Genomic DNA, 113,198 nt, shown 5'->3' on the forward strand with positions numbered 1-113,198 from the left:
GGGAGGTTCACCGGGAGACAACCATCAACGCCAGTGGCCCGGTGCGGCTGCGCGCGGACCACCACCCCGCCGCCCCCGCAGAGAAGAGGTGTGGCTTTCATCCCGCCCCTTGACAAACCGAACCATGGCAGACGCAGAGAAACCCGCGTATCATGGCTCCCCACTTTGCGCCTTCGCGCCTCTGCGACTTTGCGTTGAGTTCCCTTCTGCAATTTGAAGTGCGACCGCCGCGGCGCGCCATCAGTGCATCGCGCTGCGGTCACTGTGGCTCAACGTCCAGATATGATGTTAGGCGGCAGGCTTGCCAACGCGGGCAAGCGCCACGCGATAGAACTCATGCCCGTGCATCTTGCGTGCGGCGTCGCCGAAGTAGCGCTGACGATACTCCGCGGCGCCGAGATCGCTTTCGAGAGACAGGCCGCGCTCGGCGAGGAACTCCGGCAACTGGCTTGGGTCGATTCCGAAAGTCAGCTTCTCGCCGGCCCGCTCGAGCGAAGCGAAGAGATTCTTCGTGCCGTCGAATGCGCTTGGCCGCGTGAGTACGTCGCGGTGAACGTACGTGAACAGGAGAAGGCTGCCGGGCGACGCGCGCGAACACCACCGCAGGGTCGTATCGACGGCGGCTTCCGTCAGGTAGTTCGTGACACCTTCCCAGAGAAAGAAAGTGCGCACCGACTCGCGGTAGCAGGCAGCGGCCATGACGGACGCCAAGTCGCGCTGGTTGAAGTCGATGGCAACGAACCGAACGTGCGTCGGCGCGATGAAGAGCACACGTTCCAACGCCTTTCGCTTCGTTGCCTGCGTATCGGGATGGTCGACTTCGAAGACGGTCGTGTCGCGCAAGCACCGCAAGCGATACGCCCGTGAGTCGAACCCCGCACCGAGGATGACGAGCTGTTCCATGTGCTCGCGAATGGAAGCCGCGATTGCATCATCAATGAGCCTAGTACGAGCGACCACCGAGGAACGTACCCCTGGCCAGCGGTTGTCGATGTAGCGAGGCACGAACTCGCGAAGGCCGGGAATGGCCGCGAGCCTGGCCACCAGGGTGAGCGGCCACGTCAGGAAGGTCCGAGCAAAGCGGTCCTCGAAGAGTCGTCTGCGCACGGGAAGCGCCGACTCGATCGCGCGGAAGAGCGCGTTCTGTTCCGCAGTGCGACTTGCGCGCCCGTCTCGCACGGATTCACCGACCGGGTTTTGAAGCCGTGCCGCCCAGCATGCGTTGCAGGCAGATGTCCAGCACTTCGACGTAGGGTTCGACCGCGACGTGATGATCCCATTCTGCTTGCAGCACGAAGCCATGAAACACCGCGATCATGAAGCGAGCGGTGGCGTCCGGATCTAGCTCGCGCGGGATTTCCTTCCGGCGTTGTCCCTTGGCGATCAGTGCGCAGAGGAGCTTGCGCGGCTGGTCGATACCGCGCCGGACCAGCTTCAGAATCTTCGGGTTGCGTTGGGCCTCCGCCCACAACTGAACGCTGACGCGCCGCCGCAATCGTTCCTTGGGGTCGGTGAGGTCGCTGAAGAAGGCGTCCCGAATGTGAGTCAGCGCGTCCGCGACGTTCGACTGCTTTTGCGCCGCCGCGATGAACGCTTGCTCCCGCGCATGGCGCTCGTCGGCGATCGCTTCGATGATTTCCTCCTTGCTGTCGAAGTAGTTGTAAATCGCTCCCGGGCTCAGCTTGGACTGCGCGACGATGTCCTGCATGGTTGCGCGGTGGAATCCTTCGCGTGCAAAGCAAGCGACGGCGGCATCGAGAATCTGATTGCGCCGCGCCGCCAGGTAGGACCGGCTGACTTTAGGCATCGGACCCCCGGCGCGTCATCGCGTCACCTGCGTGCTGCGGAACGCGGGCGACCGCGACGTGATAGAAGTCGTATCCCTTCATCTGCTCCCCATCGGGTCCGAAGGCCTGCCGGCGATACTCCCGTGCGCCGGCATCGCGCTCCAATTGCAGCCCGTGCTGGCGCAGATAGTCGGACAGCTCGCTCGGATCGAGACCAAACGTCCATGGCTCGCCCAATCGCTCGACGTCGCGCAGAATTCCCGCCGCGTCCTCGAACTGCCCAGAACCATCGAGGGCGCCGCGATGCACGTAGGTGAAGATGAGGTGGCTGCCCGCAGCGCAGCTCGCAATGAAGCGAAGTACCGCATCGACGGACTCACCGGTGAGGTAGTTGGTGACGCCTTCCCACAGAAATACCGCCGGCCGTAGCGGATCGAGTCCGGCTTGCCGCAGTGTGTCGGGCAAACTCTGCCGATTAAAATCCATCTCGAGGAAATGGACATTCTCCGGAATCGCGGGAAGCGTGCGCCGCAAGTGGGCAAGCTTCACGGCGCGAGTGGCCGGGTGATCCACCTCAAAGACAACCGCGGAGCCGATGTCGGATAGCCGATAGGCGCGGCAATCGAATCCGGCGCCGAGGATCACCACTTGGTCGATGCCGTCGCGCAATGCCTGGTTGAGCGTGTCGTCGATCAGGCGCGTGCGGGCGATGCCCGACGTGCGTGCGCCCGGGATCCGCCGATCAGCATACCACGCGATCAATGTCCCAAGCAGTGGCAGGCGCGACAACCAGACCAGGCGGCGAAGGGACGAGCGCAGGAAGTGAATCGCGAAGGGATCGGCGAATAGCCGTGAGCCTGGTGGGCGCGCCGATTCGAGGGCGCGAACGAACGCGATGAATTCGGCGGTTCGGCTGGCGTTTCCAGGAGTCATGGTAATAAAACGAATGCTCGTTCTATTTATCTATGTCAATCCCTCCCGCGACGCCGGCCGCCCGGAACCTACAGCCGAACTCTACTCCTTGATTCCCAACGCCTCGAAGGCGATCTTCTTCGCCCAGCGATAGTCCGCTTTGCCGCTTGGGCTGCGGACCATTTCGTCGACGTAGATGATCGCCTTGGGCAGCTTGTAGCGGGCGACGTGATTGGCGCAGAACTCGGTCAGCTCCTCCTTGCCGGGTACTTCGCCGGCGCGCGCTTGCACCACCGCGGTAACTTGCTGACCGAAGCGCGGGTTCGGCGTGCCGACCACCACCGCGTCGTACACCGACGGATGATGCTTGAGCGCCTTCTCGACTTCCTCGGGATAGATCTTCTCGCCGCCCGAGTTGATGCTGACCGAGCCGCGACCAAGCACGACGATGGCGCCATCGGCGCCGATCTTCGCGTGGTCACCCGGTACCGCGTAGCGCGCGCCGTTGACCACCGGGAACGTTTTCGCGGTCTTCTCCGCGTCCTTGAAGTACCCGAGCGGTACGTGTCCGCTGCGCGCGAGCCAACCACTCTCGTCGCTACCGGGCGCCACCTGCGCGCTGAGGTCGTGCGTCAGCACTATCGTCTGCTCGTTCATCTTGAAGCTGCCGGTGCTGGCCGGCATACCCTTCATCGTGATCTGCGAGCCTTGCCCACCGGTTTCCGACGCGCCGAAGCCGTCGATGATCATGAGATGCGGGATCTTGTCGAGGAACTCCTGCTTCAACGCGGGTGTGAGGATGGCGCCACCGGAGAGCAGGATGGTGAGACTCGACAGATCGTAGGTCTGCTTCCCCAGATGATCGAGCAGCGGCCGCCCGAACGCGTCGCCGACAATGGTGAGGAAGCCGATCTTCTCGCGTTCGATGATCGACCAAATGTCGTGCGGGTCGAGGTGGCCGGGATCATTTTGCACGATGACGGTGCCGCCTTGATGAAAGCAGGTGAAGGCCATCCAATGGGCGGCGCCGTGCATGAACGGCGGTGCGGGAAGCGCGCGCATCGAGCTGGCCTTCGCCATCTCGACAATGCTGCCGATCGACTCGTGCTTCATGCCGCCGGGGAGAGCCCCGCCCAGCGCGCCGAAGAAAATGTCCTCTTGCCGCCACAGCACGCCCTTCGGCATCCCGGTGGTGCCGCCGGTGTAGAGGATATAGAGGTCGTCGGAAGACCACTCGACCGGCGGTCGCTCGGGTGACGATTCGCGCACCGCGTCTTCGTAGTCGACCGCGCCCGGCAGCAACCCGTGGCCCGATTCGTCGGCGACCTGCAGCAGCACTTCGAGGTGGGGCAGGTCGCCGCGGATTTTCTGCAACGTCGGCGCGAAGCGGGCGTGGTAGATCAGCGCGCGGCAATCGGCATCGTTGAGCAGGTAGACCAGCTCGTCTTCGACATAGCGGTAGTTGACGTTGAACGGCGCCACCCGCGCCTTGTAGGCGCCGATCATGCCTTCGAGGTACTCGTTGCCGTTGTAGAGGTAGATGCCAAGGTGGTCTTGGCCCGACTCGAAGTTCTGCAGCGTCGCGCGCTCCTGATGGCAGCCGAGACCGCGGCTGCGCAGGAAGTTGCCAAGCTGGCGCGTACGGGTCGTAAATTCCTGCCAACTGATGCGGCGGTCGCGATAGACGATGCATTCGCGCTCGGGAATGGCCGCGGCGATCGCCTCGTTGATTTCAGCGAGATTGAACCCAGGCATGATGACCAACTCCTGTCGAGATCTGGTGCTGTGCTCTGCCAGGATTGGGTACGCAAGGCAAATCGCGACTCGTCCCCGTGATTCGTGATCGTGAACCCTGCTGAGATAGCTTCCCGACGAGCACGAACCACGAGCCACGAGCACGGATTTGAGCCGCGCGCGCCGATCCGCTATGCGTCGGGTCCTCTTGAAGGGACAAAGGAGTCGACCACCATGGGATTGAAGAGCGGAGACAAGGCGCGCCACTATCGCCAGCAGCGCCAGCGCAACCTGCGTCGAATGGAAATGCGTGCGCTGCGCGCCACGTTGGAGCAGCAAAAGGCCGCCGCGCCGCAAGCGGCGGCGAACAAGTCGGCGCAATAGACCCGCCATCATTGGTACGCCCGATCGGTCAGATCCACCCGATCGGTCCTCGGACATCCGGCGATCCGCTAGGCCAACCGACGATGCGGTGGCCATGATAAGATCGACGGCGCTGCTTATGGCGCTGGCCGCGACCGCGTGCAGTCGTGAACCCGCGCAACCGGCCTCGCCATCGCCCACGCCGGTCACCGAAGGCCGGCCGGGGCTGCACGATCACACGCCGCATCACGGCGGGATTGTGGCGATGGCCGGCATGATTCACCTCGAAGCGCTGGCCGCATCCGATGGGCGGGTGCAGGTGTATCTCAGCGACGTGTGGCGGCGGCCGCTGCCGCTGGCCAACGTGAATGGGTCGGTCACGCTGCGCGTCGCCGGTCAGCCGGTTACGCTGCCACTGGTGGCGCGTGAGGACCGGTTAGAAGCCAGCGGGCCCAGCGTCACGGGCGCGTCGGTGAACGCCCACGTCGAGTTGGTGCACGACGGACAATCCGTCGAGATGAACTTCCAGTTGCCGCTGACGGCCGGCGCAGTTGGGGCGCCGGGCGTGCCGGCGGCTGGCTGCGTGCCGCTGACCGCGTCGAGCGCAGACGGATCGCGGTTGCCCCGCTGTACCATGACCTTCGCACGCGCGATCACTGCGGTCGCCACAACGCCGGACAACGCGACGGCGTTGATCGCTGCGGTCGATGTCGGCGTCAGCGGTTGGCGATTGCCGGCGGGCCAACTGGGCGTCGCCTTCGTCGCGTCGCCGCCGGTCACGGGTCCGGTGGAAGAAGCGCCGCATGCGGAATCCGTCAACGCCATCGCCGTGAGCCCCGACGGGCGCGACGCTGTGGTCGCGGTCGAAAGTCGCTTGCTGCGCTATACCATCAGCAGCGGGCAACTCGTGCGCGAACTGCCGACGCCGGGTGGTGTCGTGCGCGCCGTCGCGTGGTCGCGCACTGGCGATGCGCTGTTGCTCACTGCCTTCTACGATCGTGCCGCGCATCTCATCAGTGCCGCCGATGGGCACGAACTCGTGCGCTTTCCGGTCGAGCGCGAGGCCGCCACGGTCGCGGCTGCGCCGGACGGTCGAACGGTAGCGGTCGGTAGCGAAGCGGGGCCGATTGTTTTGTTCGAGCAAGCAACGGGGGCCGTGCTGCGCACACTCAGCGGTGCGCGCGGTCCGGCGCGCGCGCTCACGATCGCAGGTACCCGCGTATTCGCCGTCGGCGATGACGGCGTGCTGCGCGCGTGGGATGTCGGGACTGGTGAACTCGCCTACGCGACTCCGCTCGGCAAAGCGCTTGCACGTCTCGGCGTCAGCGAGGACGAACAGCGCGTCGCGACCGCCGGCCTCGATGGAATCATCCGGGTGTACGCGGTCGCCACCGGAGCGTTGATCGAGCAACTCCAATGGCACCACTCGCAAGTGCTCGGCCTCGCGTGGGCCGGCGCCACGCTGGTATCGGGCGACACGGCGGGGCAGGTCGCGTTGTGGGAGATGGCGAGCCACGGCGGCGCGCAACCGAGCGCGAACTAGGCGAGCCGCTCGGTCACGTTCTCAATCGGCAAGAAACTCCCGCACGTGCTTCAGAAACACATCGAGCTGGTCATGATGCACCCAGTGGCCGGCGCGCTCGATGTTGACCAGCTTGTAGTTTTTGAACGCAGTGGCCCGCCCGTCTTTCTCGGGATCGGAGGCCCACGACTCGGTGCCGCGGACCAGCAGCACGGGGCAGGTGATCTGACTCCACAGTGCGCGGGCGTCCTTCATATTGAAGAGATACGGTGAGGCGGCGCGCACGTAGTTGTCGAACTTCCACAGATACGTCCCATCTTCGTCGCGGTAGCAACCGTGGATGGTGAGGTGGCGCGCCTGCTCAGGCGAGAGGTGCGGGTTGGCGTCGCGCATGCGTTCGACGGCCTCGTCGAGGTTCTTGTAGCGGCGCGGATGGCGGCGGGAGAGCGCCTTCATCTCGGCGATCCATTCGAGCATGCGCTCTTGCGCCGGGCGTTCGCGGATCATTCCGGGCGGCGGCCCGAGCCCCTCGATGGCGACGATCTTTTTGATTCGATCGGGATACGTGCCGGTGTATTGCAGCGCGATCGAACCGCCGAGCGAGTGGCCGATGATGGTGATGGGAAAGATCGCGACCGCATCGAGCAACTGCGCGACGTCGAGCGTGTAGTCGATCATCGCGTACATACCGCCGACCGACCACTGCGAGTCGCCGTGACCGCGGAGGTCGGGCGCGATGATGTGGTAGTCGTGACGCAGGTGCTGCGCCACCCAATCCCAATTGCGCGCGTGATCACGGCCGCCGTGGACGAGGAGCAGCAGCGGTTTGTCGTGATTGCCCCAATCGACATAGTGGAGCTTCAGCCGCTGCGAGTAGAAGTAGTGCGAGGTCGGTCCGATCAACGCGTCTGCCATCGCGCGAGACGATAGCGTGGGGGCTGAGGATACGCCAGCCGCATCGCCGAAGGGTACTGTCTTCACACAGTACTCCCCAAAGAGGCGGCGCAGTCGGAATGCTTTGAAATGGGCGGTGCGGACGTGATTGAATGCCGCAATGGGGAACCGGCCGAAGATGAAGACTGGCACGAGAAACGTGGATCGTCGGTGTGTGACGCGGACCGCGGCATTGCTGATGACTCTGACTATTGTCGGGTGCATCTCACGCAGCATGCGGATCCAGCAGAAGGGGCTGACCTGCGTCGACGCGCAACGCGTCGCTGCTGCCGCGGTGCGGCGGTTGAGCTACACGATCAACACGGTGACCAGGCCCACGCCGGGGACGCCGGGCATGATCACCGCCTCGCGCGACTCGGGTGGTAGCACGCAGAGCTTGGTGGTGCAGGTGTTCTGCACCGCGATGGGCGCCGAGATCGAAGCGACCACGGACCAGGAAGGGTTGGCAGCGATCACGTTTCCGAGCGAGTTCCAACGCAGCTTCGAGGCCGCCGCGGCGGTCAAGGCGCCGCCGCGAGCCGCCGCTGAAACTGGTCTCGACGTGCTCGTCACACCCGAACGTGACGGCGGCACGCTGGGCGTCAGTCCGGGTGACGCCTTCCTGGTGGTCAGCGTTCGCATCACCAACCATACGCCGCGCACGTATGGCTTTCGCGTCGACGACCTGGTGCTGCAAACTAGCGATGGCGCGCGCGCGACGCACTTGAAGGTCGCCGACCTCACCGCGCACTTCGACGCCACGGACGCGGAGACGTTGCGACAAAAGGTGCTGCGCGACCGCGACCTCGCGCCCAACGATACGCTCACCGGCTTTCTCTATTTTCCATTCAAGTCGTACGCGCGTGCCCGGGTGGTGCTCACCGATCGATCAAGCGACGAGCCGGAAGGGTTTTCGATCGAGTTCTGATCGGCCTCAAGGAGAAGTGTGTGCCCCGGAATTTCGTCCTCGCACGACCGGCGTGCGTCGTTTGCCTGCTGGTGTTGGCCAGCTGCACGCCGCCGATCCGCCAGTTCGATCTCAAGGATCAACCGCTGTCGTGCGAGCAGGCCAACCGCTACGCGCACGACACGCTCAAGACCATGGGTTACGCGATTACGATGTTCACGCCGGCACCGACAGGAGGAACGGGCGTTGTGAAGGGAACGCTGGACGAGCGTGGCAGTTCCAAGAGTGCGACTGTGGTGATCACCTGTGGCAGCGCCGGGCCAACGCTGGATGCGTCGGAGGACGGCAAGCTGCTCGGCCAGATCGAATTGCACCGCGCGTTCTACTTGACATTCACTGGCGTGGTCTCGCAGCAACAGGCGCTGGCGAAGATGGCGAAGGAGCAAGCGGCGTTGCCGCCGGCGCAGCGCAAGCAGCAAGGCTTCGAGGTCCTGATTGCCCCGGCACCCGGACAAGCGGCGCGCATCGATTTTGCCGCCGACTTCGCGGCGACGGGCGTGTTACCGGTGCGCGTGGTGGTGCACAACCGCAGTGAGCGGAGCTATCGTCTCGACCCGGATGAGATCGTGATGGCGCGCGCCGACGGCGAGCGCGTCCATCCGCTATCCGTCGCCGAGGTGCTCGAACGCGTGCAGCAGGGTTCGAAGATGGCGGCCGACGGTGCGCCGCCGATCGCGGATCTGGCGGCGCTCCCGCAGCAGTTGGAGAGCAAGCGGTTTACCGCCACGACGATCCCGCGACAGGGTTCGGCGGAGGGATATCTGTTCTATCCGCTCGCGCCGTACAAGCGGGCGCGCGTGCTGGTCACCGAGGTCGACAGCGACGAGAGCGAGGGCGTGGTCGTGGAGTTCTGACCCCGTGAAACAGAAAGCAGTGGATTACCTCGGTCCGGCTCGGTTATAGGTGGACGGACTAGAGAGAGAGACGTGGAATCATCCGAGCCCAGTGGGGTCCGGGACAGTTTCCGGAGTGAGATTGCCGGCGCGCTGCAACGCGGCGCACCGGTGGCGCTGGGAGTCTTTGTCCTCGGACTGATTGCGATCAGCGTCGCCGAGCTGGTGGATCATCCCGAGCGGTTGACCGCCTCGTTGGCAGCCATCATGGCGCAGCTCGCTCTGGGCGCCGCGGCGTATGGAGCGCACCGGCGCATGGGGCAGGCGACGCAAGCGCGCTCGGTCATCGTGGCGATGGTACTCATCGGCCTCACCATCATGACCGCCTACAACGTGGCGGTGCGGGCAAATGCAGAGCTGTTCGCGCTGTGGCTAACGATCGTGCTCGTTGGCCTGTCGCAGTTGATCCCGATCGGGGCATGGGCTCAAGGCATCATCGCCGCATTCGCGTTGGCGGGCTTCACCGCGGCCTTGGCGGGCGGCGCGCTCTCCGTGCTGTCTCCAGCCGTGGCGTGGATCTCCCTTGCCAGTGTGGCCGCAGTGACCGTGGTCGGTGCGTACCTTGCGGATCAGCAACGCCGCGACGCCGTGAGAGCACGTGATGCCGTGCGGCGTGAGGCTGAGATCGCCACGACGCTGATCGACATCAGCCAAGAACTCAACGCCACCCTCAGCCGCGCCGAAGTCCTCACCCGCCTTGCGCGCCGTGCCGTGCAGGTGTTTGGCGCTCCAATCGGGGCCATCAATCTGATCGAAGGGGGCCGGATGCGCATCGTCGAGGCGTGTGGGTTGCCGGAGGCGGAAGCGCGCGCTGCGCGTGCGATGTACTTGACCGTCGATGACATCCCCGGCGGCTGGGAGTTGCTCGCCCAACCGTTGATCGAGCTGCCCGACGTACGCCAGCAGCCCCTGTTCCCGGCCGAGCTGCTGCTGCAGTTTGGTTACAGCGGGTTGCTGATCGCACCCATGCGCCGCGGCGCTACCATCGTCGGCAGTGTGTCGTTCATGTATCGCGAACCGCGTGCTCCGTTTACCGACCATGAACGCATGCTGGCACGCGGCCTGGCCGAGCAGGCCTCGCTGGCGCTGGAGAATGCACGGCTCTACGAGGAGCAACAGGAGGCGGCCGAGATTGCGACGGCGCTATTGCACGTAGCGGAAACCATCGGCAGCTCGCTCGATCCCGAGCAGGTCGAACAAAGCCTGGCCAGCTTGGCGCGCGATCTTCTGCACAGCGATGGCGCGGCGGTGTACCGTCACGACGAAGGGCGGTGGCGACTGACTGCGGTGGTGGGCTCAGGGCTGCCCGTCGTGAACATCGGGGAGTTTCGGACGATGGACATCGACGACCAGGCGTTTCCGTTCTTCCGCGAATTGCGCCGCAGCGGGATAGTGGAAATCGCCGACCGTGACACGCAGAATTTCGTACCGGCCGGACTCCTCAAGCGGTCGGACGTACGCTCGTCGTTGACGGTGTTGCTGGCGCGCGGGGCGGACCCGCTCGCGATCATCGTCGTCTCGCACAGTGAACGCAGTGGCGCGTTCTCGGCGCGTGAACGGCGGGTCTTGTCTGGCCTCGCGCAGCTCGGCGTCGTCGCGCTCACGAACGCCTATCTCGCCGAGCAGTTGCGCGGCGCCAATCGCGTCAAGTCGGAGTTCGTGGCGGCGATGTCGCACGAGTTGCGCACGCCGCTCAATGCCATCCTGGGCTACGCGGACATTCTGCGCGATCAAACGCTTGGACCGGTGCAGCCGGCCCAACTCGAAGCTCTCGATCGCTTGCACGATCGCGCTCTCGATTTGCTGCAGATGGTGCAAGCCACGCTTGATCTGAATCGATTGGAGGCTGGGGTGCCGATGCTGGACTGGGTCGAGGTCACCATCGGCTACATCGTGGAAAGCATGCGGGTGCAGATCCCTTCGCGCTGGCTGAAGCCGGATGTCGATCTCACCTTTGACGTCGAAGGGGCGGAGCGCCGTCTGTGGACCGATACCGGCAAGCTCCACACAGTGGTGCGCAATCTGGTTCACAACGCGCTCAAGTTTACGACTCAGGGCTCGGTTCGAATCAGTGTCCGCCCCGACGGCAATGACACCGTCATCATCGAGGTGCGCGACACTGGCTGCGGCATTCCGCCCGAGCAGATCGGCGAGATCTTCGAGATGTTCGTGCAGGGCGGCAACACCCATACGCACGATGGCGTAGGGTTGGGACTGCACCTGTGCCGGCGGTTTGTTACGCTGCTCGGCGGGCAGATCGAGGTCAACAGTCAACCGGGGAAGGGTTCGCTGTTCCTTGTGCGTTTGCCCGTCGGGACGCGTCTGGCGGCGGGAGCTACCACGGCCCCGACGGCTGACGCCACCGTCGCGGTGTCGGCGCGTCTCTGAGACTCACGCGGTTGCGGCAGATCGGCGGCGTCCGGCGAGCACATTTTGACACTCTCCTTTCGGGTGGCGACAGAACAACATCACCCGCCGTGACCCAGACCGCTAATCCCCATTGCCACGTTCTGGCAGCCATATTGCTGAGCGTATGACATGGCTGGGCTCATGTCCCCGCCTTAAGGAGGCACACAATGCCCGCGCAGCAACCCTGGCAACCGGAAACTCTCCTGCACGAACTATTCGGACCTGACCACGTCTTGCCCGAGCAGTTCTACGGATCGAACGACAACGCTACCCGGCTGTCGGGAGAGCGGGCGTTGATGTGGGCGGTATTCGCTGACGGGATTGACTGCTACCGCCGCAACGTTGGCCAAGCGACCCGGCGCGAACTCGCCGATTTCCGCGAGGCGGAACGCTGGATTCGCGCCAACGATTGGGAGTGGGCCTTCTCGTTCGTCAACCTCTGCGAAGTGTTCGGGTTCCAACCCGCCGCAGTGCGCCGCGCCCTGAGCGATTGGCGGATCCAGCGCAGCCGTGCGCCATTCCGTCGCCAACGCTTCCGGCCAGTGACGCTGCACGCGGCGGCGTGACCGCCGACTTTACCTCCGTTCACCGGGTGTGGTATGGCCGCGTTGGCTTTGACCTATCCCCACAAGCGGAGGACCCATGGCGACACAGGCAGAAAGCGAAGCGGTCGAACTTAGAGATAAAGTCTGGACGTACACGCAGCGGCTGGTCGTGCTGTTGGTCGCCGTGTTCGCGGGCTTGCTGATTGGTTACAAATTCTGGGGCCAGGCAGGGCAGTTGCAAGAGCAGGTGACTCAGCTTGAGGATCGCGTGGGTGTCCTGGTCAAAGAGCGCGACACGCTCAAGAGCCAGATGGCCATCCTCGACCGTGACAAGAAGGATGTCGAACGTCGCCTGCAAGACCTGCAAGCGCGCACGGGCACGCCCGCCGATAGTGGCGCAGGCGGTGTCGTGGTCGACTAAGTCTCGCACTGCCGGCGCCTAATTCGGACAGCTCGCGCCGGCGGCTTTGTTGACAAGCCGTACCCCGTTCTATAGCTTCGGCGGTCCTTGAATTTCTCGCCTGCCGCCGCGGGCGCATCCTCCTACTATGTTCGACAACCTCTCGGAAAAGTTTGAGCGCACCATCAAGCGGCTGCGTGGGCACGGCAAGATTACCGAGCGCAACATCGATGAAGCGTTGCGCGACGTCCGACTCGCTCTGCTTGAAGCCGACGTCAACTTCCAGGTTGTCAAAGATTTCCTCGATCGCGTCCGTGCACAGGCGGTCGGCCAAGAAGTGCTTGCGAGCCTGACCCCCGAACAGCATTTCATCAAGATCGTCAACACCGAGTTGGCCGACTTGATGGGCGGGCGCGCGGTGGATCTGGACCTTGCGGGGCCGCCGCCCCTCGTCATCATGCTGGTCGGCCTCAACGGTGCGGGCAAAACCACCACGGTCGCCAAGCTTGCTCGTCACCTGATGCACAGTGGACGACCGGCGCCATACCTGGTCCCCGCAGACGTGTACCGGCCGGCTGCGATTCAGCAGCTCACCACGCTGGGCGCGCAAGTCGGGTGCCCAGTTCATCCATCCGACGCCAGTGCGGATCCCGTGGCGTTGTGTCGCGATGCGGTGGCGCTGGCGCGCCAGCAGGGCCACCAGATCGTGCTGATCGACACCGCCGGTCGTTTGCATGTCGACGACGAGCTAATGGCCGAACTGGAGCGTATCAAGGCGGCAGTCAACCCGCAGCGCATCGTGCTCGTGATCGATGCCATGACTGGGCAGGACGCCGTGAACGCGGCCACCGGGTTTCATCAACGCATCGGACTCACCGGCGTGATCCTCACCAAACTCGACGGCGATGCCCGCGGCGGTGCGGCGCTGTCGGTCCGCGCGGTGACTGGTGCGCCGATTCTCTTCGGTGGCATCGGGGAGAAGGTCGACGCGTTGGAAGTCTTCCATCCTGATCGTATGGCCGCGCGCATTCTGGGGATGGGTGACATCCTGACACTGATCGAGAAAGCCGAAAGCGTCTACGATCAGAAGCAAGCGTTGGCGCTGCAAGACAAACTCCGTCGCAACGAATTCACGCTCGACGACTTCCGCGATCAGATTCGCGCGCTGCGCAAGATGGGCAACATGGCCGATCTGATGAAGATGATTCCCGGCATGAAGAAGCTCGTCAAAGGCGTCGATCTGGACGGCGCGGAAGGCGAGCTGCGCCACATCGAGGCCATCATCAGCTCGATGACCAAAGAGGAGCGCCGCAATCACACGATCCTGAACGGCAGCCGGCGCAAGCGCATTGCGCTGGGCAGCGGCACCAGCGTCGCCGACGTCAATCGATTTCTCAAGCAGTTCGTCGAGACCAAGAAGGTCATGAAGCACATGAGCAAGTTCGCACGCCCCGGGATGCGTCCCGGGCTGCCCAACTGATTGCCCCACTTCGGGGAGAGGAGTAAGAGAGTCGCATGCCTACCACCATCCGTTTGGCCCGTTTCGGCGGGAAGAAACATCCCTTCTACCGTATCGTCGTTGCCGACTCGCGTGCCCCGCGCAACGGCCGCAACCTGGATCAAGTCGGGATCTATGACCCGACGACGACCCCGGTTCGGCTCGAGTTCCGCAAAGAAAAACTGACCCGCTGGCTGCGCACCGGCGCCCGCCCGAGTGCCACCGTGTCGGAACTGCTCAAGAAGTCCGGGATCAGCCGGATTGTCGCGGCTCCAGCAGAGGGAGACACGTCGTCATCATGAAGGAGTTGGTCGAATACCTGGCGCGCTATCTGGTGAACCATCCAGATGCCGTCGAGGTGAAGGAGACCCAGGGGGAAACCGCCTCCGTCCTGGAACTCCGAGTGGCGCAAGAGGATCTGGGGCGGATCATCGGCAAACAAGGCCGCACCGCCAAGTCGATTCGGACGATTCTCAATGCCGCCGCCTCGCGCACCAACCGCAAGGTGATGCTCGAGATCCTCGAAAACAAGTAGGCGGCCCGTTCACCGGTGCCGCCCGCCGACTTCACTGCTCTTTCCGCTACCCACGGCGCGCCTGACGAGCCGCTGTGCCCCCTCGGCACGATCGTCAACACCCACGGGATCCGCGGCGAAGTGCGCTTGCTGCCGTACAACCCCGACTCGGACACACTGCAACCCGGCCAGACCGTCGTGCTGCGCTGGGCCGATCGCACGCAGCCCGCGCGGCTACGGAGTGTGCGCGCCCATAAACTGTTTCGCCTGTTAGTCGTCGAAGGTGTCGACTCGGCGACGGCTGCCGAAGCGCTGATCGGCGCCGAACTGTGCATCGCCATGGCCGCATTGCCAGCGGCGCGTCCCGGTGAGGTCTATCATCATTCGCTGATCGGTTTGAGCGTCTATACGCTGGATGGGCGCGATCTGGGGATCGTGGATAGTGTGATGGCAACCGGCAGCAATGACGTCTGTGTGGTTCGCGGTGAATCCGGCGAGCACCTGATTCCATTGATCGAAGACATCGTCCGCGAAATCGACGTGGCCGGCGGCCGCTTGGTCATCGACCCGCTCCCGGGCTTGTTGGACTGAGCGATGCGCTTTCACCTCGTCACGTTGTTTCCGGAACTCTTCGACTCCGTGCTCCGCGCGTCGATGCTGCAAAAGGGGCAGGAGCGCGGCGCGATCGAGTTCGTGCGCTACAACGTCCGCGACTACGCGACCGACAAACACCGGGTGACCGACGATGCTCCCTACGGCGGCGGGCCGGGGATGGTGATGAAGCCGGAACCGCTGGTGGCCGCAATCGAGGCCACCGGCGACGGTCCAACACGGCCGCGGCGCATCCTGTTGTCACCGCAAGGTCGCGTGCTGACTCAAACGGTTGCGGCAGAACTGGCCGCACTACCCGCGCTCGCACTCGTTTGCGGCCGTTATGAAGGCGTCGACGAGCGGGTGCGCGAGTTCGTCGACGATGAAATTTCGGTCGGTGACTACGTGCTCTCCGGGGGGGAAATCGCCGCGCTTGTGGTGATCGATGCCGTGAGTCGACTGGTGCCCGGCGTGCTCGGCGCCGCCGAGTCGGCGGTGGCCGAGTCGTTTCAAGACGGTGTGCTCGAGTATCCGCAATACACGCGACCGCCCGAGTTTCGCGGACGTGAGGTTCCGCCAGTGTTGCTGTCGGGCGATCACGAGACGATTCGACGTTGGCGCCGCGCGCAAGCATTGCAGCGCACTGCAGCACGGCGCCCCGATCTGTTCGAGCGCCTCTCGTTGAGCGAGGCCGAGCGCGCCTTGCTCTCGCTCCGTCCGCCGCGCCCTCGCCATGGCTGATCTCTACCTGGCGCTGATCCATTTTCCCGTCCTCGATAAGAACGGTCTGATCGTCACCAGCGCGGTGACGAACATGGACGTTCACGACATCGCGCGGACCTGCCGCACCTATGGAGTCAGTCGATTCTTCGTCGCCACACCAGTGAAGACGTTGCACGCGCTGGTCGCCAAAATCATTGAGCACTGGCAGACCGGCTACGGCAGCACCTACAACGCCACTCGCAAGGATGCGCTCGCCCTTGTGGCGCTCGCCAACGATCTCGACGACGTGATGATCGCCATCGAACGCGAGGCCGGCACGCGCCCGGTGGTGATCGCGACCTCGGCGCGATCGCGGGGCGATCGCCTGACCTTCGCCGAACTGCGCCGACAGATCGAGCACGCGGCCGAACCGCGGCTGCTCCTGCTGGGAACCGGGTGGGGGCTCGCCCCCGCCGTGCTCGATCGCGTCGACGGATTGCTCGAGCCGTTGATCGGGCCGAGCGACTACAATCATCTCTCGGTACGGGCGGCGGCCGCGGTCATTCTTGACCGGCTGCGTGCGCCGCGCTAGAAGAAGCCCCTCTTTTCCACACGTTCCCCTTCCAACGAGGTGATGTCATGACCCTGATCGATACGATCGAGCGCGAGCAATTGAGGACAGATGTCCCGGTTTTCAAGGCGGGCGACACCCTGCGCGTCCACGTCCGAGTGGTCGAGGGTGACAAGGAGCGCATTCAGGTCTTCGAAGGGGTCGTCATTCGCCGTTCCCGCGGCGCCAATCGGGCGACGTTTACGGTGCGTAAGCGGTCCTACGGGGTCGGGGTCGAACGGACGTTCCCGGTTCACTCGCCGCGCATCGCCAAGATCGAAGTCATGACGCGCGGCCAGGTGCGGCGCGCCAAGCTGTACTATCTGCGCGAGCTGTCCGGAAAGGCCGCCCGCATCGAAGAAGAGGCCCCAGCGCGAACCGACACCGCCACCCCGGCGGCGAGCTAGCCGAACTCACGCTGCCGAGGGCTGCGAGAGACGCGTCGCTTCGGCTACGCCTCGGGGGCCGCGGCGACGGTGTGCAACGGCACGACATTGTCGCGTGCCGGCTGAATCCGGCAATCGCCATCCAACTGGCCGCCGTCGGCGACCACGAGACTGCGGGTCTCGATGGTGCCGGTGAGTTGGCCACCCGGACCGATCTCAACCCGCTCGGCGCCACGAACGTCACCACGCATCTTGCCCAGCACGATCAGCTTCAGCGCACGCACGGTGCCGTCGACGAAACCATCTTCGCCGATCACCAGCAGTTCGCTGGCGCGCACCTCGCCCCGCAAGGTGCCGTCGATGCGCGTCGGTACGGTGAAACTCAACCGACCAGTCACCACGGTGTCGGCACCCAGCAACGAGCGCGGCATCGCGTGTGACGGCATCATGGCTCCCGGCGACTTGTTCACCGCAGGTGCTGTGGTGGCAGTCGTCACCGGATTGGTTGGTATGCTGCGTTCCCGCCCACTTGCTGCGGGCCCTCCTCCCGGCCGTCTCCAATTCACGGCATCCTCCTTCCCCTCCCTCATGCAGGGAATACGGGACAAGCTACCGCATGACCCCCGCGTCCTGCAACTAGTGGCGGCAATTCTTTCCGGCAGCGCGCCTCGGCGTGGGCACAGCGCGGATGGAACGCACAACCCGGTGGCGGATTGATCGGACTCGGTACGTCGCCCGGTAGGATGATGCGCGCGCGCTTGCTGGTGGGATCGGGAACCGGCACCGCCGACAGCAGCGCGCGAGTGTACGGATGGCGCGGGTTGCGATACAGCTCGACGCTCTCCGACAGCTCGACGATTTTCCCGAGATACATGATCGCCACGCGGTGGCTGATGTGCTCGACCACGCGCAGGTCGTGCGCGATGAAAAGGTACGCGAGGCCGAATTCGGTCTGCAGGTCTTGCAGTAAGTTGATGATCTGCGCCTGGATCGACACGTCGAGTGCGGAAACAGGCTCGTCGCAGACGATCAGTCGCGGTCGCACCGCGAGCGCCCGCGCGATGCCAATGCGCTGGCGCTGGCCACCGCTGAACTCGTGCGGATATCGCTCGTACGCATCGGGACGCAGGCCGACGCGTTCGAGCAGCTTCATCACCAACTGCCGCTTCTCCTCTCCGCGAGCAATGGCATGAATGTCGAGCCCCTCGCCGACGATCGTGCCGACGCGCATGCGCGGGTTCAGCGAGCCGTACGGGTCCTGAAAGATGATCTGCATCTCGCGTCGCTTGGCGCGCAACGCCGCGGCGCTCAGCGATTGCAAGTTCACGCCGTCGAAGATCACCTCGCCGGCGGTCGGTTCGAGCAGGCGCAAGACCAGCCGCCCGAGCGTCGACTTGCCGCAACCCGACTCGCCGACGATGCCGAGCGTCTCGCCCGGGTTGATGGTGAGATCGATGCCATCGACCGCGCGCACCTGCTGCGTGCCGCGGCCGAAGAATCCGGTGCCCACAGGGAAGTGCTTGATCAGCCCGCGCACTTCGACCAGCGGCGTCATGCCGGCCGGGGGCGTCATGCATGGACTCCGGCAACGCCCGTCTCGTGGGCGCGGATGCACGCCGCGAAGTGATCGGCGCCGTAGGCGTTGAGTGGTGGATCGGTGGTGGCGCAGGGCGCGATCGCGATTGGACAGCGATCGCGGAAGCGACAGCCGCTCGGCAGATCGAACAAGTTTGGCACCACCCCAGCGATGGTTTCGAGTCGGCGAGCTTTCTCGTTGCCCACCTTGGGCACCGAACGCAGCAACCCGCGAGTGTACGGGTGCAACGGGTGGGCAAAGATGGTGGTCACCGGCGCGCGCTCGACCACACGGCCGGCGTACATGATGGCGACGTCGTCGGCGCGCTCGGCTACCACGCCGAGATCGTGGGTGATGAGCAGCAGCGCCATCCCGAGGCGATCGCGCAGGCCGCCGATCAGATCGAGGATCTGCGCTTGAATCGTCACATCGAGTGCGGTGGTGGGCTCGTCGGCGATGAGCAGCCGCGGATTGCACGACAACGCCATGGCGATCATCACCCGCTGGCGCATGCCGCCGCTGAGCTGGTGCGGATACTCGTCGACGCGACGCTCCGGTTCGGCGATTTCCACCAGCTTGAGCATCTCGATGGCTTTTGCGCGCGCCGCTTGCCGGCCGAGCCCCTGATGCAACCGCACCGCTTCCGCGATCTGGTTGCCGACGGTGAACACCGGGTTGAGCGAAGACATCGGCTCCTGAAAGATCATCGCGATGTCGTTGCCGCGTACGCCGCGCATGTCGCGTTCGCTGAGGTCGAGCAGCTTGCGCCCGTCGAAGATGATCTCACCGGCAATGCGCGCCTGTGGCGGCACTAGGCGGAGCACCGACAGCGCGGTCATCGTCTTGCCGCAGCCCGACTCGCCCACGACCCCGAGCGTGCGTCCGACATCGAGCGACAACGACACGCCGTCCACCGCGCACCCGTCACCGTTGCGCGTGCGAAAGGTCACGCGCAAGTCGCGAATTTCCAGCAACGCCACGGGGTCCTTCCTAGCAGCCTCGCTGCGGAAGGGAAACTGAGCACGACTGCTTAGCCGACGATCTTGGTATCCAGACTCCGCCACAGATACCACGACGCGATCGAGCGATACGGGCGCCAGGGTTCAGCGATCGCTTCCAGCGCGTCTCGCCGCGGTAGCTCGTCGAGCGCGTAGAGCAACTGCGCGGCTTTGCGAATGCCGTAGTCGCCGACGGGCAAGACATCGGGGCGGCCGAGGCCGCCGAGCAGCAACATGTGCGCGGTCCACTCGCCGATTCCCTTTACCGCGGTGACCGCGGCGATCACGTCTTCGTCGGGCAAGTGCCGCAACCGTTGCGACGAGAGCTTGCCGCTGGCGAAGTGGTCGGCGAGGTCGCGCAGGTAGGCGGTCTTCTGCCGCGACAACCCGGCCGCACGCAACGCCGTGTCCGACGCCGTGACGAAACGTGCGGGTGCCGGCACGCGGCCGCCGAACAACGCCTTCACTCGTCGCTCGATCGCGGCGGCGGCGGCGCCCGCGAGTTGTTGGTAGAGCACGGCGCGAAACAGGGAGCGGAAGATGTTGTCGTCGTGTACTTCGAGGCGGCAGGGACCCACCGCGGTGATGATGTGCGCCAGCCGGTCGTCCGCGCCGCGCAGGTGCCGCACGCCAGCGGCGCGACGGGCGGGCGTGAGTGGAGTGAGGGAGGTCATAGGAAGGTAACGCAAAGGCGCAAGGGCGCTAAGACGCAAGGCGGAACTCAGAGACCGTTGGCCACACGACGGATACCATCCTTAACCAAACGCTCCCCGAAGTTGATTACCATCCCGAGTTTCATACCAGTCAAGCGCAGGTCGGTGAGAATCTGGGCCTCAAACAACGGGCTGTGCTGCGCAGTGGCCTTGCATTCAACGATGACCGAGTTGTTGACGATGAGATCGATGCGAAGCGGGTTGGCGAGGATGTGGTCTTTGTAGGGAATCGGCAACGACACTTGTCGCTGCATGCGCAATCCACGTTGGTCCAGCTCCCACAACAGAGCCTCTTCGTACACGCTCTCCAGCAATCCTGGTCCCCCAAGCGTTCGATGAACTTCGATCGCACATTCAAAGATTACGCGACTGAGATCGTTCTCGTTCACTCGCTCTCTCCGCCTTGCGTCTTAGCGTCCTTGCGCCTTTGCGTTGAATTCCGAATCCGTCCCCTACAGTTCCAAATCCGTCCCCGACGACTCACGCTCCAAAATCCGCCGGCAGATGCCGGCGATGGTTGCGCCGGCTTCGTCCGGGCTCAACCCCAGTGGGCGAATGTTGGAGACGCATTTGCGGTCGGCGTCGGTGGTGCTCGGGCCGGGATGAAAGGTGAGGTAGCAGCCGAGACTGTCGGCGGTGCCGAGCCCCGGACGCTCGCCGATCAGATGCACAACCAATTGCGCGCCGGCCACCTCGCCGATCGCGTCGGCAACCGCTACGCGCCCGTTGCGCACTGCCACCGGCACACCGAGCGTGCCGAGGCGCTTGAGATGATTGCGCAGGGTTGGATATAGCCGTTCGAAATGAGCCTCGGCCGCGTGCGCCGACAGGCCGTCGGAGAGCACGAGTTGAATGGCGACGCGCTCGGGACTTTGCGCGCGGATGCGATCGAGTTCTGCTGGTGGCAGGTGCCGGCCGAGCGGGGGCTGGCGAATGTACGTGAGACGGTTCGCCGCGCTCGACGTGACGAGGACGAAGCCCAAGTCGCACAGACGATCGAGAAAGGGCGGACTCCACTCGCTCCACACAGCATCTTGCGCCGCGGCGTGATCGCGTTGGAACTGCAGCCACGTTGCCGTGCGCGGCCGTGCGCCGGCTCGGCCCACGTTGAGACGCGCCGGCGTTGCGCGGCGGGCGCGCTCGAGATCGAAGGTCACAACAACACCCGCGCATCGCCGGCGCGCGCGGTCAGGCGGCCGTGTTCCATCAGCCCGCGTGATTCGAGCCACGCCTCGAACTCCGGTGCCGGGCGCAAGTCGAGCAGCTCGCGCAGCGCGCCGGCGTCGTGGAACGACGAGCTCTGGTAGTTCAGCATGCAGTCATCGCCCATCGGCAGCGCCATGAAGTAGTTGCAGCCGGCGGCAGTCAGCAGCACGGCGAGATTCTCCAGATCGTTCTGATCGGCGGCCATGTGATTCGTGTAGCAAACGTCGACGCCCATCGGGACGCCGAGCAGCTTACCCATGAAGTGATCTTCGAGCCCGGCCCGGATCACTTGGCGAGCGTCGTAGAGATACTCGGGGCCGATGAAGCCGACCACAGTGTTGACGAGCAGCGGCTGATAGCGCCGGGCCACGCCGTAGCAGCGCGCTTCGAGCGTGAGCTGATCGAGCCCCGCGTGCGCCGCGCTCGACAGCTCGGAGCCCTGCCCAGTCTCGAAGTACCAACGTGCCGGGCCGGTGAGCCGACTCTTGGCGCGAATGATCGCATCGCCTTCGTCGAGGAGCTTGAGGTCGATGCCGAAGGCGCGATTGGCCGCCTGCGTGCCGCCGACCGATTGAAACAGCAGATCGAGCGGCGCGCCGATTTCGAGCGCGCGCATCTGCGTGGTCACGTGCGCGAGCACGGAGACCTGCGTCGGAACCTCGAGACGCTCACGCGTCGATTGCAGCGCGTCGGCGAGGCGCTGCACCACTTCGATGCGATCGTCGACCGGATTGATACCGAGCACCGCGTCGCCGCATCCGAAGCTCAGCCCTTCGAGGGTACTCGCGAGCACGCCGTCGACGCCGTCGCGCGGATGATTCGGTTGGATGCGCGTCGCCAGCCGTCCGCTCTGCCCGAGCGTGCTGCGCCCGGCGACGATCACCGGCAGCTTCTTCGCGGCCAGCATCAGGTCGAGGTTCGACATCAATTTTGCCACCGCCGCGACCATCTCGGGCAACAGTCCCGGACGCAGCGCGATCACCGCGTCGCTGGCATCAGCGAGCAGATGCTCCCGCAGCTCGCCAACCGTCCAATCGGCGATTGATTGATAGATGGAGTGATCGAGTTCGTTCAGAAACGCGCGGCTCAGTTCGTCCGCTTCCGGCGGCAGCAACGGTTCGTCGACGAAGGCCCGCAGCCGCACGTCGGCGAGCGCGGTCTTCGCGGCGACGCGTTCCTTGGCATCGGCGGCGGCGAGGCCGGCGAGCTGATCGCCCGACTTCTCCTCATTCGCTTTCGCCATCACCTCCGCGAGCGAGGCGAACGTGTAGCCGTCCGCGCTGAAGGGCATGCCCGAGCATACGGAGCGCTGCCGCACGACGTCAAGCGTCGTTAGTGGTCCGCGGCGTCGGCTTCAATCCAACATCAAAGTTGTGGCGGCTGCTCATCGCGACTCTTGGCCGACACCTGCGAGGCGGCCCGGCTTCTCGCCAGACTTCTCGGCAAGATTTCTCTGCAAGATTTTTCTAAACGTCTCGTGCTAGAGATGCCGTGCGGGAGGGAGGTTTCGTGGCGCGTGACTGGCGGCGTGTGTCCGACGATGAGCGGCTCAGCCTGGTGCTCCGTCGGATGCAGGTGGGAGGTGTGTGCGTTCTCGCGGGCCTGCTGCTGTTCGCGGTCGCCGACTGGGTACAAAGTCCCGCTCACCTCGGCATGCTGTATCTGCTCAAGAGCATCATGGCGGCGCAAGTGGCACTCTTGCTCTGGGCGATGCGGCAGCCACGGGCGCAGGCACGAGCGCTCGAACTCGCGGCGCTGTCGATTTGCTCGCTCTACGCCATCGGCATGATCCAATCGACGTTCGTGATCGGCGAGGTCCAGGCGGCGCCGGCGAGCTTCATCATCATCAGCATCTGCGCCGCCGCGTTGTTGCCGTGGGGCGCCACGGCGCAGGCGGTGACGGTGGCGTTTGGCATCGCGATGATGTGGATCAACGCGGTGGTGGTGCAGGGCGACCTGGCCGCGGTGTTGGGGTATTTGCAGGTCGCCGCGTTCATCGGGTTGGCGATCTCGGTGTACCTTGCCGCCGTGTTCGAGCGTCATCGGCTGGCATTGGCGCAGACGCAAGCCGATCTCCGGCACGCCAACGAGGTGCGGGAACGATTCGTGGCCACCATGTCGCACGAACTACGCAACGCGATCGGGGCGGTGATGGGCTACAATGATCTGCTCCTCGAGGGCGTCGCCGGGCCGCTCAATGAGAAGCAAGCGGAGACGGCTCGGCGAGCGTACGAGTGCGCGGTGGAGATGCGGGACGTGTTGACGGCGACCCTCGATCTCAACCGGTTCGACGCGCGCGACATGCGATTGGATCTGCAGCCGGTTGACCTGAACGAGTTGGTGGCGGAGTTGCGCGGCGAGATTGTTCGTCCGCCGACCAAGCCCAACGTGCAATTGGAGTGGCGCGCCGCCGCGTCGCACCCGCTGCAGACGGATCGACTCAAGTTGAAGATGGTGCTGCGCAACCTGGTAGGCAACGCGCTCAAGTTTACCGAGCAGGGCCGGGTCGAAGTCGACGTGGCGACGGACGCGACCGGAGCGGAGATCGTCGTGCGCGACACCGGGGCGGGCATTCCGCCGGCGGCGCTGCCGACGCTCTTCGAGCCGTTCGAGCAGGCACATGGCGAGGTCTCACGGCAGCACGGCGGTGCCGGTCTCGGACTTCACATCGTGCGGCAACTGGTCGATGCCCTCGGCGGTGAGATCAGTGCCGAGAGCGCCGATGGCCGCGGTACGGTGTTCCGCATACGCCTGCCCGCGCGACCGTGAAGGCGCTAGGTTGGCGGCAGAATCGGTTCGCCATCTGATCTTTTCGTTGCACACCGATCGGTGTACACTCCCAAAATGAAGCGGCGGGAGTTGGAGCGGTTCATGCGAGATCTCGGGTGGAGATTCCTGCGGCATGGAGGCAAGCATGATGTATGGTCCAACGGCGTGCGAGAGGAACCAGTACCGCGCCACGTCGAGATCAACGAGAAGCTCGCGGCCGCGATCCTGAACCGCGCCAGAAAGAAGGGCTGAGATGCGATTTCAAGGCAAGCTTTGTAAGGACGGGAAGTGGTGGCTGGCCGAGGTGCCGGTCTTCGATGCGATGACTCAGGGGCGCACACGCAAGGAGGCGCTCGCCATGATTGCGGACTGGTTCGTCACCATCGCCAGTCGCGCGGACTTTTCGGTGCGGATTCACTCGACCGGGGGAGATGACTTCGAGGTCAGTTCGGATGACTCGCGCACGATGATCAGCCTCCTGCTCCAGAGGCAGCGTCAGAAGACGGGGCTTACGCTCGCCCAAGCCGCCCAGCGACTCGGTGCGAAATCCCGCAACGCGTATGCGCGCTACGAACAAGGCGTCTCAGTGCCGACGGTGGAGAAACTCGATGAATTGCTGCGTGCAATTGCGCCGGACCGAGACATTGTAGTTCGTCAGAGCCATGCGGCGTGAGCATGTACGAAACGGCGTCGAAAAAACGCGGGAGCGCGTCGGCTGAACTGGCCGCCCCTTCTCCCGATCCTCGCTGCGCTGGCCGCTCAGTGTAGGTGTTTAGCGACACCTTGGTGGCGCGGGTGAGCAAGGCGATCCGACGAGCGCAGCCACTGCGGCAGACCAACCAGCAGGTGGCGAAGGTCGCCCGTCGCCGCATTACTACTTTCCAGGCTTGACCCCGCACACTTCAGGCTTGACCTCGCACACTTCATGACCCCGCACACTTCACGGCTTGGCCCCGTACATTTCGCCGGTTGCTCCGGCCGCCGCCTGCTACGTTGCGCGCCCGCGCAAGACTTACGCACTCGACCACATCTTCGCGGCGCGGCAAGGCTGCGACTTCCCGGCGCCCTTGACGTTGTCGACGCCGCCGGCTGCGTGGTACGCTGCGCAGCATGCCGACGCCCCACCGTGGAGGGCGTCGGCCAATTGAGATGTTAGGGGTCCGCCCTGGGGCCGGTAAAGTGCCAGCGCTGTTGGAGACGGAATGGCAAGAGCGATCGCGGCCGGCTTCGCGCAGCTCCGGTCGAATCTGGAGATAACTGGCCTTCAGGCTTCCACGGTGTCGACCCGCCAGACCAATGTTCGTGCGGCCGTCGAGCGGAGGTTGACCGTTCTCACGTCGTTCCTTTCTGGCTCTTACCAGCGATCCACGATGATTGCGCCTCTGAAGTCCGCAGATATCGACATCTTCGTGATCTTGGATCCCGAGTACTTCAGCAAGTTCACGCCTGCAGGGCTGTTGGACAAGGTCCGTACTATCCTGCTCGAAACCTATCCCGAGACTCCCAAGATCAGCCGAAACGGACAGGCCGTTACTATCACCTTCACCGATTTCACAGTCGATGTTGTTCCCGGTTTCCATCGAAGGGGCGGTGGCTATCTGATTCCTGATTCCACCTCAGGCGGATGGCTATCAACTGACCCGACTGTTCACGACTCGAAGCTCGCGGAGGCGAACCGTCTGCACACGGGCGATCTCGTGCCTCTCGTGAAGATGATCAAAGGTTGGAACAGGGTGATAAACGATGCCTTTGTGGGGTTCTATCTGGAACTCATGACCCAGAACATCCTCACCGGGGTAAAGATATCGGACTTTCCCAGCGGAGTCCGGTTCGTGTTCGACAAGGGTCGCGAGAAGATCCGATACAAGGTCGCAGATCCTGCTGGATACGGTGGCCACGTGAACCCGCTGAACGGCGTGCGCACCGTAGATGACGCCGTGAGCAGATTCTCGACCGCTTGCGATCGCGCCATAAGGGCCGAGGAGTTCGAAGCCAACGGTCGTACTGATGCGGCATTCGGCGAGTGGAGGAAGATCTTCGGTGACTACTACCCAGCATATGGATGACGGAGCCAGATGAGCACAAACATTGTGGACGAGATGCGGGCTGAAGCAGCTCGGATCGAAGAGGATTCTCTGTATTCAGGGAAGGGGCACTTCGAGGCCGCTCGTGCTTGGGGAAACGTGCACCTGTGGCTTGGCATCCCGGCGGCAGTGCTAGCGGCAATCGCAAGCGCTTCAGCCTTCAAACAGGAGGTCGCCCTGGCTGGCGCCTTGGCCCTGACCGCCTCGGTCCTGTCGGCGATCTCTACGTTCCTCAATGCGAGCGAGCGATCCCAACTCCATCACCAAGCGGGCGTCAAGCACAACGCACTCCGCAATCGGGCACGGATCTTCCGAGAGCTGGATCTGAAATCCGGAGTCGGGCCATCTGACCTGCTGGCATCGCTCAAGGCTCTCGCCCAAGAGCGCGACGACCTCAACCTATCTAGTCCGCAAATTCCAAAGTTCGCGTTCAGGCGAGCGCGCGGTGGAATCGAAACCGGAGAGGCAGCGTACAAGGTCGACTCTGCAATAACCGGAGCGCCCGGTGGCAAATCGGGCGGCGCCTAACAACCGCGTGGACCTGACGGTCGATCCTGTCCGCGCGTTGCAACAGCGGCAAGGCCCGTGACAGTCCGCGTCGCTGTGAAGCGTGTTTGCTGTAGTCCGCTCAACTTCCCGCCCCTCTTCGCATCACAAAGTCAAAACTCCCGTAGTGAATGTAGTCGGCCCAATCGGCGGACTTCAGTTTGAGCACGGCGCCGCGGCCGCTGCACAGTGCGGCGCCGATCGACTTGCCGTTGAGTAGTTCGGTGTAGAACGTGTTGGCGAAGGCGTCGGCGGCGGCGTCACCGACGGGCCAATAGGTGCCGACATAGTTTGCCACACCGCCGCGGAGGAAGGCTTCGGCCAAGCCGACGTTGTCCTGGATGCGTTTGCTGGGGGCGTCGCCACGGATGCGACCGGCCTCGCATGCGTTGAAGAACACCAACGCCGGCAGGCGTCCGACACCGGCGAGATCGGCGCCGCTCAAGACCTTGTCTTGGTGGCAGCGAATACCACTCTGCGCCGGATGATCGGGATCGAAGAACGCGTGGCCGGCGTAATGGACCACGTCGTACTTGCCGGAGCGGAAGTCGCCGAGCAGGGCCTCCTTCGTGGCCTGCTCCGCATGTCGCTGCGTCAAACTGACCGCAGGATGCGACCCGAACAGTTTTCTCAGGCGCGCGCCTTCCTGTTCGGCGCCGCTGAGGTCGCCGGTGGGATTGACCACCAACAGGATGTTGAGCTTCTTTGCGTCAGGCCGCTGCTCCAACCACTTCGCGATCGACAGGTTCTCGGCCATGTAGCGCCGACTCAGGCCCGCGTTGGCCGCCGGGTACCAGTCTTTCAGAACAATCGTCTCCCACGGGATCTGCGAGGCGCCGGAGTCGTGCACCACGACGAGGTGGCGGTCCTTCATCGTCGGCAGCACGTCGGCGACTTTGTCGGGTAACACGAGCTGCGCCAGCGTCGAGCCGAGCGTCTTCAACTTCGCGAGATTGAAAGTCTGCGGTGTGATGCCGTCGATCTGCTCGTCGAGATCGCGACGCGATGTGTCCTTGCTTTCAGAAATCACACTCGCCTTGGCGCCGGCGGTCAGGATCGAGGACCGGAACGTGCTCATGTCCCCCTTCTTTGTCTTCTCCCGCTTCTCCTCGCGGACGATCAGATAGACGGGATCGCTGCCCGGTTCCGCGCGCCGCGTCGAGGTCGGCGGCGTGCTCGGCGCGGGCATCTCGATCTCGCTCAGCGTCACCTCGACATCCTCGAACAGCGACGTGCCGGAGAGGCGGAACACCTCACGCTTGATCACGTCGTACGTGGCTGGGTCCATCTCGCACAGCGTGAGGCTGCGCATGCGATGTTGGCGATCGGCGTCGCGCACGCCGCGCACAATTCCGGCGAGAAGATTTTCCAACGAGGCGGCGGTATCGCGGCCGGACCCGGCGCCGAGCAACACGGTGGCGAAGTCGCCGACGTTGGTTTGAATGAACGTACGCACCGCATTCTCGGCGGCCAGTCGCTGCACGCCGTCGTCGAAGTGATCGAACGGACCGAGGCCGACAAATACGACGATGTCGGCGCGCACCAGGTGGCGACCGGTCGGCACGACGAAGATCTCACCGACGTTGGCGTTGAACATGCGGCGGTTGGTGAACTCGGTGATGGCGCCGTCGAGGCGCATGTCGAGATCGCGCGCCGCGCCGCTGGGCGCGACGTCACGGAACATCCCAAGCAGGTAGGCATCGGCTTCGACGTCAGCAATGCCACCGAGTGCCAGCTTGAGATCAATGCGATGTTGTCGCCGGCGCCCGACGACGACTTGATCGAACACTGCTGGCACGCCGCCGGACGAGGTCGCGCCGCTCGGCGCGCTGCTGCCCGCGTCGTCGCGCGCATCCGGCGCCGCGAGGTCGCTGAGCAGCCGGCGCACGTCGCTCGCGCTCGCTTCGCCGCCGCGCCGCTTTGCCGGTTGTGGAAATGCAGACTCACGCAGCAGACGGATCGCGCCGCGCCGCGTCGGCGACCATTGGTCGGGCAATGCGGAGGTGGCGTCGCCGCGGAGCAGATCGATCACCGCGCGCTCGACCGCGCCGTTGTTCGGCAAGCTGCCGTGACTCTCTTCGACGAAGTAGGTCTTGGTGTTCTCCAACTGCGCCAACGCCAGCGGAACCGTGCCGTCGCCTTCGAGTGATTGCTCGTATACGAACTCGGCGCCGTCGAGCTTCACTCCAGTGGTGGTTTCCTGATTAACGCCGGCGATGAGCACGAAACGTTCGTCAGCCTTGGCCAGCGAGTTGCCGATCCGCTTCACGTCTTTGAGCAACGCCGGATTGGGCTGCGGTCCGCCCTTCGGCCACATCGACGGATCGGTAAGATTAACGGCCGTGTACTTCGCCGGCTGCGGCAGCATCTGGTACAGCCCGGGAAACGAATTGAAGATCAGCTCGGCGAGCTGCGCGGCGTCGTGGTGCCGATCGAGCGCGGCAACTTCGCGCACGACCGAGTAAGTGCCGCGAATCGCTTGCACCGGCGCAAACGACCCGAAGTTCGGCGTGCCAAGCATGATCAGGCGCTTCACGTTGGGCGCCTTGCGCGCGAGCGCGGCGCGTGCGACCAGTCCGCCCATGCTGTGGGCGACGAGCGACACTCCGGCAGCTTCGCCCTTGAGTGACTGGCTGAGTTCGTCGCCGAGTTGGTCGAGACTCTGACGCCAATCGAACGGATGGAAGTCGGCATCGAAGCCGTTGAGCTGCAGCCGCAGTTTGAGCTTCAAGTAGGCGAACAACACCACGCCGAGCGGCTGATGTTTGGTTGGACCGTGCGCCAGCGAGAGGTCGACGAGGCGGCCGGCGCCGATGCTGATCGGATCAATCCAGATCACGTCGTCAAGCAGTTTGCCGCGAGTGCCGAGCTTCGACCCCATGATGCCGGGCAAGATCAGGACGCGTGGGCCGCCGCGCACGCCTTTGGAAGCCGCCTGCTTCGCCAGCGTGCACAGTTCCTGGTAACTGTCCTCGCCGAAGTAGCTCTCGATCAGATTACCCTGCTCGCCGCTCAGCAACGCACGTTCGAGCGCGCTATCGGACAACCGGTATCCCGCGTGCAGCCCCGCGCCGCTGGCCGCCGCCCTGCGCGTGGTCTGCGCGCGCTTGTCGATCGCCGCCCGTCGCTTGCGTGTGTGGCGTTGCGCCATCGCTCCCTCCTTTTGGTGCCGTGGTCGATACACCAGAGCGAGGGGTGGGCGAAAGACCTAAGACCCGAGATGTGGCCCTTGATAGGTTCGCTCCGCTCACACTCGGGCGAACGGGAATCGTGGATTCCCTGAGAAGAACCGCTTCCCTGAGTCGCCGCCTTGAGTAGAAGCCGAAGGCTTCGTATCGAGGGGCCACTCCTTGTGCAAAGCCGCGGCGGGAGACTATTCGCGCTCGCGGCGTGGGGCGCGCCACACACGGGTGTAGGGCGGCGGCGGCTCTTGGCCTTCGACTACCTCGCGCTTGATCGGCTCCGGTTCGGTGAGCAACGCCTCGGCGATGAAGCGGTCGATATCGAACGCGTCGCGGAACTCAGGCAGGCGCTTATACTCACGATCGATTGCCAGGTGATGACCGTCTGTATGTGCGGACAGCGCGTAGGCGCCGTCGCTTGCGGTTCGCACGATATCGACCACGCCGATCCGCAAGCTGACGGCTTCGGCGGCGCGCATCGCCAACTTGCGCGGCTCCTCGCCGACACCGAACAAGAAGCGGTACTTCGCCCCGCTGCCGGTCGCCACGATCCAGTCGGACGCGCTGCGGTAGTGTTCGCGATACGACTCGGTCCAAAACAGCAATTGCCCATCGACGATGTACGCCCGCAGCAACTGCCCCGGCGTCAGCACGCCGCGCGCGCCCACGTCGGCCACCAGCCGCTGAAAGAAAAACGGCGCGGGATAGAGCAACTGGCGGTCGCGGATGCGCGGCGGCGCGCCGGCAGGAACCAACTCCAGTTCGTAACGCTGACCGCGCGCCTCGGCGACCAGGCCATCGGCGGCGACGGTGACGACGTAGTCGCCGTGACCGCCGCCCGTGTGTGTCGCTTTCAGGATCGTCCACTCATGGTGTTGCACAAACGCAGTGGCGTCCTCGATAGAGGTCGTCATCAAACTCGCCGGCGCCCGCACGCCGCGCTGCAGCCAATGCTCGGTGAGCTTCGGCTTGTCCCAACAGATTTCATGGACATCGAACGAATTGAACACTTCAGCGCGCGGCATCAACCAGCGGATCAACGCGGCCGGCGCGGCCGGAGCATCGGCGGGTAGCCGGCTTGGGACATCGAAGGGCAGCACGTAGACGCGACGCACATCGGCCCAGTGCGCGGGATCCTGCGCGTGCTCGGCCACGGCGCGTTCAAGCGTGATGGGGTGAAGCGTACCGCCGAGGTCCTCGACGGCGGCGTGCAGCGCGCGCGCCGTCGGCTCGGTGAAGGGGGCGCTGCTACGGCCGTAGATGCAAAGAATCATAGGGCTCCGGCACGGGTCATTGACTCACTCGTCCTCGCCGTTCTGACGCCGCGATGTATTTGCGGCTCACGGGCGAGAGGTCGTGCTCGTCGATCCGCGCTTCGATAACACAAAACGTGGCGCAGTGCGCGGCCTCGCGCAGCGCTGCGCGCAACTCGCTGGCGCTGGTGACGCGCCAACCCGCACCACCCCACAGCTTGGCCAACTCGGCGTACGGCCACGGCGGCAGCGCCAGCAGGTCCTCGCGTTCGACGATCGGTCGAAAGATGCCCCAGCCGCCGTTGTTCATCACCAGGACGATCGGATTGATGCCGTGACGGGGCGCTTGCGCGATCTCGGGACCGGTCATCTGAAACGCACCATCGCCGCACAACACCAGTGGTCGGCGTCCGACGCCGATCTGCGCCCCCATGGCTCCCGGCACGCCGAAACCCATCGAAGCGTAATAGCCCTGCGCGAGATAGCCGCCGCGGCCGGGCACGCGGACGTCGAGGCCGGCGAACAACATGTCGCCGGATTCCGCGACCACTATGTAATCGGGTTTGTCGGCGAGGAACGCGTTCACCTCGCGCAGGACCTCGGTGACCTGCAAGCGGTCGGCCTTGGCGCGCACGCGGGCGTCGAGGTTGTCCGCGTAGCGCACGGTCTCACGATGCCGGCGCAGCGGCGCCTGCAAGAGTTCCTTGACGAAATCGCGCAGCATGACGTCGGTGTAGCTGTGATAGCTGACATCGACGCGGCTATCGACCGCCCACACCGAGCCGGCGCGATCGGCCCGCGGCGGGCGACTACCGAGATCCATATCGGTGCGCAGCGTTCCGAGATCCAGCACCAGATCGGCGGCGGCCATGCGGCGGCGAATTGGTGCGGGGCTGAGCGGGCCGATGTGCACGCCCATGTATAGTGGGTGATCCATCGGAAACGCGCCCTTCGCCAGCACCGACGTCACCACCGGCGCGCCCATACGCTCGGCGAGTGCGACCATCTCGTTGGCGAGGCGGTAGCGATGCGTCTCGATGCCGACAATCACCGCCGGTCGGCGCGCGGCGTTGAAGCGTGCGGCGGTGTCACGCACGGCTTCGGCGAGTTTGTGCTCGTCGGAGCGCGGGAACGATAGCCGGCCGTCCCACGCGATGATCGACGACGGCACGTCGATGATGCGGTCGACCATGTCGCGATGCACTTCGAGGTAACCCGGCCGCTGCGTCAACCACATCGTGCGGACGACTTCATCGACCTCTTCCGCGGCGGTGCGCGGATCGGCGAGCAGCTTCGCGGCGCAGGTCAGCTCGCGATAGATGTGGAGTTGCGATTCGATGGCTTTGGCTTGGTGATGGATGAGCGTGCCGAGCTTGCGCTCCTCGTCGCCGGGCCCTCCGCTGATGACAAGAATCGGCACGCGCTCCGAGAACGAGCCGGCAACCGGGTTGACGATGTTGAGCCCGCCGGCACCGTAGGTGACGCACACCACGCCGATCTTGCCGGTGGCGCGCGCGTAGCCATCGGCGGCGAAGCCGACGCCAGGCTCATGTGAGAAGGTGACGATGCGCAGCTTACGCCGCTGGGCGAAGCGGAAAAACAACCGCACGACGAGATCGCCGGGGATGCCGAACAGATGCGTGACGCCGAGCTTCTGGAGATAGGCGGCGAGAAAATCGCCCAGCGGCATGCGACGCTTCATGTGGGCATTGTAACAGATCACCGTCATCTCGCGGGGAGATGGGCCGGCAGCGCGCACAAAAGATTGCCGGGTGCACAAAAAAGGTGACAGGACGAGTGCAAGAAGCGTCACCTGTGGTGACACGAGCAACACCCAGGATTGACCCGGGGCCGAGGAGTCATGTGGCACGCGATCTGCTCGTTCACAGTCACCATGAAATCCCATGCGTCCCGACGCGTCGCGCTGATCTTAGTGCTGGCCGGGCTGGCGGGCCTGGGGTGGTTGTTGCGGCCGGTCCAAGGCAGTACTGGAACCCTCCCCGCCAACGGGGTGCCTCGCATTCATGACGACGGGCAACACTTCGTGGCGTTCTACGGCCAACTCGAGAAGCCGCTCACGGTCCTCGAAACCTGGCGGGTGTTGCGCGGCCTGCGCATCCAGATGGAGCGCGAAGGCGTGCCGCCGCGCCGCATTGCGGGGTTCGTCTACTACGCCGCCGATGAGATCTACCTTGCGGCGGTCGACTTTGAGGCGAACGAGGTATTCATCGATCGCGCTGGCGCGCGCACGGCCTTCACGCTGATTTGGCACCAGGTCGACGCTGATTTTAGTCCGGGCTGGTCGCTGCGTGCGCCCGACCGTATCGAATCGAGCGAGCCCAGCTCGCCGAGTTGAGCCAACCGGCTGCAACCCGCGCCCGTTTGCGGCCGATTCTGACAGCCGCTAATCGGTGCGCGTGGCGAACCTCGCGGATTTCTATTTCACTCACGACGAACTGTTTGTCATTCCGATCGAGCATCTGTCGCCGCGCGGCATGAGCGCGGCGTTCCGGACGCTGTTGCTACCACGCGTGAGCGTGAGCCTCGAATGGATCGACATGTTCGACGACGCGTTCGCGACCTACTGGGCGCGGGCGTCGGAACTGGCCGCGCACGCGCCGGAGAATTGGCCGCCGCCACGGCTGCAGCACGTCTGCGTGGTGACCGATCCGACCTGCGTGCGGCCGTACTTCCAACCGTTCAATCGTTGCTCGTGGTTGCTCTATGCGAGCGATTTCGATCCGGCGCTGTCGCATCGCGAGTTTGGCGCGTATCAATTGCTCCACGTCGAACGCATGGGCCTGCTGCAAGCGGTCACACCGGCGCTGGTGCGCAACTTGAGCTATTGGTTGGTGCGGTCCGACGACGAGATCGCGCAGTTCAGCGCGGCGTGCGCGCACACGCCGCGACCGGACGCGGCGGCGTTCCGCGAGCTCGCTGCTGCCCTGCCGTGGGTTCGACGCTTGCGTCATACCTCGCTCAAGCCGCCGGTGGTGATCTCTCTCGAACCCACCACCGCGATTCCCCAAGCTGGATTGCTGGTGCCGCGTTCGCTGCAACCGAAGCTCGACGCGCTGCAGCGGCAATGGACCGCGGCGGCGACGCGCGCGGTGGATTCGTTTCGCGCGGCGCACGCGCGGCGCGGGCGCGATCGCGCTGGCGAGTTGTGCCGCTGGCTGCGTGACGCGCAGCCGCGCGTACTGCTCACCACCGATGGCGGCCGCATTGTCTGGGACCCGGATGAACCGGATGAAATCGCTGCCACGCGCGCCGCGCTCGGCGGCATCGACGAAAGCGCAGCGCAGCGCATTCGTGACGACACTACGATCATCGACGAGCGCTCGCGGCAGTTCCTCGGTTCATTGGCGCATCCTGACGCGTTGCCTGCGCCGCATCGCGACACCGCGCAGGGCGGACTCAGCTACTTGCACCTCGACCGCAAGTTGATCGCCTACAACCTACGCGAGCCGGCGATGGACCGGTTGCACGCGCCCGCGCCGCCGTACGAGCGTTTCATGCTGGCGGCCCGCACGATTCACGAGTGGGGGCACCTCGCAGCCGACGCGGGGTGGATTCCGGTGCGCGCGGACCGGCGCGGCGCGCACGGCGAGTTGCGCACGCAACTCGCTGCGATGTTCGATGAAATCGTCCGCAACGCGCCGGCGGCGACGCGCTCGCTGACGGCCCATGAGATCACCCGCCTCACTGCTGAAGCCGGCAGTGCCGGCGCCGCTCTGGCGCAGATCCCGCTGAACCGCATGCCCGACTATCAAGCGAACCTGTTGGCGCGCCGCTACCTCACGGCGGATGAGTTGGAGACATACATCCGCAACAACGTCTACAGCCTGACGCGAGAATACTCCGTGACCAAACTCTTCCGGCGCCTGGCACGCTACGCCTACGAATACCAGTACCTGCGATTCAGCCAGATCACCGATCCGCTCGCCTACTTTCTCGGCAGCACCTGGTTCGCCGAAGAGTACCTGCAGCCCGGCAGTGTCACTGCAGCGCAACTGACGCGGCTTCTCGATACGGTCGGCGCTCTCTGCGACTGCTACGCGATTGACGAGAGCAAATTCGACGGAAGCCGATCGGTGCGCTAACCTCGATGTCCGCGGAAAGGGGTACGCATGGTCGAAGGTAGTTGTCTCTGCGGTGGTGTGAAGTTCGTGGTCGATGGACGGCTGACGCCGCTGCAGTACTGTCACTGTAGGCGCTGTCGCAAGGCGTCGGGGTCGGCGTTCGTGGCCGCGGTAGCGGCGAGGACGGAGAACTTTCGCTGGCTGAGCGGTGCTGATCTCGTCACGGTCTACGTCGCGCCGATCCGTGAAACGCCGCCACCGTATAGTAGCGCGTTCTGCCGCCGTTGCGGTTCGAATCTGCCGCTGTTCGATGCCGAGCGCCCGTTCATCGGGATCCCGGCTGGCGTGCTCGATACCCATCCAGAGATTCGGCCGCTGCGCCACATTTTCGTGGGGATCAAGGCGCCGTGGTATGCAATCCACGACGGGCTGCCGCAGTTCGAAGCCCACGCGCCGGTCGATCAACAGTTGCCCAGCAAAAAACCTAAATGATGAATTCTCTCGACGAACTTCGCACCGCGCGATTGCGGCTGACGCGGATGCAGGCGAGCGACGTGGACGACCTCGCACGCATGCACCGTGATCCGCAGGTGATGGCGACGCTCGGTGGCGTGCGCTCCGCGGCAGAGACAACGCAGATCGTCGAGCGCCTCGTGGCGCACTGGGCGCAGCAGGGGTTCGGCTACTGGCTGGTGCGGGACTTGGCGACCGACCGTTTCGCCGGCCGCGGCGGTTTGCGGCACGTCGCCGTGGGCGAACGCGAAGAGGTCGAAGTGGCCTACGCTTTGATGCCGGAGTTTTGGAGGCGCGGGCTGGCGACCGAACTCGCGCGCGAATGCGTCCGCGTCGGATTCGCCGAGTTGCAGCGCGCGGATCTGGTGTGCTTCACGCTGACGACCAATCGCGCATCGCAGCGGGTCATGGAGTGTGCCGGCTTCGTTTACGAGCGCGACGTGATCTACGCGGACCTGCCGCACGTGTTGTATCGCCAGACCGCTGTAGCCTGGCGCGCGCGAGCGGGGAGTTAGATCGCGTGGCGGACGGCTTCTCACAGGTTCCGATCATCGACATCGGCGCGTTGGTTGCCGAACGCGGCGACTCGCGCAACGTGGCGACCCAGATCGCGCAGGCGTGTCGCGAGTGCGGGTTCTTTTACATCGTCGGCCACGGTGTCGATGAGGAGCTGCAGCGACGACTGGAGAAACTCAGCCGCAAGTTCTTCGCCCAAGACATCGAGACCAAGATGCAGATCCGTATGGCGTTGGGCGGCCGCGCGTGGCGTGGCTATTTTCCGGTCGGCGACGAGCTGACATCGGGTCAACCCGATCGCAAGGAAGGGATCTACTTCGGCGCCGAATTGGAGGACGATCACCCCCTCGTGCGCGCCGGCACGCCGATGCACGGGCGCAACCTGTTCCCGGACATTCCCCTGCTCCGCGAAACCGTGCTCGCCTACATCGCGGCGATGACGCGGCTCGGCCACTCGCTCATGGCTGGTATCGCGCTCAGTCTCGGTCTGGACGAATGCTACTTCGCCGACCGCTACACTGCCGATCCGCTGATTCTGTTCCGCATCTTCAACTACCCGCCGTTGCGCGCCGACGAGTCCGCCTGGAGCGTCGGCGAGCATAGCGACTACGGCGTGCTGACTATTCTCAAGCAGGACAACGCCGGCGGACTGCAGGTGAAGTCGCAATCGCGCTGGATCGACGCGCCGCCGGTGCCGGGATCGTTGGTGTGCAACATCGGCGATATGCTCGATCGTATGACCGGCGGTCGCTACCGTTCCACGCCGCATCGGGTGCACAACCAATCGGGGCGCGATCGGCTGTCGTTCCCGTTCTTCTTCGATCCCAATTTCAACGTCGAGGTGAAACCGATCGAGCTCGATGGCGCCGTTCCCGACGATAAGGACGAGCGCTGGGACCGCGCCAGCGTCCACGAGTTCCGCGGCACCTACGGCGATTACGTCCTCAGCAAAGTGGCGAAAGTGTTTCCCGAACTGCGGCGCGCGGTGCTGTGAACGGACCTCGGGCGCGTCAATGCTTGGGCTCTTGCGCCCGCAATCGGTGACTGCCAGTAAGCGGAGCACGTGAAGATAGACCCATGCCCTTCGGGGATTTGATTCGCCAACGCGGCACCGACCGCACCTCTCGCGACCGCGCGTTTGTGCTCTTCAACGACGAGCGCGTCAGCTTCGCCGCCTACCACGCCGAGTGCGTGCGCTGGGCCAATCTGCTCCTCACACTCAGAAAAGTGAGCGTGCCCTTTCACGTGGGTGTCCTGCTCGACAACACGCCGGACTATCTCTACGCGTTCGGTGGCGCGGCGCTCGCTGGCGCGACGCTGGTCGGCATCAACAACACCAAGCGCGGCGAGCACCTCGCGCGCGACATCACGCACACCGACTGCCAGATTCTCGTGACCGAAGAGAAGTATCTGCCGCTCCTCGATCCGATTGGCGGCCAGCTTGGCGTCGCCCGCGAACGATTCCTGGTCAGCCATCGTTGGTCCGACGCCTCCAACCCTCCAACACTTGAACCCTCGAACCCTCATGGCACCGACCTCGACGCCGCGCTCGCTCAACACGGCGGCGGAGGCGATCCCAACATCGGGGTCAGCGACAAGGATACGTGCGTGCTGATCTTCACCTCCGGAACGGTCAGCGCGCCGAAGGCGGTCATTTGCTCGCACGGCCGCGCGGTCGAAACCGGCAAGAACATCGGCAGCAACATGTACGGGCTGACGCCCGCCGATGTCGGCTATCTCGCCATGCCGCTGTTCCACTCCAACGCGATGATGTGTGGCTACTTCCCCGCGCTTTACTACGGCTGCGGCCTCGGACTGATCCGCAAGTTTTCCAAGACGCAGTGGCTCGCCGACATCCGCCGTTACGGCGTGACGTTCTTCAACTACACCGGCAAGCCGCTCGCCTACATTCTCACCACAGCGCGGCAGCCAGACGATCACGTCAATCCGTTGCGCATCTGTTTTGGCAATGAGGGATCGAACGCGACGGTGCAGGAGTTCGCCGAGCGATTTGATTGTCGAGTGATCGACACGTTCGGATCGACCGAAGGTGGCGCGGGCGTTACGCGCCAACCGGACGACCCGCCCGGGAGCATTGGCATGCCGGCGCCGGGGATTCTCATCGTCGATGAAGACAGCCAGCAGCGGCCGGCGGCGCAGTTCGATGGTGCCGGCCGCTTGCTCAATCCCGACGAAGCAATCGGCGAGATCGTCAACACCCTCGGCACCGGCTGGTTCGAAGGCTACTACCAGAACGACGACGCGATGCGCGCGCGCACGCGCAACGGTTGGTACTGGACGGGAGACCTCGGCTACCGCGACGAGCGCGGCTATCTCTACTTCGCTGGGCGCGACGTCGATTGGATTCGCGTCGACGGCGAGAATTTTCCCGGCCGTCCGATCGAAGAGATTCTCCTGCGCCATCCCGCCATCGCGCTCGCGGCAGTGTACGGCGTGCCCGACGCACAGGCGGGTGATCGCGTGATGGCGGCGGTAATTCTGCGCGACGGGTACACATTCGATTCGGTCGAGTTCGCCGCGTTTCTCGCCCGACAGCCGGATCTCTCTCCCAAATGGGTACCGACATACTTACGAGTGTGCCAGTCATGGCCAGAGACCGGCACCAACAAAGTACTCAAGCGCGAATTGCAGCGGCAGAAGTTCGACCTCGACGCGTTTGCGGATCCCGTCTACTGGCGTTCTCCTGGCGACGCGCGGTTTCGTCTGTTTGGCCGCACGGACTACGGCGAGATCCGCGCAGCATTTGTCGCGAGCGGTAGCAGCGCGCGGCTTGACGTGTGATGGTTCACGCGCGCACGACGAGCGGAGTCCTCGCCTGCTTCACGATGGCACTGTTTGCGTTCTCGCCTTTGCGCGTGCGCGCTGAGGCTCCGCGGTTTCCCCTCGATGTGGTGCGGGCGTTCTGCCAAGCCGACGGGCGCGGTGAGCGCGTGCAGCCGCGCACCTGGAACGCGATCGCGCCCCTGGTGAATTGGGAACTCGAGCCGGCGTGGGATGTGCTCGCGGTGATCAGCGGCTATCAGATCGAAGCCCCGCGCTACGCCGACGATCATGTCGAGATCGATGTGCAGTACACCGTCACGCAAACTCTCTCGGCGATCGGCGTCGACGACACGGCGTACATCGACAGTGTGACGTTCAATCTTATCGCTGATGGCGCCGGCGGCTGGCGCATCGCCGCGCCACCACAGGTGCCGCACCCATTTGCGAACAACGTCGACGTGCTCAGCCTGCGTGCGGCGCTGGCGCCCGATTCGCCCACATACCTGAGCGCGTCGGCGTTCGTGTGGCGGATGCTTATCGACGCGGGCTGGCCGGCGCCGTATCGGCTGGTGCGCCAGCTTCGCGACCCGGCCGTGTTCGCCGCCGTCAGCGAACCCAAGCCGGGCGATCTCGCGTTGTTTCTTGCCGACAACATTCCCTATCACGTCGGTTTCGTCTCGAGTGATGGAACCATCGCGTCGGCGACGGCGAATGCCGGATTGATGCGCACGTCGCCGGAAGCCTTCGCGGGCGCCGTGCTCTATCTGCGTCTGAAGCAGCCGCGCACGCCGAGCCCTGGGTTCGCTGCGGTGTCGCCCGACGATGCGACGCCACGTGCGCTGGCGCCAACCCCGCGCAGCAAACACGCACCTATTCACAAACCGACTCACAAACCGACGGCCAAGAAAGCCAAGGCGCGTTCGGCTCACTCCGCGACGGGGAAGAAAACGCCGACGCGTCTGCCGACGCCGAAGTCATCCACCAGTTCGCGCGCAACTCCGCGGCCCCCGGCGCGTTAGGGGCGTAGTTGAATCAGCTTGCGGCGCGTGCTCCGATGCGCGCCGCGAAGTCCAAGGAGGATTGCAATGACTCGCTCGATCGCGATCGCCCTTGCGTTGCTCGTCAGCCTGTCCCTAGTCGGCTGCGCCAAGAAGCCGGTCACGGCGCCCCGCGCGGTGGTGCCCGAGACCGTGTCGTCCGAACTGCGCGCCGCCGGCACCGAAGCCAAGCAGTTCGGCTCGATGGTGGCCGTCGGCGTCGGCGTGTCGAACGGATCGAGCAAGGACTATGTGATTTCCGCCGATCGCGTGCTTGCCGTCGACGCTGCGGGGAATCGCATCGCGCCGCTGTCAGTGGCCGAAGCGGCGCGGCAAGCCGGGGGCGTAACGGCGCTGGTTGCCGGGCTCGAAGGCGCCGGCGGCACCGCGATACTCACTGGTCTGCTGGGCGCAATCCCTGGTGCGCTCATTGGCGCCGCGCAGAGCGGTGGCTCGGGCGCGGGCAAAGGGGCAGCCGTCGGAGCCGGCATCGGCATCGCGGTCGGTGCGATCGGTGGTTTCTACGAATCCAAGACGGCAACCGAACGCGAGATCATCGATCAGCTCGGCGGCCTCTACCTCGCCGAGAAAATTTCCAAGCCCGGCATCCCGGTGAGCGGCTTCGTGTTCTTCCCGGAAGGCAGCTACCAAGGCGTGCGCATCGTCGCGGTCGAAAAAGCCAGTAGCGTAGTCGAAGAAATCTACGGCGCGATGGTGGCGGCGCCGGAGTGAAGTGGTGAGTTGAGCTGCTCGTGAGTGTTGATCGGACCTCCCGACGCAGTCCTACTCACGACTCCAGCCAGCGACTCATCGCCCGCGCGCGCCACTCGTTGGTGACGATGGTGTGCTCGACAGCTTGGCGGCATCGGCGTTGGATGTCGGCGGTGATGCAAGCGCGCTGCATTAGTTCGAGCGCGCGGTCGCCGTGTTCGGGTTCGGCGTAGGCGTGCACTTCCATGTTCTTCGCCTTGATGCCGTAGTGTTTCGCCAGACCGTTGTAGATCGTCGGCGCGTAGCCGCTCATGCCGGCGACGCGCTCGCGGGCGTAACCGAACGCCGCCAGCCCTTCCTCGTATGAGCGGCGACAGTAGTACAGCAGCGTGTAGATCGAGCCGACGGTCTCGGGCATCGGCACGTAGGCGCGCAACTCGTCGTCGCTGATGCCGAGCTGGCGGCACATCTCCACCTTCATCAGCACGTGATTGGGGTCGCGTAGGTAGCCGGTCTCGTCGGCGAAGTTTTGCGCCCAATGGCCGAAGTGCTCCGAGTCTTCGAGCGTGAAGGCGTACGAGTCGGGCGCGTTGGCGATCAGCAACGCGAACTCCGGCGTCATCCACAGCCCGAGGTAGTACAGTTCTTTGGAGTAGCGCTTGACGATGTCGAGCGACGCGCTGCCGTCGCCGATCGCCGCGATGACTCGGTTCTGGCGATACGGGTTGTGCTCGTCGATGAACCTGTCGAGCTGCGTCAGGTACACGTCGACCGGTAGCGCCGCCGTCACTTCGTCGGTGCGGATGACATTGCGAAACTCTCGTCGTGTGTCTTGCCGAGTATCTTGCATGGCTGGCCTCCGTGAGCGAACGTCCATGCCATAGTCGGAAGAGCGGAAAGCTGTCAACGTCCGCACGACAAGCGAGCTGACGGGTCATCGCGAGACTGCGAACAGTGTTGGTTGCAGCCCGAGCGCGCTCGGTTTATCGTGCCCCCGCGGGAAGGAGCGCGAATCCGATGACGTTGGTGATCGAGGAAGGCGAGTTGAATCAGCTACCGATCACTGTGGACCCCGAGGTCGTTAGTGGCGCTCCGGTCTTTCGCGGAACTCGTGTGCCCGTCGAAGCCCTGATCAGCAACCTCGAGGCGGGCCTCACGCTCGATGAGTTCCTCGATAACTTCCCGAGTGTCACTCGAGAGCAGGCGCTACAGGTTCTCGACTTCTACAAGCGCACGCTGTCGCGATTGGGTACTTCGAATTGAGAATCCTGCTCGACGAGTGCACGCACCACGGACAAGAACCTGCGGTATCAACAGAATCTGGCGGGCCGTCACATCGCGATCGTACTTCTGCCGAGCAATCAAGTGCCCGTGGTCGCAAAGCTGCTCCCGGCCATTGAGCGGGCGCTTCAGTCGCTCTCCCCCGGCTCGTTCGTGGAGATCCCGTTACCGTAGTTGTCGAACCCCGATGGCCTTGGTGGCGCTCACGGGGACCGATGATGGGCCCGGCGGCGAGAGTGAAGCGTAGCGCTGCAGGCGCCGCAGAACCACCACGACGCGAAGTTCTCCTTACCCTATACCGTCGCCATCATCTGGTGCGTGGGCACGTTGACCTTGACGACTTCACGGCGGATGCGATCCGCGATCCGACGGTGTGCACGCTCGCGGCGCGCACCAGCTACCGCGAAGATCCCACCGCCGAATATCCACAACGGTTTGGCGGACGCCTGCGCGTGCATCTGTACGGTGGCCGCGTTGTGGAGCACCACCAGCCTGTCAACCGCAGTAGTGCCGAGTGCCCGCTGACCCGCGCCGAAGTCGAATCCAAGTTCCGTCGTAACGCCGCGCGGGCACTCAGCCGCGCCGCTGCAGACGCTGTTGTTGATGCCATCGATTCGCTGGAGCGATGCGCCAACCTTTCGGCCCTGACGCGACCGTTTCGACCGTAGGGTCCGCACTGCGGCCCTACGAACTACGCAAGCCTCCCCCTGGCCTGCTTGGCGGCAGCCGGAGTTTGTAGCGACCCGGCCTTCGGTGTTATCAGGGACCGTGCTTCAATCGCTCGTCCCCAACAAGCAAAAGATTGCGGGAGCAGCGATTGTTCTCGCGGCGATTTGGTTGTCTCAGTCGATCAACACCTACGTGTTCGGCACATTTCTCATGCCGCCAGATTCCATCGAGAGTTTCACCAGGATCTTTGCTGACAATCCAGAGGCCATGGAGAAGTTTGCAAAGGCGATTACTTCCATGATGAGCGCAAACAAGTACTTGATGGCGCTTGCTCCGGTTGTTCAATGGGTGGTGCGGGTGGCGTTCGCATATCTCGCCGCATGCATCATCATTGCGACCGCCACGCCGAAAGGCGAGCCTCCCACCAACGCCGTTTGATTTCAAGACGACCCACTACGGCGGCGGCTCCCGCGTTGACAAACTGCGTCAAGCCGGGAAAGGTGACCGACAACTCACATGGCTGACGTACTCGATCTCTCGCGCGCCGCGCGCGTACGCAATCTCGACACACTGAGCCGCGAAACTTTCGATCTGCTCGTCATCGGCGGCGGCATCACCGGCGCCGGCATTGCCCGCGACGCTGCGCTGCGCGGGTTGTCGGTGGCGTTAGTCGAGCGGCGCGACTTTGCGTGCGGTACCAGCAGCCGTTCGTCGAAACTGATTCACGGAGGCGTGCGCTATCTCGCGCAGGGCGACGTTGGCCTCGTGCTCGAAGCCGCCAGCGAGCGGCGCAGCGTGCGGCGCATCGCGCCCCATCTTGCCCGCCCGATGCACATGCTGGTGCCGATCTACAGCCGCGGTGGTTACGCCAAGCTCAGTGTCGGGCTGCTCGCCTACGACCGCCTCGCCAAGGTCGCCAAGGACGAGCGCTATCGCATGCTCGATCGCGCCGCCGCGCTGGCTCACGAACCGGCGCTGCGCGCCGACAATCTGTACGGTGCGGGGCTGTACTACGAATACGTGACCGACGACGCTCGTCTGGTCATCGCCACCATCAAATCGGCGGCGGCGCTCGGCGCCGTGGTGGCGAACTACGTCGAGGTCACCGGCTTCGTCACCGAGGGCGATCGCATTACGGCTGCGACACTATGCGATCAGCAGGCGGGCGCGACGCTGACGGCGCGCGCGCGCGTGATCGTCAACGCCGCAGGGCCGTGGGTGGACGACGTCCGGTTGCTGTACGGCCACGGCGAGCAGCGTCGCCTGCGACCGAGCAAGGGCATCCATGTGGTGGTGCCGCACGCGCGATTGCCAGTCTCGCGCATCGTCGTGATGCAGACGCCGGACAAGCGGTCGATCTTTTGCGTGCCGCGCGGCGACACCGTCTACCTCGGCACCACCGACACCGACTACAGAGGCCGGCTCGACGATCCGGAAATCACACGCGACGATGTGTCGTACTTGCTCGACGCGGCGAACGCGACGTTCGGGATCGAGCCACTCACGTTCGATGATGTGGTTGGGGCATGGGCCGGTCTGCGCCCGTTGCTGCATGAGGCGGGCAAGAAGCCGGCCGAGCTGTCGCGCAAGGACGAGATCATGGTGAACGCCGGCGGCATGATCTCGATCGCCGGCGGTAAGCTCACGACGTTTCGCAAGATGGCCGAGCGCATCGGGGCGCTGGTCGAGACGCGGTTGCGCGAGCAGGGTCGGCCGTTGCCGACCAAGCGCGGCGACAGCGACAGCGCGACGCTGTGCGGCGGTGACACCGGCGACGACGTGGCGGCATACGCGGAGCGCTTGTCCGCGCGCTGGTCCGCCGTGCCGGCCGACATCGTCGGGCGATTGGTTGCCCTCTACGGCAGCGAAGCTGAACGCGTCTTGGAGATGATGGACTCTGAACCTGTGCTCGCAGCGCGTTGCGCCCCGGCGTCGGCCGTCACACGTGCCGAAGTGACCTATGCGCTGCGCGCCGAGATGGTGTTGGAACTGGACGACTTCCTCGAACGGCGCAGCCGCGTGATGCTCTACGGTCTCGACAACGGCCTCAGCGCGGCGCCGTCGGTCGCGCGGATCATCGGGGCGGCGCACGGTTGGAGTGAAACGCAGATCGCCGAAGCGGTCGCGCGCTATCATGCCCACGTGCGCGACGTGAAGAGCTTCCAGACCGAGCAGCTGGCCCCGGCGGCGAGCGCCGCGCATGCGTGAGCCTCAACGAATTCGCGACGACCTCACCCAGCGACTCGGCGCTGACGCCGTGCGCTGGGACGAGGCGACATTGCGCGAGCACAGCCACGATTGGTGGATGATCGCGCAACTCCGATTGCTGCGCGAGACGCTGACCGCACGACCGGCGTGCGTGGTGAGCCCGGCCGACACCGCGCAGGTGTCGCAGACGCTCGCCTACGCCAACGAGCACCGCATCGCGGTGGTGCCGTTCGGTGCCGGCTCGGGGGTGTGCGGTGCGGTGTTGCCTGCCGCCGGTACGATTGTCGTCGATCTGCGCCGCATGAACCGCGTGCTCGACATCAACGAGACCGCGCTCAGCGTGCGCGTGCAGCCGGGCATGATGGGTCCGGCGTTCGAAGCCGCGCTCAACGCGCGCGGATACTCGATGCGACACTTCCCGCAGTCGATCGATCTCTCCACTGTCGGCGGTTGGGTGGCGACGCGCGCGGCGGGGCAGTTCTCGTCACGCTACGGTTCGATCGAAGACCTGCTGCTGGCGCTCGAAGTCGCGCTGCCCGACGGCCGCGTCGTCCACACGCGCGTCGGTCCGCGCAGTGCGACCGGCCCCGATCTGCGCCAGCTCTTCCTCGGCTCGGAAGGCACGCTCGGCATCTTCACCGAGTTGACATTGCGCATCTTGCCGTTGCCCGAGAGTCAAGTGCTGCAGAGTTTCAGCTTCGCCGACTTCGACGCCGGGCTCGAGGCGCTTCGCGCGATCGTGCGCGCCGGGTGGCGCCCGCCGGTGCTACGGCTCTACGACGGCATCGAGAGCGGCCGCCTGTTCGGCGATGTCAGCACCGGAACCAACGCCATCTTGCTGGTGCTCTCGGAGGGACCGGCCGCGCTGACCGCTGTTGAGATCGACGGCTGCCGCCAAGCCTGCGCGGCGCACGGCGGCACGATTGCGGGCGAGGCACCGACCGCACGCTGGCTGGCGGAGCGCAACCACGTACCCGGCTTCGAACCGTTTCTGAAGAAGGGCATCGTGCTCGATACGATCGAGGTGGCGACCACGTGGGATCGCATTCACGATCTCTATCGGGAAGTGATCGCCGCCATCAACACCGTGCCGAGCGTGGTGATGGCATCGGGGCACAGCTCGCACAGCTACGCGCAGGGGACGAATATCTACTTCACCTTCGTCGCGCGCCCCGACGATCCGGCGCAAGCCGAACCGACGTACTTCGCGTGTTGGGAGAAAACGATGGAGGCGACGCTGCGCGTCGGCGGTACCATCGCGCACCATCACGGCATCGGCCGCGTGCGATCCCGTTGGCTGAAGGACGAGCTCGGCAGCGTTGGTCTCGATCTGTTGCGCGCCCTCAAGCGCGCGGTCGATCCAAACAGCATCATGAATCCCGGCGCGCTGCTGCCGGAGGGCTAACCTCGCGGTTGTTCCTGCGAAAACCGTGGCGGACGCGGTCTGGACAAGAGGGATTTGTCCTCATCATGTTCGAAAGACCACCGTCCTACCTAGTGCTGGCGATCGCCCTCCTGGTGTGCTGCCGATCAGCATACGCCGCTGACGACGGAGGTCAGCTCTACGAAGACGCGTGCGCAACGTGTCACGGTCACGACGGCCGCGGCGCGCCGCAGGGTTCGGGCATCGCCGTCCCGTTGCCCGACTTCACTGATTGCAACACGGTGACGCGCGAGGCGGACGCCGACTGGGGCGTGCTGGCGACACACGGCGGTGTGGCGCTCGGCATGTCGCCGCAAATGCCGGCGTTCGGTGACGTATTGAGCCGCGACGAGGTGCAAGCGATCCTCGACTACATCCGTTCGTTCTGCCGCGATCCGGACTGGCCGCGTGGTGAGTTGAACTTTCGCCGGCCGGTGTTCGTCAGTAAGGCGTTTCCGGAAGACGAAGCGGTCGTTGCCCCGACGGTCGCCCAAGGCCGCGGCGAGCGCGCTGCCGCCGCTGAGGTGTCGATCGAGGGGCGCATCGGCGCGCGCGGTCAGATCGAATTGACCGTGCCGATCGAGCTGATCGACCACACGAGCGGGCCGACGGTCGGCGGCCTCGGTGACCTCGCGCTGGCGTACACGCAGGTGGTGTTCGCGTCGTTGCCGGCGCGCTCGATCGTGTCGCTGGCGACGGATCTGATCGTGCCGTCGGGCGATCGAAGCCGCGGACTTGGTGACGGCACGACGACCTTCGCGCCGGCGTTGCTGAGCGGGCACGGATTGCCCGGCGGTTTCGTGCTGCAAACGCAGTTCAGCGCGGTGTTGCCGATCGATGCGAACCGCGCCCCGCGGCGCTTCCTCTATCGCTTCGCCCTGCAGTATCCACTCGGTGCACGCAAGAACGCGTTGGTGCCAGCGCTCGAATTCGAGTCGGCGCAGAAGATCGCCGGCACGTTTCAGGATTACACCGTCCTTGCGCCGACGCTGTACATCCCGCTCAGCCAACGTGGCCATCTCGCAATCGGCATCGGTGCGCAGATTCCGGTGAGCGACCATCGCCCGTTCGACTATCGCGTCGGCGCGTTCCTCCTGTGGGAGTATCTCGACGGCGGGTTGTGGTGGTGAGTGGGGCTGCGGGCAAAGACCGCATCGGCTTTGCACGAGAAGGCCCTCGATACGATCGCTTCGCGATCTACTCGGGCAAACGGTTATTGGGTTCCGGGAGAAGAAAAACCGCTTCCCCGAGTAGCAGTTCCTGAGTAGAAGCCGGAGGCTTCGTATCGAAGGGCTGCGTATCGAGGGGCAGTTTGTGTACAAAGCCGCCCGCCCGTATCAGAGGTCGCCTTGCTGCCGCGCGCGCGAAAGTGGTAGAGCCGAGACAGAAATGGAGGCGTGATGATCAAAACGATCCTCGTCGGCCTCGACGGTTCGGAACACGCGCGCACCGCGATGCGGTACGCGTTCTGGTTGGGGGAGCGATTGGGCGCCCGGGTGATCGGGCTGCACGTGATCGACATCGTCTCCATCGAAGGTTCGTTCTTTCACGACATCTCCGGTTCGCTCGGTTTTGAGCCCTACCTCGACTTCAGCTCCAAGATGCGCGAGGTGCTGCACGAGCGCGGGCAAGCGTTGCTGCAAGACTTTGAGGCGCAGGCGAGCGCGCGCGGTGTCGCGCACGACCAGGCGCTCGCCATGGGCGTGGTCGCCAACGAGATCTGCGAGCGCGCGCGCACGGCCGATCTAGTCGTCATCGGTCATCGCGGCGTCAACGAGAAGTTCTCCACCGGCCTGCTCGGCGGCACGGCGGAAAGCGTGACTCGTAAATCGCCGAAGCCCGTGTTTGTCTGCAACTTGGAATTTCATGAGTGCGCCAACCCGTTGCTTGCGTATGACGGCAGCCAACGCGCGGCCGCTGCGATGCAGTCGGCGGCGGAGTTCTGCACCACGCTATCGTTGCCGCTGACCGTGCTCTCGGTCAACAAGGACGAGCAAGCCGGCCGCAAGGAGCTCGACGAAGCGGAAACCTATCTGCGCTCGTATCAGATCAAGACCCAGTACGAGCTGCAGCAGACCGGCAATGCGCCCGAGCGCATCGCCAACTTCATCAAAGAGCGGAGTCACGGTCTGCTCTTCATCGGCGCCTATGGCCACAGCCGCATCATTGAGATGGTACTCGGCAGTACCACCGAGTACGTGCTGCGCAACGCGGCCTGCCCGGTGTTTCTGAATCGCTAGGTTTCTCGTCTCTGGTTTGTGGTTCGTGGTTTCTGGTTGAGTGAGTGGAAAGGACGCGATGGACATTTCGACTGTGCGCGAGTTGGCGCGCCGCTTTCGCAACTGGGGCAAATGGGGTGCCGAGGACGAGATCGGTACGCTCAACTACGTCACGCCGGAGAAGATCGTCGCGGCGGCCAAGCTGGTGAAGCAGGGGAAGGTGTTCGGTCTGGCGATTCCGTTCGACAGCAACGGCCCGCAGAGCGGCTTCGGCGGCCGCCACAACCCGCTGCACGTCATGCTGCAAGACGGCGGTGACATCGCCAGCGGCGCACAGGATTTCCTTCCCGGCCTGCGCTACTGCGACGACGCGATCACCATGCCGCTGCAGTGCGCGACGCAGTGGGACGCGCTGGCGCACATCTACTTCGACGGCAAGATGTACAACGACCGTGGCCCCGAGCTGGTCAACAGCACCGGCGCGAAGAAGAACTCGATCGACAAGCTCAAGTCGAAGGTTGTCAGCCGCGGCGTGCTGCTCGACATCCCGCGGCTGAAGAACAAGCCGTGGCTCGAACCGGGCGAAGCGATTCTGCCGGCCGATCTCGATGCCGCGGCGAGCCGCGAAAAGGTTGCGATCGGCCGTGGCGATATCGTGCTGATTCGCACCGGGCAGATGGCGCAGGTGAGGGCGGAGAAGAAATGGGGTCAGTACGCCGGCGGTTCGGCGCCGGGGCTGAGTCTCACCTGCGCCGAGTGGCTCGCCACCCACGAGATCGCCGGCTACGCCACCGACACGTGGGGGACAGAGGTGATTCCGAACGAAACCTCCGACGTGTTCCAGCCGTTGCACTGTGTCGCGATCGTAAACATGGGCATCCTCGTCGGCGAGATCTTCGACCTGGAGGAGTTGGCCGCCGACTGCGCGGCGGATGGTGTCTACGAGTTCATGTTCGTTGCGCCGCCGTTGCCAGTCACCGGCGCGGTCGGCTCGCCGGTGAATCCGCATGCGATCAAGTGAAGGCACCGCGCCCCGGTTCTCCTCATCTCTTGCGCCGGGCATCCGGCTCCACGGCTTGCGACAATCACGACTGCCATCAGCGGGAACTCCCGCCGAGGCCGTCGCGTGCGGAACAGCAGCGCATCATTGGCGGGAACGCAGCAGTGGAATCACCGAGGTAGTCGCGCGAGGCCGACTCACAGTGGCGCGCCCCATTTGCCCGGCTCCGGGCGCGGAAGGAGGAGCCTGAGGAGGGAACCATCGCCATGGTTCCCTCCTCAGAGGGGCGCAGGGGCGAAGCCCCGCATCCGATGACCGCGGTCCGAGTGGGCAAGGGCAGGGTCATCCGATGGAGGTGGGCTCGTCGAAGCTCGGAGCGAGGGAAAACCGAGGCGCGGTTTTCCCTCGCGCTCCCTTTCGCTTTCGCTGCGCTCCGCCATGGGCCGCGGCATTGTGAGCCGGCCTCACGCGCGCGGTGCCACCAGCCGCAGCGAAGCTACATGCCAATGCTGCGCTGCCGAGCGCTGAGGGCGGCCTCTGAGGTAGCGACGCGATCGGCGTCGCTCTCGCCGACATCGGAGTTCCGGCTCTCCGTGGAGGGGCGCAGGGGCGAAAGCCCCGCGTCCAAGGGTTGGGTTGGCGCGCCGCACCAATTTGTGTACAGCTCTCGCCGCGGAAGGAACGTGACGATGGACTTCACTCTCTCGGACGACGATCTCGCGCTCCAACAATCAGTGCGCGATTTCGTCGAGGAACAAGCCAACGCGGTCTGGAGGGAGATCGACAAGACCAACGTGCTGCCGCCGGCGCTGCTGGACGGCGCGCGCCAGCTCGGCCTGTTCGGCCTCAGCATCCCCGCCGAGTACGGCGGTCTCGGCTTCAACGTGGTGCAGAAAACGATCGTACACGAGATGCTCGGCCGCGGGCCGTGGGGACTCGCCAGCCACATCAGCGTTCACACCGGCATCGGCTGCGTCGGCATCATTCGCTTCGCCAGCGAGCAGCAGAAGCAACACTACCTTCCGAAGATGGCGACCGGCGAATGGCTCGGATCGTTTGCGCTCACCGAACCCGGCGCCGGTTCCGACGCCGGCAATCTGCAAACCCGCGCCGAGCGCAAGGGCGATAGCTGGATCATCAACGGCCACAAGACCTTCATCACCAACGCGCCGCACGCGCATCACTTCTTTGTCTTTGCGCGCAGCGACAAAGGCATCACCGCATTCATCGTCGACCGCGAGACGCCGGGCGTGCAAATCGGCCAGGTGTTTAACACGCTCGGCCATCAAGGCTCGCGCATCTCCGAAATCGTTTTCGAGGAGGCCCGCATCCCCGCCGACGCCCTCGTCGGCAAGGAAGGCGAAGGCTTTGAGTATGCCAAGCGTTGCCTCTCCGAAGGCCGCACGACCTTGAGCGGGCGTTGTGTCGGCGCCAGTCAGAAGGCAATGGAGCTGGCACTGGAGTACGCGGAGCAACGACAGACCTTCGGCAAGCCGCTGGCCGAGCATCAAACGATCGCGTTTCGTCTCGCGCAAATGAGCGCGCGCACCGAAGCGGCGCGACTCATCGTCTATCGCAGCGCGTGGTTGCTCGATCGCGGTCAACCGGCGATCCGCGAGTCGTCGACGGCCAAACTGTTCGCCGGCGAAGCGCTATGGCAGACCGTCGACGACGCGGTGCAAATCCACGGCGGCAATGGCTACATCCGCGGCGAGTACATGATCGAACGCATCTGGCGCGATGCGCGCGTCGTGCGCGTGTACGACGGATCGAGCGAAGTGCAGCAGATCGTCATCGCCGGCCGCCTGCGCAAAGGCGATGTGGAGACGAGTTGGCAGTAGAGCGTTCGCCGGAGACGACGCGAAGGATCGCCGAGGAATGAGGCGGCAATCGAGGCCTGTGCCCCTACAGGAACCTATGCCGAAACTATTGGGAGCCCTCCACGGCATCCGAATCGTCGAGTGCGCGCAAGACATCGCCGGGCCGTACGCGGCCATGCTGCTGGCGGAGCAGGGTGCCGACGTCATCAAGATCGAGCCGCCCGGCGGCGATCGCGCGCGCGCGCTGCCGGGCTTTCATGTGTGGAACCGCAGCAAGCGCAACGTCGTTGCCGATCTCGCCACCGACGGGGGACGCGCTCGGCTGCACACGCTCTGCGATCACGCCGATGTGCTGATCACGGACTCGCTCTCGCAGTCTGGCGCGCTGAGCTACGATGCCTTGGCCGCGCGCAACCCGGCGCTGATTCAATGCTGGATGCCGCCGTATGGCGGTCGCGGTCCCGATGCGGACGCGTTGGTCAGCGACGACCTGGTCGCGGCCCGCAGCGGATTGCTCGCGAGTCAGTGGGGCTACCGCGAGGGGCCAGTGTTCATCACCCTGCCGGTGGCGAGTTACGGGACGGCGATGCTCGCCGCCGGCGCGGTGTGCGCCGCGCTCAATGCGCGGAACCGCACTGGCCGCGGCCAATCGATCGAAGTGTCGTGGCTCGCGGGCGCGTTCGCGATGCAGACCGGCAGCATCGTTGCGCATCCGGCCCTGCTGCGCGTGATGGGATTGGTGCGCGACCCCCAAGGCGTGATTCCGGTCTATCGTCTCTTCAAAGCGAGCGACGACTGGCTGTTCATCGCTTGCGGCAATCCGACCTTCTTCAACAAGATGTGTCTGGTGTTCGAGCGGCCCGAGTTGGTGTCCGACCCCCGCTTCGATGGCGCGCCGTGGGTGATCGCTCCGGCGTATTGGGCGGAGATCAAGCAACTCATTCAATCGATCGTCGCGACCAAACCGCGCGCCGAATGGCTGCGCCTGCTCGACGAAGCCGACATCCCGTGCGCGCCAGTGCTCACCCGCAGCGACTTCATCGACGACCCACAGGTCGCGCACCTCGGCATGCGCCAAGAGATCGATGATTCGCAGCTCGGCCGCACAATCCAGATGGGCGTGCCGGTGAATCTGCGCGACACCCCGGGCGCGATCCAGTGTGCAGCCCCGCGACTGCTTGATGCAGTGATAAGTGACCAGTGGAAAGTGACGAGACAAACGCCGCCGCCGATCCGCAATACGCCATCAGCCATACGCCCCGAAGCGACCGGCCCGCTCGCCGGCACGCTCGTGCTCGACTTCACCAACTACATCGCCGGCCCGTCCGCCGCGATGGTGCTGGCTCTCGCGGGTGCTGATGTGATCAAGATCGAAGCGCCGAGCGGCGATCCGTTTCGCGCCTTCGGGTTCGGCTTCTTCGGGTGGAATCAAGGTAAGCGCGGCGTCGCGCTCGATTTCAGCAAGCCGGAGTCGCGCGCCACGGTGTATGACTTGGTTCGACGCGCCGACGTGTTGGTGGAGAACCTGCGTCCCGGCGCGACGCAACGGCTCGGCATTGACTACGAAACGATTGCCGCGATCAATCCCCGACTCATCTACGGCAGCATCACCGCGTTCGGCTCGAGCGGCCCACGCGGGCAGGAGGCCGGTTTTGATCCGTTGCTGCAGGCGCGCAGCGGCGTGATGGCTGCGCAGGGCGGACACGGCGGCGATCCGGTCTTCCTCGCCTGCGCGGCGTGCGACTACGCCGTCGGTTTGCTGGCGGCGTTCGGCGTCATGGCCGCGCTGTACACGCGCGAGCGCACGGGACGCGGACAACTCGTCGAGACGTCACTGGCACAGGCGGCGATGGCGGCGCAGTCGGGCGAGTTCGTGTACTACGACGGTCGACCCGACATGGAGCACGGCGGCCGTGATCTGATCGGCCGTCATCCGTTGCGACGGGCGTACCAGTGCGCCGATGGTTGGATCTTCGTCAGCGCCACCGCGACTCATTGGCCGGCGATGCGGGCCGCGGTAGCCGCGGCGTGTCGAACCGATGATCCGACCGGCGAACCGGCGGACGGGGCTACCGGCACGCAGCTCGCCGCGATCCTCGCTGGCCGCGATCGCGACCAAGTGCTCGCACAACTCGCGGCTGTGGGCGTGCCCGCGGCGCCTGTGCTTGGTGTTGCCGACCTGTTCGACGATCAACAGATTCTCGCCAACAATTTGTTGCACACCGGCACCGCCGCGAACTGGGGCGAGTTCCAGCAAACCGGTACGCTGGTGCACTACGCCGCCACGCCTGTGACCATCGCGCGCATCGCACCGCAGCGCGGCGAGCACAACGAGGAGATTCTCCGCAGTGTCCTCGGGTATTCGTCCGAGCACATCGCCCTACTTCGATCGCGGGGCGCGCTGGTCGACTGAGCGCGGTCGACTCATTGCACCAACAGCGCGGCGCCGATCACGCCCGCCGAGTCGCCGAGTTGGTGGCGTACGATCGGCGTGCGCAACTGGTCGTTGAAGACGTAGCGCGCCACGGCGTCACGGCCGCGAGTGTACAGCTCATCGATGTTGGACAACCCACCGCCCAGCACAATCAGATCGGGATCGAGGATGGTGATGACGTTGGCTAGGCTGCGGCCGAAGCGATCGAGGAAATAGTCCAACAGCTCCACGGCCGGCGGATGGCCGGCGTGGGCACGGTCGACGAGGGCGGCCATCGCCAGCGACTCACCGGTGCGCGCCGCGTATTCGCGACTCACTGCCGGGCCCGAGATGTACGCCTCGACGCATCCGCGGTGGCCGCAGTAGCAAGGCGGGCCATTGGGATCGATGCAGTGATGGCCCCACTCGCCGGCGATGTTCTGCACGCCGCGGTGCAACGAGGCGTTGATCACGATGCCGCCGCCGACGCCGGTGCCCATGATGACGCCGAACACCAACCCGGTGCCGCGTCCCGCGCCCGCCACGGCTTCCGCCAGCGCGAAGCAGTTCGCGTCGTTCTCCATGACGATCGGGAGTCCGAGCGTGCGCTCCAGATCGCCGCGCAGATCGCGTCCGTTGAGACACGCGGTGTTCGAATTTTTCATCGTGCCATCGACAGTGGAAATGGCGCCCGGCGTGCCGATGCCGAGGCCCGCGCACATCGGTGCATGCGCCCGCAGCGCGCCGACCAAGTTGATGATGCGCGCCAAGATGTGCTCGTAGCCGTGCTCCGCTTCAGTGGCGACGCGCTGGCGAAACAGCGGCTGATGGTCCGCATCGAGGACGACGCCTTCGATCTTGGTGCCGCCGAGGTCGACGCCGATACGGTGAGGGACGCGCGTCACGCCAACAGTTGCTCCAACGTCTTGCCGTACTCGCGGATGTCGTCGGTGACGATGTTGACGCGGTGGATGTCGGCGCCGGCGGCGGCTTCGGCCGCCAGCCGCTCGCGACACTCGCTGACGTCGCCGACGGTACCGAGTCGGCGGCGCATCGCTTCGGGCACCGCGGCGGCGGCCGCCGCGGAACTGTCCTTCCACGCTTCCTTTACCGTGGCGACTTCATCGACGAAGCCGAAGCGCTCGAGCTGCCGCGCGTAGTACACGCCCATGCGCCCGATGTAGAAGGCGGTGGTACCAGCCTGCGCCATCTCGGCCTTCGGTCGCGCGGCGCCGGTGGCCACGGTCACGCCACCGGGCGCATGAACCTCGAACGCACCCGGGTCGCGCCCGGCTTCGGTCACTTGCGCGCGCAGTGCCGTGATCTCGCTGCTCAGCTTGTCGATCGGGATCATCACCGGCAGCCAGCCGTCGGCGAGCCGCGCGGTGACCGTCAACGCCTTCGGATTCAGCGTGGCCAAGTGGACCGGAATGAGCGGGCGTACCGGCGCGAAGCGCAGCGTGAAGCCGCGTTCGAGGTGAAACAACTTACCACGGTACTTGAGCGGCTCGTGCCGGATCAGCATCTTGAAGATCTCCACCACTTCGCGCAGCCGCGTCAGCGACGGCTCGAACTTCACGCCGTGAAAGTGCTCGATGACGTTGATCCCGCTGGTGCCGAACCCGGCAATCATGCGGCCGCCGGACAGTTCATCGAGCGTGGCGAAGTGTTGCGCCAGCGCCGCCGGGGTGCGCGAGTAGACGTTGACGATGCCGGTGCCGAGGCGAATGCGTTTGGTGCGCTCGGCAACCTGGGTTAGCAGCGTGAAGCAGTCACGCCCCCAGGCCTCTGCTATCCACACCGAATCAACGCCGACTTCATCGGCGATCTTGACCCGTTCCAACGCCCGTTCGCGATCGAAGGTGCCTTGCCAGTCAAACGAGATTGCCAATTTGCGCGCCATGTCGATCCTCCTGCCCGCCGTCGTGGGGCGACGCACTCATACGACAGGTGCCGGCGGCTGGCTAGATGCGCCCTTCGTCCTGATGCTATAAGCGGCCCCATCAAAGGAGGGACATATGGCTAAGAAACCCAAGAAGGCGCCGCGAGCGAAGGCCAAGGCGGGCAAGCGCCCCGCGGCAAAGAAGGTCGCAGCGCGCCGAGTGATCCGTAAGAAGGTGGCAAAGCCGGCAGCGCGCAAGCCGGCAGCCAAGGCGGCGGCAGCGCCGAAGCCCGCCGCCCCGAATCCGCTTCGCGGCCTGGCGCAGCGGATCGTCGAGCTTACCCTCAGCCAGAACGACGAGGCATCGTTTGCGCTCTACTCGGACTCTATCGAGTCGGTGGAGCCGGGGCAGCCACCTGCCGTTGGCATCGAGGCGATCCGGCAGAAGTTCGCGATGTGGCGAGGCATGATCAGCGACTCGTCGTGGCGCGCGCGCAGCGTGTGGGTTGACGGGAGCACCATCATCATCGAGTGGGCCGGTCGCGTCACCTTTGCCGCGACTGGCAAACAGGCCGAACTCAACGAGGTGGCCATCCACGAGATCGCCAACGGCAAGATCGTGCGCGAACGGTTCTACTACGATCGCGGCGCGTTGCAGCCCTGAGGGGAGGCGGCTTGTGGCAGACGAAGATGTGCAGAAGGAACTCGAGCGCTTACGGGCTGAAAACGAAGCGCTCAAAGCCACGCGCCGCCCCGGTACGCTGAGCTTTCGGGTCTCTGACAAGGGCGCGGTGTCGGTCTACGGACTCGGCCGCTTTCCGGTGACGCTCTATCAGGAGCAGTGGGATCGTTTGTTGGCGGCCGCGGATGAATTGCGCGTGTTCATCGACGCCAACCGTTCGCAGCTCAAGAAGAAGGAATAGGGAGCGCCCCGCGGCGCTCCCTGCCCATTCACTACACCAGTTTCTTCCACCACGGCGCGCCGGACTGATCGTACTTCGCGGTGCCGGCCTTCTTCTTGGCCGGCGCCTTCGAAGCGCGCGCCGTCGTTGGCTTCTTCTTGCTGACTTTCTTCGTGACCTTCTTTGCCATACGGACTCAACTCCTTTGTGCGACAGTCGCGTGCATGTAGAAGCACGATCGGCAGACGGCCGCAAGCAAGTCACTCCACAGCGTTGGGTGCGACCGACTGACGCTGCCGCTACCGCGCGCGGCACCATCAGCGTCGTCTACTTCATTCTACGCCTCCTGTGTCTTTGTGACTGGATCAAACGTTCATCACGGTGTACACATTCATCAGGACAGTGATTGCTCCACCTTTCGACAAGAGGGGCATGATGACTGGAAGAAGTGAAGCCAGCGGACCGCAGGCTGCCGGGCTTATCCTGCTCGTTGAAGATGATCCGAGCGACGCCGAAATTACGATTCGGGCGCTCCGGCGCGCGCGGCTGCTCAACCCCGTCCGAGTCGTTCCCGACGCGGAGAGCGCGCTGATGTTGTTGCAGCGCCAAGAGTACGAAGGGCGGATCGAAGATCGCCGCGTCGATCTGCTGTTGCTCGATCTCGGCCTGCCGCGCATGAGCGGGCGCGAGCTGCTCGATACGATCTGGGACGATCGCCATCTGCAACACATCCCGGCGATTGTCCTGACCAGTTCGGATTCAGTGACCGACCGGTTGCGGAGCTACAAGCATGGGGCGCTCGGGTTCCTGAACAAGCCAATCGACGTCGCCGAACTCTTTCGGGTGTTGAGCGATCGCAGTGATGCGGGGCTGGTGTTCGTTCGTACTGAGCGAAAAGGGTAAGCCGCTGCGTCAACCCCGCGGGCACGGCTGCAAGGCCGACGCCTTCCGGTAGGCAGACCGCGATGAAGCCAACGTTGAACCTGTTGTGCGTGGATGACGATTCCGCCGACGCGGATCTCGAGCTGAGCGCCTTGCGCCACGAGTTTACCGTCGTGGCGACGCGCGTGGATACCGCCGTGGCCCTCGGTGCAGCGTTGCAATCGGGCCAGCACGAGATCGTGCTGTGCGACTATTCCATGCCGCACTTCTCCGGCCCCGAAGCGCTCGCGTTGTGGCAGGCCGCAGGTGCGCCGATCCCGTTCGTGTTCGTCAGCGGCAAATTGAGCGAAGAAGTCGCGGTCGAGTGCATCAAGGCGGGTGCGACCGACTATGTGCTGAAGGACAACCTGACGCGGCTGCCCACCGCGGTCGGACGCGCCTTGCGCGAGTTTGCGGGCGCCCGCGAGTTGCGCCGCGTGCAAGCGGAACGGGCGCGCATTGCGGCGGCGGTCGCGCAGATGGACGAAGGGCTCCTGATCACCGAGTCCGACGGCCGCATCGTCTACGTCAACCCGGCATTCACCCGTATCACCGGCTACGATCTCGCCGCGGTCATTGGTCAGACCCCACGGCTGATGCGCCCCGGAACCACTCCGCAATCTCTGTACAGCGACATGTGGCGGCGCATCACCGCTGGCGAGGTGTGGTCCGGTCAACTCGTCAATCGGCGGCGCGACGGGAGTTGCTACGACGCTGAAGTCACGATAGCCCCTGTGTTCGATAGCGAGGGGCGACTGATCAACTTCTGCTCGATCCAGCGTGATGTCAGCGCGCGCGTCGCTGCCGAGCGGCACCTGCGTGAATTGAATGCTCAGCTGGCGGAAACCGATCGGTTGAAGGACGAATTTCTTGCCGCCTTCTCGCACGAGCTGCGGATGCCGCTGCACGTCATCCTCGGCTACGCCGATCTCTTACAAGGCAGCGTTGGCGCGGTATTGAGTCCGGACGTGAGTGGCAAACTCGACGTGATCGCCCGCAGCGCCGGTCGCCTCTCGAAGTTGATCAACGAAACGCTCGACTTGGCGCGCCTGCGCATCAAAGCCATTCGGCCGCAGTTCGAACCGTTCGACCTTGCCATCCTGGTGCGCGAGGTGGCCGAAGCGTTCGCGCCGCTCGCCGCCAGCAAGGGGGTGACGTTGCACTGCGAGGTCGCGGCGGCACCGATGCTGATCACCACTGATCCCATCCGCGTCCGCCAAGTGATCGGTAACCTCGTCGACAACGCGGTGAAGTTCACCGATCACGGCGAGGTGCGCGTGGGCTCGGCGGTCGACGCCGGCCAGGCGATCGTCGAAGTGCGCGACACCGGCATCGGCGTAGCCGCCGCCGACATCCCGCACATGTTCGAGGACTTTCGCCAGCTCAGCGCGGGCTCGACGCGCCGCTACGGCGGCTGTGGCCTCGGACTCGCGCTGACCAAGCGCTGGCTCGTGCTGCTCGGCGGCAGCGTCGAGGTCGAAAGTGAACTCGGCCGCGGCAGTTGCTTCCGCGTCACGTTGCCGCGCACGCCACCCGCTGCGAACGATTGACCTTCGTCCGGCACTTGATCCAGGCGGCGGCGCACGCCACTATCCGCGCCGCGGAAGGGAGCAAGCGGATGAGTCTGCGCGGCGTTGCGTTTCTGTTTCCCGGGCAGGGATCTCAAGCGGTGGGGATGGGTCGCGATCTGTACGACGAGTTTCCCGCTGTCCGTGAGTTGTTCGCTGAAGCGGATGCCGCACTCGGCTTCGCGCTGTCGCGCATTGTGCACGATGGACCCGAGGACGAGCTGCGCCGGACGGCCAACACGCAGCCAGCCATCGTCTTGGTGAGCGTCGCCGCGTACCGCGTTCTCAATCTGGAGCCCGCCGTGGTCGCGGGTCACAGCCTCGGTGAGTACTCCGCGCTGGTGGCGGCCGGCGGGCTCGACTTCCGCGATGCGATCGCGTTGGTGCACAAGCGCGGCCGCTACATGCAAGAGGCGGTACCCGAAGGGCAGGGCGCGATGTTCGCGCTGCTGGGCGCGGAACGCGACGCGGTCGAGCGCGCGATTGCGTCGGTTGGCGAGGGCGCGGTCGATATCGCCAATCTCAATGCACCGGGGCAAATCGTCATCGCCGGCGAGCGTGACGCGACGCGGGCGGCCGCCGCCGCGGTGGGCGGCAGAGCGGTGGAGCTGCCCGTCAGCGCACCGTTTCACTGCCGGCTGATGCAACCAGCCGAGGACCGTTTGCGCGCCGACCTCGCGGCGATCACGTTCCATGATCTGCGCGTGCCGCTGTTCAACAACGTCGACGCGAAGATGATTCGCACCGCGACCGAGGCGTGCGATGGCGTGGCGCGCCAAGTCAGTCGCCCGGTGCGATGGCACGAGCTGATGACGCGCATGGTGGCGGATGCGGGCATTCACACGGTAGTCGAGGTCGGCCCCGGCAGCGTACTCACCGGCCTCGCCCGCCGCATCGACAGGAATCTGAAACGCTACAACGTCGAAGACCGCGCGTCGCTCGATGCGACGCGGACGGCGTTGGCGGGCGCGGCGTGACGAGGGTCGTTCACGCACTTTGCACGTACCTTGCGCGCACCTTGATACCGGGTCGCAAAGTTGCATAGATAAACCCCACACAGCGCCCGAAGGTTGGGTGCTCCGAATCCACTGCGCAAGAAGGGATCATCATGACCGATCGCACGCGAGAGATTTTGAGCTGGTACGGCAGCGACACGCCGGGCACCCGCACCAACATTGCCCGCCTTCTGAATCATGGCCGACTCGGTGGCACCGGCAAGCTCGTCATTCTACCGGTGGATCAGGGTTTCGAGCACGGGCCGGCACGCAGCTTCGCGCCTAATCCGGCCGGATACGATCCGCGCTACCACTTCGAGTTGGCGCTGGCGGCGGGGTGCAATGCATACGCAGCACCGCTCGGCTTCCTCGAAGCCGGCGCGGCGGAGTTCGCCGGGGACATTCCGCTGATCCTCAAGCTCAACAACTCCGACTCGCTGACCGGCGGCGCGGATCCGTGTCCGGCGATCACCGGCAGCGTCGACGATGCGCTGCGGCTTGGCTGCGTGGCGATCGGCTTCACCATCTATCCGGCCTCGGCGGCGCGCAACGAGATGTTCGGCCAGATCCGGGCGCTGGCGGAAGAAGCCAAACGCAAGGGCCTCGCAGTCGTCGTCTGGTCGTACCCGCGCGGCTCGGGCGTCTCGAAGGAAGGGGAGACCGCCATTGATGTGGTCGCCTACGCCGCGCAGATTGCCGCGCAGCTCGGCGCGCATGTGATCAAGGTGAAGCCGCCGACGGCGCACATCGAGCAGTCGGCCGCCAAGAAAGTGTACGAGAAGGAACGCATTCCCGTCGCTACGCTCGCCGAACGCATCCGCCACGTCGTGCAGAGCGCCTTCGGTGGCCGCCGCATCGTGATCTTTTCCGGTGGCGAAGCGAAGGAGACTTCCGCGATCTACGACGAAGTGCGCGCCATCCGCGATGGCGGTGGCTTCGGATCGATCATTGGCCGCAACTCCTTCCAGCGGCCGAAGGACGAAGCCGTGAAGTTCCTCCACGCGGTGATGGACATCTACGCCGGGAAAACCAAGTAGTGCGCGCGGAGGCGACGACCATGCCGATCGAACAGTTACTCTCTCGTGAATTTCTCCGAGTCGTCGAAGAGGCGGCGGTGGCCGCCGCGCGGACGATGGGCCAGGGCGACCGCAAGTACGCCGATCACGTCGCTGTCGAAGCCATGCGCAAGGCGATGGATGGCCTGCGGATGCGCGGCGAGGTGGTGATCGGCGAAGGTGAACGCGACGAAGCGCCGATGCTGTACATCGGCGAGAAGGTCGGGCGGGCGCGTCCGGAAGATCCGGAAGTCGCCATCGCTGTGGATCCCCTCGAAGGGACCAATCTGTGCGCCACCGGTTCACCGGGTGCGATCGCTGTGCTCGCGGCATCCAACAAGGGTGGTCTGCTCAACGCGCCCGATTGCTACATGGAGAAGATCATCGTCGGGCCAGCGGCGAAAGGCGCGGTGCATCTCGATGCTAGCGTGACGGAGAATCTCAAGGCGATCGCCTCGCGCCTACGCCGAGCGGTCACCGATCTCGTCGTCATCGTGCTCGAGCGCGAGCGCCACACTAAGTTGATCGAAGACATCCGCATCGCCGGCGCGCGCATTCGGCTCATCTCGGATGGCGATCTTTCCGCCGGCATTGCGGCCGCGGTGCGCGGTACCAACGTGCACGCGGTAATGGGCACCGGCGGTGCGCCGGAAGGTGTATTGACGGCGGCGGCGCTGCGCTGCCTCAACGGCGGTATGGAGGGGCGGCTGGTCCCGTTCAAGCCGGGTGACGAAGAGCGCAAGAAGTTCGAAGAGCGCTTGGCGAAGATGGGAATCAAGGACCCGAACCGGATCTACGACGAGCGCGACCTGGCGCCGGGTCCAGAGATCATCTTCGCGGCCAGCGGTGTGACCGATGGCAGCATGCTCAAGGGCGTGCGTTTCTTCGGCCACGGCCACCGCACGCACTCGCTGGTGATCTCACTGCGTGATCACATCGTGCGCTTCGTCGACACGGTGCATCTCAACGACACGCCCGATGCGGTGGTGGAGTTTTGAGGAGGAATTCAGAATTCAGGAGTCAGAAGTCAGACTGCGGAATTCGGAATCCGGATTCTGACTCCTGAATCCTGACCTCTGAATTCTATCGATCGCCTCCTTCAAACGCGGCACGGATTTCGGCGCGGAATTCCGGACGGCACAACACGTCGAGCGCGGTCATCGCCAGCGCCTTGGCGCCATCGACCACGGCCTGATCGCCGCTGGGCGAGGCGGCACACTCGGCGAACTCGGTCGAGTGCAGGGGCACGGTCGCCGGTGCGGACGCGATCATCGGGTGAATCGAGGGCACTAGTTTGCTGAGGTTGCCCATGTCGGTGCTACCGGACACGGCGGCCGGGACATTGCGCATGTCGAGCATCGTGCGGCCGAGCCGTTGCAGGTTGGCGGTGTACGCGTCGGCCAGCGGCTGATTGCTGTCCATGTCGGAGTACTGCTCACCTTCCCAGTGATACTCGAGCCGGGCGCCGGTGGCTTCGGCGCCAGCGCGGAAGCAGCCGAGGACGCGCGTCTTGAGTTTCTCCAGGCGGCCCTCGGTGGCGGCGCGAATGTAGAACAGCCCGGCGGCGTGGTCGGGGACGATGTTCGGCGCTTGACCGCCATCGGTGATGATGCCGTGAATGCGTTCGGTCTCGCGGATGTGTTGGCGAAGCTGAGCGATGGTGTTGTAGGCGGTGATCAGCGCGTCGAGCGCGTTGATGCCGCGATGTGGAAATGCGGCGGCGTGCGCTGCTTTGCCGTGGTAGGTGACCACGATGGTCGCCACCGCGAGCACATGCATCGCGGGCAGGTCGGCACCGGCGGGATGGACCATCATTGCGGCATCGATGTCGGCGAAGGCGCCGCGGCGAGCCATCACGATCTTGCCGCCCCCGCCTTCTTCGGCCGGTGTGCCGAAGATCACGACGCTGCCACCGGTCCGTTCAACCACGCGCCCGAGCGCGGCGCCCGCGCCCGCGCCGGCGGTGGCGATGATGTTGTGCCCGCAGCCGTGGCCGATACCGGGGAGCGCGTCGTACTCGCACAACACGCCGACGCGCGGCGCCCCGCTGCCGATGCGCGCGATGAATGCCGTCGGCAACTCGCACGCACCGCGCTCAACCTGATAGCCGACATGCTCGAGGTAGTCGGCCAGCCAGGTACTGGCCTGATGTTCCGCGAAGCACAGCTCGGGATGGGCGTGAATGCGACGGCTCAGCTCGATCAAGCGGTCACGCTCGCCGTCGACTGCGGCGCAGACCTGGTCTTTGAGTTGGATCAACGGATCGGTCACGGGCTCCTCACTCTGCCGGCTCGGATTCGGGCGCTGCGGCTGGCTCGGATTCGAGCGCGGCGGCCGGCTCGGCCGGCGGCGACTCGTGGTACATGCCTTCGAGATCGAGAATGCCCTCAGCGAGTGCGCGGACGTCGTCATCTTGGTCATTGAGCGCCTTCTGGGCGGCGGCGACGGCATGCTCGCCGCCCAAGTCCGCGAGGACGCCGAGGGCTTCGAAACGAATCTCCGGGTTCTCGTCACCGAGTGCGCTGGCGATAGCATCGATCGGTTCGTTGCCGCCGAAGTCGCCCAACGCCTCGATCGCGGTCATGCGGACGTCGGGATCTTTATCGCTGAGTGCGCGCGTGAGCACAGGCAACGCCTCCGGATTTTCGGATGCGCTGAGCAGGACAACTGCGGTGAGGCGCTTCTCCGACTCTGGATCGTTGAGCGCCATGTCCTTCAGACCCTCAAAGTCTGGCTCGTCTTCCAGCAACGAGGGGATGCCCGGGACATCTTCGTCTGGCGCGGCGAAAAATCCCGGTTTGGCGTTGAGCGCCCCTTGCGGCAAGGTGCGCGTGCCCGCGGTGCCCGCCATGCTACCGCGGCCGCCGATCCCACCACCGCTGCCGGCGCCGGCTCCGCGCGTGCCCCATTCGTCCCGCAGCCGCGCCAGGCGGTCCTGTACGCGCTGGCTGCGATCAACGTGCCGGATTGGTCGTACCGGATCCTCGGGTGCGCGGCGCAGACCGATCCACAGCACCAATGCCAGGATCACCACGGCCACCCCCGCCCCGATCTTCAAGCCCAGGGGCCACGACTTCATGATCAGATCTCCACTTCGTTGAGCGCTGCGGTCCGCACTCGCGCTGGCGCGCAGCGCCGATCGCGTTCGCTCTCATAACATCGGCGCAACTTGTCCAGCACGGACGCCTCGACGCCGAGCGCCCCTTGCAGCACGGTGCGGTCGCCCAACGCGATCGCATCGTCAGCACGGCCGGTGCGCCATAGCGCGTCCGCCTCGTCGAGCAGCGCGGTGCGCTCGCCATCATCGAGGTGGGGGGGGTAGGCGACCAAGAGATTCTCCACTTCAGCGGGCTCGAGCTTCAGTACGCCGTTGCCCATGTGTCGCCCGAGCAACTCGCACCCGAGTAGGGCAGCCGTATTGAGAAAGGACGCGGCCACCGCCGCGGTATTCACTCCGGCGCGCGGTCGGACACTGTGCAAGGCGTTCACGTGGGTCACGCTGGCGTCATTGAGTAGCATGCGCGGCAGACGCCCACAAAGGTAGGTCAGCAACGCCGCCGGCGCCGGGGTCCGCGGCAAGACGTACCACACCGGCCGGCGCCGGCAGGTGGCACGTGCCGGCAAGCCTTGGCGCTCGCCGTCGTCGAGATAGGCGCGGGTGGCGCGGTTGAGCTTGGCTGCGGGCGGGATGGTGAGCAGGAAGCTGGGCTTGCCGGCGTTGCGCCATGCTTCCCAATCGGCGGCGTGGACAATCAAGCCGGGATTGGCATTGGCGGTGGGCAAGAGCGGCCGCAGGAATGTCGGATCGATGCCAGCCGCGCGCGCGGCAGTCAGTTGGAAGAAGTGATTCGCTCCGCTGACGATACCCGAATCGATGTGCACGAGATCACCCAAGCGCCGCAGCACTCCGTCACGCTGCAGCTCGCGCAACAGCGCCCGTCCCGGTGTTGGCAGCGACGCGCCCGACCAACGCAACGAGGTCGGCTCAGCCACGCGCGCGTCGCTGTCGGTGGTCGCCAGCGCGGCGGTGAGCTCAGCCGCATCGTTGACGCGCCGCGTGCGGACGCCCGCGTCGCCGGCGGCGTCGCCGAGCAGGGCAGCGACTTCGCCGAAGCCCGGGAGCGGACGTGTGAAGGTCGCCACCGTCAGCGCCGGAAACAGTTGCGCGACATAGCTGCGCACGTCGGCCGCGTAGTGCGCGTGCACCATGGCCGCGGGTACAATCAGCGCCAGTCGGCCGCCGGGTCGCACGAACGACGCCGCGTGGATCACCAGGGCCGCCCACGGTGGGGCAGTGTCGGGCAGTGCAATGCCAGCCTCGGCGGCAACGCGCCGTGCATGTGCGCGGGCGGTAGCGGCAGTCGCGTGCCGGCGGCGCGCAGGCTCAGTGTGTTCAATCGCGCCGAGCACGACCGTGACCGCTGGTGGACCCGAACGATGAAATGGCAACCGCGCCGGCGATTCGACGCGCAGAAAGGCGAGGCGCTGGATCTGTCGCGCCGCGCTGCCGGTCACTTCACGCAGCCGGCGAGTCGCGCGCGCACAGGCTTCGGTATCCGCATCGTAGCCGTGGATCTGATTCAGCGCGGCAGGAGGCGTGCGGCCGAGTTCGATCAACCGCGCCGCGGCGGCGGCGACAAACGCGCCGTCGCCGCAACTGGGATCGAGCACGACGTCATCGGCTGTGCGAATCGCCCACTGCGTGATCGCGGTCACCAACTGCGCAGGGACCACCGGCACGCCAGCGGCCGGTGTTGCGGCCGTCGTCGCGGTGCCAAAATGCTCGCGCAGCAGGAGCGCGCTCTCGGCCGGATGCGTTTGCAGGATCGTTTGCAGATCGGGCGGCAATCGTCCGGCCAGCAGCAGCAACTCATCTTCGCACGACGGATCGAGAGACGCGGCGAGCCGACGAATGAGCGCGTCGTCGGCGGTGATGAGGCCGCGTTCGATGCGGCTGAGTTGGCTCGCCGTGATGCCGGCGGCGGCCGCCACGTCGGCGACCCGCAGGCCGCGGCTCTGGCGCAGGGCACGCACGCGCTCTCCGAGGAGGTGCGTCATGGGGTCATGGGTATCAGGCGGTCGGGGCGATCTCGGGTGCGCGGCGTTCCAACCGTTCGAGCTTGGCGTAGAGCGATTCGACTTCATCTTTGAGCTTGGCAAACTCGCTGAACACGGTCTGCGGATTGGGATGGCGCTGGTAGAACTCGGGATCGTTGATGGTCGCGGTGAGACTGCCGAGCCGCTCTTCCTTCTCGGCGATGAGGCGCTCGATGTCAGCGGCATCGCGCGCACGCTTTTCGATCTCGCGCGCGGCCCGCTTGGCCGCGGCGCGCTCGCCCGCGTCCGCCTGGCGTTCGCCATTGGTTGCCCGCGGCGGTGCCGGTCGCGAGACGATCGCCGGTTGATACGGCGCGGCCGCTTCGAGGGCCTTCTTGGCGAGGTACGCTTCGTAGTTGCCGAGGTAGCGCACGGCGGTGCCGTGGCCGACTTCGAGGACTTCGTCTGGCAGGTGATCGAGGAAGTAGCGATCGTGCGCGACGAAGACGATGGTCCCGGTATAGTCGAGCAGCGCTTGCAGCAACACCTCCTTGGCCGCGAGGTCGAGATGATTGGTCGGCTCGTCGAGCAGCAGGCAATTCATCGGGTGCAACAGCAGAGTCGCCAGCGCCAGGCGGCTGCGCTCGCCGCCGCTGAGGACGCGCGTGCGCTTGTACACGCTGTCGCCGCTGAACAGAAAGGCGCCAAGCAGCGTGCGCACCTGCGGCACCAAGGCGACCGGCGCGGCTTCGGTGACCACATCGAGTACGGTCTTGTCGGGATCGAGGTTGGCGCCGCGATCCTGTGCGAAATAGCTCAGCGTGACGTTGTGCCCGACGCGGCGCTCACCGGCATCGAGCGCGTCGACGCCCGCCCACATCCGCATCAACGTCGACTTGCCGGCGCCGTTGGGACCGACCAGGGCGATCTTGCGGCCGCGCTCGATGGCCACATCCACATGGTCGTACACCGTCAGGTCGCCGTAACGTTTCGACGCCCCGGTCAGCTCCAAGACAATGCGGCCGCTGCGGGCGGGTTGCGGAAAGCGGAAGTGAACGGTGCGCACGCCGCCGTCGGGCGGTTCAAGCCGATCGATCTTGTCGAGCTGCTTGATGCGGCTCTGCACCAGCGCGGCCTTAGAGGCCTGGTAGCGGAAGCGACTGATGAACGCCTCGACGCGCGCGATTTCTTCCTGCTGCAGCCGATAGGCCTCTTCCTGTTGCTGTCGCCGCTCCTCCTTCTCGACCAGGTAGTGGCTGTAGTCGCAATCGAAGTCGCTGAGCCGGCCGCGCGACAGCTCGGTGATGCGAGTCACCGTCTGATCGAGGAAATAGCGATCGTGCGCAACCATGACGACGGTGTGCGGATAGCTGCGCAGGAACGCCTCCAACCAATCGCGCGCTTCGATGTCGAGATGGTTGGTCGGCTCGTCGAGCAGGAGCAGCGAGGGTTCGCGCAGCAGCAGGGTGGCGAGCGCGATGCGCATTTGCCAACCGCCAGAGAACTCGCCGCAGTCGCGTGCGAAGTCGCTGGTCTGAAAGCCGAGGCCGGCGAGCACCGACTCGGCGCGACTCTCGAGATCGTAGCTGCCGTGCGTGTCCCACGCCTCGCGCGCCTCGGCGTAGGCCGTCATCAGCGCGTCGTGTTCGGGATCATCGGCGGCGGAATGGGCGAGGGCTTCTTCGAGGCGCTGGCACTCGGCGGCGATGACACGGATGTGATCGAACGCGGTCATCGCCTCCGCCAGCACCGTGCGTCCCTGCAGCCCCATGACCTCTTGCGGCAGGTAGCCGATGGTGGCGCCTTTCGGCACGCTCAGCGATCCGCCGTCCGCTTCGACTTCGCCGGCGATGATGCGCAGGAAGGTCGACTTCCCCGAGCCGTTGGCGCCGACCAGCGCGACCCGCCCGCCCAGCGGCACGAACCAGTTCACATGATCGAGAACGACCTGACCCCCGAAGGCCTTCTGTAAGTCGGCGACCGTTAGCACAGCCGGTTTTTGTAGCCGGGCGAGCGTGCCGCCGCAAGCCGCCCGCTTGCAACTTTCTGCCGCCTCTTCTATCCAACCTGCACCTTCAATCCAAAAAAGGGGGGAGTCTCGATGCAGACCGTTCGCGTCGGCAACATCAACCTCGCGTACTACACCTACGGCACGGGCTTTCCGGTCTTGATGATTCAAGGGCTCGGCGGTCGCGCGGCGGACTGGTCGAATGTGCCGGCGACACTGGGCGAGCGGTTTCAGGCGATCACGTTCGACAATCGCGGCACCGGCAAGTCGGACAAACCCGACGAAGAGTACAGCCTCAACACCATGGCCGACGAGGCCGTCGCGGTGCTCGACGCGATCGCCGGCTCGAGCACGCCGGCGCATGTCGTCGGCGTCTCGATGGGTGGGATGATCGCGCAACTGGTTGCGCTGCGGCATCCGCAGCGAGTGAAGAAGCTGGCGCTGTTGTCGACCACCCCGGGCGGATCGCATACGGTGCCGCCGTCACCAATGGCGATGCTGGCGTTGATGCCGGACCTCACCAAGCCGCCCGAAGAAATCGTGCGCAACGCGATGCGCGCGATCACCGCGCCCGGGTTTGCCGATGCGCATGCCGAGATCTTGCGCGAGATCGTGGCGACCGCGCTTAGCGCGCCGACGCCGCAATTCGTCTTCGCCCGCCAAATGGCGGCGGTCATGGCGAGCGATCGCTACGAACGCTTGCGCGAGATCAGTGCGCCGACGTTGGTGCTGCACGGCGACGTCGATCCGCTCGTGCCGTACGCCAACGGCGAAATCGTCGCGTCGCGGATTCCAGGAGCGACGCTGCACACCTTGCGCGGCTGCGGTCATCTGGCGATGTGGGAGCAGCCGCGCGAGCTGACCGCGGCGTTGTTGGAGTTCCTGTCGTGAGTCCGCAGCGTATGAGCCATTGAATCCATGTCGCTGTTTCTGCGCATCACCGCCGCCGTGTCGTTGTTGTGGGCGGTGCTCTTGGTGCCTGGCCAATCGATCTATCTGGTCGGAGAACGGGCCACGCCGCTGCACCATGCCCTCGCCAACGGTCTCGGCATCGCAAGCGTGGTATTCGCGGTCATGTTCTGGCGCGCCGCCGCCGATCCGCCGCACGAGCGGACTGCCGTGTACGGCGCGATGCTGTTGATGGCGTTCAGGGTGGCGAACGATCTCTACGAGTTGCTCAGTCTGTTGCAGGGGCCGGAAGCCTTTCCCAGTATGCTCGACATGATCGCGAGCCTGGCGTTACTGGTCGGCATGCTGCAAGCGTTGCCGGCGACGTTGGCGGCGGGCCGAACGCCGCCGGCGGCGTAGTCGAACGGGGGGCTGCGGCTACACGATAGCGACGGGATAGCCGGGCGACTCAATCGTGCGCTCGCGCGTTCCCCAGCGGCCCGGAATCTCGCTCGCGCACCGCGGGCAACGGCCGTCGCCCAGCAACACCCGCTGCACACGAAAACCGGTGCGCTCGACCACAGTCGTGTCGCACGCTGGGCAGCGCGTGTCTTCGAATCGTCCGACGTGACCGGGCAGATTGCCCGCATAGACGAAGCGCAGGCCGGCGCTGCGCCCGATGGCGACCGCGCGCAGCAGCGTGTCGGCCGTCGTGCGATCGCGATCGATCATCTTGTAGTCGGGATGGTACGCGGTGACGTGCCACGGGATGTCGCGCGACACCGACGCCAGGAAGCCCGCCAGCGCGCTGAGTTCGCTGTCCGAATCGTTGAAGCCGGGCACGATCAGCGTCACCACTTCGAGCCAGAAGTCCATCGCCACCAGTCGGCGGATCGTATCGAGGACGGTGGCGAGCACGCCGCCGAGTTTGCGGTACTGTTTGTCGTTGAAGCCCTTGAGATCGACTTTGTAGAGATCGACCCACGGCCGCAAGTAGTCGAGCACTTCGGGCGTCGCGTTGCCGTTGGAGATGTAGGCGGTCAGCAAGCCGTGCGCGCGCGCCACCTTGAACACCTCGACCGCCCACTCGCTGGTGATGAGCGGCTCGTTGTACGTACTGGCGACGATCTCGGCGCCGTAGTCGAGCGCGAGTCGCACGATCTGCTCGGGCGTCATGCGGCGCGGCGCCGTGCCTGCGGCGGGATCACGCAGCGCTTGTGAGGTCAGCCAGTTCTGGCAATAGCCGCAGTGGTAGTCACAGCCGAGCATGCCGAAGCTGAGCGCCAGCGCGCCGGGGCGGGCGTGGAAGAACGGCTTTTTCTCGACCGGATCGCACTGGAGCGCCGCGACATAGCCGGTCGGCACCTGCAGCGTCCCGCCGCGATTGAAGCGCACTTTGCAGATCCCGATCTTGCCGTCGGGCAAGAAGCAGCGATGACCACAGGCGACGCAGCGCAGCGCCTGGTCGGGTAAGCGCTCGTACAGCTCGCCGGCGCTGGTGCGTTGCTCGAGCAGGCTTTGCAGATTCGCTGCCGCGGGAGTTGTCGGCATGAGTGGAGTATAGCAGAGAGGAGTAGGGAGACGGGAGATAGAAGTCAGGAGTCAGAATTCAGAAGTCAGAATGACGGAGAATGGAGGACGCGATGGAGAGGGTTGCAGCAAGAACGTTCCGGGATCTCATTGTGTGGCAACGGGCCCACGCGCTTGTGTTGCAAGTCTACCGTCACTCGGTGGCGTTTCCGAAAACCGAAACATACGGGCTCGTCTCTCAAATCCGCCGTGCGGCTGTCTCGATTCCAGCGAACATCGCTAAGGTTTCAAGAAGGGTGGGCGCGCCGACAAGGCCAGGTTCCTCAACATCGCTCAGGAGTCACTCGAAGAAGTGCGCTACTACGCCATCCTGACCGCGGACCTTGGATTCGTGCGAAAGGACGTCCTGCTTCCCGACGTAGAAGAGGTCAGTCGCTTGCTCGAAGCATACTTCCGAAAGATCCTGAATTCCGACTCCTGACTCCTGACTTCTGAATTCAGAGTTCTGACTTCTTCCGCATCATGCTCCCCTCCTGCCTCGCCGTGATGGCCCGCTATCCCGAAGTCGGTACGGTGAAGACGCGGCTGGCGGGCGCCATCGGCGCCGAACGCGCGTGCGCGCTGTACCGGGCGTTCCTGCGTGATCTCGACGCACGTTTCGCGCCGCAGCCGGGGCGCGAATTGGTATGGCTCTTTCATCCTCCCGAGCGCGACTTCGCGGCGATCGTATCGGCGGGGTCGCGCTGCGTGGCGCAGACCGGACGTGACCTCGGTGAACGGATGCACGCCGGCTTCGTACGCTTGCTCGGCGAGGGTTTCGCGAAGGTCCTCATGATCGGGGCTGATGTTCCGCACATCCGCGACGAATGGCTCGACGACGCCGAGCGCGCGCTCGATCACGCCGACGTTGTCCTCGGTCCGACCGCCGACGGCGGGTACTATCTGATCGCAATGCGGGAGCCGCACGACGTCTTCAGCGGCATTGCGATGAGCACATCCGAAGTGTTGGCGCAGACACAGGCAAAGGCGGCCGCAGCCGGGCTGCGCGTTCATCTACTGCCGCCGAGTTTCGACATCGACGAGGAAGCTGACGTCGTGCAGTTACGCGAGTTGCTCGCGCACTCGGCCTGGGCGGCTCGTTTGCGAGCCACCGCAGCCGAGTTGCGCAACTGGCTTTGAGGCAGCGCGCCCCGAGAGCTACTTCCCGCCCCCCGTGACCAGCTTGCTGAACTGCGAGATGGGGATCGTGTAGCCCAGCGTCAAGGTCCATGGATTCGGGTTGAAGCCGAAGTTGATGTTTCCACGAGCCACCAGATAGCCGAGTGACTCGGTAACCGGCACGTTCAACTCCATGTCGAATCCAGTTCCCCAACTGCTTCGGAACGCGGCGACTTCGTTTTCGACCAGGATATCTCTTGAAGTGGAATTCACGAACTTCGGTGTTTCGACGTTTACCGCCCCAAGCCGGACCAACAGCTCCGCAATCGGGGCAGGCTTGGGAGCCGCTGTGACGTTCGACGCCCCAGAGGCCTCAGCGGCTTGAGCTCCGTCGCCGAGCGGAACGCCGAAGACCGCTGCGAAGCCGATCAGGTAGCGTTCGTGCACATCGAGAATCTGGCGGTCGGTGTTCAGCGTCAGCGACGGCTCGAAGTTGAGTGATGCGCGGATGGGGGAGTCTTCTCCGCAGTGCTGGTATGCATGGACCAGTTTACGAGATTCCATCCGGGCGTCAGCTCTCCATAGAAGTCGCTCGAGCCGGCGATTCCTGCCGCCCCCGTATTACTGCTGTCGGCAAAGGCAAAGCCCATGCGCGTAGTCCAGTCGCTCGGCATGAGCACCATCGCCCCCCGGCGCCGCCACATAGTTGGGAGACTGAAGTAGGGCGGTTCTTGCTGTGCTGCCTCCCAAGCTCTCTGCTCTTTGCAATCCGTAGCCTCGGCCGACGCGGCGTCTTGGCTCTTCTCCGCTGCGACTTTCTGCTGTGCGGCGGTCACCTTTAGCTTGGCCGCATCAATTTCAGTTTGCGTTCCTCCGATCGACGCCGAGTAGAGCTGCGCTTCTTCAACGCGCAGTTCCGCCTTCGCCTTCTCGGTCGCCACGCTTTCGACTTTGCACTTGTCTGCTGGCGCAAGGCGATCAAGCCAGGCCCAGCGATAGCGGAATCCACCTTCGATGAAAGCGTGTGCCGACGTCGAGCTTTCTTTTTCGAGAACGAACCCCGTCGAGCTGCTGGAGTCGGCCTTGATCGTAAATGGATTGAGAATGACCGCACCACTCACCAGCGAGAAGTGTTTTGCGGTGTAGTCGCTCTCCACGCTTTTGCCGACCATGGCGTCGACCGCTGCATCCTCCTTGGATGCGGGGTCTACGTTGCCTGACGTAGGCCCCGCGCTCGCAGCCCACATGAGCCGCGGGACCGCAATCGCCAATACTCCGCTCGCGAGCAATATCGCCGCGCGGTGTGTTCGCAGCGAGTCCGAGCTGAATGAGTGATGCATTGTGCCGCCCTCCTTTGGTGATCGATTTGACCATCAGGAGGGCAAGCGGCGTGCCGACTTGGCGCGCGCGGGAAACGGGAGAAGGGAACGCGTCGTCGCGCCAGACGGTGACCACTCCGGCGGAATGCTGTGTCCACCATAGTGGACGCACGACTTCGAGTGGTTGGTGCGGTGCGGGAGGCGCGTCGGTGACGCACAACTTGCCGAGGCACCATCTCGGCGTTGAAGTGCTACTGTGCAACCGTCACGGTCAAATCTTCTTGATCGTCAGACCAGAAACGGATGCGATACGTGCGACCCGGGGTGTTGGGAACAACCCATTCGCCCGTGTACTCGCCGTCATCCGCGACTTCGTCTGGAGGTACGTGGCTGTCATTCAGCGACGGAATGACTACCCCGGGTCCAGGCGCCGCATCGGTACCATCTGTCACGTCAACCAGTTCCACCGGGACTTGAATGGGTGTCTCGCAGTTGATGCTCAGGTAGCGCAGGAGCAATTTGGCACCCGGTTGACGTGGCGTTGGATCTCGAACTGGCAGTAACCGTCGGCGCACGATTTGATTGCGGCAGGTCATTGACCCCGTGCACTTGGTGGCGTCGTCCGGACAATCATCCCAGGCGCGGACCATACGTCCCGTGATGGTGACCTCCCGCAGAGACACTGACTGGATACCTCCAGCAAGAACCAGGTTTCGGATCTGTTGCCAACTTCGCTCCTGGTAGCTTGGGTCACTGAGCTTGCGCAGTTGGTCCTGGGCCCGGAGTAGAGCGATGAGACCGGTCACCTCCGCAGCGGCCACAGAGGTCCCGGCAAGAATGTTGACACAGAGGGGATCCCTATTGAGCACAGGGATAGGGATAATGTCGCTGCCCGGTGCCGCCACGTGTACCGTCCGTTTGCCTGACGCATTGGGTACGAATGTGCCGTCGCGGTCCGCAGTCGTTACGGCGATGATGTTTGACAATGGAATGCTAGCTGGGTAGCGCGGAAGCTTATCATTGTCGCCTGCACCGTTGCCCGCACTCGCAACAAAGAGTACTCCCTTAGCACGAAGGTAGCGGATTCCCTCCTCTGCCGCGTCGATATCGGCTTTTACGCTACAAAAGGCTGCGAACGAGTAGTTCACCGACGCGACATCAAGCGTGTCCACATCTATTTTTCGCGCGAGCCACGATAAACAGTCGACCAGCGCTTCCGGGCGCGCGTCCCCCGACTCGGCAACTTTGCACGGCATGATGGTAGTGCCCCACATCATCCCGTCGATCCCTTGGTCGTTGCGCCCGAGGGCGGCGATGATCCCAGCCATCTGAGTACCGTGCCCGAAATCGTCGTTGACGCCGGGGGGAAAGTCCTTCACGGGGTTGAACTGATACTTGGGGCTAATCCGCAGCGCGAGGTCCGGATGGTCCAGTTTCACGCCGCTGTCCAGCAGCGCAATCGCCACGTTGTACCGACTAGCGAGGTCCACCGGCGGAAACCCCAAGGCCTGCCATGCTTGCGGAACATTCATCGCTTGTAGGTTCCAACTGGGAGCGGGGCTCTGGCAGTCGGTTTCTAGCCCCGGGGGCGGCGTGGGCAGAGGGAACAGAAGAGCCTCGAATCCTTTTGACAGGGGCTCGGTGAAACGGCTGCACGATCCAAGCATGAGTACGAGCTCTCCGATGACCAGCCCTACGGACACCTTGTGCAGAATCCTGCACACACGTTCAATGCTCCCTCCGTCGTTCATGTTTTCCCACATCGTTTGATCTCGTGGAACAATTGGTGCTATCCGATGAACTCCAACTTTCACAGGAGAGGAGAACAAACAATGGCTATTCCGACGCATATCGGACCACTCGCCACGTTAGTCGCGGACCTGACACAGCTCCCGCCCGCCACCGGCCTAGCTCGGCGCATCGCGTTCAACAACGATCCGTTCGGCGTCACCAGCGCCGATGGCGTGCAGGGCACGGACCTGCGGGAGTTCCTCGGTTTGAAGAAGCGTGAGATCATTGAGTACGTCTTTGACCAGGTCGCTGCTGGCGACGATCAGATCCGTGTTGACCCGGTCAAGAAGCAAGAGTTCATCGGTTGGGTGAGCGCGTACCTCGTGTGGGATTTCACTTCGACCGAGGAAACCAACTATACTGAGGGACATACGCCCCCGAGTGGCGGCAAGGCTAGCTATTTCGATCCAGCGTGTCGCATCCGTCGAGCATACGTAGCGGGTACAACTCCCCAGCCGAACGGAAAGATCTCGGTCAACCTTCAGGTGTACGCGGAAGGCCTTTTGGAAGATCCCGCCACAGCACGGTGTGGAGTGAAAATCTTTGGCACCGATCCCGTGAACCCCGTGCACGGGAAGAACTATCACGCTGACCCGAACTCTACCTTCCGCGGGGGAAGGATCACCGTCGAGCCATTCGACATCGACAGAGGAGTCAGCCATCGGGTGATTGTTGAACTTCAGTTGCCCGGCGGCGTTGTTTACCGCATCGATCAAGGGGACAACCATTTCAGCGTGTAAAGCGGGATCACGGACCGCGCCGTGATACGCCCCAGCGACGCCGTTGAAGTGAGCGAGCGCTGGTTGCCATCCGCGCTGGTTACACCCGAGGCGCGGCGGGGCATTCTCGACCTGGCACGCCTTCTACCTGCTTGTGCTGAGTCCGTGGGTTTTGAGTGCGTGCTGGCTGCCGACGTGGACACTGTCGACCTCGGCGTCGCGGTCCCGGCTTGTGGCCGGTCAGCGCTAGACAATCGAGAGCACGATCCCCTACTCGATCGCACCGTTGAACTCGAAAAACGATGGAGAAGAATTGTTGAGTTCGCTCGGACCTGGGGTGATCCGCTGTCGGGACTCGAGGTGCGGGTTCCGTTTATCTTTCTCGAATTCGACGCCGATGGGTCGTGCCAGCCAATACCTATACCTTCTGTCTTCGTAGCGCTCGACTGGTTGCTTGACGAGCTGAGCCAACAGGGCGGTAGCAGAATCAGTTGGGGCGGCGCGCCGGGATTCCTTCAGGTGGTGGAGATTCTTCGTACACTCCGTGGTTCCCCGCTTGAGCCAGAAGTGGCCTCGATGCTCCTTCGGTGCTTTGATGCCGTTCCCATTGGGGGTGTCGTTCTCCACGTTGCCGCGATGCTGTCGCGGCCGGGATGTGGCGTTCGCCTTTCCGTGTCTGTCCCGCAAAAGCACGCGGTGCCTTACCTTGCGGAGCTCGGCTGGCGCGCCGGATTGCGACAGCTGGAAAGCGACCTGCAACGCTACGCCCTCGTCGCAGACTTCGACCATGAGTGGTCGCGTGTGCAGCTCGACTTCGATGTCGGGATTGAAGTGGGAGAGCGCATCGGCGTCACGTTGCGACCACGAAGCGACAGCGGCTGGTCCGCGCTGTTGAGTACCCTCGTAAGTGAATGCTTGTGCACCGCTGCGAAGCGAGACGCGCTGCTAGCGTGGCCGGGGGTGAGCGCAGATTGGCCTCCTGGGGCTCAGAGCCCTTGCGTTACCGATCACTACATAAGCCACTTGAAATTGGTTTGCGCATCGAATCAGCCGTCCATCGTCAAAGCGTATTTCGGCGTCACGCCGCGTTCGCTGCATTCCGATCTCCGGGCGCGCCGATCGAGGGGCACCGAAGCCCGGGAATGCGGTCGGATCGCGTAGAGCGTTGGAAGACGGCGAGATCGCTCGACTCATCTACTCCGCAGAGTTCTGCACCGATTCACCCCGACGCGGGTCTGGAAACCCGGGTGCGAACATGGCGAGCAATACACCTGGGCGCTTGATGCCCTTGCTCTCTAGGACCTCTTCTGCCCGACGTCTGAGTGCGGCGTGGCCTCCGTCGGCCAGTTGCCCAAGGCGAATCGCGACCAAAGCCGCACACCCAGACATCCCCCGGTCGGAGAAGCTGGCCGCAGCTCTCCTGAGGAGGGCCACGGCACTCTTCCGATCGCCGCGCTGATTGGCAACCGCTGCGCGTAAGAACGCTGCATGACCAATCGCATCGGGGCGCCGAGTGTTCTCGATCACAGCGGCATCCTTCTCAGCCTCAGAGAGCAGAGCGGCTCGGCCCGCCGGCACTACAGTTCCCGTAGCAAGCGCAAGGCGGGCTCGCAGCAAATGTGCATCAATGCGCAGAACCACGTGCCGCAGAAGCCCAGACCGCGACAGCTGCTTCCATGCCCGCTCGACCTTTTGCCATGCATCCTCCGGTCGACCATCGCCAACATCGCAGTACGCCTCGACTCGCAGCACGTAGAAGTGCTGCATTTCGAAGTTGCCCGAGCGCCAGAACCGGAGAATCTCACGGCAGTGCTCCCGCGCTTTCTCCAACTCACCGCTCACCATGCAACCGACGGCAATGATGGATCGTGAGGTGTAGGCGGCATATAGATCTCCCTGCTCTTCCGCCTGGCGCTGCTTCTGTTCGGTTCGACGCTGCATCTCGGCAAATTCTCCCAGCTCTTCGAGAGCCCGACAAGCCACGTCGCGGCCGAGAGTGAGTTCCCACGCTACACCGCGGCAGTGCCGCCGCAGCGTCTCGACTGCTCCATCGCAAAGATCAAGCGTATCCGACCACCGCCCCTCGATCATTGATTTCTGGGCCATGGTGATCGCAGTGAACCCCAGCAGGTACGGATCACCCGTCTCCTCGGCAACCGCCCGGCTACGGTGAAGCATCTTGACCGCCCACCTGCCGAGCGGACCACCTAAGGGGATCAGTGCGGCACCGACACCCGCCATTTCGCGAGCGATGCGTATCCGTTCACCAGACTGCAGCGCGAGCGAAAGGCTGCGGATTGCGAAATGAAGCCCGCGAACCGGATCGACCATTACGAAGCCCTTGGCGACAGCGTGCGAGGTGTCCGCCCGCACAACTTGCAGACGCGAGGCATGCAGCTTCGACGGAGTTCGTGGTTCCAGACCCCGAAGCCGCATCGCAAGTAGGCGCGCTAGGCTGGCCAAGACTGCCCCAGGAACGGTACGCGGAAATCGAAGCCCAACTGCCTTGAGCAAGTCGCGCATGACGGCTGTACCACTGTCTAGGTTTCCGGTCACCAGAAACTGCTCCGCCGCACGTCGTCGCAGATCGAGGGCCTCGGTCTTTTCACTGTGCTGGGCAGCATCGAGAAACATCGGTGCGGACTCCGCACCGCGACCGGCATTGACCAACGCATCGGCCTGTCGCACTTGCAGCGTGGTTGCCTGTGCTTGATCCCAACGCTTCAGTTCGCGCGCACGCCCGTACAACTCCGCCGCATCGACGAATGCCAGAGCGGTTGCAGCGCGATCCGCGGCACGCACCGCCCACTCTCCCGCTCGCTCGCGTTCATCGGCACCGAGAAAGTGGCGAAACAGGGCGTCTGGGTCAGGCGAAGGTTGGCGTTCGATGGTTTCCGCGAGCTGTCGATGTCGCGTGCGCAAGCGCTGTGGCGGGACCTGCGCCGCGATCACCTCGCGGATGCGGTCGTGATACATCTCGACCGTTGGTTGGGTGTCGCGCGGCGCGGTGCGCAATAGGCCTTCGTGTTCCAACCTGGCGATGAACGGGCGTCCGCGCTCGCCAATGCCCGCGGCTTCGAGAGCGACGCTGCGATCGAGCGGTCGGCCGGCGGTCGACACGAGTTCCAAGATTTCTTGTGCCGACGCGCCCAGATGCTCGATGCGCTCCGCCAGCAACGTTTGCAGATGCAGCCCGGTCGGTCGTGCCGCCTCGTGCTCTGTCGGCGATCGCAGCGCGGCGTAGCGGGCAAGTTGCGTGACGAGAAACGGCGAGCCATTGGCTTGTGAGGCAATCGCCGCAATCTGGTTGTCTGCAGGTGTATTGGACAACCTCGCGGCAAGATCGTGCGCTTCGGTGGGCGATAGCGGCGATAAGACGATGCGCCGGAGCGCTTTGTCGGGGAGATCGCTGCTCACCATCTTCAGCGTGTCGGCGAGTGGAGCGCTCTCGCGATCTTCACCCCGATAGGACAGCACGAGCAGCATCACCGGCGGATCGGGCGGGCGCAGCAGCTCTCGCAGCAGGGCCGCGCTATCGGCGTCTCCCCACTGCAAATCATCGATCCACAGCACCAGCGGTTGGCGATCGCCTATTCGCGCCAAGAGCTCGCGTAGCGCCGCGAAGCCGCGCCGTCGCAGTTCGTAGGGCTCGGCCGCATCTTCGCCGTCCTGCCACGATGCCAATGCGGGAACCCGGGCCAACACCGGGAAGAGCCGCGTGACAGCCCCAGTGTGTCGCGGCACCAGCGCCGCGACACCGGCCTCCGGCAGTGTCATCAGGAAACGACTCAACCGATCGACGAGACCGTCGAGCGCCTTGTAGGGGACAGCTTCATCGGGATGGCAGCGGCCGTCGAGCACCACGGTCCGTCCATCACTCTCGATGGTCGCGAGAAATTGTCGGACAAGTTCTGATTTCCCGATTCCTGACGGACCTTCCACCAACACGACATTCGGCTGCCGGCTGGAGACCGACTCAAAGGCGCGCTGGAGTTCCGCCAACTCCTCCACGCGCCCGACAAATGTGACGTCCTCGGCATCACCATCGACACGTTGCGCCTGCTGCGTCTGCCGCGTGGCTCCAGATCGCTCCTGCAGCTTCGCGAGGATGTCCTTCGGGCCAGGCCTCCCCGCGGGCGCAGGGTCGAGCAGCGCCATGGTCAGCGCGTCGAGATCCTCCGGAACGTCCGGCAGCAACGTGCGCGGCGCGGGAGGCTTGCCCCGCCCTTTGTCCGCGAGCATCTGCGCGGCAGGCCCCGCAAACGGCACTCGTCCGGTCAACGCTTCGTACAGCATGACGCCGACGCTGTACCAGTCAGCGGCGGGATCGGGCTCCATCCCCCACGCTTGTTCCGGCGCCATATAGGTCAAGGTGCCAACCAGTCCGGGCTGCGTGTCGCCGGCTCGCGTGCCACCGAAAACCGTGACCAACCCGAAATCGAGCACGACGACACGCCTCGCGCGTGTCACCAGCACGTTCGATGGCTTCACGTCGCGGTGCAGCTTGCCGACCGCGTGCAGCGCCGCCAGACCCGACACCAGTTGCCGCAGGACATCAGTGAGCCGTTCGTAGTCCACTGCGTTCGCATCGCTGCGGACGTACTCGATGAAGTCGACACCGTCGACCAACTCCATCGTGAAGAAGCATTCGCGCTCCTTGACGAACAGCTCGTACAACTCGACCAGGTTGCGGTGCACCACGCCGGCGAGTGAACGAAACTCGTTTTTGAGACGGTACAGCTCCCCCGGATCGTGCACGGCGAGGGTTTTCAGGGCGACATCGGTATCGGTCTCGCGATCGTGCGCGCGGTATACCACTCCCATGCTGCCGCGACCCAGAAGGACCACCGATCGAAATCGATCGCTGCCAGCGAACGCTCCTGTCAAAGGGGCTACGTCAGTTGGGTCCGGCATGGCCTGGGATCAACCCGCGAATCTTCGGCGGCGTTCATCGTTTGTCCGAGCACTTCGCACCGCAAATGAGACGCATCACGATGGACTCCGCTCGATGCCAAAGGCGTTCATCAACCGGTAGAGATGCGAGCGGGCGATGTCCATGCGCCGCGCGGCCTCGACCACGCTCCACGCGGCGTCCTCCAACGTGTCACGGATGAATCGCGCCTGGAACTGTCGCGTGGCCTCCTGCAATGTCAAGGCGTCAGGAGTGTCTGCCGATTGCGCCGCCGTTGGAGGGAACACGTGCCGTCGCTCCACCTGGCGCACGTTCTCGCCGGTGCAACGAATCGCGGCAGCCTCCACCGCGTGGGCGAGTTGCCGGACGTTGCCTGGCCACTCAGCCGACTCCAGCGCGCGCAACGCGTTCCGCGACAGCTCCAGGCGCGGCAAGCGATGCCGCTCGCACGCGTCGGCGCAGAAGTAGGCGGCAAGATCGGCAATGTCCTCACGGTGCTCCGCCAGCGCCGGCACGCGGATGGGCACGACGGCGAGTCGGAAGTAGAGGTCTTCACGGAAGCGGTGCTCCGCCACGGCGCGCTCGAGGTCCGTATTGGTTGCGGCGATCACGCGCACGTCGGCTCGCTCCGGCTTGGTCCCACCCAACGGGTAGTAGTGCTTCGATTGCAGGACCTGTAGCAGCTTCGCTTGCGCTGACAACGGCAGCTCGCCGATCTCGTCGAGGAACAGCGTACCGCGCTCGGCGGCGGCAACCTTGCCGTCCATTCGACGGGTTGCGGTCGAGTGCGCTCCCGGCAGGGCACCGAACAGTTCGCTTTCTACCAGACTCTCGGGGATGGCCGCGCAGTTGAGCTCGACAAACGGCAGAGGCGCGCGTGGGCCGTTGTCGTGAATGACCCGCGCCAGTTGACTCTTCCCGGTACCGGATTCGCCCGTCAGTAGGACACCGACATCGAGCGGCGCCACGAGCGCAACTTGCTTCAGCACCGAGGCGAATACGTCACTGTGTCCCACCATCGCATTGAGCCGCAACTTCTCGCGCCAGGGTCGCGTGGCATCGGAGGCTTCACGCGCGCTATGCTGCTCTAGCACCCGATCGACAAGTGGAGCGAGATGGGAGGCGAAAACCTCCGCGTGCTCCTGATCGCGAGCCGAGAAGGCACCCGCCGCTGCCCGTCCCTGCAGGTAGAGCACACCGCGCGGCGGGTCTTCGCCGATCGGCACGCAGACAACCGCATCGATTCGCGCCAGCCGCACACTCGGCCGGGACCCGAAGCGATCGTCGTCGAGCGCAGACGCAGTTACGACGGTGCGCCCGGTGGCAATGGCCTCGCTGATGATTCCCGTGGAGACCGCGCGCCGCACCACGGAAATCTCGTCTGGCGAAAAGCCGTGCGCAATCGACCATCGTGGCTCTCCGCCTAGATAGTCGTCGTCATAGAGTTCGAGATATCCCTGGCGGGCATCGGCCACGTCAACGATCAGCGCCAACGCACCATCGAGGAAGGGAGCGATCGCCGTCTGCCGCCCCAAGTTCAGGAGACGCAAATAGAGGTCCCGCTCCTTGAGAACGTTCAGTGTCTCGAAGTCGTGCGCAGCGTCGGACACAGGTTGCTGCCGTATCTAGACCATTGCCGACTAGAAACAAAGGCCGCGCCGTCTTGTCCCGCATACGAGACGGGCATCAGCGTTGGGTGCACGGATGGGACACACCGGCATAGGACGGAAGGCATTGTGCTGTTCGAGCCATGCTCGGCCGGCGGCACGTGGATTGCGAAAGCCAAGGAGCGCAAGGACACGTCATGCAACCGACAACAAGCGCCGCAGGCGAGAACATCGATTCCAAGCGTACCGTGATCGAGCGCCGGCTGGCAGCGATCATGAGCGGCGACGTCGTCGGCTACAGTCAGCTCATGGCCGTGGACGAGGATGCCACCGTGCGGCACTTGCGCAGCAGTCGCGAGTGCATCGGCCGACTGGTCGCCTGTCATCACGGGCGCGTCGTCGACTTTACTGGAGACTGTTTTCTCGCCGAGTTTCCAAGCGTCGTCGCCGCCGCGAACTGCACTCTCGTCGTCCAGGATGCGCTCCATTCTTCCAATGCAAACCTTCCCGTCAGTCGAAGGATGGAGTTTCGCCTCGGCCTGCATCTCGGCGAAGTGCGGGTCGAAGACGGCGCGCTCTATGGAACCGGGGTCAACATCGCGGCGAGGCTCCAGGCGCTAGCCGCTCCGGGTGGGATCTGCGTCTCTCAGGTCGTCTTGCGCGAGATCGCGAGTCGCGTCGCCGTTGTGTGTGACGATCTCGGCGAACGTTCGGTCAAAAACATTCCGGAGCCGATCCGCGTTTTCCGGCTTCGCCGACCCGGAAGCTCAGCTGTTCCGGTACCGATCCCATTGAGGCCGCTCCGGCGTCGTATTCGCCGGGCAGCGCTGCCCGCGTTGCTTGCATTGCTGATACCCTTGAGCGCCGCGACTCTCTCGGCGTTCGCTCCGGGCGCGCGGTGGTTCGGCATGCGGCCGGCGTCCCCAGCGGCAATTGCGGTCCTCCCGTTCAGCGACATGAGCACGGCGCAGGACGAAGGCTATTTCGCGGAAGGACTTGTGGAACAGTTGACCCATGCCCTGGCGAATGTGCGATCGCTACGCGTCGCCGCTCGGACATCCGCGTTCGCGGTTACGATCGCCGGTCGAGATGCCCGTACCATTGGTCACCTCTTGGATGCCGAAACGATCATCGAGGGCAGCGTCAGAAGAGCCGGGAACCAGCTGCGTGTGACGGTGCAAGCGATCCGGGTCGCCGACGGCTATCACCTTTGGTCGCAAATCTATGACTATGAGGAAGCCGACGCGCTCAGCATTCAAGACGAGATCGCGCGCGCGGTGGCGGAGACATTGAGCCAACAGCTTGCCGGTGAAGCCGGTGCGTCCGAGCTGTGCGGTCCGGGCAGATCAAGGCCGGCAGCAGCTCCCGAGATCGTGCATTCCGAGGCGCGGACCGTCGGCATACACGCCAGCGCAGGGTAACCGGCAGTCGCTCCGCATCGAGTCTATCCCGCGCACCAGCGCCGAAACGCGCGGTTGCTGGTATCAAACGTCCCCATCCGGCGTCCGGGTGACTAGCGCTGCAACCCAAACGCCCGGATCAAGTTGTAGACATGCGAGCGCGCCAGGTCGAGGCGACGTGCGGTTTCGACCACGTTCCAACCGGTGTCTTCGAGTGTCTCTCGTAGCAGGCGCTCGTGAAAGCGGCGGGTCGTCTCTTGGAACGTGAGCGGTGCACTCGTGGTGGGCTCAGCGGCGGCTTCGGGGAACACATGCGCTCGCTCGACCTGCGCTGCGCCGGCACCGGCAGCGCGAATCACTGCCGCCTCCATCGCGTGCGCCAGTTGCCGCACGTGCCCCGGCCATTCCGCCGACTGCGCGGCGCGAATCGCATTGCGCGACAGTTCGAGTCGCGGCAGCCCGTGGCGCTGACAGGCGGTCGCACAGAAGTACGCGGCCAGTTCCGGAATGTCGTCACGTCGCTCAGCCAGTGTCGGCACCCGTACCGGCAGCACCTGCAAGCGATAGAACAGATCTTCGCGAAACCGCCGCTCGCTTACGGCGAGGCGGAGGTCTTGGTTGGTCGCCGCGATCACGCGCACGTCTGCTTGCAGCGGCTGCGCGGCGCCGAGGGGATAGTACTGCCGCGACTGCAACAGTTGCAGCAACTTGCCCTGCGCGCTGAGCGAGAGATCGCCGATCTCGTCGAGAAACAGCGTGCCGCGCTCGGCGGCGGCGACTTTGCCCTCGATGCGGCGCGTCGCCGTCGAGTGCGCGCCCGGCATGGCGCCGAACAGCTCGCTCTCGATCAGTGTGTCCGGTAATGCGGCGCAGTTCACTTCGACAAACGGCTGCGCCGCTCGCGGTCCGTTGTCGTGAATCACGCGGGCGAGTTGACTCTTGCCAGTGCCCGACTCGCCGGTGAGCAATACGCTGACGTCGAGCGGCGCAACCAACGCGATTTGTTTGAGGGTCGCGGCCAATGCCAGGCTGCGGCCGATGACGCCGTCGAGCCGCAGGGCGGCGCGCAGCGGCTGCGTCGGGTCGGCGGTGGTCTGGCTCCGATGCTGGGCCAGCAGCCAATCCACTAGTGGCGCGAGGTGTTGCGCAAAGATCTCGGCGCGGGCCCGATCCTCGTCGGAGAACAACCCGGGCGTGGCGCGCCCTTGCAGATACAGCACGCCGCGCGGCGGATCGTCGCCGATAGGGGTGCACAGCACCGCTTCAATGCGGCCGAGGCGGACGCTGTCGCGTTCGCTGAAACGCGGATCGAGCAACGCCGACGGCGTTACGATGGTTTTTCCGGTCGCCAGCGCCTCGGCGATGATGCCGCGCGAAATGGCCGCGCGCACGGTGTCGATTTCATCGCTGGAGAGCCCATGCGCGATCCACCACTGCGGGTGATCGCCGTTCTCCTGATCGTGCAGCTCCAGATATCCCTGGCGCGCGTCGGCGACCTCGACGATTAAGCCGAGGGCTTCGGCAAGAAAAATCTGCAACTCACTTTGGCGGCCGAGGTTCAGCAACCGGAGATAGAGGTCGCGCTCGCGCCGGAGCTTCGCGAGTTCCGCGTGGTGATCCGCGTCACTCATGGCGACAGGCTTCTAGACCATCGGGCGACGCAGAACAACCAAATCTATTGCCGCGCCTTCTTTGCAAGATGGCGTGAGCGAGATGCAATTGTCCATTCAGTTAGACGAGACCCAGACGCGCTGTCCACGCGGCTGGACATGCGTAGCGTTGGTCATCGTGAAGCGCGACTGCGGACGCAGCCGCGCAGTCTGGCGCACGCGTTGCTCCACAGCTGAACTGAAAGGTTGCTGCCAACGGGTTGCCGGTTTTGTGTCGCGCCGGGCCTGAATGAAGGTGAGCGTATGTCCAATGAACTCGAACAGCCGTCGTCTGTCCTTGCCGCCGATCGTACCTTCGTTGTGCGCTTGGGTGCGACGGCCGCGAACCGCCTGAGCGGGCGGGTCGAACACGTGTGGTCAGGGCGGGCCATAGAATTCGACTCGCCGGAGTCACTCCTGAGTTTCATTTTGGGATCGACGCGCCGGCCGAACGGGAATGCGGTGACTGAAACACGGAGCGCTGACGTCACAGCCAGCGCAATGGGATTGGTGTTGGCGACGGTCGGCTTGCCACCGCCGCTCAAGGTTACCCCGGCGCGGTTGCAGGAACGTTTCGGGTTGACGGTGACGGAGGCGATGCTCGCCAGCCATCTCGTGGCTGGCAGTTCGCTTGAGAAGGCGGCGGAGCGACTCGGCATCCGCCGCACCGTCGCACGGTCACACCTGCGACAGATCTTCGTGAAGACCGGAACCAACCGCCAAACCGCGTTGGTGCAACGGCTGTTGGTGGAGTTGTGAATGTTCTGTGCTGGGAAGCGAGAAATGCTGACAGACCTGAAAGGAGGAGAACTCATGAAAGGAGAAGAGGCCATGAATACACGCTTGATGAGTGAAGGTTCAGGGGGGCGCAGCAGATGGTGCCGTGCCTTTGTTTTGGTCGCGCTGGTTGCGGCCATCGGAGGTGCCGCTGTCGCGAACGCGAAAACAGCGCTGATTGACGCCGACACTGTCTCTGGCTCACCGAGCCAGGAGGAGCAGGCCGCAACCGCGCAAGGCTATACGGTCACAGTGGTCAGCGGTGCGATCTGGTCAGGGATGACGCAGTCCCAGTTTGGAGCGTACGACTTGCTGATCATCGGCGACGCGACCTGTAGCGGCGCCTCACAGACGGCCGCGTCGAACGCGGCGACGTGGGCACCGGTGGTGATGGGGACGGCCGGCGGTCGGACGCAGGCCGGCAACCGCGTTCTGATTGGCACCGACCCCGTGTATCACGACAGTGGCTACCTTAGCTCGCGGGCGACGATCATCCGCGACGCCATCAAGTTCGCCGGCAAGCAGCCGGGGAAGACAGGCCTCTACTTCGACGCCTCGTGCAGTGGTGGCGGCGGCAACGTGGTGAGCGCCCTCACCTTGCTCTCGATCGGATCGGGATCGTGGACGAATGACGATGGCCCGCCATGCGGCGGCAACGTTTCGTTGATCGCCTCGGAGCCGTCGTTCGGTGCTCCCGATCCTCTGACCACCGCATCCTTGCAGAGCTGGAGCTGCTCGGTCCACGAGTCATGGCCAACCTTCCCGACCGACTGGAGCGCGCTGGCGGTCGCGACGGACACAGCGAGTCACCCGACCTGTGGCGTCGATCCCGACACGCTATTGAGTGCCTGCGGTGAGGCTACATCCTGATCGCCGGATCGTCGATCGTCGTTACCTCGAGCAGCATCAGTGTGGCGCCGGGGGACGACAGCAATCCGGCCGGCACCAGCCACACGATCACAGCCAACGTCACAAGCGGCGGCTTGCCCCTCCCCGGTCAGCGGGTCACGTTCACGGTCACCGGACAGAACTCCGGCGCGGTTGGCGTGTGCTTGCCGGCTGATTGCATGAGCGACGCCAACGGTGATGTGACGTTCACGTACACTGACACAAACGGGGCGGGTGACGACACGATCAAGGCGAGTTTCACCGACAGCAACAACTCGCTTCAGTCGGCGACTGCGCAGAAACACTGGCTGGCGGCCTGCGGCGACGGCACCGTCGACCCCAGTGAGCAGTGCGACGATGGGAACACTGTCGATGGCGACGGATGCAGCGCCACCTGTCAGATCGAGACATGCTACCGCTGCACTGGGGCACCATCCGCCTGTACCCCGAACGACGGCGCCGCGTGCGACGACGGGTTGTTCTGCAACGGCGCCGACACCTGTAGCGGCGGCAGTTGTAGCGTGCACGGGGTCGATCCGTGTGCGGCGGGCGCTGAGTGCAACAACGTCTGCGACGAAGCTCACGACTCCTGCCACGTGATGGCGGGAACCGCGTGTACGGACGATGGCAATGTTTGTACCGACGATCAGTGTGACGGTGCGGGCGCGTGCGGACACGCGGCGAATACCGCGTCGTGCGACGACGGTGTGTTCTGCAACGGCGCCGATACCTGCAGCGGCGGCGCATGCACTGTCCACGCCGGCGATCCGTGCGCGGCCGGCGCGGAATGCAACAACGCCTGCAACGAGTCCGCGGGTAACTGCCACGTCGCCGCCAACACGGCGTGCACCAACGATGGCAATCCCTGCTCGCGCGATGTCTGTGATGGTGGGGGCGCGTGCGCACACCCCGCAGGTAACGCCGGAGCGACATGCCGTACGGCGGCCGCGGAATGCGACGCGGCCGAAGTTTGTGACGGCACTCACACGGCTTGCCCGGCCGATGCCGCGAAGCCGAACGGTACCGCGTGTGCCGGGACCAATCACAATACCTGCTTGAATGCCTGCCAGGCCGGGAGCTGCGTGCCGGATTTCCGTACCGCGTGTTGCGGTAACGGAGTGCTCGAAGCCGGCGAGCAGTGTGAAGACGGCAACCAAGTGGCCGGCGATGGCTGCCGAGCGAACTGCACGTACGAGTTAATCCCCGGTGATGGCAACGGTGTCCGCTCGCGTGATTCGCATGCGTGTCTGGTGGAGTGGTCCGTGGTCAATCCCAACAATCAGCCGGCCACCGACCTGCGCGGCCGCCCGCACTACACCCAGCGCTGCAAGAACAACGATCCGACCTGCGACTTCGATGGCAGCGCCACGGATGATACGTGTGAGTTCCACGTGGTGGCGTGCCTCAACAACGTCGATCCGCAACTCGCCAGCTGTTCCCAGGCAGGGGTTGCCGATCCGGTCCGCGTTCTTTCGCCGTTGGCGCGCGATGCTGCCAACCATGCCAGCCTGGTGAACGCCCTGCAGTCGCTGCGCGACTCCACCGGGGCAACGTTCACGTTGCCGCTCAGCGAGGATGAAACCAACGTCTGCACCGCACCGTTCTCGATTCGCGTGCCCTTGCGACGCACCGGCCAGCACCGCGAAGCGGGCCGGGTGCGTCTGATCACGCGGGCGCGGTCGTCCCTGACGCTCTCTCAGACGTCCAAGGACTCGGACCTCATCAACTTGATGTGCGAGCCGTAGTCGTCCTCAACGGCAACACCCGTACCGGCGGCCTCCGCGCGTAACTCGCGGAGGCCGCCGTCTTCTTGTGCGAACCGGCCAAGCGTCCGTCGTTGATCAGATCCAGCCTCGCGATATGCTCCCAACCCGTCTGTCCACCGGAATGGACACTCGCCCGCCCCGCCGTCCGTCGCAGTGGACACGTATCGAGAGCCCCGCTTCGTGCCGCGCCAAGGTGCGTTGCCGACGCGATGTGGCGTAGCCGTTGCTCTCCTTACTCGACGGAATCATGAGCACCGCGAAGAACCGCGACCGCGTCGCGACGAGACCGCAATTAGACCAAGCGTCTCGGCAGACGGATGAACCAGCGCGTGCCGACTCGCCGCGCTATGCGGCCCGCCTAGCGCGCCTTCAACGCGTGCTGACGGCCGCCGCCGCGTTGCTCGAAAGCGGCGACGACGAAGAGACGCCCACCTGACGGCGTGCCTCGTTTAACTGGAAGCCACCGCCGGCGCAGCGCGACGCGCGCCGGAACGGGCATTTCGGAAATCGTTCAGTGGAGTTCGCGAAGTAACGCGGACAAACGTTCGACCATTGCCCGTACGTTGCGCTCCATGAAGTGTGTCAGCACGGCGGGACCGTCCCGCCGCGCGAGCGCTTCGGCGTCGGCGCGTTGCGATTCGATCTCGCCCTCGAACCGATCCCAGGCCGCGCGCACGCGCGGGCCGTAGGTTTCAAAGTCGCGCTCAACTAACGTGAGCAGTTCCTCAAACTGCCACCACGGCGAGTCGGCACTGGCGTGCTCGCCTCCGCGCGCCAGTTCGGCAGGCAAGTCACCATCAATGTAGTAGGGCAGAAACACGCTCACGCACGGTGATCCCAAACTGCCCCAGTAGACCAGCGGCTCCTCGTCGCGGCCGAGGCGCGCGATCATGCTGGCAGTGGTCGTGCCGACCGGATCGGCGTGCATGCACACCGAGTAGTAGCGCTCGTCGTCGACCGCACGACCGGGACGATGTACCTGCCCGCTGTCGTAGTGATCGCGCAGGGCGGTGCGCAGCGATGCGGGCGTCAGCCGGCCGCGCCCGGCTTCGAGCAGTTGGCAGGTGCGGCTGTGGCGGCCACTCGAAATGAAATCGGGCGCCATGCTGGTGTCGCGGTATGCCGCGCCGAAGTCGAAGCACGTGTCGCTGGCCTCGCTCCACCAGCCCTGCGCGACGGCATGCTCGATCGACCCGGGCGACAGCGCGTCCCAATCGTCGCCGATGGTGAGATGATTCGACGCGCTGCCGACGGTCTCGATGCGACGCAGCGCCCACCGGCGGTCCGAGGTTTCGAGCACGTAAGCTTCGCGCTGGTCGGCGATCAGGAACGAATTGTGGTACGGCCAATCCTTGTCGACGTAACCCGAGCCGCCCTGGCCGTAACGTTCGACCAGCGCCGCGATCACTTCGGTCGCTTGAAAAGCCGATGTGCCGCGTTCGAGCCCGAGCCGCACCAGATCCATTCCGATCAGCCCGTGGCCGGATAGTCCGTCCTTCGTGAACACCGTGTGATTGCCGATGGCGACGCCGTGCTCGTTGAGGCCATGCTCGAAGCCCCACAACCAAAACGGCTGCGAGCCGATCAAGCGCGCCGTCTCACTCACCTGCTCGATCGCGATGTATTGGCAGCGCAGTTGCGCGCCGCGCGCGTGCTGCTGTCGCGGAACTTGGACGAGCCGCTGGCACTCCGCCGCCGGACGGTCGCTGTTCTTCGCGAACAGCACCGCGCCATCGGCGGTGGAGTTGGCCAACGCGACCAGCGAATCGCAGGCGACGCGTGGGCGTGTCATGACCGCTCTCGCACGAAGCGCACAACCGTGTCGGCCACCGCGGCTTCGTGACCCGCGAAGAAATGATCCGCGCCCGCGATCGGCATGAATGTCTTGGGCTCGGGCAACGTGGCGAAGCGGTCGTGCATCGCCGTCAAAGGACAGTACTGATCGCGATCGCCGAGAATGAACAGTTTTCTACGGCTGCACGCGGTCAGAAAATCTAGGTCAAACATTGGCACCGGCGTCGCGATGGCAATCAAACGCGACACACCGGAGTGATCGTGTCCCGCGAGCAGTGCGACGATGGCGCCAAAGGAATAGCCGATCAGCGTGACGTCGGTGGTCGAGGCGCGGGTGCGCAATTGGTCGACCGCCGCGCGCGCATCGTTCGCTTCGGCCTGCCCGCCGCCGTAGCGCCCTTCGCTGGCGCCGACGCCGCGGAAATTGAAGCGCAGCGTCGCGACACCGGCCGCTTGCAGCGCCTCCGCAACCGCGCTCACCACGTCGTTGTCCATCGTACCGCCGTACTGTGGATGTGGATGGCAGATGACCGCACCGTGCGTCGCGCTTTCGGGTACCCCGAGTCGACCTTCGAGTTGCAGACCGTCGGCGGTGAACTGGATCGCCTCTTCGAGTACGTGCGACATGCGCGCTCTATCGCACGCTGCGCGCCACGCGGCAACGTTTGTCCGCCCGTTGACGGTGGCGGTTCACCACACTATCGTCCGCCGCATCGCGAAGGAGACAGGCCATGGAAACTATTCTCTTCGACAAGACCGACGGCCTCGCCACCATCACCCTCAATCGTCCCGAGCGATTGAACGCATGGACTCCGGTGATGGGGGCCGAGCTGCTCGAGGCCTTTCGCGATGCCGACCGCGATAAGAGCGTACGCGTCGTGCTGTTTACCGGCGCGGGACGCGCGTTCTGTTCCGGCGCCGACATGGATTTCTTCGCGGGGCAAATCAAGGCCGGTGGTGGCACCACGGCCGGTGGTGGCGGCGGTCCTTCGCGCGTCGAGGAGTGGCCGATGCTGATGCAGCGGATGTCGAAGCCAACCATAGCAGCGATCAACGGCTACGCGCTCGGCGTCGGCTGCACGATGACGTTGCTGTGCGACATCCGCCTCGCCGCCGCCGAGGCGAAGCTCGGCTTTCTCTTTCCGCGCATGGGCGTGATGGCGGAACTGGGCTCGACGTTTCTGCTGCCGCGGCTGGTCGGGATTGGACGCGCCTGCGAGTTGATGTTCACCGGCAAGATGTACAGCGCCGACGAGTGCGCGCAGGCTGGCGTGGTCAACCGCGTCGTGCCTGGCGATCAACTGGTCGCGACGGCGACGGCCATGGCGCGCGAGATCATGCAATGCGCGCCGTTGTCGCTCATGCTGACACGGCAGGCGCTCTATCAAGGGCTCACCGCCAGCTTCGAGGCGCAGGTGCGCAGCGAAGCCTTCGCCCTCGACCACCTCTACCGCACGCGTGACCATGCCGAAGCGGTGGCGTCGTTCAAGGAAAAACGTCCGCCAAAATTCGAAGGCCGATAACTCTGTCTCCCACCATCCGCCATCAGCGATCTGCCATCAGCGATTTCCCATGACCGTTTCCGTTTCGCTGCCCGCGCGCATCAACGTCGTCGGCAGTCCGACCGACGCCAACGAAGGCGCGTATGCGACCATCTCGTGCGCGGTTCCGCTGCGCGGCGGCGCGCAGCTCCACGCCGCGCGCGAGTGGCGGTTCGCGCGCGAAGAAGAGACGTCCGACGCGGTGTCGGCGCCGCTCGGCCGCCTCGCCCTTGTCGCCGACGGTTTCGAGTTGGCGCGCGCGGCCATCAACGCGCTGGCGGCACACAGCGCCGAGTTTGCCGCCAAAGCTGCACGGCAGGGCGCGGCGATCACCACCTGGACGCGGGTGCCGAAATCAAGCGGGCTCGCCGGGTCGTCGGTGCTGGTGTTGGCCGTGCTCGCGGGTTTGCGCGCACTGTTCGACCTCGACTGCCGCAGACATAACGACTATCTCCTCGCCGAGATCGCGCAGCGCGCCGAGGAGAACGAGTTGGGGATCACCTGCGGCTTCGCCGATCGCTACGTCCCGTTGTTCGGCGGCCTCGCCTATCTCAGTTATCACGGCAAGCTGCACCATCGCCCGGTCGGTGAAGAACCGTACGCAACGTACGAGCCACTCGCGCAAGTGGAAGCAGACCTGCGCTTCGTCGTCGCTACCACCGGGGTGGCGCGCGACTCGGGTGACGTCCATCGCCCGATGCGCCAGCGCTACCTGCGCGAACGCAGCGCGGGCGACGGACCGCTGCTAGCGCTCGCCCGCGCGCTCGGCGAGACCGCGTGGCGCGGCAAGATCGCTTTGCTCGGCGGTGACCTCGTCGAGTTCGGGCGGCAGATCTCGCTGAACCAATCGTTGATCGACGAAATGATGCGCTTGTGCGGTTTCACCAGCGGCGCCGGACTTGAAGTCAGGCGACTGGTTGATGCGGCCCTCGCCGCCGGCGCGTTGGGCGCGAAGCTCACTGGCGCAGGCGGTGGGGGCGCAATCTTCGCCTTGCCGTCGCTCGGCGGAGCCGATGCGCTGGCGGCGGCTTTGCGGGCGGCGGGGGCTGCCGCGGTGTTCGTGCTGCCGGTTGCGTCCGCGGGCCTGCAGGTGGAGCGCACATGATCGGCACCGGTGTCGTTCTCGCTGCCGGGGCGGGCTCACGCTTGGGTGAACTGGGCAAGCGCCACTCGAAAGCAATGATACCGCTGCGGGGCCGACCGTTGATCGACTGGGTTGCCGAGCGGCTGCGCGCCGCCGGACTCACTCGGTTGATCGTGGTCGCACACACGAGCGATGTCGCCTTGCAGGCGTACGCACGCAGCGCCGGAATCGAAGTGGTCTGTCAGCCGGAGCGCCGCGGCATCGCCGATGCGCTGAGTTGCGCGGCGCCGTTGCTGGCGGCGGAGCCGGCGTTCTTGGCGTGCGCGTGCGATAGCCTATTCGCCGTCGCTGATCTCCAGCAACTGCTCGCGGTGGCGCGAGCGCATCCTGGCGATGGCGTGGTGGCGGTGCAGCAATTGTCCGCCGAGGCGACCGCGGCGCGCAGCGCCGTCGTATGCGTGGGTGAGTTCGTGGCGGCGATCGTCGAGAAACCCGCACCCGGCACCGCGCCGTCGAACGTGATCAGTCTCCCGCTCTACATTCTGCCGCAACGTTTGCTGGCGCGCGCGGCAGCCACCGAACCGCTGCGCGGCGAGCGCTATTTGTCATCGGCGCTGAGCGATGACATCCGCGCCGGCGGCTGCGTGCGCTGGGTGGCGCTCCAGGACCGGCTCGAGGTCACCACGGCGGTCGACGTTGCGTTAGTGGAGGAACGCCTGGGAAACACCGCGAAGGCGTGAGGCGCCACAGCCCAGAGACCACAAACCCAGGAGAGCTACTATCTCAGCTTCGCAAAAAACTCCTCGATCCGTTTGGCATTGGCGCCGAGGTCGCTCTTGCCGTCGCGCGACTTGGATCGCATTCTGACCTGGCTGCCATTGTCTTGCGGGCGAACCTCGATCACGAAGTCGTCTTGAAAACGGAACAGCCAGCTAGTCGCTGCGCCGTCGAGCCACTTCCCGCTGTCGTCCGTGCTGACAATTTCCCAGTCGGGCATCGTCCGCGCGGCACTGAGGACTCGTCGATACGCCTCGTCGGGCGACAGGGGCAGCAGCAGATTCACGATCTTCGGATACGCGGCGCGCTGCTGCTCCGCGAAACTGCTGCCAGGATAGCGCAGGTCACGCCCGGCGTTGCCTGGCGCGTTCTTCGCGGACGTGAACACCGGCGGTTCGTCGAGATCGGTGGTGATGTCATTGATGGGAGGATACTTGGCGGCGTTGACGGCGAGCCCCAAGAACGCCGCGGCGACTACCGCGCCGGGCGCCACAGCACCCCAGCTGGCGCGGCCGCGCAATGCGCCGATGATTCCGACCACCGCAGCGATCACGCCCAGCAGACCGCCGAGATCGAAGATGACGAAGCCGATCCGTGGCGGCACGATGGAAAAGTGAGCCAGCAATGGACCGATGACGAATGCCGCCACCGCCCCGATCCCCAACCGCAGCGTCCACGATGATCCGCTCGACCCGCTGTGCGCCATTCAAGATCTCCCCAGCTCACTTCAACTTCGCAAAAAACGTCTCGATCCGTTTCGCATTGACCCCGAGATCGCCTTTGCCGTCGCGCGACTTGGAGCGCATCGCGACCTGGCTGCCGTTGCTGTGCGGGCGTACTTCGATGGCGAAGTCATCTTGAAAGCGGAACAACCAACTAGTTTCCACGCCTTCGATGGCGCGGGTTTCGGGCTCGGTCAGTGTGAGTTCCCAGTTCGGTACCGTCCGCGCCATCGCCAAGACCCGCTGATAGGTCTCGTCGGGTGAGGTCGTCAGAATTAAGTTGGTCAAGTTCGGATAGCCGGCGCGTTGCTGTTGCCAGAATGTGGCCCCGGGATAACGCATGTCGCGGCCGCGGTTGGCGGGGAGTTGGAACGCCTGGCGGAATACCGGCGGCGGCTCGAAATCCGTCGTGATGTCGTTGATCCGCGGATAACCGGCGCCACGGCTGGCGATGGCGATGAAGCTCACCACGATCACCGCGCCCGGCACGATGGCGAGCCAGCTCGACCGACTGCGCAGCGCGCCGATCACGCCGACGACCGTGGCGATGAGGCCAAGCAGACCGCCGACTCCGAAGATCGCAAAGCCGATCAGTGAGGGCACGATGCCGAGATGGGCGAGTGCCGGCCCAATGACGAACGCCACGACGGCGGCCAACCCCAGTCGCATCGCCCACGACGACCCGTTCGCACTGCTCGACGCCATCACTTCACCCCCTGACTTGTAGCCTGCGGTTTAGCGGAGCGGTGACCGCGCCGTCAACTCGATCAGGCGACCGAGCGGAGTTGTCAGGTTGCCCTTCCGCCCGTATACTTCGCGGGCAAAGGAGCCGACGCGATGCAGATCTCGATCACGTGGTGTGTGCCTTGAAACTATCTGCCGCGCGCGACCAGTCTGGCCGCGTCACTCAAGCAGCGCTTCGCCGTCGAGACGGAACTAATCCGTGGCAAGGACGGAGTGTTTGACGTCCGCGTCGGTGACCAGCTCGTGTTCTCGAAGCATCAGGTGCATCGATTTCCGGAGCCCGGTGAAGTGGAACAGGCGATCGAGCAACTGCGCAGCCGCTCCGCGTGATCGCCGCCGGCTAGTTGCCACGATCTGAACCGGGCTGCCGGCGAAGTGGAGGAGGGGATGGTCGAGGACAGGGGCAGCTCGGGATCGGCGGCGCGGCCCGAGGCTGTGCTCCTAACCTTCGAACTCTACCTGCGCACGCATCCTGGCACGGTTGGGATCGGGATCATCGGTTTTTTCCTGCTCGTCGCGGTCGTCCATCTGCGCGCTGGGATTCAGCTGCCGCTCGCCATCACGTTCGCGGGGCCGCTGGTCTTCTGCACCTACGGCGTGGGCGTCGTCGCGGGGACCACCGCCGCAGTGGCGATCGCGACCATCTGGCTGGCGGATGCGTTGTCGTTCGGGATGACGCTGGGGCAGGCGCTCCCCCTGTTTGCAACCCGGCTGTTCAGCAACTTCGCCATCGTCGCGATCAGTGCGGTGGCGGCCGCGGCTGCGCGGATGCGGATGCGCTATCTCGAAACCCAGGACGAATTGGTGCGCCTGCGGGCGGACCTGGTGTCGGCCTTCTCGCACGACTTGCGGGCACCATTGACGGCAATGATGGGATACGCAGAGTTGCTGCGCGACGGTGCGGACCTCGAGGGCGCCATTCCCCGCAGCGAGGCGCTTGATCGGATTCTCGTCAACGGCGGCCGGCTCAACCAACTGATCGCCGATATGCTGACGGCCGGCAACGGCGACCGCGCCGCCCCGGTCGAAATCACGGCGTTCACTGCGGAGGAGTTCGTCGCCGCGCTGCGCGCGGAGTTCGACGACATGCCGCGCGCGGGTGCCGTATCGTTACAGTGGACCGTGGCGCCGAATACGCCCGCGCTCGCCACGGATCGCACCAAACTCACTTCGGTGGTGCGCAACTTGGTCGGCAATGCGCTCAAGTTCACTACCGAGGGTGAGGTGGCCGTGCGGATCGACTACGATGCGGCGAACGTGGCGCATCGGATCGCAGTGGCCGACACCGGCCCCGGCATCGCGGCCGATGTCGTGCCGCACATCTTCGATCGCTTCTATCGGGCGAGCGAAACCAAACAGCGCGCCGGATTCGGCGTTGGTTTGTTCATCGTGAAACGGCTCACCGAGCTTCTCGGCGGGACGGTGGTGGTGCGCAGCCAGCCGGGCGCCGGCACCACCTTCGTCGTCACGCTCCCGCCGCCGCGAGCTCCGGTGTCCGTGGCGCTCGGGAAAGATAGGGGCGAGGCAAAACTACGGCCGGATTTCGAGTAGCTCGACGTCAAAGGTCAGACGAGCGTTGGGTGGAATCACTTTTCCCGCGCCGCGCGCGCCGTAGCCGAGTTCGGGTGGCACGATCAACCGGCGCGTGCCGCCGATCTTCATCGAGGCGACGCCTTCGTCCCACGCTTTGATCACTTGCCCCATGCCGACTTTGAAGCCGAACGGTTTGCCGTGATCGCGCGAAGCGTCGAACTTGGTGCCGTCGTCGAGCCAGCCGGTGTAGTGAACAATCGCGGTCTGCCCTTGCTTGGGGCTGGCGCCGTCGCCGACTTTGAAGTCGATGTACTGCAAGCCGGACGCGGTGGTGGTCGGTTTCGCATCGGTTTTCTGCATTGCTGCCTCCGTCGGTTTTCCTGCGGGGTCACTCGCGTGGCCCGTGGCACTGAGCGCCAGGATGATGAGCAGGGTGCTGGCCAGCCGGTCTCGAACTCGCATCGATGAGTCTCCTCCAGAGCGGCGCACCGTAGTGAGCGACAGCGGCGGGGTCAAGCCGCGGTGCACGATAGCGGCGAGCCGGGCCTGACTTCTGCGCGGGCCCGCTTGACTGAGGGGGGTCCTCTGCTACCGTGACGGACTGGTCAGTCCGGAATTCGAGTCCCATGCGAGGTCGCAAAAAAATCCCCGACATCCGCGCCGCCATCCTGGGCTGCGCCGCCGAGGTGTTCGCGCAGCGCGAGTTCCACGAGGTGCTCACCGAGGACATCGCGGCCCGGCTCGGCATCGGCAAAGGGACGATCTATCGCTATTTCGATTCCAAGGAGGCGCTCTACTTCGCCACCATCGTCGAAGGTTTGGCCGGTATGCACGACGCGGTGACGGCGGCGTTGCATCAGCCCGCGCCGGTGGCCGCGGTGATCGAGCGGCTGGTCGAAACCGTCCTGACCTACTTCTGGACGCGGCGCGATTTCTTCATCCTCTTGCACCGTCATGAGCCCACGCTCGATCCGCGCGAGCGTGCGGAGTGGCAACAGCAGCGTGAAGAACTGGTTGCGGAGGTGCAGCGCATTCTCTTCAGTGCCCTGCCGCGCGGGAGTTTGGGACGACAACATCCGCGTCTCACGGTGGAGATTCTGTTTGGGATGATGCGCTCGGCGTCGCTCTACCGCAGCGCCGCGGACCGTCTCCCGACGCTGGCGAAATTAATCACCGCGATGTTTCTGACCGGCATCAGCGGGCAATCGGCCAACGGCAAGCCCCGCACTCATCCGCGCCGGGCGCTGCCGCGGCGCCGCTCCCAAGCCCTACGAGGAGGACTTTCCCACTCATGACTGCACGGCGGGCGCTGCTGGCGCTGATGCTCTTCAGCGCCGGGTGTACGCGCCACAATGAGGCGCAATCCGCGGCCGCCGCGGGGACGGAACCGCGCGCGATTCCGATCACGGTCGCGGCCGTCACCATTCGACCGAGTGAACGCCTAGTGAGTTTTGTCGGGACGCTGTACGGCCACGACGAGCTCACGCTCTCGAGCCAGATGGAAGGGCAGATCAAAGCGATTGCCGCGGATCTGGGTGACCACATCGAGGCGAATCAGGTGCTCGCGGAAATTGAAGACGATCAGCTGCGTGCCCGTTTGCGCGAGGTGGAAGCGACCTGGGGGAAGGCGCGGGCCGATGAAACGCGCGGCCGCCAATTGGTCGAACAGAAAGTCATCTCGCCGCAAGAATACGAGTCGATGAAAACCACCGTGTCGGTGATCGAAGCGCAACGCGACACGCTGGCGGTGCTCCTGCAGCACACGCAAGTGCGCTCACCGCTGACCGGCTCGGTGGCGAAGCGACTGGTGTCGGCCGGCGAGTACGTCCGACCCGGCACGCCTCTGTTCGCGCTGGTCGCCGACGATCCGCTCAAGCTGCGCGGCGATGTGCCGGAGCGTTTCGCCGACGAATTGCAAGCGGGTCAAACTGTGCGCGTCCGCGTCGACGCGTTTCCCGACGCGGCCTTCGACGGCAAGCTGTCACGCATCAGCCCATCATCGAACCGCGAGAATCGCTCGATCGCAGTCGAGGCGCTGGTGGACAATCACGATCGCAAGCTGAAGGCCGGCTTCTTCGCCAACGCCGCCATCGTCACCCGTAGCGATGAAGAAGCGGTGATGGTGCCGCAGGAAGCGCTCATCACCTTTGCCGGCGTCACCAAACTGTTCGTGGTTGCCGACAGCATCGCGCACGAACGCCAAGTGCGCCCGGGCGCCCGCACTGCCGAGGGCATGATCGAGATCGTTGAGGGCTTGCGAGCCGACGAGACGGTCGCGACCTCGGGCCTGACCAAGCTGCAGAACGGCGCCAGCGTCGCCGTCAAGAAGCCAGAGGATAAACAAGGATAGACTTCAACGGTCCCTGGTTCCTGGTCTCTGGTTCCCGGTTGGGCGGAGACTCCGAACCAGAGACCACGAACCAGAAACTAGAGACCCTTCGATTCATGCGCCTCGCCGACATCTGCATTCGCCGCCCGGTCTTTGCCACCATGCTCATCGCATTCCTGGTGGTGCTGGGGCTATTTTCCTATCGCCGGCTTGCGGTCGATTTGTTTCCCAACATCGACTTCCCGATCGTCACCATCACCACGACCTTGAAGGGTGCGGGCGTGGAGGAAATGGAGACCGGCGTCACCAAGCCGCTCGAAGAAGCCATCAACACGATCGAGGGCATCGACGAGTTGCGCTCGGTGACCAAGGAGGGGCTGTCGCAAATCATCGTCATCTTCCTGCTCGAACGCCAACGCGAGGCGGCGGCGCAGGACGTGCGTGACAAGGTCGCCTCGATCCTCTCGCAGTTGCCCGAAGGCACCGACACGCCGGTGGTCGACAAGTTTGACGTCGAGTCGTCGCCGATTCTCAGCATCGCGGTGTCGGGTAACCGCGACTTGCGCGAGGTGACGGAGATCGCGCGCAAGCTGGTGAAGGAGGACATCGAGACGCTGAAAGGCGTCGGTTCGGTGAGCCTCACCGGCGGCCTCGAACGCGCCATCAACATCACCGTCGATACCGGCAAGTTGGCGGCCTACAACCTGTCGGTGCAGCAAGTGAAGGCGGCGCTGCGGGCGCAGAACCTGGAAATTCCCGGCGGCCGCGTCGACCAGGGGCAAAAGGAAATGATCCTGCGCACGATGGGCCGCATCACCAGCGTCGCCGATTTCCAGAAGTTGATTGTCGGCAACGTGCAGGGGCGGCCGATCACCATCGCCGATGTGGCGCGTGTGACCGACAGCTTCGTCGAACCTCGCACCCTGGCGCGGCTCGACGACCGGCCGGCGGTGTCGCTGCTGGTGCGCAAGCAGTCGGGTACCAACACCGTGCAGATCATCGACGTGGTCAAGCAGCGGCTCGACGAGTTGCGCAAGGTGTTGCCGCAGGACATCCAGTTGGAGGTCATCCGCGACCACTCGCGCTTCATCAAGCGATCGATCGATGAAGTGCAGTTCCACCTCATCCTCGCCGCGGTGTTGGTCAGCCTGACGGTGATGCTGTTCATCGCCAACCTGCGCGCGACGCTGATCGCCGCCATCGCGATTCCCACCTCGATCATCTCCACCTTCACGCTGATGAACTACCTCGGCTTCACGCTGAACAATCTGACGATGCTCGGGCTGGTGCTGTCGACCGGCGTGGTGATCGACGATGCTGTGGTCGTGCTGGAGAACATTTTCCGCCACATGGAAGAGCGCGGCGAAGACGCCATGAGCGCGGCGCAATCGGCGACGCGCGAAATCAGCCTGGCGGTGATGGCGACGACGCTGTCGCTGGTAGTGATCTTCCTGCCGGTAGCGTTCATGTCCGGCCGCGTCGGCCGCTTCTTCAACAGCTACGGCATCACCGTGGCCTGCTCGATCATGGTCTCACTCCTGATCTCGTTCACGCTGACGCCGATGCTGTGCTCGCGCTTTCTCAAGGTGAAGCACACCGATGGGCGCTCGCGCGACCGCGGCATCTATCCCGCGATCGAACGGTTGTACGGCGCGGTGCTGCACTGGTCACTCGAGCACCGCTGGGTGATCATCGCCTTGTCCATCGCCACGGTTTACAGCACCGGACCGTTGTTCCGCGCCTTGGGCAAGGACTTCCTGCCGCAAGACGACCAAAGCGAGTTCGAAGTCATCGTGCAGACCCCCGACGGCTACAGCTTGAACCGCAGCGAGCAAGCGTTCAAAGACCTCGAGCAGAAGCTGCGGGCGTTGCCGGGCGTGACACACTTGTTGAGCAGCATCGGCGATGTCAGCGGGCGGCTCAAAGCCGGCTCGGGGCCGGTGACGCAGGGCTCCATCTATGTCCGCCTCGTCGATCTCGAGCAGCGCGCGCTCTCGCAGAAGGCGATCATGAGCCAAGCCCGTCAATTGTTGGAGCAGTATCCGGATCTGCGCACCAGCGTGCAGAATGTGAATCTGTTCGCCGGCGGTGGCCAGCGGCAGACCGAGATCGAACTCGATCTGACCGGACCGAGCTTGGAAAAATTGGAAGAGTACTCCAACCGTCTCATCGCTGGCATGCGCGTCACCAAGGGCATCGTCGATGTCGATACCACGCTGTCGGTGCGCCAGCCCGAGTTGCGGGTCGAAGTGTCGCGGCAAAAGGCCTCTGAGTTCGGCATCAAAGTGCAAGACATCGCGGCCACGCTGCAGACGTTGGTCGGCGGTGAGCCGGTGACCAAATACAAAGAAGAGCAGGACCAGTACGATGTCTGGCTGCGCGCCGAGTTGCTCGATCGCTCCGATCCGCACGCGCTCAGCGACATCATGGTCGCCACACCGCGCGGCGAGCTGGTGAAGCTGGCCAACCTGGCGACGTTGAGCGAAGAGCGCGGCCCCGCGCAGATCGACCGAGCCAATCGCCAGCGCAAGGTGACGATCGTCGCCAACCTCGACGGCATTCCGCTGAACGTCGCCACCGAGCAGATCAACGCGATCATCGCCGGACTCGATTTTCCGCCGATGTATCGTGCCGAGTTCTCGGGCCGCGCCAAGGCGTTGGGCGAGACCGGCCGCAACTTCTTCATCGCGTTCCTGCTCAGTCTGATCTTCATGTACATGATTCTGGCGGCGCAGTTCGAAAGCTTCTTGCACCCGATCACGATTCTGCTGGCGCTGCCGCTGTCGATTCCGTTCGCGCTGGTGTCGCTGCTCATCATGGGCGACACGCTCAACATCTACAGCGTGCTCGGCCTGTTCATGCTGTTCGGCATCGTGAAAAAGAACGGCATCCTGCAGATCGACTACACCAACACCCTGCGGCGCGACGGCTGGGAGCGCGACGCCGCGATTCTCGCCGCCAACCAAGTGCGCCTACGGCCGATTCTGATGACGACCGTGATGCTGGTGGCCGGCATGATTCCGATCGCGCTCGGCCGCGGCCCCGGCTCGGCGACGCGCGCCTCGATGGCCAAGGTGATCATCGGCGGCCAGGCGCTGTGTCTGCTGTTGAGCTTGCTGCTGACGCCGGTAGCCTACTCGCTGTTCGATGATTTGGGTCAGACGCGCTGGCTGACGACGCTCGGCGGCTGGATTCGCGGCGCGGCGGCGCGCGTGCCGCTCCTTGGCGCCTGGGCCAACGGCCGCCGGCCGGCGTGACCGATGCGTGGCCGCGTGCTACACGCTCGAACGTTTCGGGGGATGCGCATGGGTGTGCGGTTCACGTCATTGATCACTCTGGGATTGCTGAGCGCGCTGGCGGTGGCGACCGTGCATGCGGAGGACGCCCAACCGGCGGCCGTGGCGCCGTCGTTGTCGGACAAATCGGTCGAGTCGATTCGCCTCCTCGACGACATTCCCAACTATGCCACCGCGCTGGCCAGCCAGTGGCGCAGCGCCGACGTGTCGCCGCGCATTGGACAGTTCATCACCGATACCAGCCACTACGGCCGCCTGCGTGAATTGACCGCCCCGGAGTCGCTGGCGCTCTCCGACTGCATCGCCCTGGCGCTGGCGAACAATACGAGTTTAGAAATCTCTCGCCTCGGCCCGCTCGGCGCGCGCGCGCAGGTGCGGCGCTCCTATGCGATCTTCGACCCCTCGCTGTTCGCCGATGCCAGCAAAGATCGTTCGGTGCGAGAGTCGGGCAACATATTGCAGGGTGCTTTGAATTCCGAGACCGACAACGTCAACGTTGACGGTGGCGTGCGCAAGACCCTAACCTCCGGCGGACAACTCACCGCCTCCTGGCGCAACAACCGGCTGGTGTCCAACTCCAGCTTTCTCACCTTGCGGCCGCAGTACACGACCGACTTCGTGTTGTCGCTCAATCAACCACTGCTGCGCGACTTCGGACTCTACTTCACCACCTTGCAAGTGCGCATCGCGCGCACTACCGAGCAGAGTGCGGTCAAAACGTACGAAGCGTCGTTGGCGAACACGATCAAGAGCGTCGAACAAGCCTATTGGTCGCTGGTACAAGCCAACGAGAACGTGTCCGTGCAGGAGCAAGGGCTCACGCTCGCCAAGGAGCTGCAGCGCCAGAACGAAGGCAAGTTCAACGTTGGGGCCGCGCCCCGCACGGCGGTTCTGGAGGCGCAAGCGGAAGTCGCGCGGCGCGAAGCCGATCTGATCAAAGCGCGCACCGCCAGCAGCATCGCGCGCGATTCGCTGCGGGCGCTGCTCAATGCCGGGCGTGACGGCGGTGCATCACTCGCCGTCGTCGAGCCGGGCGACAAACCGGTCGTCGAACCCTACAGCATCGACCTCGATCGCAGCTTGGCGAGCGCGCTCGAACGCCGCCCCGAGTTGGCCGCCGCCAAACTCAGCCTGCAGGGCAGCGGCATGCAACTCAAGATCGCCGAGAACCAGTTGTTACCACGCCTCAATGCCGTCGGCTTGCTCGGCACCAACGGCTTGAGCGGTGGCGCGGTGCCGAAGACAAACACAGCAGGACAGATTGTGATCAATCCGTACAACGGCCCGTACGAGGATGGCCTCAACCGCAATTTCGATGGTCGCTATTACGAGTACAGCGCGGGCGTGACCGTCGAAGTCCCGCTCAGCAACATTCAGGCGCGCGCTGACTATTCGCAGGCTCACGTCGGTGTCGAACAGGCACGGTTGAGTCTGCAGCAATTGCAAGAGAGCGTCACGTTGGAAGTGAAGACGGCGGTTACCAATCTGCAAAGCGACCTCAAGAGCATCGAGGCTACCCGGATCGCTCGCGAGTTGGCCGAAGAAAATCTGCGCAACCAGAAGGCGCGTTACGACGTCGGCCTCGCCACCACCAAGGATCTGCTCGACTACCTCGACCGGTTGACGCAAGCGAAGTTCGCCGAGACTAGCGCGCTCACGACCTACAACACCGACCTCGCCGAGTTGCGCCGCGTGGAAGGCACACTGCTCGAAGCCCGTCATGTCGAATTGACCGCGGGCGAGGACGAGCCGACACCGTTCTGGGCGCAGTTTTGAGCGCAACGGCTGGGTCCGCTTTCGCAGACTGAGCCGACTCATTCTCTCGGTGGCGCCCGGCGTCACGCCTCCGGTGTAGTTGCAGCGTCCCAGCCGAACACAGTAAAGCATTTCGGTATGAGTGGCGGCGACAGTTGGAACCTGACCATCTCAGCGAGCCGCTTCGCCGGACGGGTCGCGGCGGTGACCGGCGCGGCCAGCGGCATCGGCCGTGCGACTGCAATTCGCTTGGCGCGCGAAGGCGCTAAGGTCGCGGTGATCGATCGCAACCGCGACGGCGCTGACGCGGTCGTTCGTGAGATCGCGCAACATGGGTCCACCGCGCGTGCGTACGGTTGCGACATTGCGCAGAGCGCTGAGGTGACGGCCGTTGCCAGCGCGACCATGCACGAGTTGGGGCCGATCGACATTCTCGCCAATGTCGCCGGCATCGGCGACACCGCGGGCCTCGAAGGTATCGAGCAACTCGACAACGCGCGCTGGGATCTGGTGATGGCGGTGAATATCAACGGAGCCTTCTACTGGTGCCGTGCCGTGCTGCCCGGCATGTCCGCTCGCGGCCGGGGCGCGATCGTCACCGTGTCTTCGCTCGCCGGCCGTTCGAAGAGCGCCAACGGCGGGCTCGCGTACACCACCAGCAAAGCGGCGCTGCTCGGCATGACGCGACACCTAGCGTTCGACTACGGCCCGCGCGGCGTGCGGGTGAACGCGATCTGTCCCGGTGGGGTGGACACGCCGATGATCCGCGCCGGCGGCGTCGGGGCGGCGCGTTCGGACGCCGAAGCCGAGGCCCGCCGGACGCGCATCGCCGCCTACAACTACTTCATGCCGATCAAACGCCTGGCGACGCCCGACGAGCAGGCCGCCGCGATCGCGTTTCTCGCCTCCGACGACGCGTCGTACATCAATGGCGTGAGCCTCGATGTGAACGGCGGATTGTTTATGGCCTGAGGCACGAGCGAGCGATGACGACCACTCATTCTGTAGTCCGCCCCGCCGCGCCGGCCGACGCCGCGGCGATTGCCTATCATCGCGTGGCCATGCTGCGCGACATGGGCACGCTGCCCCAGCGCGACCTGCCGGCCCTGGAGGTGTCGTCTCGCGAGTATTTCGCCGCTGCGCTCGTCACCGGTGAGTACTGCGGCTGGCTGATCGAAGCGAAGGAACGCGTCGTCGCCGGCGGTGGGTTGATACTGCGACGCTTGCTGCCACGGCCGGATTGCATCGGCGGCGGTGATGAGGCCCACATCTTCAACATGTATACCGAGCCCGACCACCGGCGTTGCGGCTATGCCCGCGCGTTGATGGAGACGATGTTGGTGTGGTGCCGGGCGCACGACATCAAGCGCGTCAGCTTGCACGCGTCGAGCGACGGCGTTCGGTTGTACGAGAGTCTGGGCTTCGCGCCCACCAACGAGATGCGCCTGATGGCGAACCCGTTCGTCTAACCGAACGCAGAGGAGGACCCATGGCCCGCTTACCCTATGTCGATCCCGCCACCGCATCGGACACGGTGCGCGACACGCTCAACCGGATGCCGGTGCAACTAGCGATCTTTCGCATGATGGCGCACGCCGAGACCAACTTCCGTTCGCTGGTGCGCTTCGGCGGCGACATCCTCGGCAAGCAGCAGCTCAGCGGCAAACTGCGCGAGCTGGCGATCTTGCGCGTCGCGCAGCAATCACCGGCGCGCTACGAGTGGGTCCAGCACGTGCCGATCGCGAAGGCCGCCGGCGCCAGCGATGCGCAAGTGGCCGCGCTCGAACGCGGCGACATCACCGCCGCGTGCTTCGATGCGCGCGAGCAGGTGCTGCTGCGCTTTGCCGACGAGTTGATTCATAAGGTGAAGGTGTCCGACGCGACTTTCGTCGCGGCCCAGAAGGAGTTCCCGGCGCGTGAAATCGTCGAGCTGATCTTCGCCGTCGGCTTCTACATGATGATCGCGCGCCTGCTCGAAACCACCGCAGTCGACATCGAAGCCGACGCGGGCACGACGATCGTCGATTCGTTGAAGTCGTGACTCGTGCTCGTGACTCGTGAGGGGTGTCTTCCACCTCACGAGCCACGAGCCACGAACACGACTATCACCACTCCAACCCACCGACGGCGACCAGTTGCTGGTCGCGGCGATGCTGGTTGCGGATGTAGGCGCGGATCGTGGCGGCGAGTTCTTGCACGCGCGCGGCGCCTTCCGGCGGGAGTGCGCGGGCGAGCGCGGGGACGAGCGTGCGCATGCGCTCGTTGGCGGCGGCGAGCGCGCGCGGACCAGCCACCGTATCGCTCGCGGCGGCAAGCGCCTCGTCAATGCGCGCGTCGTCGCCGAGGACCGCCAGCGCTTGTGTTAGCAGCGCGCGCAGTTCGGCGCGCTCTTCGAGTAGCAACGGCCCCTCGATCTCCCAGCGCGCGATCAGGTGATCGATCAGCACGCTCGAATACATCACCTGCCCGCGCGCCTGCTCGCTTTGCAGCTCGGGCAGCAGGATGTTGAAGATAATATTCTTGATGCCGATGAGTAACTCGGTTGCGCCAGGTTGCATCGCTGCTCTCCTCGAATTGGCTGCGCAAAACCTTCAGCCGCGGGTCCGTCATACCGGCGAAGGCCGGTATCCATGTGGGGGCGTGGGGCGCGATCCTGGATTCCGGCTTTCGCCGGAATGACGAGTGGGGAGGTCGCTCCACGGACTACGTGCTTCGGCTGTCTGCACCACTACATTTCCAACTTCGCGATGAGATCGGCTTCCAAGCGCGGGACCATTAGGCCGACCAAGGCGTTCACGGCTTCGTAGGTGCGGGCTTCACAGAACGAGCGGACGCCAGTCAGGCAGATCACCGCCATCTTCACCGCCCCGAGCACTTCGTAGAAAAACAGCCGCGGGAGATCCACCGGCATGCCGCCGGCGCGGGCGTACGCGGCGACCATCTCGTCGTGCGACAGCAATCCTTGGCAGAGCTCGCCGCTGCTGTAGAACTTCAGCACCGCCCAGGCGAGATCTTCCATCGGGTCGCCGAGGTGGGCCATCTCCCAATCGAGGATCGCGGTGATGCGGTCGCCTTCGTAGAGAAAATTTCCGGCGCGGTAGTCGGCATGCACCAGCACGATCTCGGACCGCTCGGGCAGATGATTGGCGAGCCAGTCGAGTGCGGTGGCGAGCACCGGTCGCTCTTCGAGCTTCTGACGATGATACTCGCGCTCCCACCAGTCCAACTGCGCGCGCGCCGCCGCGTGGCCGGAACTCGGCGCGCCGAGGAAATCGAGTTCGAGCGCCCGCCAATCGGCGCGATGGATGGACGCGAGATGGCGAACGAAGTCGTCGCTGATGCTGCGCCGTGTAGCGTCGCTTTCGGTTGGCGGGAGAATCACTGGCGGGGCGATGCCGGCAATGCGCTGCATGACCATGAACGGTCGATCGAGCCAGCGCGGATCTTCTTCGAGCCAATACATGCGTGGCACCGGGATGCCAATCTTACCCGCCGCGCACAGCACCAGAAACTCCGTCTTGCGGTCAGATTCGAGCACGCTCGCGGTCGGATCGCGGCGAATGATCAGCGGGTGCACGGTGCGCTCGCCCGCTTCGCTCCACTCGGCGTCGACCAGCCACGTTTCACGCGAGGCGCCGCCACCGGTGCGTTCGAGGCGATGAATCACCACGTCGCGAGCCGCGGGCAGGCGCGCCGCCAGATACGCAGTGAGGCGATCACGATCCATTTGAGTCGTGTAGCGTGAAGAGGAGTCAGAAGCCAGAAGTCAGGAGGCAGGAGTCGGGAGGCGAATCCAGAAGCCAGAATTCAGAACTCAGAAGGCTCACGAATCACGACGAGTCACGACTACTCGCCGTAACAACTTGCTACATCGAGCTCGCGGCCGTCGCGGACGGCGGAGTATTTGGCCCAGAACAAATCGTCGATCTTCTTCAGCGTCGGCTTTCGCTTCTTGGCGCGATAGCGCGTGCGGTGACCGGGGCCGCCGTTGTAGATGGCATACGTCGCGCGCGCAAGGTTCTCGTTACCGCCGGGTTGTTGGTGTTCGCCCTTCTCGATGGCGTAGTCGCGCAGATAGTGCAGCAGGATCTCGCTGCCGGCGCGGCCGTTGTACTGAATGTCGCCGGCGAGCCCTTTGAGATCGTACACGCCGCGCCACACCGTCTGGTTCACTTGCATTAAGCCGATCGAGCCGACGCTCGACTTGAGCGGCGCGAGCTTCCCGTTGCGCCGGATGAATTGCCGCCAGCAGCTCTCCTGCCACGCGGTGGCGTAGACGAGGTTGCGATAGATGCCGGTGAACTGCGCGTCCAGTTCGTCCTTGGCGAGTTGCTGCTCGCCGAGCTGCTTCAGCAGATCGCGGACCAGCGGCAGGTACGTCCCGATATCGTCGCGGGTTGGCGCCCAGCGGTTGAGTTTGCCAATGGCGTCGGGCTCGATCGCGGCGGAAACCGGCGCAGCGAACCATGACCGCAGACGTTGTCCCAAACTGAGATCCATTTCGACGTCGGTCGGAATCTCCGGCGGCTTCAGTGGCGCGCCGAAGCCGAGGGCCGTCCGGAGTTCGGGATCGAGATCGGTGTTGTAAGCAACCGGGTCGGCGGCGTCGCTGGGCGCGACCATGCGCGCGAGCCGACGCAAACCGTCGGCGGAGATGTCGAGGCCGAGTTCGGGACCGAGTTCGGTGAGCGCCGCCAGCGCATCGCCGGCAGCGATGAAGCTGGTGTATTGCAGCGCGCCTTCGGCCGGCAACCCGGCCGCGGCCTGACGCAATGCAGGTGCGAGCTGCTCCCACGCATGGACGAACAAGCCTGGCACTGGATCAGGACTGCCCGGCTGCGACGGTGCGAGCGCATCGAGCAACTCGTAGCGGGCATCGAGCAGGACATCGAGCACGGCGCGGTGCAGTTCACCGCTGGAGTCGCGTGCGAAGCGTTTGACCACGAAGGTCAGAAACGCGTCCCACTGCTGCCACTTGCTCTGCCACGCGGCTAGCTCGGTTGCGGACAGTGTCGGCTCCGCGGCCGGGACGGTTGCCGGTGCGCGCGGCTCCACATCGAATGTCAGCGTGACCTTGAGTCCGCCCTCGCTCATGCGCGGATCGCGTACTGCGAGCGATGCCAGCAGCGCATCGATGCGTTCTTGGCTGCCGGGGAGCACGAGCGGTAGCCACCCGCGGAGTTCGTTGAACGGTTGATTGAGGTCGATGCGCAAGGCTTCGAAGCGCGGCTGTGCGTAGGTCTTCACCAAGTCCCACAGTTGGCCAGTGGTGAAGCGCTTCTCGTGATGTTCGTCGAAGATGTTCGAGTCGACGACTTTGAAGGTGAGCACGTGGGCAGCCTCGTCGAGCTGCGGTTCTTGGAACACTTCGACGAACCCCTTCCATTCGAGCGCGATCAGGCACTGCCCGCCGATCTTGGCGCCGACGCGAGCGTCGCCACGACTGACGATGTGGAGGCTGGCGGCGGCGACGTCCACTTGCGGTTCGTAGAGATCGAGCCAGCCGCAGCCGACGCCGTCGTCGAATACCGACGCTTTCTCACCGGGTAGCGTGTAGATCTGGGTTACCAACGCTTGCCGTACGAACGCCACATCGAACTTGAGCGGCACCATCACGGGACGCGCGAAGGCGGCCGCCGCCGAGAATACGATCGCGATTGCTGCGAACGCGGTGACGTATCGAAGAGAGCCTTTGCCGTAAGACGAAGCACTCTGCCCGCTCGTCATTCCGGCGAAAGCCGGAATCCAGGACCGAGCCCTACGCCCCCGCCTGGATACCGGCTTTCGCCGGTATGACGGGCCCACTGACGGGATTTCTTGTGCAAAGGCTCGCGGGGTTGCGTATCGCGGGAACCCGTACGCGGCCGAGAACGGATCGCTCATTGTCGCAGCGCTCACTCTCCCTTGAACGTGTAAGGTTCGCCCTTGAGATAGGCGCGCATGGCACCGCGGGCGTCGACGGAATTCATGGTCTTGGCGAACTCCGCGCGTTCGATGGCGAGACCCGATTCGAGATCGGTGTCGAGGCCGGCGTGAATGGCGCGCTTAGCGGCGGCCAGAGCGATCGGCGCGCGCCCTGCCAGTTCGCGGGCGAAGGAAGCGGCCGATGCGCGGAAGCCATCGACTGGGAAGAGCCGGTGAACGAGGCCGAGCGTCAGCGCCTCTTGCGGCTCGACGACTCGCCCGTGCAGAATGAGGTCGAGCGCCTTCGCTTTGCCGAGCAGCCGCGCCAGTCGCTGCGTTCCGCCGGCGCCGGGGATGATGCCGACGCTGGTTTCCGGCAACCCGATGCGATACGGCCCGTCGGCCATCACGCGGAAATCGCAGGCCAGACTCAGCTCGCAGCCGCCGCCCATCGCCGTGCCATTGAGCGCGGCGATGGTGACTTTCGGAAGACTCTGGATTCGGTTGAAGACGGTATGGATGAAGTCGATCGCCGACTGTCCCTCCGTCTCGCGCCCGCCGTCGTAGCCGCCGCTCGCGCCGGAATCCGCGGCGCGCGACAATTCGCTCACGTCGTAGTGGGTGATGAAGATGCCGTCGACTCCACCGGTGAACATGAGCACGCGGTCATCCTTGCTCGCCGCGACCTCGCGCGCGAGCACGTCGAGTTCAGCGACCATGCGGCCGTTCATGAAGTTCATCGGCGGATTGACGAAGGTGCACTGCACCACGCTGCCATCACGTTCCACTTGTAGGTATTGGAATGCCATCGGCGCTCCTGTCCTCCCGTCTACCGGCTCAACAGAAACGCGCGCGCGGGTAGAAAGTCGCGCTCAACTGAGGTGCCACGCGCCGTCCGCTTGCGTCACGCGACCTTCCTTTTCCAGCTTGCGCAGGTGAGAGGTCACCGACATGGCGGCGGCGGTGTGCAAGAACTCGGGCACATCGGTGTACATGCGCTTGACCAGCGCCGGTGCGTCGGTCACGCCGGCGCGCAATCCCGCCACCACCTGCTCTTCGCGCAGCAGGCGATGAGCGATGTACTGCTCGATCTTTTCGCGCGGGTTGCGAATGGCAGGACCGTGGGCGGGATAGATCACGGCAACGTCGAGGGTGAGCAGCCGGCGCAAAGAATCGAGATAGTCGATCAAGTCGCCGTCGTCGCCGATCACCGTGGTGCCGGCACCCAACACGACATCGCCGGTGAACAGTGCGCGCTCCTCTTCGAGATAGAAGCAGAGATGGTCGCGCGCGTGGCCGGGCGTGAAAATCGCGCGCAGCGTGGCGCCGTCGGTGCTGACCACCGCGCCGTCCTCGATCGCGGTCGAGTCGAAGCCGATATCGCGACCGGGCCACGGCTTCTTCGCCACCGGCAGCGGGCCGAAGCGTTGCTGAATCGCCGGCACGCCGCCGACGTGGTCGGGATGCACATGCGTGAGCACGATCTCCTGCAACCCGTCGGCATTGCGCTCGCTCACGGCCTGTTCGAGTAGCGGCAGATACGCGGGGACTCCTTGGCCGGTATCGAGCAGCAACGGTCGCCGCCCGGTGCCGATGAGGTACGTGTTGGTGCCGGGTCCCGTGAATGCGCCCGGATTCTGTCCGAGCACGACCGTGACCCGCGGGCTCCACGCATCGATGTCCTTCATGTGGAGACCCAGCATCGAGTCGGTGACGACGCGTGTCTTGCCGCCCGAGTCGGCCATGCGCTGCTGACTAGCTGGATTCCAGCGGTGTCACAAGCTGGGGGCTTCGCACGAAGACTCGCAATAGTGGTCCGTCATACCGGCGGAAGCCGGTATCCAGGTGGGGCGTGGGGCACGATCCTGGATTCCGGCTTTCGCCGGAATGACGAGTGGGGAGGCCGCTCTATTCCTTCTTGTGCAAATCCCAAGCTGGGGGCCGTGCGAATGGCGACAACCCGAATCACCGCGACCGCATCACCCCGCGCTTCGGGCAGTGGACCTCGATCGGGCACTGGCTACACAGGGGCGAGGTTGGCTTGCAGATGGTTTGGCCGAAGGCGACGAGCAGGTCGTTGTAGTCGATCCAGTACGGCGCCGGCAGCTTGCGGCGCAGCGCCATCTCGGTGTCGTGCGGGTTCTTGGTGCGGACGTAGTTCCAGCGATTGGAGATGCGATGCACGTGGGTGTCGACGCAGATGGCTGGCTTGGCAAAGCCTTGCGTCAGGACCAGGTTGGCGGTCTTGCGTCCGACGCCGTTGAAAGTCAGCAACACATCGAGATCGTCGGGCACCGTGCCATCGAACTCCTCGACCAGCCGCTTGCATAGCGCACGAATCGTCTTCGCCTTGGTGTGGTAGAAGCCGACCGGGTAGATCGCCTTCTCGATCTGCCGCGTCGGCAACTTCATCATCGTCTGCGGCGAGTCGGCGAGTGCGAACAACCGTTGCGATGCGGGTCCGGTAGTTTCGTCCTTGGTCCGCAAACTCAGCAAGCACGAGATCAGTACGCGAAACGGATCGCGCGACTGCATCGCGATGAACGTCACCACCGGCGCATTCCATTTCAGGTATTCGCGCCGCAGCGTGGCGATCACGACGTCGATGTCGAACGGCGAGTGACGAGTGGCGCGAGCGGCGAATGACGAGTGGCGAGTCGTCGACTTCCGGGCGCGCTTCTCGTTCGTTCCTTCACTCATATTTGACACCGCCCATGCGACGCGTGCATCTTGCCACAAGCGCGGGTCGCGTCGATAGACCGGTGATGAGCACACAGCTCCACGGAGCCAAGAAAGCTTTGAGGCCCCAGAGACCTGGTGTAACGAAGAAACCAACCAAGGTGAAGGAGATGACCCCGCGAGGCTCGCGTGTCAGTCAGCCGGGCCTAGATAGTTCGAAGCTGGGCAGCGCAGATCGAGGATGCACGATGCAACTGAATCCGAAGCAAGTACGTGGCGCGTGGGAAGACGGCTTCACCCTCGACGTTCATATCCAAAGCAGCGACTTCATCGGCTACAACGACTACGGCCATCCCCAGTTCGACTCGTGTCGGTTCCGGAAACTCTGGCCGTAAGAATTCCGGAAATTCTGGCCGGTCTTCGAAAGGAGACCGGAAATGAGGACAGGGACGCTCGAGGGTATTGAGAACAGTGGTCTACGCTCCGAGAGAGCGGCAGA

Annotated in this window: 108 protein-coding genes and 1 pseudogene; 68 read left to right on the top strand and 41 right to left on the bottom strand. The window is 64.7% G+C overall.

From position 1 onward, the window contains the following. Positions 1-288: 288 nt before the first annotated feature. From HYR72_14735 to HYR72_14750, 4 genes are all read right to left on the bottom strand, one after another. Positions 289-1,179: an SAM-dependent methyltransferase gene (locus tag HYR72_14735; GenBank protein ID MBI1816231.1), complete on the bottom strand. Its 891-nt coding sequence runs from the start codon at positions 1,177-1,179 to the stop codon at positions 289-291. 4 nt (positions 1,180-1,183) lie between these two features. Then, positions 1,184-1,807, bottom strand: a complete 624-nt coding sequence (locus tag HYR72_14740) for a TetR/AcrR family transcriptional regulator (protein ID MBI1816232.1) — start codon at positions 1,805-1,807, stop codon at positions 1,184-1,186. Beyond that, positions 1,800-2,720 (bottom strand): SAM-dependent methyltransferase, encoded by a 921-nt coding sequence (locus tag HYR72_14745; GenBank protein MBI1816233.1) that lies wholly within the window; start codon positions 2,718-2,720, stop codon positions 1,800-1,802. The genes HYR72_14740 and HYR72_14745 overlap by 8 nt, the downstream gene beginning before the upstream one ends. An 81-nt stretch (positions 2,721-2,801) precedes the next feature. Next, a complete protein-coding gene (locus tag HYR72_14750) occupies positions 2,802-4,454 on the bottom strand; it encodes an acyl-CoA synthetase (protein ID MBI1816234.1) in 1,653 nt (550 codons plus the stop codon). A gap of 213 nt (positions 4,455-4,667) precedes the next feature. Here HYR72_14750 and HYR72_14755 point away from each other — a divergent pair, with 213 nt between their 5' ends. Together HYR72_14755 and HYR72_14760 are read left to right on the top strand one after the other, a co-directional pair. Next, positions 4,668-4,817 (top strand): hypothetical protein, encoded by a 150-nt coding sequence (locus HYR72_14755; GenBank protein MBI1816235.1) that lies wholly within the window; start codon positions 4,668-4,670, stop codon positions 4,815-4,817. Positions 4,818-4,911: 94 nt separating this feature from the next. Next, positions 4,912-6,339 carry a PQQ-binding-like beta-propeller repeat protein gene (locus HYR72_14760; GenBank protein ID MBI1816236.1) on the top strand — a complete coding sequence of 476 codons (1,428 nt, stop codon included), beginning with the start codon at positions 4,912-4,914 and terminating at the stop codon, positions 6,337-6,339. Positions 6,340-6,360: 21 nt separating this feature from the next. Here the strand turns inward: HYR72_14760 and HYR72_14765 are convergent, their stop codons facing one another. Further along, a complete protein-coding gene (locus HYR72_14765) occupies positions 6,361-7,233 on the bottom strand; it encodes an alpha/beta hydrolase (GenBank protein MBI1816237.1) in 873 nt (290 codons plus the stop codon). A 217-nt stretch (positions 7,234-7,450) separates the two neighbouring features. Here HYR72_14765 and HYR72_14770 point away from each other — a divergent pair, with 217 nt between their 5' ends. From HYR72_14770 to rplS, 12 genes are all read left to right on the top strand, one after another. Beyond that, positions 7,451-8,179 carry a hypothetical protein gene (locus tag HYR72_14770; protein ID MBI1816238.1) on the top strand — a complete coding sequence of 243 codons (729 nt, stop codon included), beginning with the start codon at positions 7,451-7,453 and terminating at the stop codon, positions 8,177-8,179. A gap of 20 nt (positions 8,180-8,199) precedes the next feature. Continuing rightward, complete coding sequence (locus HYR72_14775) at positions 8,200-9,072, top strand: hypothetical protein (GenBank protein MBI1816239.1); 873 nt, start codon at positions 8,200-8,202, stop codon at positions 9,070-9,072. 72 nt (positions 9,073-9,144) lie between these two features. After that, the gene (locus HYR72_14780; protein ID MBI1816240.1) at positions 9,145-11,499 is read left to right on the top strand and encodes a GAF domain-containing sensor histidine kinase; all 2,355 of its coding nucleotides are present in this window, start codon (positions 9,145-9,147) and stop codon (positions 11,497-11,499) included. Positions 11,500-11,687: 188 nt separating this feature from the next. After that, positions 11,688-12,086, top strand: coding sequence for a hypothetical protein (locus HYR72_14785; GenBank protein MBI1816241.1), 399 nt, complete (start codon positions 11,688-11,690; stop codon positions 12,084-12,086). 76 nt (positions 12,087-12,162) lie between these two features. After that, positions 12,163-12,486 carry a hypothetical protein gene (locus HYR72_14790; GenBank protein ID MBI1816242.1) on the top strand — a complete coding sequence of 108 codons (324 nt, stop codon included), beginning with the start codon at positions 12,163-12,165 and terminating at the stop codon, positions 12,484-12,486. A 127-nt stretch (positions 12,487-12,613) separates the two neighbouring features. Then, the gene (gene ffh, locus HYR72_14795; GenBank protein MBI1816243.1) at positions 12,614-13,945 is read left to right on the top strand and encodes a signal recognition particle protein; all 1,332 of its coding nucleotides are present in this window, start codon (positions 12,614-12,616) and stop codon (positions 13,943-13,945) included. 35 nt (positions 13,946-13,980) lie between these two features. Beyond that, positions 13,981-14,265, top strand: coding sequence for a 30S ribosomal protein S16 (gene rpsP, locus HYR72_14800; GenBank protein ID MBI1816244.1), 285 nt, complete (start codon positions 13,981-13,983; stop codon positions 14,263-14,265). Further along, the gene (locus HYR72_14805) at positions 14,262-14,498 is read left to right on the top strand and encodes a KH domain-containing protein (protein ID MBI1816245.1); all 237 of its coding nucleotides are present in this window, start codon (positions 14,262-14,264) and stop codon (positions 14,496-14,498) included. The genes rpsP and HYR72_14805 overlap by 4 nt, the downstream gene beginning before the upstream one ends. Before the next feature lie 15 nt (positions 14,499-14,513). Beyond that, on the top strand, positions 14,514-15,068 hold the full coding sequence (gene rimM / locus HYR72_14810) for a 16S rRNA processing protein RimM (GenBank protein MBI1816246.1): 555 nt from the start codon (positions 14,514-14,516) through the stop codon (positions 15,066-15,068). 3 nt (positions 15,069-15,071) lie between these two features. Next, on the top strand, positions 15,072-15,809 hold the full coding sequence (trmD, locus tag HYR72_14815; GenBank protein ID MBI1816247.1) for a tRNA (guanosine(37)-N1)-methyltransferase TrmD: 738 nt from the start codon (positions 15,072-15,074) through the stop codon (positions 15,807-15,809). Further along, complete coding sequence (locus tag HYR72_14820) at positions 15,802-16,362, top strand: RNA methyltransferase (GenBank protein MBI1816248.1); 561 nt, start codon at positions 15,802-15,804, stop codon at positions 16,360-16,362. Before trmD ends, HYR72_14820 begins: the two co-directional genes overlap by 8 nt. Positions 16,363-16,409: 47 nt before the next feature. Continuing rightward, on the top strand, positions 16,410-16,787 hold the full coding sequence (gene rplS, locus HYR72_14825; protein MBI1816249.1) for a 50S ribosomal protein L19: 378 nt from the start codon (positions 16,410-16,412) through the stop codon (positions 16,785-16,787). Between the two features lie 44 nt (positions 16,788-16,831). On the opposite strand, the gene HYR72_14830 is transcribed toward rplS, so the two are convergent. From HYR72_14830 to HYR72_14860, 7 genes are all read right to left on the bottom strand, one after another. Continuing rightward, the gene (locus HYR72_14830) at positions 16,832-17,215 is read right to left on the bottom strand and encodes a polymer-forming cytoskeletal protein (protein MBI1816250.1); all 384 of its coding nucleotides are present in this window, start codon (positions 17,213-17,215) and stop codon (positions 16,832-16,834) included. Between the two features lie 137 nt (positions 17,216-17,352). Beyond that, positions 17,353-18,321 carry a dipeptide ABC transporter ATP-binding protein gene (locus tag HYR72_14835; protein ID MBI1816251.1) on the bottom strand — a complete coding sequence of 323 codons (969 nt, stop codon included), beginning with the start codon at positions 18,319-18,321 and terminating at the stop codon, positions 17,353-17,355. Between the two features lie 14 nt (positions 18,322-18,335). After that, on the bottom strand, positions 18,336-19,322 hold the full coding sequence (locus HYR72_14840) for an ABC transporter ATP-binding protein (protein MBI1816252.1): 987 nt from the start codon (positions 19,320-19,322) through the stop codon (positions 18,336-18,338). Positions 19,323-19,372: 50 nt separating this feature from the next. Then, the gene (locus HYR72_14845; protein MBI1816253.1) at positions 19,373-20,014 is read right to left on the bottom strand and encodes a DNA-3-methyladenine glycosylase 2 family protein; all 642 of its coding nucleotides are present in this window, start codon (positions 20,012-20,014) and stop codon (positions 19,373-19,375) included. Between the two features lie 47 nt (positions 20,015-20,061). Beyond that, positions 20,062-20,442, bottom strand: a complete 381-nt coding sequence (locus HYR72_14850) for a GxxExxY protein (GenBank protein MBI1816254.1) — start codon at positions 20,440-20,442, stop codon at positions 20,062-20,064. 63 nt (positions 20,443-20,505) lie between these two features. After that, positions 20,506-21,210: an ethanolamine ammonia-lyase subunit EutC gene (eutC, locus tag HYR72_14855; protein MBI1816255.1), complete on the bottom strand. Its 705-nt coding sequence runs from the start codon at positions 21,208-21,210 to the stop codon at positions 20,506-20,508. Then, positions 21,207-22,550, bottom strand: coding sequence for an ethanolamine ammonia-lyase subunit EutB (locus HYR72_14860; GenBank protein ID MBI1816256.1), 1,344 nt, complete (start codon positions 22,548-22,550; stop codon positions 21,207-21,209). Before HYR72_14860 ends, eutC begins: the two co-directional genes overlap by 4 nt. 218 nt (positions 22,551-22,768) lie before the next feature. Between HYR72_14860 and HYR72_14865 the strand changes: the two genes are divergently transcribed. From HYR72_14865 to HYR72_14885, 5 genes are all read left to right on the top strand, one after another. Continuing rightward, complete coding sequence (locus HYR72_14865) at positions 22,769-24,028, top strand: HAMP domain-containing histidine kinase (protein ID MBI1816257.1); 1,260 nt, start codon at positions 22,769-22,771, stop codon at positions 24,026-24,028. A 75-nt stretch (positions 24,029-24,103) separates the two neighbouring features. Next, on the top strand, positions 24,104-24,280 hold the full coding sequence (locus tag HYR72_14870; protein MBI1816258.1) for a type II toxin-antitoxin system HicA family toxin: 177 nt from the start codon (positions 24,104-24,106) through the stop codon (positions 24,278-24,280). Position 24,281: 1 nt separating this feature from the next. Beyond that, complete coding sequence (locus tag HYR72_14875) at positions 24,282-24,701, top strand: helix-turn-helix transcriptional regulator (GenBank protein ID MBI1816259.1); 420 nt, start codon at positions 24,282-24,284, stop codon at positions 24,699-24,701. 529 nt (positions 24,702-25,230) lie between these two features. After that, positions 25,231-26,094, top strand: a complete 864-nt coding sequence (locus tag HYR72_14880) for a nucleotidyltransferase (protein MBI1816260.1) — start codon at positions 25,231-25,233, stop codon at positions 26,092-26,094. A gap of 9 nt (positions 26,095-26,103) precedes the next feature. Further along, on the top strand, positions 26,104-26,640 hold the full coding sequence (locus HYR72_14885; GenBank protein ID MBI1816261.1) for an SLATT domain-containing protein: 537 nt from the start codon (positions 26,104-26,106) through the stop codon (positions 26,638-26,640). A gap of 100 nt (positions 26,641-26,740) precedes the next feature. Here HYR72_14885 and HYR72_14890 read toward each other — a convergent pair whose 3' ends face one another. From HYR72_14890 to HYR72_14900, 3 genes are all read right to left on the bottom strand, one after another. Beyond that, complete coding sequence (locus HYR72_14890; GenBank protein ID MBI1816262.1) at positions 26,741-29,809, bottom strand: alpha/beta fold hydrolase; 3,069 nt, start codon at positions 29,807-29,809, stop codon at positions 26,741-26,743. Positions 29,810-30,031: 222 nt separating this feature from the next. Further along, positions 30,032-31,114, bottom strand: coding sequence for a hypothetical protein (locus tag HYR72_14895; GenBank protein MBI1816263.1), 1,083 nt, complete (start codon positions 31,112-31,114; stop codon positions 30,032-30,034). 16 nt (positions 31,115-31,130) lie between these two features. Further along, the gene (locus HYR72_14900) at positions 31,131-32,795 is read right to left on the bottom strand and encodes a hypothetical protein (GenBank protein MBI1816264.1); all 1,665 of its coding nucleotides are present in this window, start codon (positions 32,793-32,795) and stop codon (positions 31,131-31,133) included. 159 nt (positions 32,796-32,954) lie between these two features. On the opposite strand from HYR72_14900, the gene HYR72_14905 reads away from it, so the two are divergent. The 8 genes from HYR72_14905 to HYR72_14940 all read left to right on the top strand — a co-directional run bounded on the left by HYR72_14905 (position 32,955) and on the right by HYR72_14940 (position 40,757). Then, positions 32,955-33,449: a hypothetical protein gene (locus HYR72_14905; GenBank protein ID MBI1816265.1), complete on the top strand. Its 495-nt coding sequence runs from the start codon at positions 32,955-32,957 to the stop codon at positions 33,447-33,449. A gap of 61 nt (positions 33,450-33,510) precedes the next feature. Continuing rightward, entirely contained in the window at positions 33,511-35,196 is a 1,686-nt protein-coding gene (locus HYR72_14910) for a hypothetical protein (protein MBI1816266.1), read from the top strand. Positions 35,197-35,223: 27 nt separating this feature from the next. Next, entirely contained in the window at positions 35,224-35,667 is a 444-nt protein-coding gene (locus HYR72_14915; protein MBI1816267.1) for a GFA family protein, read from the top strand. Next, positions 35,667-36,203: a GNAT family N-acetyltransferase gene (locus HYR72_14920; protein MBI1816268.1), complete on the top strand. Its 537-nt coding sequence runs from the start codon at positions 35,667-35,669 to the stop codon at positions 36,201-36,203. The genes HYR72_14915 and HYR72_14920 overlap by 1 nt, the downstream gene beginning before the upstream one ends. Positions 36,204-36,208: 5 nt before the next feature. Continuing rightward, positions 36,209-37,198, top strand: a complete 990-nt coding sequence (locus tag HYR72_14925) for an isopenicillin N synthase family oxygenase (GenBank protein MBI1816269.1) — start codon at positions 36,209-36,211, stop codon at positions 37,196-37,198. A gap of 83 nt (positions 37,199-37,281) precedes the next feature. Beyond that, positions 37,282-39,006 carry an AMP-binding protein gene (locus tag HYR72_14930; protein ID MBI1816270.1) on the top strand — a complete coding sequence of 575 codons (1,725 nt, stop codon included), beginning with the start codon at positions 37,282-37,284 and terminating at the stop codon, positions 39,004-39,006. Continuing rightward, positions 39,003-40,007, top strand: a complete 1,005-nt coding sequence (locus HYR72_14935; GenBank protein ID MBI1816271.1) for a hypothetical protein — start codon at positions 39,003-39,005, stop codon at positions 40,005-40,007. The genes HYR72_14930 and HYR72_14935 overlap by 4 nt, the downstream gene beginning before the upstream one ends. Positions 40,008-40,073: 66 nt before the next feature. Then, positions 40,074-40,757, top strand: a complete 684-nt coding sequence (locus HYR72_14940; GenBank protein MBI1816272.1) for a hypothetical protein — start codon at positions 40,074-40,076, stop codon at positions 40,755-40,757. Between the two features lie 55 nt (positions 40,758-40,812). Here the strand turns inward: HYR72_14940 and HYR72_14945 are convergent, their stop codons facing one another. Next, on the bottom strand, positions 40,813-41,586 hold the full coding sequence (locus HYR72_14945; protein ID MBI1816273.1) for an iron-containing redox enzyme family protein: 774 nt from the start codon (positions 41,584-41,586) through the stop codon (positions 40,813-40,815). A gap of 167 nt (positions 41,587-41,753) precedes the next feature. Here HYR72_14945 and HYR72_14950 point away from each other — a divergent pair, with 167 nt between their 5' ends. The 10 genes from HYR72_14950 (at position 41,754) to HYR72_14995 (ending at position 53,769) form a co-directional block, all read left to right on the top strand. Then, entirely contained in the window at positions 41,754-41,999 is a 246-nt protein-coding gene (locus HYR72_14950) for a DUF433 domain-containing protein (protein MBI1816274.1), read from the top strand. Between the two features lie 233 nt (positions 42,000-42,232). After that, entirely contained in the window at positions 42,233-42,685 is a 453-nt protein-coding gene (locus tag HYR72_14955) for an MmgE/PrpD family protein (GenBank protein ID MBI1816275.1), read from the top strand. 100 nt (positions 42,686-42,785) lie between these two features. After that, positions 42,786-43,124 (top strand): hypothetical protein, encoded by a 339-nt coding sequence (locus HYR72_14960; protein MBI1816276.1) that lies wholly within the window; start codon positions 42,786-42,788, stop codon positions 43,122-43,124. Positions 43,125-43,202: 78 nt separating this feature from the next. After that, positions 43,203-44,894: a glycerol-3-phosphate dehydrogenase/oxidase gene (locus HYR72_14965; protein MBI1816277.1), complete on the top strand. Its 1,692-nt coding sequence runs from the start codon at positions 43,203-43,205 to the stop codon at positions 44,892-44,894. Continuing rightward, on the top strand, positions 44,887-46,299 hold the full coding sequence (locus tag HYR72_14970) for an FAD-binding oxidoreductase (GenBank protein MBI1816278.1): 1,413 nt from the start codon (positions 44,887-44,889) through the stop codon (positions 46,297-46,299). Before HYR72_14965 ends, HYR72_14970 begins: the two co-directional genes overlap by 8 nt. Before the next feature lie 65 nt (positions 46,300-46,364). Beyond that, a complete protein-coding gene (locus HYR72_14975) occupies positions 46,365-47,447 on the top strand; it encodes a cytochrome c (GenBank protein ID MBI1816279.1) in 1,083 nt (360 codons plus the stop codon). A gap of 270 nt (positions 47,448-47,717) precedes the next feature. After that, the gene (locus HYR72_14980) at positions 47,718-48,557 is read left to right on the top strand and encodes a universal stress protein (GenBank protein MBI1816280.1); all 840 of its coding nucleotides are present in this window, start codon (positions 47,718-47,720) and stop codon (positions 48,555-48,557) included. Between the two features lie 58 nt (positions 48,558-48,615). Then, a complete protein-coding gene (locus HYR72_14985; GenBank protein MBI1816281.1) occupies positions 48,616-49,557 on the top strand; it encodes a cyclase family protein in 942 nt (313 codons plus the stop codon). Positions 49,558-50,225: 668 nt separating this feature from the next. Continuing rightward, complete coding sequence (locus HYR72_14990; GenBank protein MBI1816282.1) at positions 50,226-51,377, top strand: acyl-CoA dehydrogenase family protein; 1,152 nt, start codon at positions 50,226-50,228, stop codon at positions 51,375-51,377. A 76-nt stretch (positions 51,378-51,453) separates the two neighbouring features. Beyond that, a complete protein-coding gene (locus HYR72_14995) occupies positions 51,454-53,769 on the top strand; it encodes a CoA transferase (GenBank protein MBI1816283.1) in 2,316 nt (771 codons plus the stop codon). Between the two features lie 11 nt (positions 53,770-53,780). Here the strand turns inward: HYR72_14995 and HYR72_15000 are convergent, their stop codons facing one another. Next, a complete protein-coding gene (locus HYR72_15000) occupies positions 53,781-54,674 on the bottom strand; it encodes an ROK family protein (protein MBI1816284.1) in 894 nt (297 codons plus the stop codon). Further along, entirely contained in the window at positions 54,671-55,672 is a 1,002-nt protein-coding gene (locus HYR72_15005) for an LLM class flavin-dependent oxidoreductase (protein MBI1816285.1), read from the bottom strand. Before HYR72_15005 ends, HYR72_15000 begins: the two co-directional genes overlap by 4 nt. A gap of 115 nt (positions 55,673-55,787) precedes the next feature. Between HYR72_15005 and HYR72_15010 the strand changes: the two genes are divergently transcribed. Together HYR72_15010 and HYR72_15015 are read left to right on the top strand one after the other, a co-directional pair. Next, a complete protein-coding gene (locus tag HYR72_15010) occupies positions 55,788-56,315 on the top strand; it encodes a nuclear transport factor 2 family protein (protein ID MBI1816286.1) in 528 nt (175 codons plus the stop codon). A gap of 13 nt (positions 56,316-56,328) precedes the next feature. Beyond that, entirely contained in the window at positions 56,329-56,574 is a 246-nt protein-coding gene (locus HYR72_15015; protein MBI1816287.1) for a hypothetical protein, read from the top strand. Positions 56,575-56,605: 31 nt separating this feature from the next. Here HYR72_15015 and HYR72_15020 read toward each other — a convergent pair whose 3' ends face one another. Beyond that, positions 56,606-56,743, bottom strand: a complete 138-nt coding sequence (locus HYR72_15020; GenBank protein MBI1816288.1) for a hypothetical protein — start codon at positions 56,741-56,743, stop codon at positions 56,606-56,608. Positions 56,744-56,985: 242 nt separating this feature from the next. Here HYR72_15020 and HYR72_15025 point away from each other — a divergent pair, with 242 nt between their 5' ends. From HYR72_15025 to glpX, 5 genes are all read left to right on the top strand, one after another. Further along, entirely contained in the window at positions 56,986-57,456 is a 471-nt protein-coding gene (locus HYR72_15025; GenBank protein ID MBI1816289.1) for a response regulator, read from the top strand. A gap of 62 nt (positions 57,457-57,518) precedes the next feature. Continuing rightward, the gene (locus HYR72_15030; protein MBI1816290.1) at positions 57,519-59,024 is read left to right on the top strand and encodes a PAS domain S-box protein; all 1,506 of its coding nucleotides are present in this window, start codon (positions 57,519-57,521) and stop codon (positions 59,022-59,024) included. 68 nt (positions 59,025-59,092) lie between these two features. Continuing rightward, complete coding sequence (gene fabD / locus HYR72_15035) at positions 59,093-60,019, top strand: ACP S-malonyltransferase (protein MBI1816291.1); 927 nt, start codon at positions 59,093-59,095, stop codon at positions 60,017-60,019. Between the two features lie 131 nt (positions 60,020-60,150). Further along, on the top strand, positions 60,151-61,074 hold the full coding sequence (locus HYR72_15040) for a class I fructose-bisphosphate aldolase (GenBank protein MBI1816292.1): 924 nt from the start codon (positions 60,151-60,153) through the stop codon (positions 61,072-61,074). A gap of 20 nt (positions 61,075-61,094) precedes the next feature. After that, on the top strand, positions 61,095-62,090 hold the full coding sequence (glpX, locus tag HYR72_15045) for a class II fructose-bisphosphatase (protein MBI1816293.1): 996 nt from the start codon (positions 61,095-61,097) through the stop codon (positions 62,088-62,090). 85 nt (positions 62,091-62,175) lie between these two features. Here glpX and HYR72_15050 read toward each other — a convergent pair whose 3' ends face one another. From HYR72_15050 to HYR72_15065, 4 genes are read right to left on the bottom strand one after another with little or no spacing between them, the layout of a single operon-like run. After that, complete coding sequence (locus tag HYR72_15050; protein ID MBI1816294.1) at positions 62,176-63,363, bottom strand: M20 family metallopeptidase; 1,188 nt, start codon at positions 63,361-63,363, stop codon at positions 62,176-62,178. Positions 63,364-63,370: 7 nt separating this feature from the next. Then, positions 63,371-64,171, bottom strand: coding sequence for a HEAT repeat domain-containing protein (locus HYR72_15055; GenBank protein MBI1816295.1), 801 nt, complete (start codon positions 64,169-64,171; stop codon positions 63,371-63,373). 2 nt (positions 64,172-64,173) lie between these two features. Further along, positions 64,174-66,150, bottom strand: coding sequence for a helix-turn-helix transcriptional regulator (locus HYR72_15060; protein MBI1816296.1), 1,977 nt, complete (start codon positions 66,148-66,150; stop codon positions 64,174-64,176). A 13-nt stretch (positions 66,151-66,163) separates the two neighbouring features. Beyond that, entirely contained in the window at positions 66,164-68,191 is a 2,028-nt protein-coding gene (locus HYR72_15065; protein ID MBI1816297.1) for an ABC-F family ATP-binding cassette domain-containing protein, read from the bottom strand. Between the two features lie 39 nt (positions 68,192-68,230). Between HYR72_15065 and HYR72_15070 the strand changes: the two genes are divergently transcribed. Further along, the gene (locus tag HYR72_15070) at positions 68,231-69,028 is read left to right on the top strand and encodes an alpha/beta hydrolase (GenBank protein MBI1816298.1); all 798 of its coding nucleotides are present in this window, start codon (positions 68,231-68,233) and stop codon (positions 69,026-69,028) included. A 27-nt stretch (positions 69,029-69,055) separates the two neighbouring features. Further along, entirely contained in the window at positions 69,056-69,445 is a 390-nt protein-coding gene (locus tag HYR72_15075; GenBank protein ID MBI1816299.1) for a hypothetical protein, read from the top strand. Between the two features lie 18 nt (positions 69,446-69,463). Here HYR72_15075 and amrS read toward each other — a convergent pair whose 3' ends face one another. Next, positions 69,464-70,576 carry an AmmeMemoRadiSam system radical SAM enzyme gene (gene amrS, locus HYR72_15080; GenBank protein MBI1816300.1) on the bottom strand — a complete coding sequence of 371 codons (1,113 nt, stop codon included), beginning with the start codon at positions 70,574-70,576 and terminating at the stop codon, positions 69,464-69,466. Between the two features lie 92 nt (positions 70,577-70,668). On the opposite strand from amrS, the pseudogene HYR72_15085 reads away from it, so the two are divergent. After that, a pseudogene (locus HYR72_15085) lies at positions 70,669-71,036 on the top strand (four helix bundle protein). 41 nt (positions 71,037-71,077) lie between these two features. Beyond that, positions 71,078-71,734: a TIGR04282 family arsenosugar biosynthesis glycosyltransferase gene (locus HYR72_15090; GenBank protein MBI1816301.1), complete on the top strand. Its 657-nt coding sequence runs from the start codon at positions 71,078-71,080 to the stop codon at positions 71,732-71,734. 18 nt (positions 71,735-71,752) lie between these two features. On the opposite strand, the gene HYR72_15095 is transcribed toward HYR72_15090, so the two are convergent. The 3 genes from HYR72_15095 to HYR72_15105 all read right to left on the bottom strand — a co-directional run bounded on the left by HYR72_15095 (position 71,753) and on the right by HYR72_15105 (position 74,564). Then, positions 71,753-72,277 carry a hypothetical protein gene (locus HYR72_15095; GenBank protein ID MBI1816302.1) on the bottom strand — a complete coding sequence of 175 codons (525 nt, stop codon included), beginning with the start codon at positions 72,275-72,277 and terminating at the stop codon, positions 71,753-71,755. Next, positions 72,190-73,053 (bottom strand): hypothetical protein, encoded by an 864-nt coding sequence (locus HYR72_15100; GenBank protein MBI1816303.1) that lies wholly within the window; start codon positions 73,051-73,053, stop codon positions 72,190-72,192. Before HYR72_15100 ends, HYR72_15095 begins: the two co-directional genes overlap by 88 nt. A 230-nt stretch (positions 73,054-73,283) precedes the next feature. Further along, on the bottom strand, positions 73,284-74,564 hold the full coding sequence (locus HYR72_15105) for a S8 family serine peptidase (GenBank protein ID MBI1816304.1): 1,281 nt from the start codon (positions 74,562-74,564) through the stop codon (positions 73,284-73,286). Between the two features lie 174 nt (positions 74,565-74,738). Here HYR72_15105 and HYR72_15110 point away from each other — a divergent pair, with 174 nt between their 5' ends. Both HYR72_15110 and HYR72_15115 read left to right on the top strand, forming a co-directional pair. Continuing rightward, positions 74,739-75,563: a hypothetical protein gene (locus HYR72_15110; GenBank protein ID MBI1816305.1), complete on the top strand. Its 825-nt coding sequence runs from the start codon at positions 74,739-74,741 to the stop codon at positions 75,561-75,563. 21 nt (positions 75,564-75,584) lie between these two features. After that, positions 75,585-76,703 carry a hypothetical protein gene (locus tag HYR72_15115; protein ID MBI1816306.1) on the top strand — a complete coding sequence of 373 codons (1,119 nt, stop codon included), beginning with the start codon at positions 75,585-75,587 and terminating at the stop codon, positions 76,701-76,703. A 33-nt stretch (positions 76,704-76,736) separates the two neighbouring features. Here HYR72_15115 and HYR72_15120 read toward each other — a convergent pair whose 3' ends face one another. Together HYR72_15120 and HYR72_15125 are read right to left on the bottom strand one after the other, a co-directional pair. Then, positions 76,737-80,366, bottom strand: a complete 3,630-nt coding sequence (locus HYR72_15120) for an AAA family ATPase (protein ID MBI1816307.1) — start codon at positions 80,364-80,366, stop codon at positions 76,737-76,739. A 165-nt stretch (positions 80,367-80,531) separates the two neighbouring features. Continuing rightward, the gene (locus HYR72_15125; protein ID MBI1816308.1) at positions 80,532-81,971 is read right to left on the bottom strand and encodes a sigma-54-dependent Fis family transcriptional regulator; all 1,440 of its coding nucleotides are present in this window, start codon (positions 81,969-81,971) and stop codon (positions 80,532-80,534) included. A 287-nt stretch (positions 81,972-82,258) separates the two neighbouring features. On the opposite strand from HYR72_15125, the gene HYR72_15130 reads away from it, so the two are divergent. Further along, the gene (locus HYR72_15130) at positions 82,259-83,482 is read left to right on the top strand and encodes an adenylate/guanylate cyclase domain-containing protein (GenBank protein MBI1816309.1); all 1,224 of its coding nucleotides are present in this window, start codon (positions 82,259-82,261) and stop codon (positions 83,480-83,482) included. Between the two features lie 92 nt (positions 83,483-83,574). Here HYR72_15130 and HYR72_15135 read toward each other — a convergent pair whose 3' ends face one another. Next, a complete protein-coding gene (locus tag HYR72_15135) occupies positions 83,575-85,092 on the bottom strand; it encodes a sigma 54-interacting transcriptional regulator (protein ID MBI1816310.1) in 1,518 nt (505 codons plus the stop codon). A gap of 282 nt (positions 85,093-85,374) precedes the next feature. On the opposite strand from HYR72_15135, the gene HYR72_15140 reads away from it, so the two are divergent. The 4 genes from HYR72_15140 (at position 85,375) to HYR72_15155 (ending at position 88,977) form a co-directional block, all read left to right on the top strand. Further along, the gene (locus HYR72_15140; protein ID MBI1816311.1) at positions 85,375-85,869 is read left to right on the top strand and encodes a helix-turn-helix transcriptional regulator; all 495 of its coding nucleotides are present in this window, start codon (positions 85,375-85,377) and stop codon (positions 85,867-85,869) included. 72 nt (positions 85,870-85,941) lie between these two features. After that, positions 85,942-86,757 (top strand): hypothetical protein, encoded by an 816-nt coding sequence (locus tag HYR72_15145; protein ID MBI1816312.1) that lies wholly within the window; start codon positions 85,942-85,944, stop codon positions 86,755-86,757. A 41-nt stretch (positions 86,758-86,798) separates the two neighbouring features. Beyond that, complete coding sequence (locus HYR72_15150) at positions 86,799-88,520, top strand: DUF4215 domain-containing protein (GenBank protein ID MBI1816313.1); 1,722 nt, start codon at positions 86,799-86,801, stop codon at positions 88,518-88,520. A 268-nt stretch (positions 88,521-88,788) separates the two neighbouring features. Beyond that, on the top strand, positions 88,789-88,977 hold the full coding sequence (locus HYR72_15155; GenBank protein MBI1816314.1) for a hypothetical protein: 189 nt from the start codon (positions 88,789-88,791) through the stop codon (positions 88,975-88,977). Positions 88,978-89,052: 75 nt separating this feature from the next. Here HYR72_15155 and HYR72_15160 read toward each other — a convergent pair whose 3' ends face one another. Together HYR72_15160 and HYR72_15165 are read right to left on the bottom strand one after the other, a co-directional pair. Further along, the gene (locus tag HYR72_15160; GenBank protein MBI1816315.1) at positions 89,053-90,333 is read right to left on the bottom strand and encodes a C69 family dipeptidase; all 1,281 of its coding nucleotides are present in this window, start codon (positions 90,331-90,333) and stop codon (positions 89,053-89,055) included. Then, complete coding sequence (locus HYR72_15165) at positions 90,330-90,962, bottom strand: alpha/beta fold hydrolase (GenBank protein MBI1816316.1); 633 nt, start codon at positions 90,960-90,962, stop codon at positions 90,330-90,332. The genes HYR72_15160 and HYR72_15165 overlap by 4 nt, the downstream gene beginning before the upstream one ends. 104 nt (positions 90,963-91,066) lie before the next feature. Here HYR72_15165 and HYR72_15170 point away from each other — a divergent pair, with 104 nt between their 5' ends. The 3 genes from HYR72_15170 to HYR72_15180 are packed head-to-tail and all read left to right on the top strand — an operon-like array spanning position 91,067 to position 93,700. Beyond that, complete coding sequence (locus HYR72_15170; protein MBI1816317.1) at positions 91,067-91,858, top strand: enoyl-CoA hydratase/isomerase family protein; 792 nt, start codon at positions 91,067-91,069, stop codon at positions 91,856-91,858. A 49-nt stretch (positions 91,859-91,907) separates the two neighbouring features. After that, positions 91,908-92,981, top strand: coding sequence for a hypothetical protein (locus tag HYR72_15175; protein ID MBI1816318.1), 1,074 nt, complete (start codon positions 91,908-91,910; stop codon positions 92,979-92,981). Then, positions 92,978-93,700 carry an NTP transferase domain-containing protein gene (locus HYR72_15180; GenBank protein MBI1816319.1) on the top strand — a complete coding sequence of 241 codons (723 nt, stop codon included), beginning with the start codon at positions 92,978-92,980 and terminating at the stop codon, positions 93,698-93,700. The genes HYR72_15175 and HYR72_15180 overlap by 4 nt, the downstream gene beginning before the upstream one ends. Positions 93,701-93,738: 38 nt before the next feature. On the opposite strand, the gene HYR72_15185 is transcribed toward HYR72_15180, so the two are convergent. Both HYR72_15185 and HYR72_15190 read right to left on the bottom strand, forming a co-directional pair. Beyond that, complete coding sequence (locus HYR72_15185) at positions 93,739-94,443, bottom strand: DUF1499 domain-containing protein (protein ID MBI1816320.1); 705 nt, start codon at positions 94,441-94,443, stop codon at positions 93,739-93,741. Positions 94,444-94,459: 16 nt separating this feature from the next. After that, positions 94,460-95,164 (bottom strand): DUF1499 domain-containing protein, encoded by a 705-nt coding sequence (locus HYR72_15190; protein ID MBI1816321.1) that lies wholly within the window; start codon positions 95,162-95,164, stop codon positions 94,460-94,462. A 171-nt stretch (positions 95,165-95,335) separates the two neighbouring features. Here HYR72_15190 and HYR72_15195 point away from each other — a divergent pair, with 171 nt between their 5' ends. Further along, complete coding sequence (locus HYR72_15195; GenBank protein ID MBI1816322.1) at positions 95,336-95,533, top strand: SelT/SelW/SelH family protein; 198 nt, start codon at positions 95,336-95,338, stop codon at positions 95,531-95,533. A gap of 57 nt (positions 95,534-95,590) precedes the next feature. Then, positions 95,591-96,754, top strand: coding sequence for a HAMP domain-containing histidine kinase (locus tag HYR72_15200; protein MBI1816323.1), 1,164 nt, complete (start codon positions 95,591-95,593; stop codon positions 96,752-96,754). Here the strand turns inward: HYR72_15200 and HYR72_15205 are convergent. Then, positions 96,734-97,198: an FKBP-type peptidyl-prolyl cis-trans isomerase gene (locus tag HYR72_15205; protein ID MBI1816324.1), complete on the bottom strand. Its 465-nt coding sequence runs from the start codon at positions 97,196-97,198 to the stop codon at positions 96,734-96,736. The genes HYR72_15200 and HYR72_15205 overlap by 21 nt on opposite strands. 164 nt (positions 97,199-97,362) lie before the next feature. Between HYR72_15205 and HYR72_15210 the strand changes: the two genes are divergently transcribed. The 7 genes from HYR72_15210 to HYR72_15240 all read left to right on the top strand — a co-directional run bounded on the left by HYR72_15210 (position 97,363) and on the right by HYR72_15240 (position 106,157). Beyond that, the gene (locus HYR72_15210) at positions 97,363-98,031 is read left to right on the top strand and encodes a TetR/AcrR family transcriptional regulator (protein MBI1816325.1); all 669 of its coding nucleotides are present in this window, start codon (positions 97,363-97,365) and stop codon (positions 98,029-98,031) included. Continuing rightward, positions 98,028-99,086, top strand: coding sequence for an efflux RND transporter periplasmic adaptor subunit (locus tag HYR72_15215; protein ID MBI1816326.1), 1,059 nt, complete (start codon positions 98,028-98,030; stop codon positions 99,084-99,086). The genes HYR72_15210 and HYR72_15215 overlap by 4 nt, the downstream gene beginning before the upstream one ends. 95 nt (positions 99,087-99,181) lie before the next feature. Then, positions 99,182-102,322 carry an efflux RND transporter permease subunit gene (locus HYR72_15220; protein ID MBI1816327.1) on the top strand — a complete coding sequence of 1,047 codons (3,141 nt, stop codon included), beginning with the start codon at positions 99,182-99,184 and terminating at the stop codon, positions 102,320-102,322. Between the two features lie 48 nt (positions 102,323-102,370). Beyond that, positions 102,371-104,137: a TolC family protein gene (locus HYR72_15225; protein ID MBI1816328.1), complete on the top strand. Its 1,767-nt coding sequence runs from the start codon at positions 102,371-102,373 to the stop codon at positions 104,135-104,137. Positions 104,138-104,254: 117 nt separating this feature from the next. Continuing rightward, positions 104,255-105,088, top strand: a complete 834-nt coding sequence (locus HYR72_15230) for an SDR family oxidoreductase (protein MBI1816329.1) — start codon at positions 104,255-104,257, stop codon at positions 105,086-105,088. Between the two features lie 89 nt (positions 105,089-105,177). Further along, positions 105,178-105,585 (top strand): GNAT family N-acetyltransferase, encoded by a 408-nt coding sequence (locus tag HYR72_15235; GenBank protein ID MBI1816330.1) that lies wholly within the window; start codon positions 105,178-105,180, stop codon positions 105,583-105,585. Between the two features lie 20 nt (positions 105,586-105,605). Then, positions 105,606-106,157, top strand: coding sequence for a carboxymuconolactone decarboxylase family protein (locus HYR72_15240; protein ID MBI1816331.1), 552 nt, complete (start codon positions 105,606-105,608; stop codon positions 106,155-106,157). A 64-nt stretch (positions 106,158-106,221) separates the two neighbouring features. On the opposite strand, the gene HYR72_15245 is transcribed toward HYR72_15240, so the two are convergent. The 6 genes from HYR72_15245 to HYR72_15270 all read right to left on the bottom strand — a co-directional run bounded on the left by HYR72_15245 (position 106,222) and on the right by HYR72_15270 (position 112,720). Further along, on the bottom strand, positions 106,222-106,674 hold the full coding sequence (locus tag HYR72_15245) for a hypothetical protein (protein MBI1816332.1): 453 nt from the start codon (positions 106,672-106,674) through the stop codon (positions 106,222-106,224). Positions 106,675-106,844: 170 nt separating this feature from the next. Continuing rightward, positions 106,845-107,843 carry a phosphotransferase family protein gene (locus HYR72_15250; GenBank protein ID MBI1816333.1) on the bottom strand — a complete coding sequence of 333 codons (999 nt, stop codon included), beginning with the start codon at positions 107,841-107,843 and terminating at the stop codon, positions 106,845-106,847. Between the two features lie 119 nt (positions 107,844-107,962). After that, a complete protein-coding gene (locus HYR72_15255) occupies positions 107,963-109,843 on the bottom strand; it encodes a lytic transglycosylase domain-containing protein (protein MBI1816334.1) in 1,881 nt (626 codons plus the stop codon). Positions 109,844-110,010: 167 nt separating this feature from the next. Continuing rightward, positions 110,011-110,829 (bottom strand): enoyl-CoA hydratase/isomerase family protein, encoded by an 819-nt coding sequence (locus HYR72_15260; protein ID MBI1816335.1) that lies wholly within the window; start codon positions 110,827-110,829, stop codon positions 110,011-110,013. 63 nt (positions 110,830-110,892) lie between these two features. Beyond that, positions 110,893-111,765 carry a beta-lactamase-like protein 2 gene (locus HYR72_15265; GenBank protein ID MBI1816336.1) on the bottom strand — a complete coding sequence of 291 codons (873 nt, stop codon included), beginning with the start codon at positions 111,763-111,765 and terminating at the stop codon, positions 110,893-110,895. A gap of 220 nt (positions 111,766-111,985) precedes the next feature. Continuing rightward, complete coding sequence (locus tag HYR72_15270) at positions 111,986-112,720, bottom strand: endonuclease III (GenBank protein ID MBI1816337.1); 735 nt, start codon at positions 112,718-112,720, stop codon at positions 111,986-111,988. A gap of 227 nt (positions 112,721-112,947) precedes the next feature. Here HYR72_15270 and HYR72_15275 point away from each other — a divergent pair, with 227 nt between their 5' ends. After that, positions 112,948-113,094, top strand: a complete 147-nt coding sequence (locus tag HYR72_15275) for a hypothetical protein (protein ID MBI1816338.1) — start codon at positions 112,948-112,950, stop codon at positions 113,092-113,094. Positions 113,095-113,198 lie beyond the last annotated feature (104 nt).

This window comes from Deltaproteobacteria bacterium (assembly GCA_016178705.1).
GTDB lineage: Bacteria > Desulfobacterota > Binatia > HRBIN30 > JACQVA1 > JACOST01.

Coding starts and splice junctions, on each gene's coding strand:
- HYR72_14740 (MBI1816232.1), bottom strand. CDS start 1,807: ATGCCTAAAGTCAGCCGGTCCTACCTGGCGGCGCGGCGCAATCAGATT.
- HYR72_14745 (MBI1816233.1), bottom strand. CDS start 2,720: ATGACTCCTGGAAACGCCAGCCGAACCGCCGAATTCATCGCGTTCGTT.
- HYR72_14750 (MBI1816234.1), bottom strand. CDS start 4,454: ATGCCTGGGTTCAATCTCGCTGAAATCAACGAGGCGATCGCCGCGGCC.
- HYR72_14755 (MBI1816235.1), top strand. CDS start 4,668: ATGGGATTGAAGAGCGGAGACAAGGCGCGCCACTATCGCCAGCAGCGC.
- HYR72_14760 (MBI1816236.1), top strand. CDS start 4,912: ATGATAAGATCGACGGCGCTGCTTATGGCGCTGGCCGCGACCGCGTGC.
- HYR72_14765 (MBI1816237.1), bottom strand. CDS start 7,233: ATGGCAGACGCGTTGATCGGACCGACCTCGCACTACTTCTACTCGCAG.
- HYR72_14770 (MBI1816238.1), top strand. CDS start 7,451: ATGACTCTGACTATTGTCGGGTGCATCTCACGCAGCATGCGGATCCAG.
- HYR72_14785 (MBI1816241.1), top strand. CDS start 11,688: ATGCCCGCGCAGCAACCCTGGCAACCGGAAACTCTCCTGCACGAACTA.
- HYR72_14790 (MBI1816242.1), top strand. CDS start 12,163: ATGGCGACACAGGCAGAAAGCGAAGCGGTCGAACTTAGAGATAAAGTC.
- ffh (MBI1816243.1), top strand. CDS start 12,614: ATGTTCGACAACCTCTCGGAAAAGTTTGAGCGCACCATCAAGCGGCTG.
- rpsP (MBI1816244.1), top strand. CDS start 13,981: ATGCCTACCACCATCCGTTTGGCCCGTTTCGGCGGGAAGAAACATCCC.
- HYR72_14805 (MBI1816245.1), top strand. CDS start 14,262: ATGAAGGAGTTGGTCGAATACCTGGCGCGCTATCTGGTGAACCATCCA.
- trmD (MBI1816247.1), top strand. CDS start 15,072: ATGCGCTTTCACCTCGTCACGTTGTTTCCGGAACTCTTCGACTCCGTG.
- HYR72_14820 (MBI1816248.1), top strand. CDS start 15,802: ATGGCTGATCTCTACCTGGCGCTGATCCATTTTCCCGTCCTCGATAAG.
- rplS (MBI1816249.1), top strand. CDS start 16,410: ATGACCCTGATCGATACGATCGAGCGCGAGCAATTGAGGACAGATGTC.
- HYR72_14830 (MBI1816250.1), bottom strand. CDS start 17,215: ATGATGCCGTCACACGCGATGCCGCGCTCGTTGCTGGGTGCCGACACC.
- HYR72_14835 (MBI1816251.1), bottom strand. CDS start 18,321: ATGACGCCGCTGGTCGAAGTGCGCGGGCTGATCAAGCACTTCCCTGTG.
- HYR72_14845 (MBI1816253.1), bottom strand. CDS start 20,014: ATGACCTCCCTCACTCCACTCACGCCCGCCCGTCGCGCCGCTGGCGTG.
- HYR72_14860 (MBI1816256.1), bottom strand. CDS start 22,550: ATGCCCTTCAGCGCGGACGGCTACACGTTCGCCTCGCTCGCGGAGGTG.
- HYR72_14870 (MBI1816258.1), top strand. CDS start 24,104: ATGAAGCGGCGGGAGTTGGAGCGGTTCATGCGAGATCTCGGGTGGAGA.
- HYR72_14875 (MBI1816259.1), top strand. CDS start 24,282: ATGCGATTTCAAGGCAAGCTTTGTAAGGACGGGAAGTGGTGGCTGGCC.
- HYR72_14880 (MBI1816260.1), top strand. CDS start 25,231: ATGGCAAGAGCGATCGCGGCCGGCTTCGCGCAGCTCCGGTCGAATCTG.
- HYR72_14885 (MBI1816261.1), top strand. CDS start 26,104: ATGAGCACAAACATTGTGGACGAGATGCGGGCTGAAGCAGCTCGGATC.
- HYR72_14890 (MBI1816262.1), bottom strand. CDS start 29,809: ATGGCGCAACGCCACACACGCAAGCGACGGGCGGCGATCGACAAGCGC.
- HYR72_14895 (MBI1816263.1), bottom strand. CDS start 31,114: ATGATTCTTTGCATCTACGGCCGTAGCAGCGCCCCCTTCACCGAGCCG.
- HYR72_14900 (MBI1816264.1), bottom strand. CDS start 32,795: ATGAAGCGTCGCATGCCGCTGGGCGATTTTCTCGCCGCCTATCTCCAG.
- HYR72_14905 (MBI1816265.1), top strand. CDS start 32,955: ATGTGGCACGCGATCTGCTCGTTCACAGTCACCATGAAATCCCATGCG.
- HYR72_14915 (MBI1816267.1), top strand. CDS start 35,224: ATGGTCGAAGGTAGTTGTCTCTGCGGTGGTGTGAAGTTCGTGGTCGAT.
- HYR72_14920 (MBI1816268.1), top strand. CDS start 35,667: ATGAATTCTCTCGACGAACTTCGCACCGCGCGATTGCGGCTGACGCGG.
- HYR72_14930 (MBI1816270.1), top strand. CDS start 37,282: ATGCCCTTCGGGGATTTGATTCGCCAACGCGGCACCGACCGCACCTCT.
- HYR72_14940 (MBI1816272.1), top strand. CDS start 40,074: ATGACTCGCTCGATCGCGATCGCCCTTGCGTTGCTCGTCAGCCTGTCC.
- HYR72_14945 (MBI1816273.1), bottom strand. CDS start 41,586: ATGCAAGATACTCGGCAAGACACACGACGAGAGTTTCGCAATGTCATC.
- HYR72_14950 (MBI1816274.1), top strand. CDS start 41,754: ATGACGTTGGTGATCGAGGAAGGCGAGTTGAATCAGCTACCGATCACT.
- HYR72_14955 (MBI1816275.1), top strand. CDS start 42,233: ATGATGGGCCCGGCGGCGAGAGTGAAGCGTAGCGCTGCAGGCGCCGCA.
- HYR72_14965 (MBI1816277.1), top strand. CDS start 43,203: ATGGCTGACGTACTCGATCTCTCGCGCGCCGCGCGCGTACGCAATCTC.
- HYR72_14970 (MBI1816278.1), top strand. CDS start 44,887: ATGCGTGAGCCTCAACGAATTCGCGACGACCTCACCCAGCGACTCGGC.
- HYR72_14975 (MBI1816279.1), top strand. CDS start 46,365: ATGTTCGAAAGACCACCGTCCTACCTAGTGCTGGCGATCGCCCTCCTG.
- HYR72_14980 (MBI1816280.1), top strand. CDS start 47,718: ATGATCAAAACGATCCTCGTCGGCCTCGACGGTTCGGAACACGCGCGC.
- HYR72_14985 (MBI1816281.1), top strand. CDS start 48,616: ATGGACATTTCGACTGTGCGCGAGTTGGCGCGCCGCTTTCGCAACTGG.
- HYR72_14990 (MBI1816282.1), top strand. CDS start 50,226: ATGGACTTCACTCTCTCGGACGACGATCTCGCGCTCCAACAATCAGTG.
- HYR72_14995 (MBI1816283.1), top strand. CDS start 51,454: ATGCCGAAACTATTGGGAGCCCTCCACGGCATCCGAATCGTCGAGTGC.
- HYR72_15005 (MBI1816285.1), bottom strand. CDS start 55,672: ATGGCGCGCAAATTGGCAATCTCGTTTGACTGGCAAGGCACCTTCGAT.
- HYR72_15010 (MBI1816286.1), top strand. CDS start 55,788: ATGGCTAAGAAACCCAAGAAGGCGCCGCGAGCGAAGGCCAAGGCGGGC.
- HYR72_15020 (MBI1816288.1), bottom strand. CDS start 56,743: ATGGCAAAGAAGGTCACGAAGAAAGTCAGCAAGAAGAAGCCAACGACG.
- HYR72_15025 (MBI1816289.1), top strand. CDS start 56,986: ATGATGACTGGAAGAAGTGAAGCCAGCGGACCGCAGGCTGCCGGGCTT.
- HYR72_15030 (MBI1816290.1), top strand. CDS start 57,519: ATGAAGCCAACGTTGAACCTGTTGTGCGTGGATGACGATTCCGCCGAC.
- fabD (MBI1816291.1), top strand. CDS start 59,093: ATGAGTCTGCGCGGCGTTGCGTTTCTGTTTCCCGGGCAGGGATCTCAA.
- HYR72_15040 (MBI1816292.1), top strand. CDS start 60,151: ATGACCGATCGCACGCGAGAGATTTTGAGCTGGTACGGCAGCGACACG.
- glpX (MBI1816293.1), top strand. CDS start 61,095: ATGCCGATCGAACAGTTACTCTCTCGTGAATTTCTCCGAGTCGTCGAA.
- HYR72_15055 (MBI1816295.1), bottom strand. CDS start 64,171: ATGAAGTCGTGGCCCCTGGGCTTGAAGATCGGGGCGGGGGTGGCCGTG.
- HYR72_15060 (MBI1816296.1), bottom strand. CDS start 66,150: ATGACGCACCTCCTCGGAGAGCGCGTGCGTGCCCTGCGCCAGAGCCGC.
- HYR72_15070 (MBI1816298.1), top strand. CDS start 68,231: ATGCAGACCGTTCGCGTCGGCAACATCAACCTCGCGTACTACACCTAC.
- HYR72_15075 (MBI1816299.1), top strand. CDS start 69,056: ATGTCGCTGTTTCTGCGCATCACCGCCGCCGTGTCGTTGTTGTGGGCG.
- amrS (MBI1816300.1), bottom strand. CDS start 70,576: ATGCCGACAACTCCCGCGGCAGCGAATCTGCAAAGCCTGCTCGAGCAA.
- HYR72_15090 (MBI1816301.1), top strand. CDS start 71,078: ATGCTCCCCTCCTGCCTCGCCGTGATGGCCCGCTATCCCGAAGTCGGT.
- HYR72_15095 (MBI1816302.1), bottom strand. CDS start 72,277: ATGGAATCTCGTAAACTGGTCCATGCATACCAGCACTGCGGAGAAGAC.
- HYR72_15100 (MBI1816303.1), bottom strand. CDS start 73,053: ATGCATCACTCATTCAGCTCGGACTCGCTGCGAACACACCGCGCGGCG.
- HYR72_15105 (MBI1816304.1), bottom strand. CDS start 74,564: ATGAATGTTCCGCAAGCATGGCAGGCCTTGGGGTTTCCGCCGGTGGAC.
- HYR72_15120 (MBI1816307.1), bottom strand. CDS start 80,366: ATGGGAGTGGTATACCGCGCGCACGATCGCGAGACCGATACCGATGTC.
- HYR72_15130 (MBI1816309.1), top strand. CDS start 82,259: ATGCAACCGACAACAAGCGCCGCAGGCGAGAACATCGATTCCAAGCGT.
- HYR72_15135 (MBI1816310.1), bottom strand. CDS start 85,092: ATGAGTGACGCGGATCACCACGCGGAACTCGCGAAGCTCCGGCGCGAG.
- HYR72_15140 (MBI1816311.1), top strand. CDS start 85,375: ATGTCCAATGAACTCGAACAGCCGTCGTCTGTCCTTGCCGCCGATCGT.
- HYR72_15145 (MBI1816312.1), top strand. CDS start 85,942: ATGAATACACGCTTGATGAGTGAAGGTTCAGGGGGGCGCAGCAGATGG.
- HYR72_15155 (MBI1816314.1), top strand. CDS start 88,789: ATGAGCACCGCGAAGAACCGCGACCGCGTCGCGACGAGACCGCAATTA.
- HYR72_15160 (MBI1816315.1), bottom strand. CDS start 90,333: ATGACACGCCCACGCGTCGCCTGCGATTCGCTGGTCGCGTTGGCCAAC.
- HYR72_15165 (MBI1816316.1), bottom strand. CDS start 90,962: ATGTCGCACGTACTCGAAGAGGCGATCCAGTTCACCGCCGACGGTCTG.
- HYR72_15170 (MBI1816317.1), top strand. CDS start 91,067: ATGGAAACTATTCTCTTCGACAAGACCGACGGCCTCGCCACCATCACC.
- HYR72_15175 (MBI1816318.1), top strand. CDS start 91,908: ATGACCGTTTCCGTTTCGCTGCCCGCGCGCATCAACGTCGTCGGCAGT.
- HYR72_15180 (MBI1816319.1), top strand. CDS start 92,978: ATGATCGGCACCGGTGTCGTTCTCGCTGCCGGGGCGGGCTCACGCTTG.
- HYR72_15185 (MBI1816320.1), bottom strand. CDS start 94,443: ATGGCGCACAGCGGGTCGAGCGGATCATCGTGGACGCTGCGGTTGGGG.
- HYR72_15190 (MBI1816321.1), bottom strand. CDS start 95,164: ATGGCGTCGAGCAGTGCGAACGGGTCGTCGTGGGCGATGCGACTGGGG.
- HYR72_15200 (MBI1816323.1), top strand. CDS start 95,591: ATGGTCGAGGACAGGGGCAGCTCGGGATCGGCGGCGCGGCCCGAGGCT.
- HYR72_15205 (MBI1816324.1), bottom strand. CDS start 97,198: ATGCGAGTTCGAGACCGGCTGGCCAGCACCCTGCTCATCATCCTGGCG.
- HYR72_15210 (MBI1816325.1), top strand. CDS start 97,363: ATGCGAGGTCGCAAAAAAATCCCCGACATCCGCGCCGCCATCCTGGGC.
- HYR72_15215 (MBI1816326.1), top strand. CDS start 98,028: ATGACTGCACGGCGGGCGCTGCTGGCGCTGATGCTCTTCAGCGCCGGG.
- HYR72_15220 (MBI1816327.1), top strand. CDS start 99,182: ATGCGCCTCGCCGACATCTGCATTCGCCGCCCGGTCTTTGCCACCATG.
- HYR72_15225 (MBI1816328.1), top strand. CDS start 102,371: ATGGGTGTGCGGTTCACGTCATTGATCACTCTGGGATTGCTGAGCGCG.
- HYR72_15230 (MBI1816329.1), top strand. CDS start 104,255: ATGAGTGGCGGCGACAGTTGGAACCTGACCATCTCAGCGAGCCGCTTC.
- HYR72_15235 (MBI1816330.1), top strand. CDS start 105,178: ATGCTGCGCGACATGGGCACGCTGCCCCAGCGCGACCTGCCGGCCCTG.
- HYR72_15240 (MBI1816331.1), top strand. CDS start 105,606: ATGGCCCGCTTACCCTATGTCGATCCCGCCACCGCATCGGACACGGTG.
- HYR72_15245 (MBI1816332.1), bottom strand. CDS start 106,674: ATGCAACCTGGCGCAACCGAGTTACTCATCGGCATCAAGAATATTATC.
- HYR72_15250 (MBI1816333.1), bottom strand. CDS start 107,843: ATGGATCGTGATCGCCTCACTGCGTATCTGGCGGCGCGCCTGCCCGCG.
- HYR72_15255 (MBI1816334.1), bottom strand. CDS start 109,843: ATGACGAGCGGGCAGAGTGCTTCGTCTTACGGCAAAGGCTCTCTTCGA.
- HYR72_15260 (MBI1816335.1), bottom strand. CDS start 110,829: ATGGCATTCCAATACCTACAAGTGGAACGTGATGGCAGCGTGGTGCAG.
- HYR72_15265 (MBI1816336.1), bottom strand. CDS start 111,765: ATGGCCGACTCGGGCGGCAAGACACGCGTCGTCACCGACTCGATGCTG.
- HYR72_15270 (MBI1816337.1), bottom strand. CDS start 112,720: ATGAGTGAAGGAACGAACGAGAAGCGCGCCCGGAAGTCGACGACTCGC.
- HYR72_15275 (MBI1816338.1), top strand. CDS start 112,948: ATGCAACTGAATCCGAAGCAAGTACGTGGCGCGTGGGAAGACGGCTTC.